Consider the following 113,398-nt stretch of genomic DNA (forward strand, 5'->3'; position numbering starts at 1 on the left):
ATCCTCGGCGCCCACCTTAACCCCCCCGCGGTGGTTTTTGTGCTCCCCCGCGTTTAACACCCCCCGCCGCCCCCCCCCCCCCGCGGGGGCGCGCCCCCCCCCCCCCCCCCCCCCGCCCCGACCCGCCCATTGTTGCCGGCAGCAGAACACTGCGTTGGGAGCGATCGCATTTTTCCCGCGCGGGGCCGGGCCTACACTGTTTTCAACCGCTGCCGCTTCGTCGAACGAAGGCCGGCCGCCCGGTCGACAACATGGAGGTCCCGATCATGAAGCGCCTGATTCGTGCAGCTGCCATTGCCCTGGCCGTATCCGCCCCGCTCGCCGCGCAAGCGCAGTCGAACCCGCCGCTCACGCGCGCGCAGGTCCACGCCGAAGTGAAGGCGCTCAAGCAAGCCGGCTTCCAGCCGAGCGACTGGTTCTATCCGGCCAGCATCGTTTCCGCCGAAGCGAAGATTGCCAGCCAGCAGCGTGCCGGGTATGGCAGCGATCGCGGCACATCGTCTGAGTCCGGCCGGTAATCGCCGTAACGATGCGCCCGGGCGCGCGCCCTCACATCATTACGCCTTCACCGGCTGAATCAATTTCGCGCATGCCGCTGCCTGCGGATCGCCCGCAGGCAGCTTCGCGCACACCCCGTCGAACTGCCTCACGACCGACCTGACCGACGCATCGTGCGCGCCGCCGCCGCGCCAGCGGTTCAGTTGCGTGACGACCTTGGTCAGCGCACGCAGGTTCGCCCCATAAAACGCATCCTTGGTCCTGCCGGCCTGCGCGAGCACGCTCGCGGCGATCGCCTCGATCCGCGCCGAATCGTCCGGCGCCAGCGCGACCGCATTCGCGAAGTAGGTCGCGCCCCAGCGCAGCTTCGTCGCCGGTCCGCTTGCCGAGTCGTACGCCTTCCGGTACCAGTCGAGCGCCGCGGCCTTGTCGCCGCGCGCCTTCGCATTCGCGGCCAGTCCGGACATGAAGTAGTACGGCGTCGCAGAACGCGGCAACTCGGCCTTCAGCAAGACATCGGATTCGTCGTACAGCCCCGCATCGGTCAGCGTATCGGCCGCTTCACTGACCAGCGCCTGCCGCTCGTATGCGTTCACGGCGCCCTGCACCGACACCGCAATCTGCTTGCGTGCGGTGTCAACCAGCGCCGGCGCAGCGAGCGGCGCGCCGGCGCGCGCGTCGCCGCGCGCGAGCAGCACGCGGCCGTGCAGCGCCATCAGGCGGTCGATCGACGACAGCGTGGTGTCAGTCGACAGGCTCGCGAGCGCCGTGTCGTACGCGCCGCGCAGCTTCGCACGCTGCGCGGCATCGACGCCGAGATAGACGACCACGCGCGCGGGTGCCGCGACGAGCACGTCCGAATCGGCCCGCGCCAGCGCCGGCTCGCGCAGCACCGCGCGCAGCGCATCGGCGAGCGCGGCCTTGTCGAGCGCACCGGCCTGCGCGGGATCGTCCGAGGCCGCGACCACCGCCGACTTCAGCGCGAACCGCGCGGCATCCGCCTTCGCGCCGGCCGCGCGCGCCCGCTGCGACAGCGTCTGCAGCGTCACCGCGACACGATCGGCCGGCACCGGCAGCGCGCCGTCGGTGTCCCATGAATAGTCGGCGAGCAGATGCCATTCGTCCGGCGTCAGCGTCGCGCCGCCGTTCAACGCGGTCGCGAGCGTCTGCCGCACCGGATGCGCGGCCGTCATCCCGAGCGACAGCGCCTGCATGTAGCGCTCGAGATCGGCTTCGCCCGGCAGCCGCGTCACTTCGGTGCCGTCCGGGCGGAACAGGATCATCGTCGGATAGCCGTGCACCTTGAAGCGCTCGCCGAGCTTCTGCGCGCTTTCGGTATCGCCGTCGAGATACACGGGCACGAAGAACGACGAGCGGGTCTTGAATGCCTGCTGGCTGAAGATCGTCGACTTCACCTGGTTGCACGACGGACACCACACCGCGCCCCAGTAGAGCAGCAGCGGCTTGCCGGTGCGCTTCGCGAGCGCGAACGCGGCATCGACATCGCCCTGCTGCCACGCGATGCCGGGCGGCAGATGCGCGCCGTCGCCCGACGGGCTCGATACGGCGGCGCCCTGCGGCGCGGTGGTGGCAAACGCCGCACCCGCGGCGGCGAACAGGCAGGCGGCGGTCAGGTTCCGGAGAACGGTTTTCATCAAGGCGGGTTCCGTTGAAAGAGACGGTTGCGGGACGCGGCGTCGCGCGACGGTCGGAGCCTGCACGTCAGCGACGGCCGTCCCATGCGCGCGAAGCGGCGAAGCGAAAACACGACGAAGCGACGAAACAATGAAAGCCATCGACGGATGGCACCACGCATGCCGGAATCGGCCGCGCACGGCGCGCGGGCATCGACGCGGAAAGCCACGACCGACAGCGCCATGCACACACCACGCAACCGTGCCAACTGCAACGACTACGACGACCGGCAAATCGCTCGACGATACGATTCGCGCGGCCGGTTGAAAACCAACGAATTCTCGAATGGATATGACATGGGGCATCGCTGACGTGCGCTCATGTGTCGTCGGCGCAACGACGCATCGTGCTGCACGCATGCTTCGTCGGCTGCCGCCCGCCGCCACACAACGCGATGCCGTTGCAGGCGCAACCACACGGCGTCACGCAGGTTTCATGCAATCGGCAATTCCTGACCGTTCATCTCAAGGTAAACCGGTAATTTCTCACCATGTCGACGTCGTCACGGCGCGTCGCATATTGGTTGCATACGCAACGTCACCGGCACGTCATGCATGTCATTTCCGCATCACGCCGACGTCATCTGCGCTCCCTAGACTGGGCGCCGCCCTGCCCGGCACGCGCCGGGCCGGCGTGTGCCGACGTCCCGCCCCGCGCATCACGAGCGCGCGGCGCACAGGATCGAGCAACGGCCGACGCACTCGAACGCACACGCATCGCGGACGGTCCCGGAGGGGGGCCGACACACGGGCGCAACCAGACGAAGTCACGAACGCTCCCATCATCACAGGATCAGAACGCCATGACGTCACGCCGCACATTCCTCCAGCAGGCCGCCACTTCCGGCCTCGCCGCCGCCGCGCTGTCCGCGTTTCCGCCGAGCATCCGCCGCGCGCTCGCGATTCCCGCGTTTCACGAAACGGGGACCATCAAGGACGTCAAGCACGTCGTGCTGCTGATGATGGAGAACCGCGCGTTCGACGGCTACTTCGGCACGTTCAAGGGCGTGCGCGGTTACGGCGACCGCTTCGCGGTGCCGTCGCCGAACGGCCGCGACGTGTTCTACCAGACCTACACGAAAGCGATGCCCGCGACGACCTTCACGCCGTACCACCTCGACGCGAGCCAGGGCAACGCGCAGCGCGCGGGCGGCACGCCGCACTCGTGGGCCGACGCGCAGGCCGCGTGGGACCATGGCCGGATGAACCGCTGGCCCGATGCAAAGACGCCGCTGTCGATGGGTTATTACGACGCCGCCGAAGTGCCGTTCCAGCGCGCGCTCGCCGACGCGTTCACGCTGTGCGACCACTATCACTGCGGGATGCACACGGGCACGATCGCGAACCGGCTGTTCTACTGGAGCGGCACCAACGGCCCGAACGGCATCAGCCCGGCCGACGGCAGCCGTGTGAAGCTCGCCGCGCTGAACAACCAGTTCAACGGCGGCAACGACATCGGCCCGTCGAGCCAGGGCTGGACGTGGACGACCTACGCGGACCGGCTGCAGCAGGCCGGCGTGCACTGGAAGGTCTACCAGAGCCTGATCGACAATTTCGGCTGCAACGAGATGATGAGCTTTCGCCACTGGCGCGCGGCCATCGAGCAGATGCCGGCCGCGCGCCGGCCCGCGTACGTCGCGTCGACGGACATCACGCAGCCGGTGACGGCGGCCGGCGCGTTCTACGATCCGGCGATCGACGATCCGTTGAGTCCGCTCGCGAAGGGCTTCGGCAACACGATGCCGTACGGCTTCCTCGAGACGTTCCGCGACGACATCCGCAACGGCACGCTGCCCGAAGTGTCGTGGATCATCCCGCCGTCGGTGTACAGCGAACACCCGGGGCCGTCGAGCCCCGCGCAGGGCGCGTGGTACGTGCAGGCGGTGCTCGACGCGTTGACCGCGAATCCGGACGTGTGGAGCAAAACCGCCCTGCTGATCAACTACGACGAGAACGACGGCTTCTTCGACCACATGCCGTCGCCGGCGGTGCCGTCGCGCAACGCGGACGGCTCGCTCGCGGGCGGCCACACACTCGCGGACACCGACGTCGCCGTCGAGTACCACGACTTCGCGCCGGCCACGTCGAGCCAGCCCGCGGCCGACGGCCGTCCGTACGGCCCGGGCCCGCGCGTGCCGATGTGGGTCGTGTCGCCGTGGAGCCGCGGCGGCTGGGTCAACTCGCAGGTGTTCGACCATACGTCGACGCTGCTCTTCCTCGAGAAGCGCTTCGGCGTCGTCGAGCCGCAGATCAGCGCGTATCGCCGCGCGGTGTGCGGCGACCTGACGAGCGCGTTCAACTTCCGCGCGCCGAACGACGAACCGTTGCCGACGCTCGCGGGCCGCACGACGAAAAGCCAGGTCGACGCATTGAGCGCCGCGCAGCAGGCCGCACCGAAGATCACGCCGCCGGCCACGCCGTCGCTGCCCGCGCAGGCCACCGGCGTGCGCCCGTCGCGCGCGCTGCCGTACGAGCTGCATGCAAGCGCGCAGGTCGATGCCGGCAAGGGCACCGTCACGCTGAAGTTCGCGAACACCGGCCGCGCGGCGGCGGTGTTCCACGTCTACGACAAGCTGCACCTCGACCGCGTGCCGCGCCGTTACGTCGTGGAGCCGGGCAAGGCGCTGCGCGGCGACTGGGCGGCGCTGGCCGACGACAGCGGCAAATATGACCTGTGGGTGCTCGGCCCGAACGGCTATCACCGCCGCTTCACCGGCGATCTCGCCCGGCTGGCCGATGCGCGCGCCCCGCACCCGGAAATCCGGGTCGGCTATGCGGGCGCGAGCGGCAACCTGCATCTGCGGTTGCGCAACGACGGCGGCAGCACCGTGCGCTTCACGGTGCAATCGAACCAGGTGTACGGCCCGCTGGCCGGCCGCGGCGCGAACGACGATCGCGGCCACGGCAACGACGCGGGCACGACGTGGACCGTCACGGTGCGCGCCGGCGGCCAGTCGGAGCTGCACTGGAAGCTCGACTCGACCGGCCACTGGTACGACTTCGTCGTCACCGCCGACAGCGACGCGCGCTTCTCGCGCCGCGTGGCCGGCCGCGTCGAAACCGGCCGCCACTCGGTCAGCGACCCGGCGATGGGGCTCGCCGACCGCTTCTGACGGCACCACGGCACCGCGCCTGCCCGGCCGGAAACACCGCCCGGGCACCGGGCGCGGCGCCGCCCGATCCGGCTGAAACGCTTGCCCGGCGCGGGACAAACTTCAGAAGGATGGCTGGTGCAGCCCTCATTTCGTGCCCACGAAAATGCTCCGTATTGCGGCCCGTTCGCGTTAAACTTCGTCAAGCTGCATTCAACAACGACATCTTCGCCAACCCGGCACACACGACACGAGGATAGGTTCGATGCGCACTACCGGCTCATCCGGGGCAATGACCCTGCTCACCGAACACGACCCGGCCGACGGCCGTGAACTGCGCTCGCTCCGGCTCGAATCGACCGGCGACGGCAAGAGCGTGCTGCTGATCGAGATCGACGAACGCAAGCCCGGCATTCACCGCGAGGTCCGCTACGAGATCACGCCGGCCGAACTGATCGCGGCGATCCGCTCGCACGGCGCCGAGCTGCCCGGCGAAAACCACGGCGCCGCATCGCTCGCCCGCACCCCTTCCTGATGTCGATCGGTGAGCCGCGCGCAACGCACCGGCTCACCGATCTGCCCGCATCCCCCTGCCGCCGTCAGGCGCTTTACGTCATTCCCCGCCGCCCGGTTGAAAATGGCCGATAATCGGCCCATCTCCGTATCCTCCTCACGCGCTTCCTTTTCGGCCAGCCGTCATGCTCCGTGACCTCGTCGCCCAATACGGGCCGCTTCTCGTGTTCGCCAATGTGCTCGCGGCGGCCGTCGGCCTGCCCGTGCCGGCAATGCCGACGCTCGTGCTGTTCGGCGCGATGGCCGCGATGCATCCGGCGATGATCGGCTCGCAGCTCGTGACGGTGCTGGCGCTGTCGGTGCTCGGTGCGCTGATCGGCGACACCATCTGGTACGTCGCCGGGCGACGCTACGGCGGCTCGACGCTGAAGACGATCTGCCGGCTGTCGCTGTCGCGCGATACCTGCGTGAAGAAGACCGAACGGTTCTTCGGCCGCTACGGCGTGCGCGTGCTCGCGGTCGCCCGCTTCATTCCCGGGCTGTCGCTCGTGTCGGTGCCGATGGCCGGCGCGCTCGGCACGCGCTATCGCACGTTCGCCGGCTACGATGCGCTCGGCGCCGCGCTGTGGACGATCGTCGGACTCATCGCGGGGCTCGTGTTCTACCGGCAGATCGACTGGCTGTTCGCCGGCGCGAGCCGGCTCGGCCGCGCGGTGCTGCTGGTGATCGTCGCGCTGCTGGCGATCTATGCGGCCGTGCGCTGGATGCGCCGCCGCGCGCTGATCCGCCAGCTCGCGAGCGCGCGGATCGGCGTCGACGAGCTCGACGTGCTGCTGCGCGATCCGACCGCGCCGGTGGTGCTCGACGTGCGTTCGCCCGAGCACCGCAAGCTCGACCCGTTCACGATTCCTGGCGCACAGTTCGCGGACGAGCGGCAGATCGACGACATCGTCGCGCGCTATCCGCTCTCGCAGAAGTTCGTCGTGTATTGCTCGTGCCCGAACGAAGTGACGGCCGCGCTGATGGCCAGGCGCCTGCTCGACGCAGGGTTCACCGACGCGCTGCCACTGCGCGGCGGCCTCGATGCGTGGCGCGACACCGGCCGCCAGCTCGCGTCGCTGGTGGAGGACATGCCCGCCGCGAACGATCCGGTGGCGGGGTTGCACAAGCCGGCCTGAGCGAACTGACTGCAGGCCGGCCGCGCGAGACGGGACATACCGAGGGGACCTTGCGTCCCCCTTCCATCAGAACGCGTGCAGCGGCACGTTCACGACCAGGCGGTACTCCTTGTTGGTCGCGTCCGAGGTGTGCGTGGAACCAGTGTGCCACATCGCGATGAACGTGACCTTCGTATCCTTCAGCTTGCCGCTCTGGAACGTGTACGACGGGATGAAGCCGAACTCGTGGTGACGGCCCTGCACCGGCGCGCCGTTGCTCCAGTAGATGCTCGACTTGCCCGGATCGTTCGCGGCACCCGCGCTGCCGTCCGCCCCCCAGCCCGTCACGCCCCAGACCATCGCCTTGAAGCCCGGCAGGCCCGCTTCCTTGCCGTAGAACGTGTAACGCAGCTGCAGCGACTTTTCGTGCGGCGCGTTGTAGTCGACGTCCATCGAGTTGGTCAGGAAGATGCCGTTGGTTTCGTTCAGGTAGTCGAAGAACTGGTCACCGAGCACCTGCTGGAAGCCGAGCAGCAGCTCGTGCGGGCCGTGTTGCGCGGCCAGCGACAGGCTGTATGCGTTGTTGTTGATCTTGCCCTGCAGCGCGTCGCCCGTATCGTGCGTCGAGTAGACGTTCGCGAAGCCCGTCCACTTGACCGACTTCGTATCGCCGATGCTGTGCTTCAGCGACGCGTAGTACTGATGCCACACGTCGTCGGCCTGGTTCGCGTACAGCGCGAGCTCGCCGTTCGGCGAATAGTCCCACGTGCCGCCGACGTAGGTCAGGCGATTGACGCGCGTGCCGCCGTACTGCGTGGTGAGGTTGGTGAGCGTCGTGTGGCCGCGCGCATCGGTCTTCGTGAAGCTGCCGGCCTCGAGCATCACGTTCTTGAACTCATTGCTGACGATCGTCGCGCCGAGGAAGGTCGGCGGCAGCGCACGGTTGTCGTGCTGCTCCATGAACGGGTTGTCGACGGCCTGCAGACCGTACTTGACCACCGTGTTCGAGATGCGCGCCTTCACGTCGTAGATGCCCGGATAGGCCCACGCGAGCTGGTTCGAACCGCCGCCGCCCTTCGCGATGTGCACCATGCTGCCGGCGCCGGCGCCGCCGTCGAGCTTCAACGCCGCATACAGCGACGCGTCGAAGCCGATGCCGATCAGGCCGGTCGTGTAGCCCGACTCGAAGTTCGCCATCGCGCCCTGGACCCACGCGTGACGATGCGGTCCGCCCTTGTTGTCGAGCGTGTCCGCATAGTTGCGGAACAGGAAGTTCAGGTGGCTGTCGGCAATGAAGCCGTTCGACTTCGACTGCGCCGAAGGCTCATCGGGCGGCGTGACGGCCTGGTTCGCCTCGGCGTTGATAATGGCGTTCGGGGTCGTTGCCTGCGCAACCGACGTGCTTGCGCCGGCGGACGGCGCGGCCTGCGCGACCGTCAGCGGTGCGGGGGCCGCGTCGTCGGCGTGCGCGATGCCGGTCAGCGATACGCCGGCAAGCGCCGGCAAGCCCCATGCGAGCAGCATCTTCGATGCCGTCCCGATCGTCTTTTGCTTTTTCATCGTCATTCTCGTCTTGTGTTGATATCGTCCATGCCGGTTGCGATCCGCTTCCGGCCCCCCGGCGAGCCCGGCTGCGGACGCGCCTTTACCCGCGGCGCGAAGATCGTTCGCGCCGCACCCTGCCCCTGTTGACCTGCCTGGTTATGTTTGCTGCGTCACTTCACGCCGCCACGCCCGCCCGGATGCACGCGACACGCGCCGCCGAGCCGTGCCGCACTTCCGGCAGCGGCATGTCCTGCGCGCACGCGTCGATCGCGACCGGGCAGCGCGTGCGGAACGCGCAGCCGGACGGCGGGTTGAGCGGCGACGGCATCTCGCCCGCCAGCAGCATCGGACGGCGAGCACGCTCGCGCGCCGGCTCAGGCGTCGGCGCCGCATCGAGCAGCGCCTTCGTGTACGGGTGCTGCGGCACGCCGTACACGTCATGCCGCGTGCCGAACTCCATCACGCGGCCGAGATACATCACGAGCACGCGCTGGCTGATGGCCTTCACCACCGCCAGGTCGTGCGCGACGAACAGATAGGACAACGACAGTTCGCGCTGCAGATCGCGCAGCAGGTTCACGATCTGCGCCTGGATCGACACGTCGAGTGCCGATACGGGTTCGTCGCAGATCACGAGCCTGGGATCGCCGATCAGCGCGCGCGCGATACCGACGCGCTGGCACTGCCCGCCGGAAAATTCGTGCGGATAGCGCAGCAGGTGATGCGCATTCAGGCCGACGCGCTCGAGCATCGTGACCACGCGGCGCCGCACCTCGGTGCGGCCGAGGCCCGCGTGGTGCGTGACGAGCGGCTCCGCGACGATCTGTTCGATCGTCATGCGCGGATCGAGCGACGCGAGCGGATCCTGGAAGATCATCTGCACTTCGCGGCGCATCGCGGTGCCGCGCAGGTGATCGGGCGCGACGGCTTCGCCGCGCCAGCGCACCGTGCCGGCGGTCATCGGCACGAGGCCGATCAGCGCGCGCGCGAGCGTCGACTTCCCGCAGCCCGACTCGCCGACGAGCCCGACCGTCTCGCCGCGCTTCACGTCGAACGACACGCCGTCGACCGCGCGCAGCGTGCCCTTCGGCGACCACGGATAGGCGCCGAGCGGCACGCGGAAATGCACTTTCAGATCCTCGACGGACAGCAGCGTGTCGCCCGTCGCGCCGGCATGGCGGTGTTCATCTACGCTCATCGCAGACCTCCCGTCAGATCGGCCAGCGGCCGGTGGCACGCGCGCACCGCGCCCGCCGCGTCATAGGTTTCGAGCGCGGGGCGCACGGCACCGCAGCGCTCCTCCGCGTACGTGCAGCGTTTCGCGAACGCGCAGCCGGCCGGCGCGGTGCCGGGCATCGGCGGATTGCCGGGAATCGCGACGAGCGGCGCGTCGTCCGCATCGGTCAGGCGCGGCAGCGCATTGAGCAGGCCGATCGTGTACGGATGCGACGGCGCCGCGAAGATCGACTCGGCCGGCGCGTATTCGACGGTGCGGCCCGCATACATGACCATCACGTCGTCCGCGAGGCCCGCGACCACGCCCATGTCGTGGGTGATCAGCACGATCGCGGTGCCGCGCTCGCGGTTCAGCTCGCGCAGCAGGTCGATGATCTGCGCTTGCACGGTCACGTCGAGCGCGGTGGTCGGCTCGTCGGCGATCAGGATTTCCGGCTCGGACAAGAGCGCCATCGCGATCATCACGCGCTGGCGCATGCCGCCGGAGAACTCGTGCGGATACATGCGGATGCGGCGCGCCGCATCGGGAATCCGCACCGATTCGAGCGCCTCGATCGCGCGCCGGGTCGCTTCCTTGCGCGACAGCTTGCGATGCAGCTGCAACGTCTCGGTCATCTGCCGCTCGATCGTCAGGAACGGATTGAGCGACGTCATCGGATCCTGGAAGATCATCGCGATCCGGTCGCCGCGCACCGCGTTCAGCGCGCGCGTGTCCATCTCGAGCAGGTTGTCGCCGCGATAGCGCGCGGCGCCCGTCGTCGTGCCGTTGCCGGCCAGCAGGCCGAGCAGCGCCATCACGGTCTGGCTCTTGCCCGAGCCCGATTCGCCGACGATGCCGAGCGTCTTGCCGGCTTCGAGCGAGAACGACACGCCGCTCACGGCGTCGATCGGCGGTGCGTCCTTGCGCGAGAAGCGCACGCCGAGGTTTTCTACTTCCAGCAGAGCTGCCATTTCAGCGATCCTTCGGGTCGAGCGCGTCACGCAGGCCGTCGCCAACGAAGTTCACGCAGTAAAGCGTCACGCACAGCATGACGGCCGGCGCCAGCAGCAGCCACGGCATCGATTCCAGTTTCTGCGCGCCGTCCTGGATCAGCACGCCCCAGCTCGTCATCGGCTCCTGCACGCCGAGGCCGAGGAACGACAGCACCGATTCGGTCAGCACGATGTTCGGCACCGAGACCGTCGCGTACACGACGACCACGCCGAGCAGGTTCGGCACGACGTGGCGCAGCACGATCGACGCCGGCGACACGCCGATCGCGCGCGCCGCGTCGACGAACTCGCGATTGCGCAGCGACAGCGTCTGGCCGCGCACGACGCGCGCCATGTCGATCCACGAGAACGCGCTGATGGTCAGCACGACCAGCATGAACGAGCGGCCGAACAGGGTCATCATCAGGATCGCGATCAGCAGGTACGGGATCGCGTACATCATGTCGACGACGCGCATCATCGCGGAGTCGACACGGCCGCCCGCGAAGCCGGCGGTCGCGCCCCACGCGACGCCGAACAGGCCGGACACCAGCGTGCCGAGCAAGCCGACCTCGATCGATACGCGGCCGCCGATCAGCGTGCGCACCAGGAGGTCGCGGCCGAGTTCGTCGGTGCCGAACCAGTGCTGGTTCGCGAGCGTCGGCGGCAGGCTGATCGAGCCCCAGTCGCTCGCGGCGGGATCGGCCGCGAGCAGCCACGGGCCGACGAAGCACGCGAGCGTGATCAGCGCGAGCAGCACGAGGCTGAACACGGCCGCGCGGTTGTGAAGGAAGCGCGCGAACGCGAGCGCGAGCGGCGAGCGCGAACGCGGCGGCGAGTCGGTCTGCACGGGCAGGCCGACGACGGGAGTAGTCGGGGTCATCGCAGTGCCTCGCTCAATAACGGATGCGCGGATCGAGCCACGCGTACGCGAGGTCGACCAGCAGGTTGAACAGCACCGCGAAGACGGTCGTCAGCACGACGAGGCCGAGCACCAGCGTGTAGTCGCGGTTGATCGCGCCGTTCACGACGAGCTGCCCGAGCCCCGGCAGCGCGAACACCGATTCGGTGACGACGGCCGCCGTGATCGACGTGATGCAGACCGTGCCGAACAGCGACACGACCGGCATCAGCGCGGGCTTGAGCGCGTGGCGCAGCACGATCGTCGAGCCCGGCAGGCCCTTCGCGCGCGCGGTGCGGATGTAGTTGCTCGACAGCGTCTCGATCATCGAGCCGCGCATCACGCGTGCGAGCAGCGACACGTTGATGAAGGTCAGCAGCACGATCGGCAGCAGCCGGTACTGCCAGCCGCCGTCGCCCCAGCCGCCGGCCGGCAGCCAGCCGTTGCCGGCCGACGTCTTCAGCAGGATCGCGAAGATCCACACCAGCACCGGGCCGAGCACGAACGGCGGCACGACGTTGCCGAAGTTGCCGATCAGCATCACGAAGCGGTCGATCAGGCTGTCGCGGCGCACCGCCGCGACGGTGCCGAGCAGCACGCCAAACACGATCGAGACCGGGATCGACACGCCGCCCACGCCGAGACTCACGGGCAGCGCCTTCTTCACGAGATCGTTCACCGACCAGTCGACGTAGCGGAACGACGGGCCGAGATCGCCGTGCAGCAGCGAGCCGAGATACAGCAGGTACTGCTTCCACAGCGGCTCGTCGAGGTGATACTTCGCGTTCAGGTTCGCGAGCGTCGCGGCGGACAGTTGCTTCTCCGTATCGAACGGACCGCCGGGCGTGAAATGCAGCAGCAGGTAGCAGACGGTGATGACGGCGAGAATCGTCGGCACCGCCCACAACGTGCGTCTCAATGCGTAGGCCAGCATGATCGCTCCGCTCAGTGCTTGATCAGGTACATGTCCTGCGAAGCACGCATGTCGATCACGTTCTTCAGCGAGTAGCCGCCCACGTAGGGCTTCACGAGACGATCGGCCGAGTACTGGAACAGCGGCACCATCGGCGTATCGTTCATCGCCGTGTCGTGCGCCTGCGTGAGCAGCGCGGCGCGCGCCTTGTCGTCGAGCTTCTGGTTGCCGTCCTCGACGAACGTGTCGACCTGCTTGTTGCAGTAGCCGACGGTGTTCTGCGAGCTGCCGCAGCGGATCAGGTCGAAGAAGGTCATCGCGTCGTTGTAGTCGGCGAACCAGCCGTCGCGCGCGATCTGCACCTTGCCGTCATGGCGCTCCTTCATCAGCACCTTGAACTCGACGTTCTCGAGCTTCGTGTTGATGCCGAGCTTGGTGCGCCATTCCGATGCCGTGAACAGCGCGACCTTCTTGTGCAGGTCGTTGGTGTTGTACGTGAGCGTGAACGACAGCGGCTTCGCGTCCGAGAAGCCGGCCTGCTTCAGCAGGTCCTTCGCGGTCGCGACGCGCCTGGCCATCGGCCACGCCGCCCATTCCGGCGTGAACGGCTGCACGCCCTTCGTACCGTTCGGCATCAGGCCGTACATCGGCTTCTCGCCGGCCTGCGTGAGCTTCGACGTCAGCACGTCGCGATCGATCACCATCGACAGCGCCTGGCGCACGCGCTTGTCCTTGAGCGCCGCGTCGCTGTTGTTCAGGTAGTAGTAGTAGGTCGCGAGTTGCAGGCCCGGGCGCAGTTCGCCGCCGAACTGCTTGCTGACCTGCTGGAAGATGCCCGACGGGATCGAGTAGCTGTAGTCGATCTGGCCGGCCTGGTACATGCGCATCGCGGTTTCGTCGCTTTCGATCGGCAGGTACGTGACCTTGTTGATCACGACCTTCGACGCGTTCCAGTACTTCGCATCCTTCGTCGCGACGATGCGGTTGTTCGGCTGCCAGTCGACGAGCTGGTACGCGCCGTTGCTGACGAGATTGCCCGGGCGCGTCCATGCGTCGCCGAACTTCGCGATGGTGTCCTTGTTCACCGGCGCGAGCGGTGCCATCGCGGTCAGCTCGGGGAAGAACGCGACGGGCACGTCGGTCGTCACTTCCAGCGTGTACGGGTCGACCGCGCGCACGCCGAGCGTCGTCGGCGCGGCCTTGCCGGCGATGATGTCCTTCGAGTTCTTCACGAACTCGACGAGAATCGTGTACTTCGAGCCCGTCTTCGGATCGACGAGACGCTGCCACGCGTAGACGAAATCGGCGGCCGTCACGGGCTGGCCGTTGCTCCACTTCGCATCGTGGCGCAGCTTGAAGATCCACGTCTGCGGCGTCTTGCGCTCCCACGACTGCGCGACGCCCGGCACGACCTGGCCGGCCGCGTCGATGCGGGCGAGCCCTTCGAACAGGTCGAGGCCGATCGTGTTGCCGGTCCACGACTCGATGTGCGCCGGGTCGAGCGACTCGACTTCGGCGGGCACCTGGCGCGTCAGGTCCTGTTGAGGAGCGAGCGCGACGTTCGACGGAACGGTCACGGCGTGAGCGGCGGGCGTCGTCAGGGCGAGCGCGGCCAGCACGGCCGACATGGCATGCAAGGATTTCATCGTGGCAGTCTTGAGAAGGTTGTTCGGTGAGCGTTGCGCGGCGGATGCCGCGGATTACGCGTGAGACGCTGACGGGTACAGCGATTGAGGAGGCCCGTGATTCTCGTATTGCATCTTAGTATTCCTTACGTTTCTTTCGACAAGTATCCCGTCGAGGAAACGAAGGAATACCTGTGCGTTAGAACAGCCGCGGCGTACCGACCCAGACCACCACCGACTCGATCTTCGCGGTGTTGACCCAGCTGTGCGGGACCGTCGACTGATAGTGCGAACTGTCTCCGGCCTGCAGGACGAACGTCTTGCCTTCCAGCGTCAGCGACACTTCCCCTTCGATCACGTACAGGAACTCCTCTCCTGCATGTGTCGTCACCTCCGACCGTTTCTGCCCCGGCGGCATCCGCACGAGGATCGCCTCGAGCTGACGCCCTTCGGTCACGTTGGTCAGCCTCGCGAACAGGTTCGCCGAATCGGCGAATCCGAAGAAGCGCAACTGCTCGCCTCTGCAGACCGAGCGTTCCTCGCTCGGCGTATCCACGAAGTACTGCACCGTCACGCCGAGCGCCTGGGCGATACCGGCCAGCGACGTCAGCGACGGCGACGCGAGCCCGCGTTCGACTTGAGACAGAAACGGCTTCGAAATCCCCGCGGCGGTAGCGGTGTCGTCGAGCGTGCGCTTCAGACGTTGGCGCAACGCGCGAATCTTGCTGCCCAGTGCGACGGCGTCTGCCGACCGCGAGTTTTCAGTGGGGGGAACCATAGCAGGCCGAAAAGTGGTCGTCAAAAAATGTTTGATGGAAAGTAACTAAGTTAAATCGAGATAGCTTAATCTTCGGGTTCGCACACGTCTTCGGCGTTGAGCCCGGTGCACTAAACAGGGCCCGAAGCGAGCGAAACGACGCGCTATCTTGCCAGACTCGCCGGCTTCACAGGCAAGCTGCAAGCGGCTCTCCGGGAATCTTCGGAGGCCGGGCGGGAAAGTTTACAAATAGATGATGAGACGAATGTTCCTGAAAGCTGCTGCCATATCGGGAGTTTCCCTGAGTGGCGCGGACCTGACGCACCGGACCGGCGAACGTTACCACTCGCGCGCCGGTCGGGGCCTCGCACCGCCTTGCCCGGCGGCGTCCGGCCCCGGCCCGGGCCAGGGTCTGTTCCCGCTAATAACGGGCTTGCGAACGTGCCTTGCCGGTTGCAATGCAAGGAGCGAGGAGCGCCGTTTGGCCGAGCCAAACAAGCGACGATCGACGCCGCAGTGCGGCCGGCAAGGTACGTTCCCCTGTTTGGAAAAAATCATTCGTGGGGCTGGCCCCCAGAAGGGCCGATCGCCGCGTCATGCTCCTCGCGAATACGTCGAGTATTCGCTTCGTCGCATTCCTTGCGCTCGGCCCTTCTGGGGGCCAGCGCAAGCCCGTTATTAGCGGGATCAGACCCTAGCCAGACTGCTCCATCGCCGACGCAAAGCCTACCCGGCCACCGTGCTCCGGCGCCAGTTCGACCCCCAAGGCGACGCGCGATCCGCGCCGTCCGTTTCAAACGAGATTGATGATGCACGCACCTGTTTCACAAACCCGATCGTTTACGACGGTCTTCCTCATCGAAATGTGGGAGCGCTTCGGCTACTACGGCATGGCCGCGCTCCTGGTCCTCTTCATGGTCGACCGGCTCGGTTTCACCGACAGCCATGCGAACCTGACCTGGGGCGCGTTTACCGCGCTCGTCTACGCGTCGCCGTCGATCGGCGGCTGGATCGGCGACAAGGTGCTCGGCGCCCGCCGCACGACGATCATCGGCGCGGCCGTGCTGTGCGCCGGCTACCTGATGCTGGCGGTTCCGAACGACGCGCTGGCGTACATGTACGCATCGCTCGGCGTGATCGTCGTCGGCAACGGCCTGTTCAAGGCCAACGCGGCGAACCTCGTGCGCCGCATCTACGAAGGCGACGATGCGCGCATCGACAGCGCGTTCACGATCTACTACATGGCGGTCAACATCGGCTCGACGGTGTCGATGCTCGCGACGCCGTGGATCAAGGATCACTGGGGCTGGCACACCGCGTTCGCGGTCTGCTGCGCCGGCATGCTGCTCGCGATCCTGAACTTCATGCTGATGCACCGCACGCTCGCGCACATCGGCTCGCAGCCCGACGACGAACCGATCCGCTGGAAGCGCCTCGGCGGCGTGGCGGCAGGCGGCGTCGCGCTCGCGCTGATCACGCTGTACGTGCTGCAGCACAAGCAGCTCGCGGTCGCGAGCGTGTGGACGGCGGCGTTCGCGATCCTCGCGATCTTCGCGTACATGATCGCGAAGTCGGAGCGTTCGGAGCGGGCGGGCCTGATCGCGGCGCTCGTGCTGATCGGCCAGGTGATCCTGTTCTTCATCTTCTACGTGCAGATGTCGACGTCGCTGACGCTGTTCGCGCTGCGCAACGTCGATCCGCGCTTCATCCTGTTCGGCACGACGCTGTTCACGTGGAGCGCCGCGCAGTTCCAGGCACTGAACCCGATCTGGATCATGATGCTGAGCCCGGTGCTCGTGTGGATCTACAACGCGGTCTCGAAGAGCGGCCGTGACCTGCCGGTCGCGGCGAAGTACGCACTCGGCTTCGGCGCGGTGGCGGCCGGCTACCTGGTGTTCACGATCAGCGGCCGCTACGCGGTGGACGGCCGCGTGTCGTCGTGGTTCATGGTGTGGGGCTACGGCCTCTACTCGCTCGGCGAACTGCTGGTGAGCGGCCTCGGCCTGGCGATGATCGCCCGCTACGTGCCGGCGCGCATGAGCGGCTTCATGATGGGCGCGTATTTCGTCGCGACGGGTGTGTCGCAGTATCTCGGCAGCGTCGTCGCCAACTTCGCGCAGATGCCGTCGCACGACCTGCCGGCCACCGAATCGCTGCCGCTCTACCTGTCGCTGTTCGAGAAGCTCGGCTGGCTCGCCGCGATCGGCATGCTGCTCGCCCTGCTGCTGCTGCCGATGATGAACCGCCTGTCACGCCAGCATCAGCGCTGCACGGAAGAGCGCCGCGAGGAAGAAGCGGTGCAGGCGCAGGCGATGGCCTCGGCCCAGTAAGTACTATCCCTCGGCGTGCGGCGTGCACGCCACATTCTCCCGCCGCCGCGGCCGGCACGTCCTACACTGGTTGCAACGGCGCATCCGCTCCGTCGCGATGCGCACCGGTGGGAGAAGATCATGAAAAGCAAAACGACTCGGCTCTTGAGGATACTGTCGGACATCCGGCACGCGCAGCGCTGCACCGCACTGCGCGCCGCCCGGGCCGCGGCCGAAGCCGACGCGGTGCTCGCGCAGCAGGACGATCCGGAGTCCGACGAACGCGACGACGCCGAATCCGACGACGCGACCATCGTCCCCCGCTCCCGCATCGGCTCACCTCACTGACGTCATCGACGCCGCGCGGCACGTTGCGCGCCGCCTGCGCGTTTTCCCGTACCGCTCACGCGGCCGCGCCGCGCCAGCGCGCGAACCACGTTCCCGAACCCGCCACGGCCATCATCAGCCCGACCGCGCATGCGTCGGCCGCGAGGCCCACGCCGAGATGCCGCAGCTCGGCGCCGTTCGCGACCGGATGCAGCAGCGAATCGATGACGAGCGAGATCGCCGCGCCCGCGACGAAGCAGATCAAGCCGCGCCGGCCGACCGCGACGACGGGCTGCACGGCCTGCGCAATGCGCGCGATCCAGCCGTAGCGCACGCAGTCGGCCATCAGCCACGCGATCGCCGCGAAGCTCACGATGCGCGGCAGCGCGAGATCGCGTTTGAGCACGCCTTCCGGCACCGGCAACCCGGAGAACAGCTTGTAGCTCGCGCAACCGAGCACGATCGCGCAGGCAACGCCGGTCGCCGCGGCGCTCCAGCGCCCGAGCGCGATGTGCCGGTACACGGGCTGGCAGCGCGCAAGCACGCCGGCGACAAACATCAGCTGCCACGCAAACGGGTTGAAGCTCCAGCGGAACGAATCGGTGTCCAGCAACTCGGGGCCGAGCCAGCCGGCCGCGAGCCACGACGCCGCGCTGAACGCGACGAGCAGCCACGGATGGCGGCGCGCGAACGGCACGATCACCGGCGACGCGAGCGCGAACAGCACATACATCGGCAGCACCGACGCGAGATACGGCTGGCGCTGGAACGTGAGCAGCTCGGCTGCGCCCGTGAGTGGCGACGCGAGCATCACGCTGACGTCGTCGAGCGCGAGGTTCGGCGCGTCGATCCCGTAATGGTCGAGCACGGCGGACACGACGAGCATCAGCGTCGACGTCGCGAGAAACGCGCGGTAGATCTGCATCGCGCGGCGCACGAACCGCTGCTGCGCGGCGCGCGCGCCGTGCCGGTCGGCGATCGCGCCGTATGCGCTCGCGGTCGCGAAGCCGCCGAGGAACACGAATACCTCGGCCGCGTCGCACAGCGCGAATGCGTGGAGCGTCACGCGCGACAGCACGCTCGCGCCGATGTGATCGACGACGATCATCAGCAGCACGATCCCGCGGAAGAAATCGACTTCGATCAGGCGGCCGCCGCGCGCCGGCGGCGTCGTGGCGACGGGCGGCGCGCTCAGCGGCATGGCCGCACCTGCGCGACGACGGCGCGGCACGCACCGGCGAAAGGTTCGGAAAGGAGAAGACGCGCGCGATCAGCGGCGATGCGCGTATGCCCGCATCGCGCCAACCCGGCCGGCCCGGCACGGAGATGACCGTTCATGGAAAAGCCGCATACGAAGAGAAGACGGTCAGGTCAGTCTAGCGGCCGGTCGGGGATACCCTAAGTAACAAAGTGCAACGGAATCTTCTGTTCGATTACAGGCGTGACATCGGCGATGCAACGCTGGCGAGGCGGCCAGCCCGATGTCAGCTCAACGCCAGTTCGACGCCGGCATCGCGGGATTCGACGCAAGGAACGCGCGATGCGCAGCACGTCCGTCGCCGCCGTCGCGCCGCCGAGCGACGACGCTCAGCCGCGCACGGGCAAGCGCCGCATCAGCATCGCGCTGTGCCACGCGGTCAGCGCGACCGCGGCCCAGATCGGCCCGTAGGTCGCGAGCTGCGCGACGCTCAGCGTCTCGCCGAGCAGCAGCAGCGACACCGCGACGAGCAGCACCGGCTCGACGTAGCCGAGAATCCCGAACAGCGCCATCGGCAGCATCCGGCTCGCCTTCAGGTAGCTCGCGAGCGCGAGCGTGCTGAGCACGCCGAGCCCCGGCAGCAGCAAGGCCCACAGCAGCGGATGGCCGCCGACCTGCGTCGCGCTCGCCGAGACCATCACGAGCGCGACCGGACACAGCAGCGCGATCTCGAGCGCGAACGCAGCCAGCGAATCGGCGTTGATCCGGCGGCGCAGCACGAAATACGGCGGATAGCCGAGCGCGACGACGAGCGTCGGCCACGCGAACGCGCGCGTCGCCCACACCTCGTGCACGACGCCGAGCGCCGCGCAGACGACCGCCGCCCATTGCAGCGGGTCGAGCCGTTCGTGATAGTAGAAGCGGCCGACGAGCACCATCGTCAGCGGCAGCAGGAAATAGCCGAGCGACACTTCGAGCATGCGTCCGTGCAACGGCGCCCACAGGAACAGCCACAGTTGCAGGCCGAGCAGCGCCGCGCTCGCCGGCAGCGCGATCAGCAGGCGCCCGTCGCGCACGCTGCGCCGCACGAGTTCGACGAGCGCCGGCCAGCGGCCACGCAGCGCGATCAGCGCGAGCGCGCCCGGTGCGGTCCACAGGACACGCCACGCGAAGATGTCGAGCCCCGTGAGCGGCGCGAGCAGTTTCGCGTAAGCGGACATCAGCGCGAACAGCGTCGACGCCATCACCGACAGCATGAGGCCGCGCCCGGCCTCCGGATACCCCGTCATGTTGTTTTCGCCTTACTGCTGCTGGAAGCGCTCGAAGCGCTTTTCGATCTTGCGCTCCTCGAACGTCACCTCGGTCACGCGCGCGGACGGCGGCCCGTGGCGCAGCCATGCGAGCATCCGGTCGATCTGCGCGCCGGGGCCCTGGATCATCGCCTCGACGCTGCCGTCCTCGCGATTCGCGACCCAGCCGCGCAGCTTCAGCGCGTGCGCCTCGCGCACCGTCGCGTGACGGAAACCGACGCCCTGCACGACGCCGCGCACCCGCACGTAGTAGGTCTCGATCCGTTCGTCCAGTTCATTGCGGCTCATCGCGTCGCCCTCCCGTTGCATTCAAGCCCGGCATTGTAGTCGCGTCGGCCGCTTCGCACACGTGCCCGGCGGGGCGGTCGCAGGCGGCCGTCCGCGACCGGTGCGGCCGCCGCGCGGCGCTTGCGTCGCGGTGCGCGCCGACCACGTACAATCTCGCCGACGCACAACCGCCGCGCCGCCCGCGCGCGGCCCTGAAGGAAACGCATGACTGATACTTCCCGCGATCTCGTTCTCGTCACCGGCGCGTCCGGTTTCGTCGGCTCGGCCGTCGCACGCATCGCGCAGCAGAAAGGCTTCGCGGTGCGCGTGCTGGTACGCCCGACCAGCCCGCGCACGAACGTCGCGGATCTCGACGCCGAGATCGTCACCGGCGACATGCGCGACGAGACGTCGATGCGCGCCGCGCTGCGCGGCGTGCGCTACCTGCTGCACGTGGCGGCCGACTACCGGCTGTGGGCGCCGGATCCGGACGAGATCGAGCGCGCGAACCTCGAAGGCGCGGTCGCGACGATGCGCGCCGCACGCGCCGAAGGCGTCGAGCGGATCGTCTACACGAGCAGCGTCGCGACGCTGAAGGTCACGAGCGCGGGCGATCCGTCCGACGAGAACCGGCCGCTGACGGCGGAGCAGGCGATCGGCGTCTACAAGCGCAGCAAGGTGCTGGCCGAGCGCGCGGTCGAGCGGATGATCGCCGACGAAGGGCTGCCGGCCGTGATCGTCAACCCGTCGACGCCGATCGGCCCGCGCGACGTGAAGCCGACGCCGACCGGCCGCATCATCGTCGAGGCCGCGCTCGGCAAGATTCCCGCGTTCGTCGACACGGGGCTGAACCTCGTGCACGTCGACGACGTCGCGCACGGCCATTTCCTCGCGCTCGAGCGCGGCCGGATCGGCGAGCGCTACATCCTCGGCGGCGAGAACCTGCCGCTGCAGCAGATGCTCGCCGACATCGCGCAGATGACGGGCCGCAAGGCGCCGACGATCGCGCTGCCGCGCTGGCCGCTCTACCCGCTCGCGCTCGGCGCGGAGGCCGTCGCGAAGTTCACGAAGAAGGAGCCGTTCGTGACGGTCGACGGGCTGCGGATGTCGAAGAACAAGATGTACTTCACGTCCGCGAAGGCCGAGCGCGAGCTCGGCTACCGCGCGCGTCCGTACCGCGAAGGGCTGCGCGACGCGCTCGACTGGTTCGGCTCGGCGGGCTACCTGAAGTAACACAACGCGGCGCGTTCCACGCCGCTTTGCGCACTTTGTTACACGTCGCTGACGGACCGGCACCGGCGCAGCGGTTAAAATCGCGGGTCTTACGCAGAGAAGACACGCATGAACCTGAACGAACAGATCGATTCGCTCAACGCGGGCGTCGATCGGCTCCTCCACGATCACCACGCCGCGCAGCAGGCGGCACGCAGCGCGGAAGCGTTCGCGCGCGCCGCCGCGGCGGAAGCCCAGGCGGCCGCTGAACGTCACGCCGCGGCGGAGACCGAAGCACAGGCCGCCGCGCAGCGCCACACGGCCGCAGCCGCCGACGCCGATGCCGCGCAGCGGCGCCACGCCGACGCCACCGCCGCGGCCGAAGCCGCCGCCCAACGCCACACCGATGCCGCCGCGCAGGCCGAAGCCGCCGTCCAGCGGCACGCCGAAGCGACCGCGCTGACCGAGGCGCTCGCGCAGCGTCACGCGGATGCCGAAGCCGCGTCGCAGCGCCATGCGGCCGCGATCGCCGAAGCCGAGGCCGCCGCGCAACGTCACCACGCCGCCGCGACCGAAGCGGACGCGGCCGCGCAGCGTCATGCCGCCGCCACCACGGAGGCCGAGGCCGCCGCGAAGCGTCATGCGGAAGCGACCGCCGCAGCCGAGGCCGCGACGCAGCGCCACGCGGCCGCGATCGCGGAGGCCGAGGCGCTCGCGCAGCGTCACACGCAGGCGATCGCCGACGCGGAAGCCGCCGCGCAGCGCCACGTCGACGCGACGGCCGAAGCGGAAGCGATCACGCAGCGTCACACCGAAGCGATCGCGCACGCCGAAGCCGCGGCGCAACGCCACGCGGACGCGACTGCGCAGGCCGAGGCCGTCGCGCATCGCCATACCGAAGCGATCGCGCAGGCCGAAGCGGCCGCCGAGCGTCACGCGAAGGCGATCGCCGACGCGGAGGCGCTGGTCGAAGCCGTCGTGAAGGACGCCGCGACGAACGCGGCGGCCGTGGCAGCCGGACCGGCCGTCGCGGTCGAAGTCGTCGAACCGGTTGTCGAGTCCGCTGTCGAGCCGGTGGCGGACGCAGCCGCGCCGGTTGCCGCCGATGCAGTCGTTGCAGCGCCGGCCGACGCGACCACCGCCGTCGTCGCGACGACGGCAGCCGACGCCGCGATCGAAGTCGCCCCCGATGCCGAAGCCACGGAGGCCCCCGCGGACAAGGCGACGCTGCACGTCGCCCGCCCGTCGCAGAACGAGCTGACGCTGACCGTCAACGGCCAGTCGATCACGCTGAACCCGGAGCAGCTGGGCCAGCTGATCGAGGAACTCGCGCACACGCGCGCGTCGATGCAGCCGGAACCGCCGCCCGGCATCCCGGCCGGCTGGCGCTTCGTGACGACGAAGAACCCGATGATGGCCGTGCAGAAGCAGTCGAACGGCGACCGCCTGCTGGTCGCGCGCCACACCGGCTACGGCTGGGTGCCGTTCACGTTCTCGCCGGACGTCGTGATCCAGATGTACATGATGCTGACGCAGCGGTAAGCAACGCGCGGCGCCGCCGCAAGCGAAACAGCCCGATCGGTTCGCACCGATCGGGCTGTCTGCTTTCCAGCATCCGTACAGCCAGCCGGCATGCGCCGGCGTGGTTCGGTTCAGCGCTCCACCGGCGCCTGCACGCGCGCCTTCCACTGGCCGCCCTTGCCGCGCCAGTAGCGCCACGCGGACGCGAACGTCGCGCCGACGTAGAACAGCGCGACGAGCGGCAGCGCGGGCGCCCACAGCGGCGAGCGCCGGTAGTAGCGCAGCATCGGCGCATACGCGGTACACATCGACGCCCACGCAAGCCACGCCGGCCAGGCACGCGCGCCGTAGACGATCGCGGCGACGGGCGGCACGAGGTAGATGATCGTCATCCCGAGCAGCGTGCCGGCCAGCAGCAGCGGCGAATAATGGAGCTGCGTGAACGCGGTGCGCGCGATCATGTTCCAGATGTCGCGCCAGCTGTCGTACGGGCGCAGCGACACGCTGCGGTCGGCGAGGTCCAGCCGGATCGGATGCCGGCCGCTGCCGCGATGCTTGATCTGCGCGGCGAGGCTGCAGTCGTCGATCAGCGCGCCGCGGATCGATTCGATACCGCCCGCCTCCTCGAGCGCGCTGCGCTTGACCAGCATGCAACCGCCCGCGGCGCCTGCCGTCCGGTTGCGCGGATCGTTGATCCACGAGAACGGATAGAGCTTCGCGAAGAAGAACACGAACGCCGGGATCAGCGCCTTTTCCCAGAACGAATCGCAGCGCAGCCGCACCATCAGCGACACGAGATCGCGCTGCTCGGCCTGCGCGCGCGTGACGAGCTGGGCGACGGCGTCGGGCGGATGGCCGATGTCGGCATCCGTCAGCAGCAGGTAGTCGGCCGGCAGCCCGAGCGTGCGCACCGCGGCGATGCCCTGCGACTGCGCCCACACCTTGCCCGACCAGCCGGCCGGCAGCGGCTTCGCGGCCAGCACCGTCAGGCGCTCGGCGCGGTTGATCGCGAGCGCGGCCGCGCGGGCCGCGTCGGCGGTGCCGTCGTCGCTATGGTCGTCGACAATGATCAGATGAAAGTCGCCCGGATAGTCCTGCTCGAGCAGCGACGTCGCCGCCTGGGCGATCACGTCGGCCTCGTTGCGCGCCGGCACGACCGCGACGACGGCCGGCCAGCCGGCCTCGGCCGCGGCGCCGCGCGCCTCCGGCGGCAGTGCCCGCGCGGGCCGCGCGCGCCAGAAGCCGCCGCGCGCGACGAGCAGCACGATCCAGATCAGCAGCGACAGGCCGGACACCAGGAAGGTCATCGCCAGCATCATCGGCAAGCCTCCTGCCGGACGCCGGCGCGAGCAGTCCGGCCGCCCGTGGCGCCGAATCGTTCGATCACAATCGGGGTCGGATTGAAAGCACCCGTCACCGCGCGGGCGGCAGGGCAATACGCGTAAGAATCGACGGTCATCGAATGGCCTTGAAATGAGCGCGACGCCGGGCAGCCGGACAGGCTGCCCGCGAAACCGCGCAGTTTACCGGGTTCCGCGCGCACGAGCGCCGACGCGGCGTTGCGGCGGATGCAACACGGCGGCTACAGCACCAGAGCAAGGACGGCCCGATAGGGTTAAAATGCGCGACTAATTCGGGGTTCCGGGGCCTGGCCTGGCCGGTTCGTTTCCTGCCTTCATAACATCAAGCCGGGGCGAGCGAGCGGTGCCAGCTCCTCGAACCCCGGCGTCTGTCGTCGGAGTTCGCTCACTTATGCGAGTCATCCTTGCCCAGCCCCGCGGCTTCTGTGCGGGGGTTGTCCGTGCGATCGAGATCGTCGATCGCGCGCTGCAACAGCACGGCGCGCCGGTCTATGTGCGTCATGAGATCGTGCATAACCGGCATGTCGTCGAAAACCTGCGTAATAAAGGGGCACGATTCGTTGAGGAACTCGACGAGGTGCCGCACGGCGCCGTGGCGATCTTCAGTGCGCACGGTGTCGCCCAGACGGTCGAGCGCGATGCGCAAACGCGCGGGCTCGACGTGCTGGATGCAACCTGCCCGCTCGTCACGAAAGTGCACGTGCAGGGCCGCCAGTATGTCGCGGCGGGCCGCCGGCTGATCCTGATCGGCCATGCGGGCCACCCGGAAGTCGAGGGCACGATCGGCCAGATTCCGGCCGAGGTGATCCTCGTGCAGAGCGAGGCCGAAGTCGATACGCTGACGCTGCCGGTCGACACGCCGGTCGCGTATGTCACGCAGACGACCCTGTCGGTCGACGACACGCGCGGCATCATCGAAGCGCTGCAGCGCCGGTTCACCGACATCGTCGGCCCGGACACGCGCGACATCTGCTATGCGACGCAGAACCGCCAGGCCGCCGTGCGCGAACTGAGCGGCCAGGTCGACGTGCTGCTGGTCGTCGGTGCAACGAACAGCTCGAACTCGAACCGCCTGCGCGAGATCGGCACCGAAAGCGGCGTGCCGAGCTATCTCGTCGCCGACGGCTCGGAAGTGAAGCCCGAATGGTTCGCGGGCGTGCAGACGGTCGGCCTGACCGCCGGCGCGTCGGCACCCGAGGAAATGGTTGAGGATGTAATCGGCGCGCTGCGCGCGCTGGGGTCCGTCGATGTCACGACGATGGCGGGCCGTGAAGAAAAAGTCGAATTCAAGTTGCCGGCGAAGCTTACGCAAGCTGTCGCCCGCGAAGTTTAAGGAGGACAACTCTTGTCTATTCCGCTGCTCCAGCAAGTCCGCGTCGGCGCATACATCATGCGCCAACACCTGTCCGGCAACAAACGCTATCCGCTCGCGCTGATGCTCGAGCCGCTGTTCCGCTGCAACCTCGCCTGTAACGGCTGCGGCAAGATCGATTATCCGGACCCGATCCTGAACCAGCGCCTGTCCATCGAGGAATGCCTGGAAGCCGTCGACGAGTGCGGCGCGCCCATCGTGTCGATCGCCGGCGGCGAGCCGCTGCTCCACAAGGAGATGCCGGAGATCGTCAAGGGCATCATGAAGCGCAAGAAGTTCGTGTACCTGTGCACGAACGCGCTCCTGATGGAAAAGAAGATGGACGACTACGAGCCGAATCCGTACTTCGTCTGGTCGGTCCACCTCGACGGCGACAAAGACATGCACGACCATTCCGTGTCGCAGGAAGGCGTGTACGACAAGGCGGTCGCAGCGATCAAGGAAGCGAAGCGCCGCGGCTTCCGCGTGAACATCAACTGCACGCTGTTCAACGATGCGATCCCCGAGCGCGTCGCGAAGTTCTTCGATACGTTGAAGCCGATCGGCGTCGACGGCATCACCGTGTCGCCGGGCTATGCGTACGAGCGCGCGCCGGATCAGCAGCACTTCCTGAACCGCGACAAGACGAAGAACCTGTTCCGAGAAATCCTGAAGCGCGGCGAAGGCGGCAAGCGCTGGTCGTTCAGCCAGTCGTCGCTGTTCCTCGACTTCCTGGCCGGCAACCAGACGTACAAGTGCACGCCGTGGGGCAACCCGGCGCGCACCGTGTTCGGCTGGCAGAAGCCGTGCTATCTGGTCGGCGAAGGTTACGTGAAGACCTTCAAGGAGCTGATGGAAGACACGAACTGGGACAACTACGGCGTCGGCAACTACGAGAAGTGCGCGGACTGCATGGTCCACTGCGGCTTCGAGGCCACCGCCGTGATGGACACGATCGCGCATCCGCTGAAGGCGCTGCGCGTGAGCAAGAAGGGCATCAAGACCGACGGCCCGTTCGCACCGGACATCTCGATCGCGAAGCAGCGTCCGGCCGAGTACGTGTTCTCGCGCCACGTCGAGATCAAGCTCGATGAAATCCAGCGCGCCGGCAAGGGCAAGCTGCAGAAGCCGGCGAAGCCGGCAACGGCGGCTTAAGCGCGTGTCGCTGCGCGGGGGCGGGCGCCGCCGCGCAGTCAGGCAGCAAGAAAGCGCCACGGAGTTCGCTCCGTGGCGCTTTTGTTTTGTCGGACGTCGTCATGGGCCGGTGCGCATACGCATGCGCATGCGAACGCCGCTCGCTCAATGCCTCGACTGGGCCGCCGCGATCAACTGCCATGCGGTCGGGCCGGGATCGAGCAGCGGGTCGGACGGCGGATCGAGATCGTGCCGATGTGCGTCCTCGGACGGCAGCGACTGCCACTTCGCGATGCCGACCTCGTCGCCGCACACGGTGCATCGATAGATGCCCGCGACCGTCACTTCGCTGCCCGGCGGCAGGTTCTCGCTGAATGCGCGGCCGCTTCCGCACGTGAAGTAACCGCCGATCCTGTATAGCGCCATCGCTCCTCCTGACCGAAACGAATGCGTTCGCGCCGACACGCACGATCATCGCAAACGCGAGGATGGATCGTTATCGCCCGAACCCGTTCGGCTCCTGTCGTGACATTAGACGGCGAGCGTCAGCCCCAGTGAATGGGACAAGTATGAAACACGGCCCGGGCGTCGGCCGCGCTGCCGCCGCTCAATGCAGAACGGCCGGTTCCCGCATGCGGTCGGGCACCGGGTTCCTCACGCATTCGAGCGCACGCTGCATCGCGAGCGGATAGTTCTGGTTGCCGGCTGTCGTCGCACGATAGCCGGCGCGCGTCATCTGCATCAGTTGCACGTCGGTCTCGGCACGCGCCGCCGACCAGTTCAACGGTGCAACGTTCGACTGCCACTCCGTGTCGACGGACTGCGCAAAGCTCGCGGCGGGCAGCACGGCAAGCGCGCCGGACAGGACAGCGAGGGAAACAACGGATCGCATCACGGCCTCCAGATGGTTGTTTCCGCATCGATCGTCGTCGTCGATGCGGTGCGATCATCGTATGTCGCGTGGCTGTGCGCTTGAATAGCCGATTCCGCAATTGATATTTTCGGCACCGGCAGCCTGGCCGCGATCCGCGTGTTTCGCCACTGCCGCCTGACCGGAATTTCTTTATTTCATTCAACTGCCTGATCGCGTTTTCGCAGACCATGCGAAGCGGCGCGTGAATCGCCTTTGCGGTTTTCGAAATGACGTATTGCCGTCGAGATTGCGGCCGGATCACCGGCCGGCCAGGCTTTCGGCGCGATGCCGCATGCGTGGACACACGCGAGAAAAATCTCATCGAACGATCCGGTTTCCCTGACGGGCGGCAAATCCTCCGCGTCGACTTACCGTTCCGCGACAAGACGTGTCCGACAAGGACGCGCGATAATTACATGTCGGCCGTATGTCACGGCTCTCATGCCTTCCCTATTCTTCTCTCGAGTTCCGCCATGGCCGCCATCGACACCACCGCCATCGACAGTTGGCACGCACACGTCTACTTCGACGCCGCCAGCCGCGACACGGCCTGGGCGTTTCGCCTCGTCGTCGAAGAGCGGTTCGGCGCGATCATCGAACTCGGCCGCTTTCACGAACGCCTCGTCGGTCCGCATCCGGCCTGGTCGTACCAGATCGCATTCGACGCCGCGCGCTTCGACACCATCGTGCCGTGGCTCGTGCTGAATCACGGCGCGCTCGACATCTTCCTGCACCCGAATACGAACGACGAACTGCGCGACCACCGGGACAGCGCCGTGTGGATCGGCAAGTCGCATGAACTGAATCTCGGCGCGCTGACGGGCTGACGGGCGGCACGCGGTCGCGTGCGGCCCACGCGACATCCATGTTTCGGGTCGCGCTGAAACGTCCGGCGGCGTTGCGTCAATACAGTGGCTCCGTTGCTCACACTTGCCGGAACCCGCCATGACACACCCCGAGACCGATGCGCAACGCGTTCATCGAGACTGGCACGCCGCGGTCGTCGCCCGCGACCTCGACGCGCTGATGTCGCTGTACGCGGACGACGCGATACTCGAAACGCCGCTGATCGTCGTCACGCTGCCCGACCACGGCTCGGGCGTGCTGCACGGCAAGGCCGCGATCGGCGAATTCTTCGCCGCGGGCCTGCGCAATCCGGGCAACAAGCTCGGACGCTGGTATCGGACCGGGCTGTTCTTCTCGAACGGCCGGCAACTCACGTGGGAATATCCGCGCGCAACGCCGGAAGGCGATCAGGTCGATCTCGTCGAGGTGATGGAACTGCGCGACGGGCTGATCGCGCATCATCGCGTCTATTGGGGGTGGGTCGGATTCGTGGCGCTGCGTGATGCAGCCCGGGCGGCCGGGCACGCATGACGCGCGCCGTGCCGCACCCGCTCACGCGACATAGATCGCGACGCTGACGAACTGGCACAGGCTGCCGGCCAGCACGAAAAGGTGCCAGATACCGTGCCCGTGACGGATGCGCTCGTCGTTGATGAAGAAGTAGATGCCCGCACTGTAGATGACGCCGCCGGCCACGAGCCAGGCGGCGCCCACCGGCGGCAGCGCATGGATCAGCGGGCGGATCGCGACGAGCGCGAGCCAGCCCATCAGCACGTACAGCACCATCGACACGATGCGCGTGCGCCGTCCGAGCGTGAGTTCCTGCGCGATCCCGAATGCGGCGAGCCCCCAGCTCACGCCGAACAGCGACCAGCCCCACGGGCCGCGCAGCGTGACGAGCGTGAACGGGGTGTAGCTGCCCGCGATCAGCAGATAAATGGCCGAATGGTCGCACTTCTGCAGGATCGCCTTGAGCCGCGGGTTGCGCACGCTGTGATACAGCGTCGAGATCGCGTAGAGCAGGATCAGCATCGCGCCGTACACGCTGAAGCTCACGATCTTGTACGGGTCGCCTTCGAGCGCGCCCATCGTCACGAGCGCGACGAGGCCTGCCACCGACAGCACCGCGCCGACGAGATGGGAAATGCTGTTGAAACGCTCACCGGCATGCACGACGGGTTCTCCTGCGCGAATTCATCGGAACAAAGCTGGGCCTTATGATACCGGCGGGCGGATCATGTCGCGCTGAACGCCGTCAAACACCGTGGCGACGGCGGGTCGCAAGCATGCCGCCGGGCCCGGAAAGAAAAAGCGCCGCGAATCCCTTCGCGGCGCTTCCCGTTCCGTCACCGGACCGTCTTGCCGTCAGGCCATACCCGCCAGCTTCAGCAACACTTCCCCGCCCCCGACCCGTACCGCGCATTCTGACGCTCGCGGAAAAATGCCTCGTACGTCATCGGCTCGCGGTCCGGATGGGTTTCGCGCATGTGCGCGACATAGGTGTCGTAGTCGGGCAGGCCGACCATCAGCCGCAACGCCTGCCCGAGGTAACGCCCCGCGCTCCGCAAGTCGCTGCCAAGATCGCTGAACATCGCGGCCTCCCGTTATCGTCCGCTGCCGAGCGCCTGCGCGGCCGGCATCGGCTCGTACGGCGTCTCGCGCACGGTCGGCCTCGACTCGCGGCGCGCGCGCAGCACGGCGAGCAGGCCGTACGCCGCGATCGACACGACGACGAACATGAACAGGCCGGCCAGCGCCGCATCGATATAGTCGTTGAAGATGATCCGCTGCATCTGCGCGACCGACTTCGCCGGCGCGAGCACCTTGCCTTCGTCCACCGCGGCCTGCAGCTTCGCGGCGTGCGCGAGGAAGCTGACCTTCGGATTCGCATCGAAGATCTTCTGCCAGCCGGCCGTCAGCGTGCAGATCAGCAGCCATGCGGTCGGCACGAGCGTCACCCATGCGTAGCGCTCGCGCTTCATCTTGAACAGCACGACGGTGCCGAGCACCAGCGCGATCGCGGCGAGCATCTGGTTCGAGATGCCGAACAGCGGCCACAGCGTGTTGATGCCGCCGAGCGGATCGACCACGCCCTGGTACAGGAAGTAGCCCCACGCGGCCACGCACAGCGCGGTGGCGACCAGGTTCGCGGGCAGCGACTCGGTGCGCTTGAGCGCCGGGTGGAACGTGCCGAGCAGGTCCTGCAGCATGAAGCGGCCCGCGCGCGTGCCGGCATCGACGGCCGTCAGGATGAACAGCGCCTCGAACAGGATCGCGAAGTGATACCAGAACGCCATCATCGCTTCGCCGCCGATCACCTGGTGCAGGATGTGCGCCATGCCGACGGCCAGCGTCGGCGCGCCGCCCGCGCGCGCGATGATCGTCGTCTCGCCGACGGCCTTCGCGGTCTGCGTCAGCATGTCGGGCGTCAGCACGAAGCCCCATTGCGTGACCGTGTTCGCGACGGCTTCCGGCGTCGAGCCGAGCACGGCCGCCGGCGCGTTCATCGCGAAATAGATGCCCGGCTCGATCACGCACGCGGCGACCAGCGCCATGATCGCGACGAACGATTCCATCAGCATCGCGCCGTAACCGATGAAGCGCGCGTTGGTTTCGTTGTCGATCAGCTTCGGCGTCGTGCCCGACGAGATCAGCGCGTGGAAGCCCGACACCGCGCCGCACGCGATCGTGATGAACAGGAACGGGAACAGGTTGCCCGACCACACCGGGCCCGTGCCGTCGACGAACTTCGTCAGCGCGGGCATCTTCAGCTCCGGCGCGACGACCAGGATGCCGATCGCGAGGCCGAGGATCGTGCCGATCTTCAGGAACGTCGACAGGTAGTCGCGCGGCGCGAGCAGCAGCCACACCGGCAGCACCGACGCGACGAAGCCGTAGCCGATCAGGATCCACGTGAGCTGCGTGCCGTTGAACGTGAACCATGCGGCGAGCGTCGGCGACGCGCTCACATTCTGGCCGAACGCGATCGCCGCCATCAGCCCGAAGAAGCCGATGATCGACACTTCGCCGATGCGGCCCGGGCGGATGTAGCGCGTGTAGACGCCCATGAACAGCGCGATCGGAATCGTCGCGGCGACGGTGAACGTGCCCCACGGCGAATTCGTCAGCGCCTTCACGACGATCAGCGCGAGCACCGCGAGGATGATCACCATGATCAGGAACGCGCCGAACAGCGCGATCACGCCGGGCACCGTGCCGAGCTCCATCTTGACGAGGTCGCCGAGCGAGCGGCCGTCGCGGCGCGTCGAGATGAACAGCACGATGAAGTCCTGCACCGCGCCGGCAAACACGACGCCGGCCAGGATCCACAGCATGCCGGGCGTGTAGCCCATCTGCGCGGCGAGCACGGGGCCGACGAGCGGCCCGGCGCCGGCGATCGCGGCGAAGTGATGGCCGAACAGCACGTACTTGTTGGTCGGCACGTAGTCGAGGCCGTCGTTGTACTTGACGGCCGGCGTCATCCGCAGCCCGTCGAGCTGCATGACCTTGCTGGCGATGAAACGGCTGTAGAAGCGATATGCGATCAGATACACGCAGACTGCGGCGATCACGATCCAGAGCGCGCTGACGCGTTCGCCGTGCGCAAGTGCGATCGTCCCGAACGCGAACGCGCCGAGCAGCGCGACCGCGATCCAGAGCAGGGTACTGGAAGCCCGATTCATGGCGTCTCCTGGTCTCCAATGTGGTTTTGAGTGGTTCCGGCGAGGGGCCGAACCCGCGTGACGTCGATGCGTCGCGCCGCGCCTCGTGGAGGCCACGGCGATGGGCCGTAGTATTCCGCGCGACGGGGGCGGCTTACAAGCGCACAATTACGTATGCGTGGCTACGTAGAATTACGTAGACGGAGGGGATGCGGGCGCGGGTGCGCCCGCGATCGACCGACGCGCGGCGCGACGTGGCCCGCATCGGCCGGGCCCGGCACGTCGCTCGCCGGGCCGCGTGCATCAGTGCTGTTCGTCGAGCTTCTTCGGCTTCGGCGCCGACGGCACCTTCGCGTACTGGAACGCCGGCGTCGCCTTCAGCGCATCCTTCGTCGCGCCCGGCAGGTAGATGTTGCCGTTGCGCACGTCGAGCGACGCGATCGGCACCGCGACGTCATGCGCGGCCACGCCGAGGAAGCCGCCGGCCGACACGATCGCCGCCGACACCGAGCCGTCCGGCGCGACGATCAGGTCGCGCACCGTGCCGACCTTCTGGTTCGCGTCGTTGTACACGGCCTTGCCGAGCACGCTCTTCTTCACGCTCCAGCCTTCGAGCAGCGCCTGCGATTGCTCGACGGTCACGCTGAGCGGCTGCGCGCCGGCGATCTGCGCGTGCGCGCTGACGCTCGACGCGAGGACGGTTGCTGCGATGAGGGTCTTGTAGAACTTCATGAGTATTGCACTCCGGTTCGGTTGTTGTTGATTCCGGGAGCGAAGCGACGCGGGCGCAACGGCTGATCGGTGAGCGCCCCGCGCTTCGTCGGTCGCGTGGCAGCCGGCCGCGCCGCCACTGCGCGCGCGCATGACGGACCGGCATGGCCGGGCCGCAGCATGCAACACGGCGTTCATGGTAGCGACATTCGCCGGATCGTGCGTCCGGGGTGCAACGTGGCAGGCGGGCCGGACAGGATGGAGATCAACGATCGTGCGGATAGGCGGTGCGCGCCGCCCCGGCGCCCCGCCACGCTGCATCACGCGTTGCGCGAATACACCCGGCGATGCCGCACCGCCTCCGCCAGCACATCGAGCACCGGCTCGGTCTGCGACCAGCTCAGGCACGCATCGGTGATCGACACGCCGTACTGCAACGGCACGCCCGGCTTCAGATCCTGGCGCCCGGCCTCGAGATGGCTCTCCACCATCACGCCGACGATCCGGTGCTCGCCCTGCGACAGCTGCCGCGCGAGATCCTGCGCGACGTCGATCTGCCGCTCATGCGACTTGTTCGAATTCGCATGCGAGCAATCGACCATCACCTGCTCGCGCAACCCGCTCTTGCGCAGCACCGCGCAGCTCGCCTCGACGTGCCCGGCGTCGTAGTTCGGCCCGCTCTTGCCGCCGCGCAGGATCACGTGCGCGTCGTCGTTGCCGCGCGTCTCGAAGATCGCGGCCATCCCCATCTTCGTCATCCCCATGAACGCATGGCTCGCGCGCGCGGCGACGATCGCGTCCGACGCGACCTGCACGCCGCCGTCGGTGCCGTTCTTGAAGCCGATCGGGCAGCTCAGCCCCGACGCGAGCTGGCGATGGCTCTGGCTCTCGGTCGTGCGCGCGCCGATCGCGCCCCACGCGATCAGGTCGGCAATGTACTGCGGGCTCAGCAGGTCGAGGAATTCGGTCGACGCCGGCAGGCCGAGCGCGTTGATGTCGAGCAGCAGTTGCCGCGCGGCGCGCAGCCCTTCGTTGATGCGGAAGCTGCCGTCCAGCCGCGGATCGTTGATGTACCCCTTCCAGCCGACCGTCGTGCGCGGCTTCTCGAAGTACACGCGCATCGTGATCAGCAGGTCGTCCTTCAGCGCATCGGCGGCGGCCTTGAGGCGGCGGGCGTACTCGAGCGCCTGGTCGTGGTCGTGGATCGAGCACGGGCCGACGACGAGCAGCAGCCGGTCGTCGCGGCCGTGCAGGATGTCGCCGATCGCGCGGCGCGTGTCCTCGACGAGCGTCTGCGTGGCGGCCGGCACCGGCAGCTCGTCCTGCAGCAGCGCCGGGGAAATCAGCGGACGCACGGCGCCGATGCGGACGTCGTCGATGCGGGTGGTGTCCTGCGTCGCGTCGGCGCTGCCTACCTCGCGATCGTGGGAAGGATTGTCGAGGTTCTGCATGGGGATTCTCCGGGGACGTCTGGAATGATGGGCAGGCTCGATTATGGCACTCGCGCGGGGCGGCAGCGACGCGCGGCGGCGGAATGCGATCGACGTCAGGACGCCGATTCGGCGCCGGCCGCGAAGTCCGCCGTCCGGCCTTCCGTATCGGGCACGATCACGTTGCAGCCGGGCAGCAGCGGCGTCGACGGCGGAATCGATTCCGCGCCGTCGCGCAACGTGCCGGGTGGAATCGATTCCAATGGCGTAGGCCGATGACACGGCGATCGTCATCGAACCTCTGGAAGACATCGGAGTTGCCCCTGGGGATAACCTGCCTTTCATCGAGGACGTTCGCTGTGTTGCGACTTGACCGGATGGCCGCTTCAACGCGGATTCCGTGCCAGCGACGGTCTCGTTCGCGTGAACTGTCCGGTCCGTTTTCGATATGCAATTGTGCAGGACTCCAGACCGGATGAATCGAAGCGCGGCGAGGACGCAAGCGATGCGGATTCCGTTGTTCGAAGGTAAGCGCCTGAACCCCGCCGCAATGATCGCTCGTCGCGATGCGATCCGGCCGTTCGGCCGAGTGGTCGCGCGTCACCGAAGTACCGTACGATCATGACTGTCCGCTGCCGATGCGGCCCGTCGTTCGACGCAGGCGGCACGACGCACCATCCGTCCGTGATTGACCGTTCGCAATATGACCCGACCCGCCAAGATGACCGTATCCGAACTGCTCAGCGCCATCCGCCAGCCCTACGCCGACCTGCTCGCGCAAGCGGCAGCGCAACCGGCGGCCGTCGTCGAACCGGCCTACCGGAAAGCCGACGGCACGCTGGCCACCGAAGGTCCGCTCGCGCTGCCGTGCCGCGCCGACGTCGTTCACACCGAAGGCGACTCGGCCGGCCAGCCGGCGATGGTCGACTCGACCGCGCAACTGGATTTCGAGCCGTTCGCGTTCGAACTCGAAACGGCGGCCGTGTCGATCCGGCCGTTCGTGTGGGACTGGGCGACGATCGAAGCCGATGGTCTCGGCGAAGCCGCGGCCACCGACGCGTTCAAGACATGGTTCTTCGCGTGGTTCGACACCGACGACGCAGGCGTGCCGGCCGAGGACGGCCTGCACGGCATCGTGCACTATCTGTCGGAGCCGGCGCGCACGGAACAGGGATGGCGCGTGAGCGCGGATCTCGGCTCGGCGCCGGGCGCGGCCGTCGAGGACCTGCTGTTCCGGCTCGTCGATGCGGGCGCGACGCGCATCAGCGTCGGCTGAAGCGCTTCTCCATTACTGACATCCCAACATGAAAAAAGCATTCGCCGCGTCGCTGCTGCTATGCCTTGCATTGCCCGTGTCGGCCGAAGTCAGCACGGAAGTGCTGTGCTTCAGGACGACCGGCGACAAACCCGTGCGCTTCGAGCTGCGCACGTATTACGACGACGTCGCCAAATGGCAAGGCGGTGTCGTCCGGTACGCGAAATCGAAGTCGGCGATTCCGCTGCTGTTCAAGCACATGGATCAGGAGGAACTCGCGGAAGGCCGCCCGTACCAGTTCACGACAATCTGGTGGGAAATGGTCGACGGCAGGATCAACGGCGAATACGAGATGATGAGCCAGGGTGCGATCGTCTACTCGATGACGTACACCAATGCGCGCACCGGCAAGAAGACCGATTTCGCGTGGGCGCAGGACGTCGATGCGTCCGCGAAGACGGGGTGCCGCTGGTAGTGCGGGTTCGGTCCGCCGAGCGGCGCAGGTTCATCATCCGGCGCACCCGCGGGCGCGCCGGTATCGAGATGGCTCAGGGGCCCCGTCAGCCCGCGTCGCCCGTCGCGTCGACGTCGATCCCGAGTTCGGTCGCCATCCGCTGAACGAGTGCGCTCAGCCGCGCCACTTCATCCGCAAGCCGCTTCTGCTCGGCCTTCAGCGCCTCGAACTCGGACGGCGGAACGGAATCCGCGCCGCCACCCGCATCCGAACCGGCGAAATCGGCCACGTTCACCTCGCCGCACATCAGATGCATCCAGCGGTTCTCGCGCGCACCGGACGCGCGTGGCAGCCGGACGACGAGCGGTTGCGCACGCGCCGCGAGTTCGTCGAGGAACGCCTCGACCGACGAGATGTCCGCGAAGCCGTGCAGGCGTGCGCTGTTCAGGCGCAGTTCGGCGGCCGTCTGCGGGCCGCGCAGCAGCAGGATCGTCAGCAGCGCGATCGCCTGGCTCGGGATCCCGAGCACGCGATTCACGTTGTGCTCGAAACGCGGCACGCGGCTGCTGCTGCCCTCCATCACGAGGCTCAGGTGCTTGAGCCCGTCGAGCGCGGTCGTGACTTCGTCATCGCTGGCGCTCATCACCGGCGAGCGTGCGGTTTTCTGGTTGCAGCCCGCGGTCAGCGCATTCAGCGACAGCGGATAGGTGTCCGGCACCGTGTGCTGCTTCTCGACGAGCACCCCGAGAATCCGGGCCTCGAGGGGCGTGAGTTCGCGCAGGGCGCGTGGCGTGGGCATGTCCGGCGTGGTGTTCATGGATGGCGTCGCAGCGTGCAGCAGGTGAAGGGAAACCGTCGCGCCCGTCCGGCGTCGCGAACGGGCGAGCCATATGATAGCTCGCGACGTCGGGCCCGGCGCCACTCGCCGCCGCGGCGCGCGGACTTGCCGCAGCCGGCATTCGTCCAACGGATGGGCCGTGCGGCGTCGCGCGACGAGGCCCACGTTCGGCGCCGCCGCGCATTCACGCGCGTCGCCCGCGCGCGGCGTCGCTGCGCGTTTGCGCGTCGCGCAGGCCGGCGCTACGATACGCGTTCATCCGGAAACACGTCGCGGCGCGCGGCCGCCTTCGCCCGCAACGCCAACACCGCGCATCGCCCGTCCCGCACGCCGTGCCGCCGCGCATGCGCGCCACCCGTCGACACGGCTCATCCGTTCACTCGTTCACCGCCATGACCGCATCCTCTTCAGCGCCGAATGTGCGCGCCATCGTCACCGGACACGCGCGCGGCCTCGGCGCGTCGATCGCCGAACAACTGCTGCAGGAAGGCATCGCCGTGCTCGGCGTGTCGCGCAGCCGCCATCCGTCGCTCGCCGCGCAGGCCGGCGGCCGCTTCGCCGAAATCGAACTCGATCTGTCGGACACGTCGGCCGTCGCGGCCTGGCTCGCCGGCGACACGCTGCGCAGCTTCGTCGACGGCGCGTCGATCGTGCTGCTCTTCAACAACGCGGGCATCGTCGATCCGATCGGACCGCTCGACGCGCAGGACCCGGCGCTCGTCGCGCGCGCGGTCGGCCTGAACGTCGCGGCGCCGCTAATGTTGTCGGCCGCGCTCGTGCAGGCGGTATCGGCCCCGACCGAATGCCGGATCCTGCATGTATCGAGCGGCGCCGCGCGCAACGCATACGCCGGCTGGAGCGTCTATTGCGCGACCAAGGCCGCGCTCGACCACCATGCACGCGCCGTCGCGCTCGACGCGAACCGCGCGCTGCGGATCTGCAGCGTCGCGCCGGGCGTCGTCGATACGGGCATGCAGGCGACGATCCGCTCGACCAGCGAAGAGCACTTCCCGATGCGCGAGAAATTCGACCAGTTGAAGGCGAGCGGCGCACTGTCGACGCCCGAGGCCGCCGCGCGGCAGTTGATCGGTCATGCGCTGAGCGACGCGTTCGGCGCCGAACCGACGGCCGACGTGCGGAACCTGCCGGCCAAGTGAGCCGCACACGCGGCCCGTCATCCTTCGAGCCGCTTCGTCCAGTCTTCGACCTGCCGCTCCGTCCGGCGCTTGTCGAACATCTTGCGCCAGCCGGGCGGCAATAACGGAACGTCGCACAGCGCGTCGAGCGCGGCCATGTCGAGCGTGCGCCGGTACAGCACGTCGAGCACCGTCGACAGCGGCCATTGCGGATACCGGCGCTCGTGCAGCGCCAGCACATCGCCCGGCGCCACCCAGCCCTCGTGCAGCACGCGGTAGTACCAGCCGGTCCGGCCGCTTTGCTGCACGAGCGCCGCCATGCGCGGATGATCGAAGCGCGCATTGAGCTTCCAGCACGGCTGCCGCGACTGCGACACCTGCAGCACGGCACCACCCAGCGTGAACACGTCGCCGAGACACACGTCGCGCTCGGTCACGCCGTGCGTCGACAGGTTCTCGCCGAATGCGCCCGGCCGCGCGAGCACGTCGCGCCCCCCGATCTGCGCGGACCACCACGCATAGTGATCGCGCGCATAGTGATGAACCGCCTTGTCGGGCCCGCCGTGATACCGCGCATCGGCCTGCTCGTCGCCCGCAAAGCCGAGCGCGCCGAGCCACAGACGCGCGTCGACCGGCTGCTTGTCGATCGCGCTCGCGTGCGGCGTGCCGGCCAGCGGCCGGCTCGCGCCGACCCGCACCGCGGCGATGGCGGCCGCGATCGCCGGCCGTGCGTCGGCGCTCATGCCGGGACACCGTCCGGCAGTGCCGCAAGCAGGCGTTCGAGCTCGCGAATGCGCACGTCGCCGAGCGGCAGCAGCGGCCTTCTCGGCTCGCCCGCATCGAAGCCGCGCAGGCGCAACCCGGCCTTCACGGTCACCGGCAGGCCGCCGTTGACGATGAACTGCAGCAGCGGCAGCTGCGCGTGAAACACCGCCCGGGCGCGCACCAGGTCGCCCGCGCGCATCGCGTCGACCAGCGCAATCGGCAACGCGGCATTCAGGTTCGGCGCGGCCGTGCACCATCCGGCCGCGCCCGCGGCCAGCGCGGCAAGCGCCATCGGGTTGCTGCCGTTGTAGAACGGGATCGCCCCGTCGCTCAACTGCGCGAGCCGGTGCATCCGCCCGATGTCGCCGGTGCTCTCCTTGACCATCGTCACGTTGTCGACGGTCCTGCAGATCGTCGCGATCAGGTCCGGCGACATGTCGACGCCGCTCGTCGCGGGGTTGTTGTACAGCATGATCGGGATGCCGATGGCGTCGCCGATCGCGCGGTAGTGCGCGACGATCTCGTCGTTGCCGAGCTTCCAGTACGACACGGGCAGCACCATCACCGCATCGGCGCCGGCCCGTTCGGCGAAGCGCGCGCGGCGCACCGCACCGGCCGTCGTGAGATCGGAGATGCCGACGACGGTCGGCACGCGCCGGCGCACTGCGCGCATCGATGCAGTGGCGACCGACTCCCATTCGGCGTCGGACAGGTACGCGCTCTCGCCGGTACTGCCCAGCGGAGCGATCGCGTGGACGCCGTCGGCGATCAGGCGCTCGATCAGCGCATCGAGCGCCGGCAGATCGACGCCGCCATCGGCGGAGAACGGCGTAACCGGGTAGGCGATAATGCCTTGCAAAAGAATGGACACGATGTGGATTCCTCAATGATGGATTGACACGACGGAAGCGGCGCGCCCGCTCATGCGACGCAGTCTCGATGCGTGCGCAATGCGCGGCGCGCGTAGTAGTCGAACGTCACGGTGTCGCGCTTCGGCTTCGAAATCCAGTCGTGCGCTTCCCGCGCCAGCGCCGGCGGAACCGGCCTGATCTCGCCTGCCGACATCGCAAGCAGCTGCAGCTTCGCGGCCCGCTCGATCAGCAGCGCGAGCATGCAGGCTTCCTCGATCGTCTTGCCGACCACGAGCTGGCCGTGATGCGACAGCAGGATCGCACGCTTGCCGCCGAGCGCCTTCGAAATGATCTCGCCTTCCTCGTTGCCGACCGGCACGCCGGGCCAGTCCTTCAGGAACGCGCAATCGTCGTACAGCGGGCAGGTGTCCATGTGCGACACCACGAGCGGCTGCTCGAGCATCGACAGCGCGGCGACGTGCGCCGGATGCGTATGGATGATGCAGTTCACGTCCGGGCGCTCGCGATAGATCCACGTATGGAACCGGTTGGCCGGGTTCGGAATGCCTTCGCCATCGACGACATCGAGATCCTCGTTCACGCGCAGCAGGTTCGCGGCCGAGATCTCGTCGAAGCCGAGCCCGAGCCGCTGCGTGTAGTACGTGCCGGCGTCGCCCGCGCGGCAGGTGATCTGCCCGGCCAGCCCCGAATCGTGACCGGCGTCGAACAGGATCCGGCACGTGAGCGCGAGCTTTTGCCGCGCGGACCAGCCGCTGTCGCCCACCTCGTTCTCGAGACGCCGCTCCGCCAGCGCGACCAGCGCCTCCTTCGTCAAATTCAGCGTTTCCGCCATGTTCACCTCCTGAATGGATCGGGTGTGCCGCGCCGTCCGCGGCCGTGTCCCTGGCATTACAAGACACACGATACATCATAGGACACTTTGTGTCATGCGTTACAATCGGTTTTTCGAAGGACACCTGGCGCCCCATGACGATTCGCCTGAAGCTGCTCAGAAAACAGAAAGGCTGGACGCTCGATGTGCTGGCCGACGAGACCGGCCTGACCAAGAGCTACCTGTCGAAAGTCGAGCGCGGCCTGAGCGTACCGTCTATCGCGGTCGCGTTGAAGCTGTCGAAGGCGCTGAACGTCGACGTCGAGCAGCTGTTCTCGGAAAGCCGCAACCGCGAGCTGATCACGGTCACGCGCGCCGGCGAGCGCACGGCGATGGGTGCGGCGGCCGACAGCCACGCGCACCGCTTCGAGAGCATCGCGGCCGGCGTCGCGCCGAAGAAGATGCTGCCGTTCGTCGTGCGCCCGCCGCACGAATTCGTCGCGTCGACGTTCCGCGAGCATGAAGGCGAGGAATTCCTGTTCGTGCACAAGGGGCGCATCGAAATCGAATTTCCGAACGAGACCGTGCAACTCAAGACCGGCGATTCAGTCTATTTCAACGCACTCATCCCGCACCGCACGCGCAGCCTCGGCACCGCGCAGGCGGAGATCCTGGTCATCGTCAGTCACGACGACTAGCCTCGTCACCTCTTCGCGCAAGGATCCTTCGATGGTCACAAAGGCCACCGCACCGTTCCAGCAGATCAAGGCGCTCGTGCGCCAGCATGTCGATGCGGGCGACTGGCGCCCCGGGGACCGCATTCCGTCCGAACTCGATCTCGCCGCGCAATTCGGCGTCGCGCGCATGACGGTCAACCGCGCGCTGCGCGAGCTGACCGAGGAAGGCGTGCTGAAGCGCATCGCGGGCGTCGGCACCTTCGTCGCCGAAGTGAAGCCGCAGTCGAACCTGCTGATGATCGCGCATATCCGCGACGAGATCCGCGCGCGCGGGCACGAATATCGCTGCCGCGTGCTCAGCCAGTCGCGCGAGCCCGCGTCGTTCGACGTCGCGGCCGCGTTCGGGCTGGCGGTCAACACGCCGGTCTTTCACGTGGTGTGCGTGCACGAGGAAAACGGCCGCCCGATCCAGCTCGAGGATCGCTACGTGAACCCGGCCGCCGCACCCGATTTCATCGATCAGGACTTCCAGGCCGAGCCGCCGTCCGAGTACCTGTTCAACAACGTGTCGCACGACGAACTGGAGATCGAGCACGTCGTCGATGCGTCGCTGCCGACCGGCGAACAGGCGCGGCTGCTCGACATGCGCGCCGACGAGCCGTGCCTCACGCTCACGCGCCGCACCTGGACGAACGGGCTGCCCGTCACGTTCGTGCACTTCCTGCATCCGGGCAACCGCTACCGGCTCGGCTCGCGCTTCAAGCCCGGCGCCGGGCGTCACCCGACCTGAACCCGCTTCGACACCTGAACACGACCACGCGCGGCGGCCGCTTCATCGCGAAACGGCCGCCGCGCGCGTGGTCCTGCGTGATGTCGTCGTTCTACGCCGCTCAGATCGCCGCGACCTGCCCCGCGTCGCGCGACCACACGACCGGAAACAGCGCATGCTCGAGCGGCGCGCCGTCCGGCAGTTCGTCGGCCAGCCCCGGGAAATCGGGCGACGTCTTCCAGCGGCGCGGCGCGTGCCGGATGTCGTCGCCGACGAAGCGGATCGAGAACGCGCGCCGGCGGTTCCGCGTGCCGCCCGACGCGTGCAGCGTCAGCATCCGGAAGCACACCATGTCGCCCGGCTCGAGCGCCCAGTGGCGGATCGGGAACGCGGAACGGTCGGCCTCGATGTCGGGCAGGTCGGCGAGGCTGCCTTCCGGAAACCACTTCGCCTCCTTGTCCATGAACGTGCGCGGCATCAGCCACGGCCCGAGGTGCGACCCCGCGACGAATTCCAGCGTCGATTCGAGCGGCACCGGATCGACCGGAATCCACATGCTGACGTTGTCGTCGCCTTCGATGTTGTAGTACGGCTGGTCCTGGTGCCACGGCGTGCGCTGCCGCGTGCCGGGCTCCTTCACGAGCAGGTGGTCGTGATGCAGCCGCACCGTGCGCGTGCCCATCAGCGCGGCGGCCACCGATGGCGCGGGCGTTCGCACGATGAAGTCGCGGTATGCGCCGTTGTGCCGCCAGTTGCAGAAGTCCTCGAAGAACCAGCCCGGATCGTCGGGCCGGCTCGCGACCTTCGCGCGCTCGCTCGGCTGCGCGAGGTTCGCGTCGATGCCGGCACGCAGCGCGGCCACTTCGTCGGGCGAGAAGATGCCCTTGATGCACACCGCGCCTTCGTCGCGGAAGGCGGCGATCAGTTCGGGCGTCACGGCTTTCGCGACGCGGTCCTGGATACTCGTCATGGCTTGCCTGTCGATTGAATGCGTCACGGGATCATCGGGTCACGGTGCGGACGTCAGCTGCTTGGCGCCGTAGATGTCGAAGTCGAAGTATTTCGCGGCGATCTTCCGGTACGTGCCGTTCGCGCGGATCGCGGCGATCGCGTCGTTCAGCCGCCTCTTCATGTCGGCATCGCCCTTGCGCACGCCCATCGCGACGCCGTAGCCGGTGATGCGCACGTCGGTCACATCGGGGCCCGCGAATGCGTAGCCCTTGCCGCGCGGCGTCTTCAGGAACGCGTAGCCGGCCTGCGTCTTGTCCTGGAAGGTCGCGTCGAGACGGCCGTTCACCAGGTCCTGATACACCTGGTCCTGGTTCTGGTACGACACGATCGTCACGCCCTTGGTCGCCCATTCGGCCTTCGCGTACGCCTCTTGCGTGGTGCCCTGGTCGATCCCGACCCGCTTGCCGGCGAGTGACGCGGCCGTCGGCAGCAGCATCGAGCCGGCCGGCGCGACGAGCGCGCCCGGCGACGCATACAGCTTGTTCGAGAAGTCGATCTGCTTGAGCCGCTCGTCGGTGGCCGTCATTGCGGACATGATCACGTCGAACTTGCGCGCGCGCAGTGCCGGAATCATTCCGTCGAAGCCCTGCTCGACCCATGCGCACTTCGCGCGCAGCTGCTCGCAGATCGCATTGCGCAGGTCGATGTCGAAGCCGGCGAGCGAGCCGTCGGGCTGCTTCGCCTCGAACGGCGGATAGGTGGGATCGATGCCCCAGCGGATCGTCGCCGTGTCCTGCGCGAACGAGACGAGCGGCGCGAACGCCAGCGCGGATGCGACGAGCTTTGCAGTGCGGTTCATGGTGTGTCCTGGTGGTCTCGACGTGGCGGGCAAGCGCCGGGCGTCCGTTGGGGAGCGTCGTGCCGGCAGGCCCGGCACGGTACGCGAAAGACTGGACTGCGCTGAAACTGCGATGCAGTCTAGACCACTCAATTCTCGAGCGCAAGCGGGGGAAATGGCGGCGAAACGAAGTAGCGGGAGCGGGAGGGTGAAATCTGGGAAAAAAGCTGGATCGACGGCCCGACAATCGCCGTCAGCGCAGAATTCTCCTGAAATTTCGAGCGTTTACCCGGCGTGATGCTTGGCTGCCACAGAATGCGTTTTTGCGGATATCCGCCGGAAGAGGATATCGATACAACGCGGCCGACCATAGCCTCTCCCGATACCTTTCCGCCTGCACAGCTCATGCAGCCTATACCGCATCGACGACCATGGCTGGCGACGAGCATCGCGGGGATGTAAGATATACTTTACATTCATGCGCGATGATCCTGCCCCGGGAGGTCAACATGCAACTCTATGAAATCGGACAGGCCGTTGCAAAACGGAGGGCCGAACTCGACCTCACACAGGCCCAGCTTGCAAAACTCGCCGGTTTGTCTCGCCTCACGGTAAACCAGCTTGAAACCGGCAAGATCAGGGATCTTGGAATCAACAAGCTGATCCCTTTGCTCAGCGTGCTCGGCATCGAACTCCTGGCGCAACCGCGACAGGCCCAAAGTGGTCTATACAAAGCCGTTGTGAGCTCAAACGTCAGCTACAAGGGCGAATTGACCGAGCGACTGCTGGCCGACGCGTTGACCACGGGACAGATTCCGGCAGGATACGAATCGCAGATCTCCGTCATCCTCGACGAGGTACCGTTGCCGGTGGTGGTGAAGGCCGCCGAAGAAGCTGCCGAACGCTCCGGCACGCCGCTTCGCGCTATCTGGAAAAACCTTGCCGCATGGTCGAAGAATCTTCATCTATACCGGGAGGTATGGGCATGATTGCACCAGCCGATTTGCCCGACGGCCCGTGGCAGGGCCTTTTCCGTCAAGCGCTGACGCTCGTCGACGCGATACGGAAGCACGGCACATCCCGTCCGTTCTGGACATTCGGCGGCGGCACCGTCCTCATGCTGCGTCACGGACATCGTGTCAGTAAGGACATCGACATCTTCGTACCCGATCCGCAGTATCTCGGGTACGTGAACCCGCGCATCAGCGACGCCGCATCCGACCTCACGACCGAGTACGAGGAGCACGCCGGTTTCGTGAAACTGGTGTTGCCCGACGGCGAAATCGACTTCGTGGTCTCCCGAAACCTGATGTCCCCCGGTTACGACGAGTGGACGCTGATGGACCCACGTCGTCAAGGTCGAGACTTCAGCGGAAATCGTGGCCAGGAAAATGTGGCATCGCGGAGATCGGCCCGCTGCGCGTGACCTGTTCGATCTCTGTCTGGTCATCGAGCGGGAACCGGAGAGCTTGATGGAGGCAAGTGCATTTCTCGTTCGCCATCGCGATACCTTCCTGAGTCTGCTCAACGAGCGGCGTGCGTTCGTGCAGTCGCGCTTCGACGATATCCGGACGCTCGGCTATACGCCGTCGTTCGACTACTGCGTGAATCTGGCCGGCGAGTTCCTCCGGCAGCTTCCCGCTGCCAGCCCCGCGCACACCTCGCGCCGCCGCTAACCCTACCGCCCTCCCGCCGCCACCAGAATCCGCTCGATCGGCGCATACCCGCGGCTGCGCGCATGCTGCAGGGGCGTCTCGCCGTTCGAATCGGCCGGTTCACGTTCGCCGTCGCATCGACCAGCAACTGCACGATCCGCACATAGCGCCCGCTGCTGTCGCCGAGCATGATCGCCTCCAGCAGCGCGCTCCAGCCGAGCTGGTTCACGTGATCGACGTCCACACCCGCATGGATCGGCGTGCGCACCGTGTCGACGTGGCCGCGCTCGGCCGCCGGAATCAGCGCGGTGCCGCGATACCGGTTCGTGCTGCGCAGCCGCCCTTCGAGCGCGCCGCCGTCGGCGGCCGCGACGGCCTGGCAAGCGTCGTCAACGCAAACGAGCCGACGATCGCCATCCATTTGAACCTCATCCGGTGCCGTCCTTGCATGTGCGCCCGCGCAGCCGCGCCGGGTCCGGCGAAACCGCGATTGCCCGCGGCCTCCGGCCATGTTAAAAGTCGTCGCACGCATTTGGAAATGAAATGCTCGAATTCATAAAAGTGCAGAAATGAATAGACCTTTGTTCGACCTCGACCTGTTGCGCGCGCTCGTGATGGTCGCCGACTGCGGCAGCTTCACGACCGCGTCCGCGCGCCTGCATTCGACGCAGTCGACGGTCAGCCAGAAGGTGCGGCGGCTGGAGGAGATCGCCGGGCATCGCCTGCTCGACCGCGGCACGCGCGACGTGCGGCCGACCGACGCCGGCGTGACGGTGCTCAGCTACGCGCGGCGCATGATCGCGCTGAACGACGAGATGCTGGAAGCGCTGTCGGGCGCAACCGTCGCGCTGACGATCCGGCTCGGCGTGCCCGACGATTTCGCGGCGGGCCGCACGACCCATGCGCTCGCCGCGTTCAAGCGCGATCACCCGCAGGTGAAGCTCGAAGTGATGTGCGGGCTGAGCCGCGACATCTGCGCGGCCTACGATCGCGGCGAGCTCGATCTCGTGCTGATCAAGCAGCGGCGCGACAGCCGCGAAGCGGTGGTGCGCTGGCCGGAGAAGCTGCGCTGGATCGACAGCGCGCAGCATCCGACGATCGAGCTCGATCCGGTGCCGATCGTCGTGTTTCCGCCGCGCGGGCTCTATCGCGACGACATGATCAAGGCGATCGAGGAGCGCGGCCGCCGCTGGCGGATCAGCTTCACGACGTCGAGCCTGAGCGGTATCCAGGCGGCCGTCGCGGACGGGCTCGGCATCAGCGTGCTGCCCGCGCGCGTGGTGACCGACGACCACGTGGTGCTGACCGAGGAGCACGGCGGCTTCGCGCCGATCGAGAACATGGACATCGCGATCCTGCATCGGCCGACGGCCGATCCGATGGTCAGCGAGCTGACGAAAGCGCTCGCGGCGCTGCTCGAGCACGAGCGGGAATGAGCGCAGCCGGCGCGATGCGGCGCTCAGATCAGACCAGCGCGCCGTTGCGCGCGACGATCTTCCCCGACGACACGACAAGCCGCCGCGTCGGCCGCGCGACGACGGCCTCGGCGAACGTCAGTGCATCGACGAGCACGACGTCCGCACGCTTGCCCGCCTCCAGACCGTAGTCGGCGAAGCCGCAACCGCGCGCCGCGCCGTGCGTCACGCAGTCGAGCGCGACTTCGAGCGCGTCGTCGCGGCGGAAATCGTTGCGCATGCCGATCAGCATCGCGCGCTCCAGCATGTCGGGCGAACCGTACGGCGTCCACGTATCGCGCACGCCGTCGTTGCCGCCGATGACGGTCACGCCGGCCGCGCGGCAGGCGGCGACCGACGGCACCGGCACCGCGGCCGGCGCGGTCGTGACGATCGCGACGCCGAGTTCGGCCATCCGCGCGAGCAGCGCGTCGCGCTCACGGTCGGCGATGTCGCCGAGGCAGAAGCCGTGGCTGATCGTGACCTTGCCCTGCATGCCGAGCGCGGCCGTGCGCTGCAGGATCAGGTCGAGCGAGTACGCGCCCATCGACCCGCGCTCGTGCAGGTGCAGGTCGAGCCCGCGGCCGTGGCGCTCGGCGACGCCGAACAGCACGTCCACCGCCTCAACCGGATCGCCTTCGATCGCGCACGGGTCAAGGCCGCCGAGCAGGTCGGCGCCCGCGCCGAGCGCGTCGGACAGCAGCGCGGCGGTGCCGGGCCGCTTGAGCACGCCCGACTGCGGAAACGCGACGATCTGGATGTCCACCTGGCCGCGCAGCGTCTCGCGCGTCGCGAGCACGCCGTGCAGATGCCGCAGCCCGGCCTCGGTGTCGACGTCGACGTGCGTGCGGATGCGCGTCGTGCCGGCCGCGAGGAACGCGCGCGACAGCGCGAGCGACGCGGCACCCGCATCGTGGCCGCTCGTCGCGCGGTAGTGGCGCTCGTTCTCGATGCGGTCGACGAGGCGCGGCCCCACCGCGTTGCGATACCACGGCATCCCCCAGTGGGTCTTGTCGAGGTGCGTGTGACCTTCGACGAGGCCGGGCAGTGCCAGCGCGCACGCGCCGTCCTCGATCGCGCAGCCGGGGGGCGCGTCGAGCGACGGGCCGACGCGCGCGATGCGCTCGTCTTCGATCAGGATGTCGAGCGCTTCGTCGGCGTGCGTGCGGACGTTGCGGATCAGCAGGTTCGTCATGTCGGTTCCGGTTTGGTCGGTCAGTGCAGGTCCGTCGCGATGCACGCACCGTGACGGCAATCAGGTCGTTATCGCGTGAAGCGCAGCGCCGGCGCGAACGGCGCGCCGGTATCGCTTTCGCCGCGGCGGAACACCCAGCGTTCGGCCGGCACGCCCGCGACGGCGGCCGCCGCATTCGGCGCGCGTACCGCGACGAAGGTCGCGTCGCAACCCACCGCGATTCCATAGTTGTCCTTGCCGATCACGTGCGCGCCGGCGTGCGTCGCCATGTCGAGCGCGATGCCGAGCGCTGCGTCGGTATGAAAGCCCGAGCGGTAGCCGACCATCATCGCGCGCTGCAGCATGTCGCCGTTGCCGTACGGCCACCACGCATCGCGAATGTTGTCGTTGCCGGCGAACACGTGCACGCCCGCGTCGCGCAGTTGCTGCACCGGCGGGAACGCGCAGTCGCCCGGTGCATTCGTCAGGATCGACACGCCGGCGTCGGCGAGCGCTGCGGCCGCGCGCTCGACGTCGCCATGGCCGACCTGGCCGAGCGCATACGCATGGCTCACGTTCACGCGGCCGCCGAGGCCCGCCGCGCGCGTGCGCGCCGCGATCCGCAGCAGTTGCGCGATGCCGGTCTCGCCCGGTTCGTGCAGGTGGATGTCGATCTTCGCACCGCGCGTCTCGGCGATGCCGAACACGATGTCGAGCTGGCCGTCCGCGTCGCCGTCGAGCGTCGTCGGGTCGATCCCGCCGACCACGTCCGCGCCTTCGCGCACGGCGGCATCGAGGATCGCGGCGGTGCCCGGGCACGTCACCACGCCGGCCTGCGGGAACGCGACCAGTTCGATGTCGACGATCCCGCGCCACTGTTCGCGCGCGGCCATCACGGCCTGCAGGTTCGACAGGCCCGTCGTCGCGTCGACGTCGACGTGGCTGCGCATCGCGATCGTGCCGAACGCGGCGGCCTGCGCGATCAGCGCATTCGCGCGCTCGACGATCGGCGGCGCGGCCGCGAGCTGGCGCTTCTCGACCGCGAGCCGCTCGCGCAGCGAGCCGACCGGTTCGTGCGGCACCCAGCGGTCGCCGACGAAGCTCTTGTCGAGATGGATATGGCCGTCGACGAAGCCGGGCAGCACGACGCGGCCGTCGAGATCGATCGTTTCCGCGCCGGGCTCGGCGGTGCGATCGGCGCCGATCGCGATGAAACGGCCGTCTCTGACGACGAGGTTGATGGGCTGGCCGCCGGCATCGACGGCGTTGATGAAGAGACGATCGGTCATGACTCGGAATGTGGGGCGGTCGCTGCGCGACCCCGGCGCGGACAGGGGAACGAACCTTGGCCGGCGCGGCGCGGCCGTTGGCAGGGCAGGCTGGGAATCCGGCCACGATATCGGACGCCACCGCCCGAGGCCAATTAAATGTCGCGATGCCGCGCATTCGATTTCGCGATGTGTGGTGCGCAGGGCCGCCCGGCCTGGCGCGGCGATGGGGCTGGATCACGGCGGAACCGCGAAAATGCCACTGGCCGCGCAGCGGCCGCTTCAGCGGATTGCGGGCGCCCCGAGGCCGCGTCGCGCCGTCGCCGGCGCCGGCTTCGACGCCCCGCCCGGGCGGCGAGTTACGCGGCAACAGACTTTACACGTTGTTACCCGGCCGCACCGGACGCGCATCCGGCCATTCCTTATACTCACGCCGAGTTCGCCACCCGTCCCGGAATCCGTAGGCGGACACGTTGCCGATGCAGGGAAACATCATGATGCGCATGCCTTCCACGAAGACCGTCCTGTTCGCCACGCTCGTCGCCGTGGCGGCGCTTCCGCTGACCGCCTGTGTCGCGCCCGGCTACTACGGCGCGCAACCGGGCTATCCGCAGCAGCAATACGCGACGCCCGGCTATGCACAGCCCGCGTATTCGCAACCGGGCTACGTGCAGCAGCAACCGGCGTATCCGAACCAGGCGCCGCAGTACGACCAATACGGCAACCCGCAGCCTTACGGCGGCCAGTACGGCAACGGCTACGGCACGCAATACGGCACCGTCGCGAACATCCGGCCGGTCAGTGGCTCGGTCGGCGCGTCGGGCGTCGCCGGCACCGTCGTCGGTGCGCTGGTCGGCGGCCTGGTGGGCAACCAGTTCGGCCGCGGCCACGGCCGCGATGCGGCCACCGTGATCGGCGCGCTGGGCGGTGCCGTCGCCGGCAACCAGATCGGCCAGCAGATGGGCGCGGCCCAACCGCCGAGCAGCTACCGGATCGACGTGCAGGTCAGCGACGGCTCGACGCGCTCGTTCGACGTGCAGTCGCCGGGCGACCTGCGCCCGGGCGATCGCGTGCAGATCAACGGCAATCAACTGTCGCGTTATTGATCCGGATCGCGTGCGCGTGACCTGATCGGGCGCATCGCGCCCGGTCGACGCTGCAGGCCGCTTCCGCGCCACGGCGCACGCGCGCCGCTTCATCTCCATCTTGCAGTCAGCGCGGCACGCTTGTCGCGCATCGCGCGTCACCGCCCTCCTCCGCACGCCGTCCACGCCCGCGTTCGCATCGAACGCGACGGCCGGCACCTCCGCGCCCGGTTCGTCTCCGACTGCACACGTCAGACGCCGATCGCGCGATCACCGACGCACCGCGCACGCGTGTCGATTGCACGCACGCCATCGCCTGCACCATTCGCACATCGGTGCCGTGCTTCACGGATGCCGATGCAGCGTGGCGATCGAGCCAGCAAATGCGTGCGTTTCCGCTTAGCATTGTCGATGCCCTGCCGCGCAGCGCGCCGCGGATTCCGATATCCCGGCGCACCAACGACAATCGCACCCCGATGATCACGATCCGCCTGCTCGACGCCGCCGATGCGGCGCAGTTCCAGTCCGTGCGCCTGCGCGCGGTCGACACGTCGCCGACCTCGTTCCTGCCGACCCGCGACGAAGAGGCCGGCGTCCCGGTCGACGAATTCGCGACGCGCATCACGCCGACCGGCGTGCAGGCCGTGTTCGGCGCGTTCGACGGCGACACGCTCGTCGGCATCACCGGCGTGCGCCGCGATGCGCGGGCGAAGGTCGCGCACAAGGCGACGATCTGGGGCGTGTTCGTCGACCCTGCGTATCGCGGGCGCGGCATCGCGCAGTCGCTGCTCGACCGTGCGACCGCGCATGCGGCGCAAGCGTGGCGGTGCAGGCAACTGGTGCTGTGCGTGAACGAAATCAACGGCACCGCGGAACGGCTGTACGCATCGCAGGGGTTCGTCCGGTTCGGCACCGAACCGCGTTCACTGTTCGTCGACGGCCGCTTCTACGACGAACACCACATGGTCAAGACGCTGACGTAGCGCGTTCGCAGCCGGTTCGCGTTCGCGTGCGTCGACCGACCGCACGCGAACGCCCTGCCGTCACGCCAGCCGCATCACCGCTGGTCGGTGACCGTCGTATTGACCGCCTGCCCGGCGATCGTCACGTTCGTCAGCGTCATCGCGTTCACGTTGAACGCATAGATCGGCCCCGGCGACGTGACGGTCGGCGTGCCCGACGCGACCGGCGTGCCGAAGTCGCAGTTGCTGATCGTCACGCCGGAAATCGGCTGCACGGCGGGCGTCGGCGGCGTGCCGTTGTAGTCGAACGCGACCGGCCCCTGCGCGACGATCGCCTGGAAGCACGACGCGGTCACGCCGTTCAGCGTCACGTTGCTCGCCTTCACGTCCGAGATCGTCACGTTCCGCACGACCGGCGGCCGCGTGCGCACCGCGTCGTTCGCGGGCTGGTAATCGCAGTCGAACGTGACGATGCCGCCCTGCGCGGCCGACGGGTTGCCGGCCGCGGGCGTGACAACGCCAAGCGGCACGCTCGCGTTGATCGGGCTGCCCGCGAGCAGCGCGCTGCCGTAGCCGCCGCCCTTCAGGTTCACGCCGTTCGGCAGCGTGACACCCTTCACGTGGAAGTCCTTCACGTAGCCGCCGCGGTTCATGTTGGTCTTCACGCGAATCGCGATGTTCAGCGGGTTGGTCTGCCAGTTCGCGTTCAGCATCGACAGGTTGGTCGCGTAGATCTGCTCGACGCCGCCGCCCATCTCGCTGCCGAGCGTGATGCCGCCGTGCCCGCTGTTCATCGTGCAGTTGCGGATCAGGTGCCGCTTTGCCGGGCCGTATTCGGTGTCGCGGTCCTTGCCCGACTTGATCGCGATGCAGTCGTCGCCGGTGTTGAACGTGCAGCCTTCGCACAGCACGTCGGTGCACGCATCCGGGTCGAAGCCGTCGTTGTTCGGGCCGATGCTGTTCGTCGTCACGCCGCGGATCACGACGTTGCGGCTGGCGGTCGGATGGTGCTGCCAGAACGGCGTGTTCTGCGTCTGGTAGTGCTCCATCAGCACGTTGGTGCAGCCGATGAATTCGACCATGCACGGCCGCAGGTAGTGGCCGAGGCCGAAGATGCGCTTCTCGACCGGCACGCCGGCCTCGGACAACGCGGGCAGGTAGTTCTGGTCCTGCTGCCACGGCGTGACGGGCGACGTGAGCAGCGCATAAAGCGCGTCGGGGATCGCGGGCGCGACGATCCGCAGGTCGACGTTGTTCGGATTCGCGTAGTTCTGGGCCGGCACCGTCGCGCCGGCACCGTATGCACCCGATGACCCCTTGTAGGTCCACCAGCACACGCTGCTGCTCCCGGAGCCGGAGAACGGCGTCATCGCCTGGCCGTTCAGCACCGACGTCGGCCCTTCGCCGGTCAGCGCGATGTTCGTCGCGTTGCGCGCGTAGACGGGCGCGCCGTAGTTCAGGCAGTCGTTCGCCTGCCAGCGGCTGTAGTACAGGCGGCCGTTCGCGCCGCAGTCGACCGGGCCGTCCTTCGCATAGTCGGCCGGGTTCGGGCTGAAATAGATCGTGCAGTTCGCGCTCAGGTGGAAATTCACGTTGCTCTGCAGCACGACCGGCCCCGCGCAATACCAGTTGCCGGGCGGCACGACCACGCGGCCGCCGCCTTCGCGCACGCACGCGTCGATCGCCGCGAGAAACGCCGGGCGCGAGTCGAACGCGCCGGGTGCGGTCGTCAGTTCCGAACCGGGGCTGACCGGCGATTTCGCCGCCGGGTACGGCGATGTCTGCGCGACGGTCGCGCATGCGCGGGCGCCGTAGTGCGTGACGTCGAAGTCGCGCCTGCGGAACGCGAGGCGCGACACATGCGCGAGCGATGCCGCGATGCGCGCCGCCGCGCCATGCTCGCCCCAGATCAGGTCGACCGCCGCATGGGGCGGCGTGCCGGCCGCGAACGCGCGGGTGGCCGCGAGCGGCCCGCCGAGCATGGCGCCGCCCGCGAGCGCGCCGGTCCAGCCGATGAAGTCGCGACGCGATACCCGCTGCGGCGCGGGCGATCGGACAGACGAAGACGAACGGCGACGGTTTGCGGCCATGGGCACTCCTTCAGTGGTTGGGGGATCGATGCGCCGGACGGCGGATCGCTATTCATACGTCGTCGTACTACATTGCGCAGTCTAGATGCGATCGAAGCCGGGGATGTATCTGTCGTTTACCCTGTTTTTTCTGACTCCATGCCGCTTATGTGAGCACACACTCACTCCACGATTTCCAAATTAAGACATATGTTGTCGTATCTTTATGCGCAAAAACTCCAGGTCTGACGGACACGTGGTCGAGCCCGAATCGACCGTGCGCATGGAATATGACAAGCTGGCGGAGGCATCTGCCGCCCATTCAAACCCGTCCCAGGAGCCTCAATTGCAGACCCGCCACGGAGTCGACCTCATCCGCGCCCGCGCGCTGTTCGATCGCGAGTGCCGTGCCTTCACCGACGCCATGCCGGCCTCCCGCGCGTTGTCCACGGAAGCCGCCGAGCATTTGCTGTTCGGTGTGCCGCTGCACTGGATGCAGGACTGGTCGACCCCGTTCTCGCTGGTCGTGAAGGAAGCGCGCGGCGCGACCTTCACCGACGTCGACGGTCACCGCTACGCGGACTTCTGCCTCGGCGACACGGGCGCGATGTTCGGCCATGCGCCCGAACCGGTCGCGCGCGCGCTCGCCGAACAGGCGACGCGCGGCTACACGACGATGCTGCCGAGCGAGGACGCCGCGTGGGTGTCGCGCGAACTCGCGCGGCGCTTCAGGCTGCCGGTCTGGCAATTCGCACTGAGCGCGAGCGACGCGAACCGCTTCGTGCTGCGCTGGGCACGCGCGGCCACCGGCCGCAACACGATCGTCGTGTTCAACGGCTGCTATCACGGCACGGTCGACGACGTGTTCGTCGATCTCGTCGACGGCCGCCCGGTGCAGCGCGACAGCCTGCTCGGGCAAGCCTGCAACCTGCTCGCGAACACGCGCGTCGTCGAGTTCAACGATCTCGATGCGCTCGAAGCGGCGCTGAAGGAAGGCGACGTCGCGTGCGTGCTCGCCGAACCCGCGATGACGAATATCGGAATGGTGCTGCCCGAGCCGGGCTTCTGGGAGGCGGCGCGCGCACTGACGCGCCGCTACGGCACGCTGCTCGTGATCGACGAAACGCACACGATCAGCAGCGGCCCGGGCGGCTACGCGGCCGCGCACGGTCTCGAACCGGATGCGCTGGTGGTCGGCAAGCCGATCGCCGGCGGCGTGCCGTGCGCGGTGTACGGGTTCAGCGCCGAATTCGCGGAACGGGCGAAGCTGGCCAAGCTGAACGCGCCGCCCGGCCATTCCGGGATCGGCACGACGCTCACCGCGAACATGCTCGCGATGCATGCGATGCGTGCGACGCTCGCGGAAGTCGCGACCGACGCCGCGTATGCGCACATGTTCGGGCTGGCCGCGCGGCTCGCCACCGGGCTCGAACGGACGATCGCGAAACACGGTCTGCCGTGGTGCGTGACACGCATCGGCGCGCGCACCGAGTTCCAGTTCACGCCGACCCCGCCGCGCAACGGCACGATCGCGGGCGAGCAGCTCGACAGCGAGCTCGAGCACATCGTGCATCTGTACCTGCTGAATCGCGGCGTGCTGATCACGCCGTTCCACAACATGATGCTCGTCTGTCCGCAGACCACGGCCGACGACGTCGACACGCTCGTCGCGCAGTTCGACGCGTGCCTGGGCGAACTGGCGTGACGTGTCGACGCGCGGTGCGGCACGGCGCAGGCGAGCGCCGCACCGCCCGCTACGCGGCCTTCAGCGCGCGCCGCGCCACTTCCGCGAAATAGCGCGCGCCGACCGGCAGGATCTCGTCGTTGAAATCGTAGCCCGCGTTGTGCAGCGGCACCCCGCCGCGCCCGGCCGCTTCGCCGTTGCCGATGAACACGAAGTTGCCCGGCACCGCCTGCAGGAACGCGCCGAAGTCTTCCGAGATCATCATCGGCTGCACGCCGGCGTTCACCGCGTCGGCGCCCGCGACCTGCGCGGCGGCCTGCACGGCCGTGTCGACCCATTCCGGGGAATTCACCGTCGGCGCGAACTCGTGCGTGTACTCGAACGTGCAGGTCGCGCCGTGCGTGCGGCAGATCCCTTCGCTGATCTCGCGCATCCGCGTTTCCAGCAGCGCCTGCACGTCGCGCGCATAGCTGCGCGTGTCGCCCTTGATCGTCACCGTCGACGGAATCACGTTGCGCAGCCCGTCGGTGATGAACTCCGTGCACGAGATCACGGCCTGCTGGCCCGGGTCGAGATTGCGCGACACGATCGTCTGCAGCGCGAGCACGATCTGCGAACCGATCACGATCGGATCGATGCCCATGTGCGGGCGCGCCGCATGCGTGCCGCGCCCGTCGATCCGGATCACGAAGTTGTCCTCGCTCGCCATGATGCCGCCCGCGCGCGTCGAGAACGTGCCGGCGCGCATGCCCGGCATGTTGTGCGCGCCGAAGATCGCGTCGACCGGAAAGCGCTCGAACAGGCCGTCGGCCATCATCGCCTTCGCGCCGCGGCCATGCTCCTCGGCCGGCTGGAAGATGAAGCGCACCGTGCCGTCGAAGTCCTTGCGCTCGGCGAGCAGTTGCGCGGCGCCGAGCACCATCGACATGTGACCGTCGTGCCCGCACGCGTGCATCTTGCCCGGCGTGCGCGACGCATGCTCGCGGCCCGGCGCGTGCTCGACGATGTTCAGCGCGTCCATGTCCGCGCGGATGCCGATCGCGCGCTTGCCGGTGCCGGCCGTCAGGTTCGCGACGAGGCCGGTGCCGCCGATCCCGCGATGCACGTCGAGCCCGAGCGTCGTCAGGATGCGCGCGACGTAGTCCGACGTGTTCACTTCCTCGAAACCCGTCTCCGGGTGCTGGTGCAGATGCCGGCGCCAGGTCTTCAGCCGCCCCTGCAGCGTGCTTTCTTCCGTCGCGTCGATTGTGTCCATCGTGCCTGCCTCGTCGGTCGTCATGTCGTTCGGTCCGCTCAGGCCATCGCGGCCGCGCGGTTCAGCCAGTCGCGCTGGCGCGCCAGCACCGCATCGGCCGTGTCGCCGACGCAGCGCCGGTAGACGGACGGCGCGGTCGCGCCTTCCGTGTTGATCGCCAGCACCCGCGAATGCGCATCGAGCCCGGCCTCACGCGCCAGCGCCGGGTCGCGCATCAGCGCGGTCAGCCCCGCGATGCCCGCCGCGCCCGATTCGCCAGACACGAACGGCACGTCGCGTTCGCTGCCGGCAGCGAGCGCGCGCATCGCCTGCACCGCGTCGTCGTCGTCGATCAGCATGAAGTGGTCGATGCACGGCTCGAGGAAATCCCATGCGAGCGGCGACGCCTCGCCGCACGCGAGCCCGGCCATCACCGAGTCGACGCTGCCGGTCGCCTTCGCCGCTCGCCCGGCGAGCGCGCTCTGGTACAGGCAGTCGGCCTGGCGCGGCTCGACGACGATGAAATGCGGCCGCTGCGCGCCAGCATGCTCCCAAAGATAGCTCGCGATGCCGGCCGCGAGACCGCCGACGCCGCCCTGCAGGAACACGTGCGTGAACGGCCGGCCGTCGGCACCCGCCGGCTGCTGCGCGAGCACTTCGGCCGCGATCACGCCGTAGCCCTGCATCACGTCGCGCGGAATCGCTTCATAGCCGTCGTACGATGTATCCGACACCACGTGCCAGCCGTTCGCGTCCGCAAGCTGCGCGGCATGGACGACCGATTCGTCGTAGTTGCCGGCGATCCGCACGATCCGTGCGCCGTGCGCGGCGATCGCGTGCTCGCGCTCCGCGTCGACATGCGCGTGCAGCACGATCACGCAGCGGCAGCCGATCGCGCGCGCGGCCGCGGCCAGTGCGCGGCCGTGATTGCCGTCGGTCGCGCTGATCACCGTGAGATCGGCCAGCGACGCCGCGTAACGGCCCGTGACGAGCCCCTGCGGATCGAGCGCCTCGTTGCGCCGCAGCCGCTTCACGAGCCGCATCAGCGCGATCGGCGCGCCGAGCGCCTTGAAGCTGCCGAGCGGCGAGCGGCACGCCTCGTCCTTCACGCTGACGCTCGCGACGCCGAGCCGCGCGGCCAGGCCGGGCAGCGCGCGCAGCGGCGTGTGCGCGGCGCCGACGAGCGGCCAGTGCGACAGCCACGCGCCGCTCTCGTCGGCCGCGGCGATGTTCATGACGCGGTGCAGGGCGTCGGGATAGTCGGTGCGCGACGCGCGGGGATTGGCGATCAGCATGGCGGGAAGACTCCGGATAAGGGCCGCGCGGGCGGCCCGTCGATGGATGCGGTGCGTGCGCATACGGGTTGCGCTCGCCGTCGGTCCGAAAAATAATATTGCACATGCCGGGCAACAAAATCGCCAAATCGGCGGCCCGGACGCAAAAATTTCTCATTCTTTCGAGGTTGCCACGCCATCATGCCCACCCCACTCGATGCGTTCGATCGCAAGCTGCTGATGGAAGTCCAGCGCGACGCGAACACGCCGCAGAACGAACTCGGCGCCCGCGTGAACCTGTCGACCGCCGCCGTGAACCGCCGCCTGCGGCGGCTCGCGGAAGACGGCGTGATCGAGCGCTATACGGCCGTCGTCGCGCCGGAGAAGGTCGATCATCCGCTGACGATCGTCGTGAACGTCGAGGTCGAGAGCGAGCAGATCGACCAGCTCGACGCGATGAAGCGGACTTTCGAGCGCTGCCCGCAGATCCAGCAGTGCTACTACGTGACCGGGGAATGGGATTTCGTGCTGATCCTCGCCGTGCGCAACATGGATCAGTACAACGCGCTCACGCGCGAGCTGTTCTTCGCGAACAACAACGTGAAGCGGTTCAAGACGCTGGTGAGCATGAGCCGCGTGAAGGTCGGGCTCGAGGTGCCGGTGGATCCCGACGCGTGACGTCAGCGCCCGTCGGCGGCCAATGACCCGAAAAACGTCGCGACCTTCGCCTTGCTCGTCTTCTGCAGGCGCGACATGAGCCCGTGATCGACGTGCCGCAGCCCGTAGGTCTCGCCGATGTCGCGCTGCAACCGGCACCACAGATGGCTCGCGATCTCCGCGTCGACCATCGCCCGGTGAGCGCGGCCCGCCTGCGGCAGGCGCAGCATGTCCGCGAGGCTCGACAGGCGGTGACTTCGCGCGTGCGGGTAGATGCGCCGCGCGACGAGCAGCGTGCAGGCAAACGCATGCTCGGCCGCCATGCCGAGCATCCCGAGCTCCGCCTGCCAGAACCGCTTGTCGAAACCGGCGTTGTGCGCGACGACGGGATGGCTGCCGACAAACGCGGCGGCTTCCTTCATGACCTTCGACACCGGCGGCGCCGATGCAATCATCTCGTTGGTGATCCCGGTGAGCGCGACGACGTCGGACGGAATGCGGCGCCCCGCGTTCATGAGGCTCTGGTAACGGTCGACGATCTCGCCGTCGCGCAGAAGGATCACGGCGATCTCGGTCGCCCTGTCCCCCATGTTCGGAGAAAGCCCGGTTGTTTCGAAGTCGAGTACCGCTACGGTTTGCATGGTCGAATCAGAGGAAGGATACCTGGCGAGGCGAGGCGCGTCGGTCAGGACGCGTCACACCGACGAGAAAGCGCCATAGTATCCCCGGATGCGGCGTCCGGCGGCAAACGCCATCGTCATGCACGGCTCATCGACGTTTCCGTGCGGACAGGCCAGCACGCTCGCCACATCCGCCGCGAGCAACGGCGAATGTACCGATGCGTCTGCACATCGGTACATTCACACGCCCTCCCGGTCAGCGGCAACTGAAGCTCGCCGCCGAGTTCACGTCGCCCGATCCGTTGTAGCGCGCGACCTGCGGATACGGGCACAGCGGACGCGTGCGTGCCGCCCCCCACGACGCCGGCACGTCGGCATTCGGCACCGCGTTCGTCGTGTCGCGCGCGGCAGCGACGATCGCCGTGGGCGCCTGCCCCTGCTCGACCCACGCGACGAGCGGCGTCAGCATGTCGAACTGGTCGGCCGCCGGCCCGCCCGAGCAATGGTTCATGCCCGGCACCGGATAGAAGCGCGCGAAGCCCGACGCGTCGCCGCCGTTCGCCTGCGCGAGCCGGCCGTACCAGTCGCTCGTGTCGTTGAACGAGAACACCGGGTCGCCGGTGCCGTGATAGACGAGCAGCTTCGCGCCGCGCGACTTCAGCGCGGACAGGTTGGTCTCGTCGGGCGGCGTCATGAACGACCACGCGGATTGCGTGTACACGCCGCTCGTCGCGAAGATCGCCGGCGCGTCGTTGTCCATGTCGAAGCCGAACGCGAAGCCGGCGAGGTTCGCGAGCGTCGCGGCGGTCTTGGGCGGCGTCATGAACACGAACGCCAGCGCGGCCGGGTCGAGCGTGACCGAGTTCGACTGCTTCCACGCGGCCCAGCCGCCGGCGGCCATGCCGGGATCGTACGGGAAGCTCGCATAGAGCGCCGTGCCCGCGCTGTTGCGCGCGCCCGCGAACACGTTCTCGAGCGCGCTCTTCTGCGCGGTGGTCAGGCAGGCGCCGGTGCGCGTGTCGTTCGCGCAGGTCGGGACGTCCGCTTCGACACTGAAGTGCGCCTGGCACGCGGCGACGTCCTGCACCATCCCGTCGGTCGTGCCGTCGAGCGCATCGCACTTGTCGAGAATCCTCGCGCCGACGTACCGGCGCTCCGCGTCGGTGAAGCCGCTGCGGATGTCCGGCAGCCCGTTCGTCCCGGTCGCCGACGCGATCTTCGCGAACTGCTGCGCGCCGTATATCTCGCCGATCGCCGCCTTCGGCAGGTGGAAGCCCGGATCGCCCGCGATGATCCCGTCATAGTCGCCCGCGTTGCGCACGGCCGTGACCATTGCGTGACGGCCGCCGTTCGAGCAGCCGCCGAAATAGCTGCGATCCGGCGCCTTCCCGTACGCGAGCCGGATCACCTGCTTCGCCATCGGCGTGAGCGCGTCGACGGCACCGTAGCCGTAGTCGAGCCGCGCCTGCGGATCGAGGCCGAACAGCGGATTCTGCGCGGCGCTGTGCCCGGAATCCGAGCTGATCACCGCGAAGCCCATGTTCAGCGCGTCGGTCAACGGCCCGCCGCCGCCGATTTCGCCGGTCGCGGTCAACACGTTGCCGTCGAACCCGCCGTTCGCCTGGTAGAAGAAGCGGCCGTTCCACGCCTTCGGCAAGCGCATCTCGAAGCCGATCGCGTAGGTCTTGCCGTCCACCGCGCTCACGCGCTCGTTCATCTTCCCTTCGATCACGCAGTGTTCGGCGATCGGCTTGCCGGCCACCGTCAGCGCGCCGGCGGCCGCGGTCGTCACCGACGTGAACGACGTGTTCGCATACGCGAGCTTCGCGGCGAGCGCGTCGCAGGCCTGCGTCATCGCGGCCGGCGTCGCGGCGCTCATATGCGTCGGCGCGGCGCTGACCGAATCGTCGCCGCCGCAGCCGGCGAGCATGGCCGCCGCGGACAGCGGCGCGATACAGAGGAATGCAGATTTCCTGTTCAAGATATCTCCCGTTCGTCAGGCTGCCGGATCAGAACATGTGCCGCACGCCGACCATCGCGCCGAGCTGCCCCATCCCTGCGCCGGGCGTCGTGCCGGCACCGCCGCCGCTGACCGCGTAGCGCGCATGCGCGCTGTTCCACAGATACGACGATTGCGCGTAGACGGCCGTGCGCTTGGTCAGCAGATAGGTCGCGCGCAGCGTGGCCATCGTCGCGCGCGTGTCGTGCGCGCTGTTGACGATCCGGTAGCCTTCGCCGTCGACGACGAAATCGGGCTTCACCGCATACGACGCGCCGACGAAGAACAGGTCCGAATGCGCACCGGCCGCGGCCGGCGAACCGGTCGACACGCGCCGCCCGATCCAGCCCGCGCCGATCCGCGCGCCGGCCGCCTGCGCATAGGCGCTCACGTGCGCGCGCGCGTCCTTGCCGCCGCTGCTCGTGAACGGGACCGGCGCGACGCCGTCGAAGAAGTTCGCGGCCGCGCCGGTGCCGCCGCGCTGCTCCTCGTACGACGCCGCCGCGCCAAAATACGCGCTGTCGTACTTGAGCATCACCGACCAGTTGCGGCACTGCACCGCATCGCCCGGCACCTGCCCCGCACACGTGCCCTGCCCCGGCGAGTTGCCGGTGCCCGCGCCGTCGCGGCCGAACGAATACGCGGCGCCGAGCGTCACGCCGCGATACGAACCGACGTAGGTCACCGCGTTGTCGGCTCGGCCGTTCGGCACGTACGCGTCGAACGAGCCGAGCCCGTAGATGTCGGGGCCGATGATGTCCGCGCCCTGCAGCGCGAGATAGGTCATCGTGTACTGCCGGCCGAACGCGAGCGTGCCGAACCCGCTCTTCAGTCCGACGAACGCCTGCCGCCCGAACAGCCGGCCGCCCTGCCCGAGATCGCCGCCGCGCACGTTGAAACCGCTTTCGAGCGTGAATACCGCCTGGTAGCCGCCACCGAGATCCTCGGTGCCGCGCAGGCCCCAGCGCGACGGCAGTTCGCCCGTCACGCCCGGCATGCGCACCACGTGATCGCCGGCCGCGTTCGCGTGCGACACGAACTCGACGCCCGTGTCGATGATCCCGTACAGCGTCACGCTCGACTGCGCGTGCGCGCCCGGCGCGGCGAGCGCGCAGCATGCGCCGGCGGCCAGCAGGCCGTTCCTTGTCTTCGTTTTCATGTCGTCTCCAGACCTGGGTGAATCGCGCGCTCTGACGGCGCGCATTAAAGAAACGAAGCGTCAGTCGCCGGCTTGCGGGCGGCGAATCAGCACCAGCGCGGCGACGGCCGCGACGAGCGTGACGGGGATGCTCGCGCCGATCACGACCGGCGCGCTGCGACCGGCGGCCAGCAGCGTCGCGGCCGCGAGCGGCCCGACGACGGAACCGAGCCGGCCGACGGCCACTGCCGTGCCAACGCCGGTGCCGCGCATCGCGGTCGGGTAGTAGATCGCCGCGAGCGCATACAGCACCGACTGCCCGCCGACCACGAACATCCCGGCCGCGAACGCGGCCGCCGCGAGCGACGCGAACCCGGGCGCGGCCGCGAGCGCGGCGAGCGACAGCACGATCCCGACATACATGCCGCCGACCACGCGCGACGCGCGCATCCGGTCGAGCGCCGCGCCGATGCCGAGCGCGCCGAGCCCCGCGCCGACGTTGAACGCGATCTGCACGAGGCCGACGTGCCCGCGGTCGAGCCCGCGCGCGGCCATCAGCGACGGCAGCCAGTTCAGCAGGAAGTAGAGGACGATCAGCGTGCAGAAGTAGCTGACCCACAGCGCGATCGTCGACGTCGTGCGGCCGTCGCCGAACAGCGTGTGCGTGACGCTCGTGCGCGCGGCCGGCGTGCCGGCGACGTCGAGATACGCGCGCGATTCCGGCAGGAACCACACGAGCAGCGGGACGAGCAGCAGCGGCCCGGCGCCGCCGACGTAGAAGATGTGCCGCCATTCGGTATCGCCGGCGAGCAGCACGCCGATCAACGACGCGATCACGCCACCGAACGGAATGCCGCAATACATCGTGGCCACCGCGCTGCTGCGCGAGCGCGGCTCGACCGCTTCGGACGACAGCGCGATCAGGTTCGGCATCGCACCGCCGAGGCCGATGCCGGTCAGCACGCGCACGACGACCAGCATCGCGAAGCTCGATACCTGCGCGGTGGCGATCGACAGCAGTCCGAACAGCACGACCGATGCGATCAGCACGCGCTTGCGCCCGATCCGGTCGGCGAGCCGACCGCCGAGCATCGCGCCCGGCAGCAGCCCGAAGGTGCCCGCGCTGAACGCGATGCCCATCTGCGACACGCTCAGCCCGAATTCGCGCGCCATGCGCGGCGCGGCGACGCCGACCGACTGCAGGTCGAGCCCTTCGAGAAGGGCGATCGCGAAACACAGCGCGAGCGTGGTCGCGACCGTGGGTTTTTCGGCAACGTAAGTGTTCATCTTGTCTCCAGTCCCATGTCTTGTCGTCGGTCGACCATGCAACGGCCGCCGCGCGCCGACGCCGGCCAGTGGCGGATCGGCGCGCGAGGTGTCGCATGAACGGCCGCCCTTATCAGGCAGCCTGATTCACTGGCCGCAAGAACGCCTGCCGGTGTCGTGGCCGGCCGGTCGTTGTGCCTGCTTGTTCCTGCTTGTTCCTGCTTGTTCCTGCTTGTTCCTGCCGGTGCTGCCTACGCGTAAATCACATCGGGATCGCGCCGCGCCGGGTCGTACAGCGCGTCGATCGTCGCCGCGCGATGCTGCTGCACGGCCGCCTGGTTCAGCGACCCCTTGTCGGTCACTTCGCCGAGATCGAGCGACGGCGGCGTGTCGATCAGCCGGATCCGCGCGACGAACGTCGAACCGCCGCTCGCGTTCCGGTTCAGCGCGGCAAGCCACACCGCGAACGCCGCGCGCACGGCCGGCGCGCGCAGCACGTCGGTCACGGATGCATCGGCGGCGAGCCCCGCCAGCGCACGGCACGCGTCGACGCGCGGAAACACCAGCAAGCCGATGTCGTCGCGATTGATCCCGGTGACGACCACGTCCTGCACGTACGGCGCGCCGCTCGACACCGCGTTCGCGCGCAACGGCCCGACGCTGACGAAGGTGCCGCTGCTCAGCTTGAAATCCTCGGTCAGCCGTCCGTCGAACAGCAGCCCGAGTTCCGGCCGCTCCGGATCGGCGAAGATACCCGCATCGCCGCTGCGGTAATACCCTTCGTCGTCGAACACGTCGCGCGGATCGGCGTCCGCGTGCCAGTAGCCGCGCATCACGTTCGGCCCCTTGAAACGCAGTTCGAGTTTGCCGCCGCACGGCACGAGCTTCGCGTCGCAGCCGGGCGCGGGCAGCCCGATATAGCCTGCGCGCATCAGCGGCCCCGTCGTGAACAGGCACGACGGCGACGCCTCCGTCATCCCAAGGCCCGCCATGATCCGGATCCGCTCGCCGCAATGCGCGTGGGTCACGCGGTCGAGCCGGTCCCACGCGGCCTGCGACAGGCCCGCGCCGCCGAAGAAATACAGCTTCACGCGAGAGAAGAACGTTTCGCGCAGCACGGCATCGCGTTCGAGCGCGGCTGTCAGTTCTTCCCAGCCCTTCGGCACGTTGAAGTAGATCGTCGGCGCGATCTCGCGCAGGTTGCGCACGGTTTCGTCGAAGCGACCCGGCACCGGACGGCCGTCGTCGATGTAAAGCGTGCCGCCGTTGTACAGCGCGATGCCGAGGTTGTGACTGCCGCCGAACGTGTGATTCCACGGCAGCCAGTCGACCAGCACCGGCGGTTCGCGCGTCAGTTCGGGCATCGTCTGGCACAGCATCTGCTGGTTGCTGCACAGCATCCGGTGCGTGGTCGGCACGGCCTTCGGCTGTTTCGTCGAGCCGGACGTGAACAGGATCTTCGCGAGATGATCGGGGCCGACCGCCGCATGGATCGCGTCGATCGTGCGCGGCACGGTGGCGAGCAAGCGCGACAGCGGCACCGCGGGGCCCTTTCCGTCCGCATCGGCATCGTCGTCGCGTGCGACGATCAGCGCCGCATCGGCCGGCAACGTGGCGTCGAGCGCACGCGCGAACGGCGCGCGTTCGGCGACGAACACCGCGCCCGGCTTCAGCACGCCGAGCGTGTGGCGCAGCTTGCCGTAATCGGTCGACACCAGCGAATACGCGGGCGAGATCGGTGCGTACGGCACGCCGGCCAGCATCGCCGCGAACATCAGCTGCAGATGCTCGAGATCGTTGCCGGACAGCACCGCGAGCGGACGCTCGACCGACAGCCCGAGATCGACGAGGCCCTGGCCGAGCGCGCGGGCGCGTTCGAGCATCCGCGCGTAGGTGATCTCGATCCAGCGGCCGTCGGCGCCGCGCCGCGCGGCCAGCACGCGGTCGGGGTGCGCTTGCGCGCCGCGTACGAGGCAGTCGGTCAGGCGCGTCGGGTAGTCGCCGAGCGGTTCGCGCGAACGCAGGTACCACGCGCCGTTCTCCGCGCGGCGGATCTCGGCCGCGCCCACCGCGACGGCCGCCGCGCGATAACGCACGCCGCCCGTGTCGTTCGTCGGCCCGCTGGCGGGCTTCGATGCATTCATCGTTGCCTCGCTCATATCGGGTAGTGACGCGGCGTGGTCTGCACGGTGATCCAGCGCAGCTCGGTGAATTCGGTGATCGATGCGCGGCTGCCGAAGCGGCCGTAGCCGCTCGCCTTCGTGCCGCCGAACGGCATCTGCGCCTCATCGTGCACGGTCGGCCCGTTGATGTGGCAGATTCCCGATTCGATCCGGCGCGCGACCGTCATCGCCCGCGCGATATCGCGGCCGAACACGCTCGCCGACAGCCCGAACTCGCTGTCGTTCGCGAGCGAGACCGCTTCGTCGTCGCTGTCCGCGCGCAGGATCGCGACGACCGGCGCGAACGATTCCTCGCGGTAGAGCCGCATGTCGCGCGTGACGCCGTCGACGATCGCGGGCTGCATCGTCGCGCCCTCGACCCGGCAGCCGAGCGGCAGCCGCGCGCCGTGCGCGCGCGCGTCCTCGACGAGCGACGCGGCACGCGCGGCGGCGGCCGCATCGACCATCGTGCCGAGCGGATGGCCGGCCAGCGGATCGCCGGCGACCAGCGTGCGCGTCTTCGCGGTCAGCCGTTCGACCAGCGCGTCGGCGATCGGCCGCGCGGCGATCACGCGCTCGGTCGACATGCAGATCTGCCCCTGGTTGAAGAACGCGCCGAATGCGATCGCGTCGACGGCCGCGTCGAGATCCGCATCGTCGAGCACGAGCACCGGCGCCTTGCCGCCGAGTTCGAGCAGCACGGGTTTCAGGTGGGCGGCCGCGTGGCGCGCGATGATGCGCCCGACGTGCGTCGACCCGGTGAAGTTGATCCGCTTCACGTGCGGATGCGCGATCATCCGCTCGACGAGTTCGGGGGCATCGGCCGCCGCGTGCGTGATCACGTTGACGACGCCCGCGCCGAGCCCGGCTTCGTCGAGCACCGCGCCGATCAGCGCGTGCACGCCCGGGCATGCTTCGGACGCCTTCAGCACGACCGTGTTGCCGCATGCGAGCGGCATCGCCAGCGCGCGCGTGCCGAGGATCACCGGCGCATTCCACGGCGCGATGCCGAGCACGACGCCGCACGGCACGCGCAGCGCGAGCGCGAGATTGCCGGGCACGTCGGACGGGATCACGTCGCCGTCGATCTGCGTCGTCATCGACGCGGCCTCGCGCAGCATGTTCGCCGCGAGCGTCACGTTGAAGCCGAGCCAGCCGGGCGTCGCGCCGGTTTCGGCGACGCCCGTCGCGATGATCTCGTCGATACGCGCGTCCATCAGGTCGGCCGCCTTCAGCAGCCGGCGGCGCCGCTCGGTCGGCGCGAGCGCCGACCACGCGGGGAACGCGCGATGCGCGGCGTCGATCGCCGCGTCAGCGTCGGCCGGGCCGGCCGCCGGCGCGCGCGACGCAAGCGCGCCCGTTGCGGGGTTGAATCGGTCGAAGGTGCGTCCGTCGCGGGCGGTGCACCATTCGCCGGCGATCAGCATCCGTCTGTCGGTCATGTCGTCTCCTGCCTTGCCTGTCTGTCGGGGTTGCGTCGGCGCTTGTATCAGCGCTTGTATGCCTGCAGGCCCGGCTTGATCGCCTTGTCGTCGAGGAACTGCTTCAGCCCCTGCTCGCGGCCGCGCTCCGGATCGCGCAGCTGCGCCTGGTCGAGCTTCGCATACAGGTAATCCTCGCACTGCTCCCACGTGAGTTCGCGCGAACGCTTGAAGCCGTGTTTCGCGGCGCGCAGCACGACCGGGTTCTTGTCCATCAGCCGCGCGGCGAGCGCGATCGTCGCGTCGCGCAGGCCGGCCAGCGGCACGCTGCTGTTCACGAGGCCCATTTCCGCCGCTTCGACGCCGGTGAACGTGTCGCCGGTCATGATGTAGTGCAGTGCGCGGCGATGCCCGACCGTGTCCGCCATCGCCTTGCTGACGAGGTTGCCCGGCGGGATGCCCCAGTTGATCTCCGACAGCCCGAACACCGCTTCGTCCGCCGCGATCGCGAGGTCGCACGCGACGAGCGGCGAGAACCCGCCACCGAAGCACCAGCCGTTCACCATCGCGATCGTCGGCTTGTTGTACATCCGCAGGCGGCGCCACTGCCATTCCGATGCGTCGCGGCGCACCTTTTCCTGCAGCGCGTCGGAGCCGCCGTCGATCTCGCGGAAATATTCCTTCAGATCCATGCCGGCCGTCCACGCGGCGCCCGCGCCGGTCAGCACCAGCACCTTCGCCTCGTCGTCGAACTCGACCGCGTCGAGGACCTGCAGCATCTCCCGGTTCAACGTCGGGCTCATTGCGTTGCGCTTCTCGGGACGGTTCAGCGTCACCCACGCGATGCCGGCCTCCACGTTCACTTCAACGGTCTGCCAGCGATTGTCGTACTTGCTCATGTCTGTTCCTGTCGTTCGTTCCTGTGCGATTCGGTGCGCAGCATTCCTGCTGCGGACGGCTTCATTTAATATCAGGCTACCTGATATTGCAAGCGGCACGAGCGCCGGTGTAAACCCGGAGCACGAAGTGGAGGAAACGAACGAAGCAGGGAACGGTCCGGCGACCGGCAACGCGAACGCGGGCCGCACGGGCCCGCGCAGGGAAGGTTCGGGAAGGGATCAGCCGCGCAGGTTGCGCGAGAACAGTTCGAGCGCGTGCTGCACGTGCGCGGCGTCGTCGGCGGAGATGTCGCCGAGCATTCGAGTCTCGAGCGGGCGCAGCACGGCTTCACATTCGCGCAGCATCGCCGCGCCTTCGTCGGTCAGCGTCAGCAGGATGATGCGGCCGTGCGAAGGGTCCGCTTCGCGCGTGACGAAACCGCGGGCGGCCATCACGCTCATCACCTCGTTCGCCGATTGCGGCGTGATCCACGAGCGCTCGGCCAGTTGCGCATTCGACGACGCGCCGCGCGCCTCGAGCACCGACAGCGCCGTGTATTGCGCGAGCGTGATGCCGAGCGGTGCGAGCGCGTCGGTCATGTGCCGGCGCAGCAGCCTGTCGAGACCGCCGATCACGTAGGTCAGGCGCTGCTGCACGCGCGCCTTCGGCTTGTCGCCCGTCGCGCGGGCGGCGTTCTTCGCGGCGGTTTTCGGATTCGCGGGCTTGGTCGGGGTGGAGCTCATGGTGCGGGCGGGATGGCGTTGCGGGCCATCTTACCAGCAGGTCGGGGGGCAAATGGGGCGTTCCAGGCAATCGGACAGCCGCTGCGCGTGCACGCACGGGCGGCCATCTGCGGGCCTGACCGCGAAGGCCGCCGCGTCGGCGGCATCCCATGGACGGGATCCAGTACGCGGTCAGCCGCGCGGCGTACCCGCGAACCGCGCGGTCGGCAGCCCCGCATGGCGCGTCCGCGCGACGAACACGCCGCCGGCATGCGCGTCGCCCGCCAGCGCGTCGTCGCCGAGCCCGACGCGTGCGCTCGTCACATACAGCCGGCCTTCGCCGTCGAGCGCCACGCAGCTCGGCTGCGCGGTCGGCACCGCCACGCGGTCCGTCTCGACCCCGTCCGGCCCGTAGCGCACCACCCGCCGGCCGCCCCACTGCGCGTTCCATAGCCCGCCGTCGCGATCCATCGTCGAGCCGTCCGGGTCGCCGTCCGCGTCGGTGAGCCGCGCGAACGCCCGGACGTTGGCGACGTCGCCGCCCGCGCGGTAATCGCAGACGAGAATCTCGCGCACCATCGAATCGCAGAAAGTCATCTTCGTGCCGTCCGGCGAGAACGCGATGCTGTTCGCGATCGCCGCCGCCGGCAGCGCAAGCCGTTCGAGCGTGAGATCGGGATTGAGCCGATAGAACCCGCCGACCGCGCGCGGCGGGTCGCCGCCTTCGTCCTTCATCCCGAACACGAACGCGCCGAACGGATCGCAGCGGCCGTCGTTCAGCCGCGTCGGCAGGTCGGGCTCGACGTCGACGATGCGCGTGAACGCGCCGCTGCGCAGGTCGAAGAACGCGAGATGCGTCGCGAGCCCGACGAGCAGCACGTCCGGCTCGTGCGTCAGCGCGAAGCATGCGAGCCGTTCGGGCATCGGCCACTGCGCGAGGTCGGAGCCGTCCGCGCGGCAGCGCCACAGCCGCGCGCCTTCGATGTCCGTCCAGTACAGCGCGTGCGTCGCGTCGCACCACGTCGCGCCTTCGCCGAGCGTGTTGCGGCTGTCTGCCAGCAGCGCCGCCACCGCGCCCGGATGAGTCTGTTGCATGCCGTCTCCCGATATCTGTCGCATTCGCAGGCGGCTACGCGTTCGTCAGGGTCAGATCTTCATCGCGCGCCGCTGGTTGCGACGATACTGGTCGAACAGCACCGCGAGCAACAGAATTCCGCCGCGTATCAGATATTGGTAAAAGGTCGGCACGTTCAAGAGGCTCATCGCGTCCTGCACGGAGCCCATGATCAGCACGCCGACCAGCACGCCGGAGATCGTCGCGACGCCGCCCGTCAGCGACACGCCGCCGAGCACGCACGCGGAGATCACACCGAGCTCGAGGCCGACGGACGTCTTCGGGTCGCCGAGGCTCATCCGCGACGCGAGCATCACGCCGGCGAAGCCGGTCACGAGCCCCTGCAGCACGAACACCGCGATCTTGATGCGCATCACCGGCAGCCCCGCGAGCAGCGCGGCCTCGCCGTTGCCGCCGACCGCCAGCACGTTCTTGCCGAACACCGTCTTGCGCAGCAGGAAGCCGAACACGACGAAGCCGACGATGTTGCTCCAGATCGGATACGAGATGCCGAGGAATGCGCCGGAGCCGAGCTCGAAGAAGCGTTCCTCGGAGATCATCACCGCGTCGCCATTCGACGTGATGAACGCGAGCCCGCGCACGACTTCCATCATCGCGAGCGTGACGATCAGCGAATTGATCCGCCAGCGCGCGATCAGCACGCCGTTCACGAGCCCGACCGCGCCGCCCGCGAGAATGCCGGCCACCGTGCCGAACAGCACGCTGTGCGTCGCGGTGATCAGCGTCGACGCGACGACGCCCGAGAACGCGACGATCGACGCGACCGACAGGTCGACCTCGCCGAGCGCGAGCACGAACATCATCGTCACCGCGATCGAGCCGATCAGCGTGACCGACAGCAGCAGGCCCTGGATGTTGCGCGGCGTGAGGAAGTCCGGCACGGTCAGCGACAGCGTCGCGAACAGCACGAGAAACACCATCACGATGCCGGAGCGGTTGATCAGTTGCCACATGCCGCCGCGCGCTCGCGCGGGCACGGCTGCCGTGGCATCGGGGGACGGGGAACTACGTTGGGGTTGCATTGCCTGGCTCATAACGTTTGCATTCCGGTTGACTGCAGGCCGCTCAGCGCGGCAGCGCGAGCTTGATCAGCGCGTCGGGCGTCGCCTGCGCCTTCGCGATCTCGCCCGCGATCCGTCCTTCCTTCATCACGATGATGCGGTCCGACACGCCGATCACCTCGGCCAGATCGCTCGACACGATGATCACCGTGCGGCCCGCTTCCGCGAGTTCGTAGAACAGGTTGTAGATTTCCGCGCGCGCGCCGACGTCGATGCCGCGCGTCGGCTCGTCCATCAGGAACACGTCGATGCGCTCGGCCAGCCAGCGCGCGAGCACGACCTTCTGCTGGTTGCCGCCCGACAGCGCGCCGATCGGCGTGTCGCCGTCGCGGGTCTTGATCGCGAGCCGCTCGATGTATTTCTGCGCGAGTTCGCGTTCGCGCCGCGCGTCGAGCAGCATGCGCGCCGGGCTGAAGTGGCGGCGCGCGCTGATGTTCAGGTTGTCGGCCACCGACGCGATCGCGACGATGCCTTCCTGCTTGCGGTCCTCGGGGCACAGGGCGATGCCGGCGCGCACCGCATGGCGCGGGCTCGCGAACGCGACGCGCTTGCCGCCCAGCTCGACGTGCCCGCCGCTCGGGCGTGCCGCGCCGTACAGCAGCTTCATCAGCTCCGAGCGGCCCGCGCCGACGAGCCCGAAGAAGCCGACGATCTCGCCGCGCCGCGCGGCGAACGACACCGGCTCGGACAGGCCGGGCCCGGTCAGCCCCTTCGCCTCGATCATGACGTCGCCGGCCGTGCGCGGCCGGTAGCCGTACACGTCCTCGATCGAGCGGCCGACCATGCAGCCGATCAGCCGGTCGCGATCGAGGTCGGCGACCGATTCGAACGTCTCGATCCGGCGGCCGTCGCGGAACACCGTCACGCGATCGCACAGCGCGTCGACTTCCTCCATCCGGTGCGTGACGTAGATGATCGCGCGGCCCTCCGCGCGCAGCGACCGGATGATCCGGAACAGCTGCGTCGTCTCGCGCGCGGACAGCGAACTGGTCGGTTCGTCGAACGCGATCACGCGTGCGTCGCGCATCAGCGCCTTGCCGATCTCGATCATCTGGCGCTGGCCGATCGACAGATACTTCACCGGGATGTCCGGATCGATGTGCTCGCCGAGCCGCTCCAGCGCATCGAGCGCACGCACCGCGAGCGCGCGCTCGTCGACCACGCCGAGCCGGCTCGGCAGCTGGCCGAGCATCAGGTTCTCCGCGACCGTCAGCTCGGGCACCAGATGCAGCTCCTGGTAGATGATCGCGATGCCGGCCTCGAGCGCGGCGCGCGTCGACGCGAAGCGCTGCACCGTGCCGTTCAGCATCAGCGTGCCGGCCTGCGGCTGGTTCACGCCGGACAGCACCTTCAGCAGCGTCGACTTGCCCGCGCCGTTCTCGCCCATCAGCCCGTGCACTTCGCCCGCGCGCACCGACAGCGACACGCCATCGAGCGCGCGCACGCCCGGGAACGTCACCGTGATCCCGTCGAGCGCGAGCAGCGCGCCGCCGGGCGGCGGCGCAGCGGCACCGGCCGTCGCCGCGTCGCCGTTGCCGGGCACGGCCGTCATCGTCTGCATCGTCATTGCGTCTGCGCCCCGCACGCTCAGATGCCGAGCTCGGCGCGCACGGCCTGCCAGTTCGCGCGCGTCATCAGCTTGCCGCTCGTCTGCGTGTCGGCCGGCGGCGCCTTGCCGTTGCGGATCCATTCGACGAGGTTCTGCGTGCTGTCCTTGCCGTGGTTCGTCGAGCTGACCGCGATCGTCCCGTAGAAGCCGGTCGGCTCCTTCTTCTGGAATTCGGCGAACGCCTCGCCCGCGCCGTTGATGCCGACGCCGATCACGTCCGCGGCCGGGATGTGCAGCTGTTCGGTCGCGCGCACCGCGCCAAGCACGCTTTCCTCGTTCAGCGCATAGACCACCCATTTCTTGATGTTCGGATGGCGCGCGAGCACCGGCGCCGCCGCGCTGAAACCGCCTTCGTCGTCGGTCGTCTTCTGCGGCGCGTCGAAGATGTTCTCCTTGCGGAAGCCGTTCGCGAGCAGCGCCTGCGTCGCGCCGTCGGTGCGCAGCTTCGCGGTCGGCAGCTCGTAGTTGGTGATGCGCAGCGCGCCGACTTCTTCCGGCTTCCAGCCGCGCCGCTTCATCTCGTCGGCGATCGCCTGGCCCACCTGGTTGCCGATCTTGGTCGCCGACATCCCGAGGTGCGGCACGTTCGACAGCGGCTTGCCAGTCGAGTCGACCAGCTGGTCGTCAACCGTCACGAACTTCATGTTGTAGCGCTTCGCGCGCGACGCGATCGCCGGGCCGAGGCGCACGTCGGGCGCGCAGATCACGAAGCCCTGCGCGCCTTGCGAGCCGAGGTTGTCGATCGCGGCCAGCACCTTCTCGCCGTCCGGCGTGCCGATCTTCACGACCGAGAAGTTCTCCTTCTGGCCGAGCGCGGCGGCTGCGTTCTGCTCGTTGATGAACCATGCCTGCTCGGGCATCTTCACCAGGAAGCCGATCTTCAGCGGCGCGTCGGCGTGCGCGGCGCCCTGCATCCCGAGCGGCGCGAGGCAAAGCGCGGCCAACAGCGCGCGCAGGGTGTGTCGGCGAATCGTGCGGTTCATGCGTGTCTCCTTGTATTGGCTTGGGTCTTCAACATCCGTCGTGCGCGGTCGCGATCGCGATGGAGCGCGCCGGCACGTTTTCAGCGGCCGAACGCGTCGGTCCCGACGCGCCGCCCGAACAGGAACGCGTCGGCGACGAGCCGCAACGGCCGTACGTCGACGTCGCTTTCGCCGCGCGCGATCAGCGCGCGGAATTGCGCATACAGCGCAGGATACTCGCGCTCCGGCCCGATCTCGACCGGCGCGCCGTCGATCGACAACTGCGCGCCGCCGCGGCTGATCGCGAGCACGCCGTCCGACGTGTCGACCGCGATCTCCCATTGCTCGACGGGGCCGTGGCGCCAGTCGAATTCGGCATGCACGGGCACGCCCTCCGTATCGGCGCAATCGAGTTCGGCCGCAATCGGCATCTGCGCGTCGCTCGGCACATAGAGCGTCGCCTCGCGCAGCACGAGCTCGCGCGGCAGGATCCGCGTGACGATCGACAGCGCGTTGATGCCGGGATCGAACACGCCGAGCCCGCCGGGTTCCCAGATCCACTGCTGCCCCGGATGCCAGCGCCGCACGTCCTCCTTCCAGCGCACCTGCACCGCGCGGATCGTGCGCGTCGCGAGCCACGCGCGCGCCGGTTCCACCGCGCTCGCGCAGCGCGAATGCCAGGTCGCGAACAGCGTGAGGCCGCGTTCGCGCGCGAGCGCGTCCAGCGCGGCCACTTCGCCGAGCGTCGCGCCCGGCGGCTTCTCCAGCATCACGTGATTGCCGGCTTCGAGCGCGGCGCGTGCCTGTGCATAACGCACCTGCGGCGGCGCGCACAGCGACACCGCGTCGAGCTCGGGCTCGGCGGCCAGCAGCGCGCGCAGGTCCGGATAATTGCGCACGCCGCCGACTTCCGCGTGCCGGCTCGCGCAAGCGGTCAGCACGAAACCCGGTTCGGCGGCGATCGCCGGCAAATGCTGGTCGCGCGCGATCTTGCCGATCCCGATCACCGCCAGCGAAATCTCCTTGCTCATCTGCGTTCCTCCTTCGCTCAGTGCGCCCAGCGCAGCACGAGCGGATCGAGCCGGCGCGCGATCGCGAGCAGCTCCGCGCGCGTGTCCGGATGCAGTTCCGGCATCGGATGCCGCGGCCGCTCGCACGCGATCACGCCGCCTTCGCGCATCAGCGCCTTCGCGGTGAGGATCCCGGACTGGCGGTTCTCGTGATTGATCAGCGGCAGCCACGCCTGATAGCGCGCGAACGCATCGTCGTGCCGCCCGTCGCGGAACGCCTCGAGGATCGGCCGGATCCCGTCCGGAAACCCGCCGCCCGTCATCGCACCGGTCGCGCCCGCATGCAGGTCGGCGAGCAGCGTGATCGCCTCCTCGCCGTCCCACGGCCCTTCGATCGCATCGCCGCCGAGCCGGATCAGCTCGCGCAGCTTGTTCGCCGCACCCGGCGTCTCGATCTTGAAGTATGAGACCTGCTCGATCTCCCGCGCCATCCGCGCAAGGAACGGCGCGGACAGCGCGGTGCCGCTCGCGGGCGCGTCCTGGATCATGATCGGGATGGCGATCGCGTCCGACACGCGTGCAAAGAAATCGTAGATCCGCGCTTCGGGCACGCGAAAGGTCGCGCCATGATACGGCGGCATTGCCATCACCATCGCGGCGCCGAGCTGCTGCGCGCGCAGGCTGCGCGCCGCGCACACCTGCGTGCTGTAGTGCGACGTCGTGACGATCACCGGCACGCGGCCGGCGACGTGTTCGAGGATCGTGCGCGTGAGCACGTCGCGTTCGTCGTCGGTGATCGCGAATTGCTCGGAGAAGTTCGCGAGGATGCACAGCCCGTCGGAGCCCGCGTCGATCATGAAATCGACCGCACGCTTCTGGCTCGCGAGGTCGAGCTCGCCGGTTTCGGAAAACGTCGTCGGGACGACGGGGAAGATGCCGCGATGGCGCGGCGTGCTGCTCGATGTCATGGTTCGGTCCTGCGTCGGCCTCGAGGCGAGGCCATCAAGCGTTCACGGTTTCACATCACCACTTCGCGTGGCGCGGACCGTCGCCCGCGCCGCGCCTGCTGTTCAATGCGAATGGCTCGGCACGTCCGCGCCGCGCATGCCGACCAGGAAGTCGAGGTCGCACCCCTCGTCGGCCTGCAGCACGTGATCGATATACAGCCGCGCGTAGCCGCCCTTGCCGAGCTGCCCGGCCACGCCCGGCGCCGCGGTCGGATCGACGTCCGACAAACGGCGCTGCAGTTCGTCGTCCGGAATATCCAGATGCAACGTGCCGGCCTCGCAGTCGAGTTCGATCCAGTCGCCGTTGCGCACGGCGGCGAGCGGCCCGCCCGCGGCCGCTTCCGGCGCGACGTGCAGCACGACCGTGCCATACGCGGTGCCGCTCATCCGCGCGTCCGAGATCCGCACCATGTCCTTCACGCCCTGGCGCAGCAGCTTCGGCGGCAGCCCCATGTTGCCAACCTCGGCCATCCCCGGATAACCGCGCGGCCCGCAGTTCTTCAGCACCAGCACCGAGCTGGCGTCGACGTCGAGCGCTTCGTCGTTGATCGTCGCCTTGTAGTGGTCGAGGTTCTCGAACACCACCGCGCGGCCGCGATGCTTCAGCAGCTCGGGGCTCGCCGCCGACGGCTTCAGCACCGCGCCGCGCGGCGCGAGATTGCCGCGCAGGATGCAGATCCCGCCGTCCGCGATCAGCGGCCGGTCGAGCGGGCGGATCACCTCGTCGTCGTAGTTCGGCGCTTCGCGCACGTTGTCCCACAGCGACTTGCCGTTGACCGTCAGCGCGTCCGGGTTCGGCAGCAGCCCGCCTTCGCCGAGCCGGCGCAGCACGGCCGGCAGGCCGCCCGCGTAATAGAACTCCTCCATCAGGAAGCGCCCCGACGGCATCAGGTCGACGATCGTCGGCGTGTCGCGGCCGATGCGCATCCAGTCCTCGAGTTCGAGCGGCACGCCGATGCGGCCCGCGATCGCCTTCAGGTGGATCACCGCGTTGGTCGAGCCGCCGATCGCCGCGTTCGCGCGGATCGCGTTCTCGAACGCGGCGCGCGTCAGCACCTTCGACAGCACGAGCCCTTCGAGCGCCATCTCGACGATGCGGATGCCCGACATGTGCGCGAGCACGTAGCGGCGCGAGTCGACGGCCGGAATCGCCGCGTTGTGCGGCAGCGCGACGCCGAGCGCCTCGGCCATGCACGCCATCGTCGACGCGGTGCCCATCGTGTTGCAGGTGCCGGCCGAGCGCGACATGCCGGCTTCGGCCGACAGGAAGTGATGCAGGTCGATCTCGCCCGCCTTCAGCGATTCGTGCAGCTGCCACACGGCCGTGCCGGAACCGATGTTCCGGCCCTCGAGCTTGCCGTTCAGCATCGGCCCGCCCGACACGACGATCGCCGGCACGTCGCAGCTCGCCGCGCCCATCAGCAGCGCGGGGGTCGTCTTGTCGCAACCGGCGAGCAGCACGACCGCGTCGATCGGGTTGCCGCGGATCGCTTCCTCGACGTCCATCGACGCCAGGTTGCGCGTGAGCATCGCCGACGGGCGCAGGTTCGATTCGCCGTTCGAGAACACCGGGAACTCGACCGGGAAGCCGCCGGCTTCGGAGATCCCGCGCTTCACGTGCTCGGCGAGCTTGCGGAAGTGCGCATTGCACGGCGTCAGTTCGGACCACGTGTTGCAGATGCCGATGATCGGCCGACCGTCGAACTCGTGATCGGGAATGCCCTGGTTCTTCATCCAGCTCCGGTACATGAAGCCGTTCTTGTCGTTGGTGCCGAACCATTGGGTGGAGCGCAGCCTGGGTTTTGTTGCCGACATCGTCAGTCCTGTGGTGACGGGATACCGGCGCAGTCTAGGCAGAATTTTGATAACTGGCTAATGACGTTTTAGGCGATTACGATATCGATTCTGATATCGATATAAACCCGTACGATGCACGAAGCCAGTCCGTGGGGAAACCGCAGCCGCCTGAAGACCCGCCAGCTCCTGCTGGTCGTCGCGCTCGCCGACGAAGGCAGCATTCACCGCGCGGCGGCCGCGCTGAACATGACGCAGCCGGCCGCGTCGAAGCTGCTGCGCGAGCTCGAGGAGTCGATCGGCGCGGTGCTGTTCGAGCGCCTGCCGCGCGGGATGCGGCCGACGCTGTACGGCGACGCGCTGATCCGCCACGCGCGCGCGGCGCTCGGCAGCCTCGACCAGGCGCGCGAGGAGCTGGCGGCGCTGAAGGCCGGCCATCTCGGGCACGTGGCGGTGGGCGCGATCACGTCGCCGGGGCTGCGGCTCGTGCCGCCGGCCGTCGCCGCGGTGAAGGGCACGCATGCGAACGTGCGGGTGTCCGTCGAGATCGACACAAGCAACGCGCTGCTCGAACACCTCGCGCAGGACAAGCTCGACATCGTGCTCGGCCGGCTGTCCGCCGAACACGACAAGCTGCACCTGCGCTACGAGCCGCTGACCGGCGAGCCGGTCGCCGCGGTCGTGCGGCCCGGCCATCCGCTGCTCGCGCAGGCGCCGCTGTCGCTCGCCGACGTGCAGCGCGCCGCATGGGTCATGCCGCCGGCCGGCAGCGTGCTGCGCCACCGCTTCGAGCTCGTGTTCCAGCGCGCGAGCCTGGCGCCGCCGGCGAATGTGGTCGAGACGGCCGCGCTGCTGTTCATCACGCAGCTGATCGAGCAGAGCGACATGATCGCGGTGCTCGCGGAAGATGTCGCGCTGTACTACGCGCGACATGGGATCGTCTCGGTGCTGCCGCTGCAGATGGATTGCCGGATGGACGATTTCGGGATCATCACGCGCACCGACCGGCTGCATTCGCCGGCCGTCGCGGTGATGGCCGACGCGATTCGTGCGGCGGCGCGGGAGGTTTACGGGATCGGGTTGTAGCGCGGCGATCAGATTCCGCGCGCCCGCTCACCGCGTCGCGCGCGGCGGTCTTTGACGCCCGCCGCGTGCGTCACGCGGCGGCGAACTCGATCACCGGTTCGCACCGGATCGGGAAATTGACGGAGTTCGCCACGTAGCACTTCGCATGCGCGTCATGATGCAGCCGCCCGGCCAGCTCGCGATCGTCGCCGGCGCGAATGGTCACGCGCGGATGCAGCACGATTTCGGTGAAACGCCCCGGCTCGGCGGTATCGAGCATCGTCCCTTCGGCGTCGTCGAGATACGCGAGCACGCGGATGCCCGCATCGGAACACAGATGCAGATACCAGAGCTTGTGGCACGCCGATGCCGACGCCAGCAGCAGGTCCTCCGGGTTCCAGCGCGCCGCGTCGCCGCGAAACGCCGCGTCCGACGAGCCCGGAATGTCCGGCTTCGAACCCGCGCGGATCACGTGATCGCGGCCATATTCGCGGTACCCCGACGTGCCGGTTCCGCGGTTGCCGGTCCACTCCACCGCCACGCGGTACTTGTGTTCGCCATGCGCCATCTCGCTCTCCTGGGTGATCGGTACGTGAGGCCGCCATTGTGGCACCGGAATCACGTGATGCGGCTCGTCCGCCCCGGTACCTCGCCCGTCGTCCCCCGCACCACCAGCCGCGGCACCGACGCCGTCCGCACGCGCGACGCATCGTCGATCTGCCCGCCCGCCTCGCGCAACGCATTGAGCAGTTCGACCGCGAGCCCCGCGGCCTCGGCGGTCGGGATCGCGACCGTCGTCAACGTGGGACGCGTATCGCTGGCCAGATGAATATCGGTGATGCCGACGATCGACAGGTCGTCGGGCACGCGCCGGCCGCGATCGGCCGCCGCGTGCAGCGCGCCGATCGCGGGCAGGTCGTTGGCCGCGACCAGCGCGGTCAACCCGGGATGCGCGTCGAGCAGCCGGCCCGCCGCGCGCACGCCGCCTTCGATCGAATCGTGCTCGGCCGCGACGATCGACGCGTCGAGCCCCGCTTCGCGCATCACGTCGACGAAGCCGTCGTAGCGCGCCGCCTGCACGCCGCTCGCCGACCCGCCGACGATCACGCCGATCGTCCGGTGCCCGAGTTCGAGCAGATGCCGCGTCGCGATCCGCCCCGCCTCGCGGAAATCCACCGCCACGCACGGCAATCCTTCGGGCGGCGCATCGGGCCGCTCCCACAGACACAGCACGACCGGCACGCCGCGCCGCGCGACGTCGACCAGATCCGGCAGGTGCAGGTTCGCGTTGGTCACGAGGATGCCCTCGGAAATCGTGCCGGCGATCTGGTCGAGATACGCACGCCCCTGCAACGGATCTTCATTCGTATTGCAGACGATCAGGAACTGCCCGTTGCGGCGCACCGCGCGCTCGACCGCGAGCGCGAACTCCGGATAGAACGGGTTCGCGATGCTCGACACCATCAGCGCGACCGTCGGCGCGCGCCCTTCCGCGAGTGCCCGCGCGGCCAGATGCGGCCGGTACCCGAGCGCCTGCACGGCGTCGAGCACCCGCGCGCGGGTGGCTGCGCCGACCCGGCCGCGGTTGCGCAGCACGTTCGAGACCGTCGCTGCCGTCACGCCGGCGCGGCGGGCCACTTCATCGAGTGTCGCCATCACTTGTTCACTATATGAGACGTCGATCCAGTATTTGCTTCGCTCACCGAAGCGGCGCACTATCGCCGCACACCCTGCCGCCCGACCGACGGGCGCGACTCGGCCGCGATCGCCATCGGCTCTTTTTTCGATCGCGATGATTAAGCGCTTAAGCATCGACGAAGGCGCATTAGAACATGGAGCGGAGACAATGGCGAGCATCTCGATGCGGCGCGTGCAGAAAGCCTATGGCGAGCACGCGCCGGTCATTCGCGACGTCGATCTGGAGATCGGCGCGCACGAGTTCTGCGTGTTCCTCGGCCCGTCCGGCTGCGGCAAGTCGACCCTGCTGCGGATGATCGCCGGGCTCGAGGACCTGAGCGACGGCGAGCTGTCGATCGACGGCCGCCGCGTCGACGACGTGCCGGCCGCCGAACGCGGCGTCGCGATGGTGTTCCAGAGCTACGCGCTGTTTCCGCACATGACGGTCTACGAGAACATGGCGTTCGGGCTGAAGCTCGCGCGCGTGCCGAAGGCCGAGATCGACCGGAAGGTGCGCGACGCCGCGCGGATCCTGCAGCTCGACACGCTGCTCGAGCGCAAGCCGAAGGCGCTGTCCGGCGGCCAGCGGCAGCGCGTCGCGATCGGCCGCGCGATCGTGCGCGAGCCCGGCGTGTTCCTGTTCGACGAACCGCTGTCGAACCTCGACGCGGCGCTGCGCGGCCAGACCCGCATCGAGATCGCGAAGCTGCACCGGCAGTTCGAACGCGCGAGCGTCGTCTACGTGACACACGACCAGACCGAGGCGATGACGCTCGCCGACAAGATCGTGCTGCTGCACGCCGGTGCCGACACCGCGCGGCACGGCAGCATCGCGCAGGTCGGCGCGCCGCTCGACCTCTATCACCATCCGGCCAGCCGCTTCGTCGCCGGCTTCATCGGCTCGCCGCGAATGAACTTCCTGCCGGCCGTCGTCGCCGCCTGCAACGCGCAACGCACGACCGTCACCGTCGTGCCGTCCGGCGAAACCTTCACGGTGCCGCGCGACGGTTCCGCGCTCGCGCCGGGCGCTGCCGTCACGCTCGGCATCCGCCCCGAACACCTGACGCTCGGCGCCGCGCGCGACGCGACGACGCTCGCGCGCGACGTCGCGCTCGTCGAACGCCTCGGCGAGCAGACCTACGTGCACCTCGACCAGCCCGGCGGCACGCCGCTGATCGCGAAGGTGCCCGGCGACGCGGCCGTGCGTGGCGGCGAGCGCGTGCACGCGCATGCGCCGGCCGCGGCCTGTCACCTCTTCACCGAAGACGGCCGCGCGGTGCCCGCGTGCGCCGACGTTCACGTCCACCACTACGCATAAGGATCGGGCATGCGCCTCGGAGTCTGCTACTACCCGGAACACTGGCCGGAATCGATGTGGGCGGACGACGCCCGCCGGATGAAGGCGCTCGGCATCACGCAGGTGCGGATCGCCGAATTCGCATGGAGCCGCATCGAGCCGTCGCCGGGCGAATACGACTGGGGCTGGCTCGACCGCGCGGTCGACGTGCTTGGTGCGGCCGGCCTCGACATCGTGATGTGCACGCCGACCGCGACGCCGCCGAAATGGCTCATCGACCGTCACCCCGACATCCTCGCGATCGGTGCGGACGGCCGGCCGCGCAGGTTCGGTTCGCGCCGCCACTACGACTTCTCGTCGCCGACCTATCTGGAAGCGTCGCGCCGCATCTGCACGGCGGTCGCCGAACGCTACGGGCGCCACCCGGCCGTGCGCTACTGGCAGACCGACAACGAGCTCGGCTGCCACCAGACGGTCGTCAGCTACTCGCCGGCCGCGCTCGTGCGCTTTCGCGAATGGCTGAAGGCGCGCCACGGCACGATCGACGCGCTGAACCGCGCCTGGGGCACCGTGTTCTGGAGCATGGAGTACCGGCATTTCGACGAAGTCGACGCGCCGGTCGGCACCGTGACCGAGGCGCATCCGTCGCATCGCCTCGACTACCGGCGCTTCGCGTCCGACGAAGTCGCGCGCTATCACCGGATGCAGGTCGACGTGATCCGCGCGCATTCGCCGGGCCGCCCCGTCGCGCACAACTTCATGCAGCTCTTCACCGAGTTCGACCACTACGAAGTCGCGCGCGACCTCGATGTCGCGACGTGGGACAGCTATCCGCTCGGCGCGCTCGAGGAGCAGTGGTTCGCGCCCGACGTGAAGGCGCGCTGGCTGCGCACCGGCCATCCGGATTTCGCGTCGTTCAATCACGATCTCTATCGCGGGATGTCGAAGCTGCCGTTCTGGGTGATGGAGCAGCAGCCGGGGCCCGTGAACTGGGCGCAGTGGAACCCCGCGCCGCTGCCGGGCATGGTGCGCCTGTGGAGCTGGGAAGCGTTCGCGCACGGCGCCGGCTGCGTGTCCTACTTCCGCTGGCGGCAGGCGCCGTTCGCGCAGGAGCAGATGCATGCGGGCCTGCACACGCCGGACGACAAGCTCGACGAAGGCGGCCGCGAAGCGCAGCGCGTCGCGCGCGAGGTTGCGGCCGTGCTCGATGCCGGCACCGATGCCGACGCGAACGGCGCGGTGCGCGCACCCGTCGCGCTGGTGTTCGACTACGAAGCGAAGTGGCTGCTCGACGTGCAGCCGCAAGGCGCCGATTTCCACTACCCGCGCTTCGCGTTCGAGTACTACTCGGCACTGCGTTCGCTCGGCCTCGACGTCGACATCATTTCCGCGCACGCGCCGCTCGACGGCTACCGGCTCGTCGCCGTGCCGCCGCTGCCGGTCGTGCCGGACGACTTCGCGGCGCGGCTCGCCGCGTCGGGCGCGCATGCGGTGTTCGGCCCGCGCACCGGTTCGAAGACCGCCGACCTGCAGATTCCGCCCGCGCTGCCGCCCGGCCCGCTCGCGTCGATCCTGCCGGTGCGCGTGTGGCGCGTCGAATCGCTGCGGCCGAACGTGACCGAGCGGATCGACGGCACGTTGCGCGACGGCGCGCCGCTCACCGGCGACGCACGGCACTGGCGCGACCTCGTCGAGCTGCACGACGACGCACGCAGCGTCGTGCGTGCGCGCTTCGCCGACGGTCATCCGGCCTGCGTGTCGCACGGCACGCTGCACTACTGGGCCGCGCTGTTCGACGACGCGACCACCGCGCGCCTGTTCGCCGACGTCGCGGCCGAAGCCGGCCTGACACCGTCGCCGCTCGGCGACGGCGTGCGCGTGAGCCGGCGCGGCGGCCTGACCTACGTATTCAACTATGGCGGCACGCCGCACACGATCGACGGGGTGCCGCCGTCCGCGTTCGTGGTCGGCGCCGCGCAGGTCGAGCCGCAAGGCGTCGCCGTGTATCGAAGCCGTTCGTAGCAACCGCCCCCGGCGCCGCGATGCGCCGGTCACGCACAACGACACACAGGACTGGAGACACCCATGACACATCGCCCCCTTCGCGTCGCCGCCCGGCTTGCGACCGCCGCCGCCATCGCGTTCGCTTCGTTCGGCGCCGCGGCGCCGGCCGGCGCGGGCACGCTGACGATCAACATCGCGTTCAAGGGCGCCAGCCAGCGCGCGGTCTGGCAGTCGACGCTTGAGGCGTTCCACAAGGCCCATCCCGACATCGACGTGAAGCCCACCTTCGTCGACGAGGAAGCGTACAAGGTGCAGCTCCCCGCGTGGCTCACGACCGTCGCGCCCGACGTGGTGAACTGGCACGCGGGCGAGCGGATGGCGTACTACGCGAAGCGCGGGCTGTTCGAGGACCTGAGCGGCGACTGGACGAAGAACGGCTGGGGCGCGATGTACGCGTCGACGCGCGACGCGTCGTCGTATAACGGCAAGCAGTACGCGGCGCCGACCGTCTATTACTCGTGGGGGCTGTTCTACCGCAAGGACCTGTTCGGCAAGGTCGGCATCGCCGACGAGCCGAAGACCTGGGATCAATTCCTCGACGCGTGCAGGAAGCTGAAGGCGGCCGGCATCACGCCGATCGCGGTCGGCGGCCGCGACGCATGGACGCTCGCCGGCTGGTTCGACTATCTCGACCTGCGCCTGAACGGCAACGCGTTCCACCAGCAGCTGATGGCCGGCGACGTGCCGTACACCGACCCGCGCGTGAAGAAGGTCTACACGACGTGGAAATCGCTGATCGACTCGGGCTACTTCATCGACAACGCACTGTCCTACGATCTCGACGGCGCGCAGCCGTTCCTGTTCCAGGGCAAGGCCGCGATGATGCTGATGGGCACCTTCATCGCGGCGGGCTTCCCGCCGAACGTGAAGCAGGAAATGGGCTACTACCGCTTCCCGATCATCGACCCGAAGGTGCCGACCGCCGAGGACGGCCCGGTCGAATCGCTGCACATTCCGGCCAAGGCGAAGAACAAGGCCGACGCGCACACGTTCCTCGCGTTCGTCGAAACGCCCGAGATGGGCGCGAAGCTCGCGGAAGGGCTCGGCTCGCTGTCGGCCAACAGCAAGTCGCCGGAGCCGGCCGATCCGATCTCGCGGATCGGCTTCCGGATCCTCGCCGACACGAAGGGCGGCGTCGCGCAGTTCTACGACCGCGACATGACGAAGGAAATGGCCGACGAAGGGATGAAGGGCATGCAGCAGTTCGTCGCGAATCCCGCGCAGCTCGATACCGTGCTCGCGCAACTCGAACAGACCCGCAAGCGGATCTACAAGAAGTAATCGCGCGACCCATGCGGCGGCCCTGCGCCGCCGCGTCCGCCCAGGAGGCTTGCCGTGTCCAGTCCGATCACGTCCCCCCCGCCCGCCGGCGCTGGCGCCGCGCCGCCGCCGCGCGGCGCATCCACCGCCACCGTGCTACCCGCACGTCGCCCGTCGCCCGCCGTGCGGCGGCAACGGCGCGCCGCGTGGCTCTTTCTCGCGCCTGCGTGCGCGATGGTTGCCGTCTATGTGATCTGGCCGATCCTGTCGACGCTGTGGCTGAGCCTCTGCAACTGGGACGGGATGACCGAGCGCACGTTCGTCGGTCTCGCGAACTACGCGGAGCTGCTGCACGCGCCGGCCTTCTACACCGCGCTGCGCAACAACGTGATCTGGCTCGCGCTGTTCATGCTCGCGCCGCCGCTCGGCCTCGCGCTCGCGCTGTACCTGAACCAGGCGGTGGCCGGCATCCGGCTCGTGAAGTCGCTGTTCTTCGCGCCGTTCGTGCTGTCCGGCGTGGTGGTCGGCCTGATCTTCTCGTGGTTCTACGATCCGACCTTCGGCCTGCTCGCGCTGATCGCCGGACACGGGATCCCGGTGCTCGGCGATGCACGCTATGCGACGTTCGGCATCGTGTTCGCCGCGCTGTGGCCGCAAACCGCGTACTGCATGATCCTGTACCTGACCGGCCTCACGTCGGTGAACCCGGAGCAGATCGAAGCGGCGCGGATGGAGGGCGCGCGCGGCTTCGCGCTGCTGTGGCACGTCGTGCTGCCGCAGTTGCGGCCGACCACGTTCATGGCGATCGTCGTCACGGTGATCGGTGCGCTGCGCAGCTTCGACCTGATCTCGGTGATGACGGGCGGCGGCCCGTTCGAGAGCTCGACCGTGCTCGCGTATTACATGTACGACCAGGCGATCAAGTACTACCGGCTCGGCTATTCCGCATCGATCGCGGTCGTGCTGTTCGCGATCATGCTCGTCTACATCGTGTTCCAGTTGCGCCGCCTGCTGCGCAACGAGCAATAACCTGACCGGTGGCCATCATGTTTCCGACGCCCGTTACCCAATGGAAGCCCGTCTCGCGCCGGCTGTACAAGCTGTCGCTGCCCGTCGCGCTCGTGATCTGGCTGCTGCCGATGATCGCGGTGTTCGTCACGTCGGTGCGCTCGACCGAGGAGCTGGTCGAAGGCCACTACTGGGGCTGGCCGCGGCACTTCTCGATGATCGAGAACTATCGCGACGCGCTGACCACGTCGCCGATGCTGCATTACTTCTGGAACAGCGTGCAGATCACGGTGCCGTCCGTGCTCGGCTCGATCGCGCTTGCGGCGATGGCCGGGTTCGCGCTCGCGACTTACCGGTTTCGTGGCAATGCCGCGCTGTTCGGGACGTTCGTCGCGGGGAACTTCGTGCCGGTGCAGGTGTTGATGATTCCGGTGCGGGATTTGTCGCTCAGGCTCGGGGTGTTCAACACGGTCGAGGCGTTGATTCTCTTTCACGTCGCGTTTCAGACGGGGTTCTGCACGCTGTTTCTGCGGAACTTCATCAAGCAGTTGCCGTTCGAGTTGATCGAGGCTGCGCGGATCGAAGGCGCGGGCGAGTGGACGGTGTTCTGGCGGATCGTCTTGCCGTTGATCCGGCCTGCGCTGGCCGCGCTCGCGATCCTCGTGTTCACATTCGTGTGGAACGATTACTTCTGGGCACTGTGCCTCACGCAAGGCGATGAAGCCGCGCCGATCACCGCGGGGGTGGCGGCGCTGAAGGGGCAATGGACCACGTCGTGGAATCTGGTGTCGGCCGGGTCGATTCTTGCCGCGCTGCCGTCGGTCGCGATGTTCTTCGCGATGCAGAAGCATTTCGTCGCGGGGCTGACGTTCGGGGCGACGAAAGGTTGAGCAAGCGCTGGTCGCGGATTCGCATCTCCTCCTCTTCATCGAGAGGTTGCCCGCTTCGGCGGGCTTTTTTCCTGGTTCTTCGTCGAACGCGACGCGATCCTTTGGGGAAGCCGTATTTCCCGTCGCGCCCCTGTCATCGCGGCGCTTGATGACCTTGACGGTGCGGTGAATAGACCGGATATTCTCCGCAAAAATTGCGGTGAATATTGAATCGTGCGGCGAATCGGTGGGATAATCTCCGCATCATGAGCGGAGATTACACCTTCATCTGGGAGTCGGCCGACTGGCCTGCATGGCGCTTCGACCTCCCGGCACTCGCCACGCCACTCGCCGACGTCAGCCGTGCGCAAGGCATGCTGGTCGGGCGACTGGCGGATATCGGCCTGGCGCTGCGCGACGAGGCCAGCCTGGCCGCGCTGACGGAGGATGTCGTCAAGACCAGCGCCATCGAGGGCGAAAGCCTGAACGTCGCATCGGTTCGATCGTCGATTGCGCGTCGGCTTGGCGTCGATATCGGCGCCCTGGCGCCAGTCGATCGCCACATCGAGGGCGTGGTCGACATGGTGCTGGATGCGACGACCCATTCGGCGGCGCCGGTCACCGAAGGCCGTTTGTTCGGGTGGCATGCCGCTCTTTTCCCGACCGGCTATTCGGGGATGTCGCGCATCACGGTCGGTGCATGGCGTACGGATGCGAGCGGGCCGATGCAGGTGGTGTCCGGGCCGATCGGTCGACAGCGCGTGCATTTCGAAGCGCCGCCCGCCGCGCGCCTGACCGGCGAGATCGGACGCTTTCTCGCGTGGCTCAATGCGCCGCCAACCGAGCCTTTGCTGATCCGGGCCGGCCTGGCCCACCTGTGGTTCGTCACGCTTCACCCGTTCGACGACGGCAACGGCCGGATCGCGCGCGCGCTCGGGGATCTGGTCCTGGCGCGCGCCGATCGGAGTCCACAACGTTTCTATAGCCTGTCGGCGCAAATCCAGCGCGAACGTCACGCGTATTACGACGTGCTGGAACGTACGCAGCGCGATTCGCTCGACGTCACCGAATGGCTCGCGTGGTTTCTGAACACCCTGGGGCGGGCCGTCGATCACGCGCACACGACGCTCGATGCGGTCCTGGTCAAGGCGCGCTTCTGGCAGCAACATGCGGGCCTCGCGATGAACGAACGCCAGGCCAAGGTCATGAATCGCTTGCTCGACGGCTTCGAAGGGAAACTGACGACCACCAAGTGGGCGGCCCTCGCGAAGTGCTCGCAAGACACGGCGCTGCGCGATATCAGCGAACTCGTCGCGCACGGTGTGCTGCGCCGCTCGCTGTCCGCCGGCCGAAGCACGAGCTACGAGCTGGCGCCGTTCGGCGGCTGACGCCATCGCCTGCAGGCGTAGCCGGCGACGGCTGTCGTCGCAGTTTCCCGCCTTTCGATCCTCCCGCCGGGTCGGACGCTGGATGTCTCGCAGGCCCCGCCTGCTACGCGTCGCCCGACCGCCCCTCCCGCAACCTCACATCCACCGCCCCGATATTCTTCTCATGCGCGACCAGCATCAGCGACAGCGCGTGATGAATATCCGGATTCGCGAGCGTCGGCAGCAGTGCCTGCAGCTTGCGTACGACCCACCTCTGGCCGCGGTTCAAGAACGCCATCCGCTCGGCCAGATCGTCGATCGCCATCGCCTTTTCATGGAACGAGCCGGTCGCACGCGTCGGCGTCGCACCGAGCGTGCGAATCGCATCGACCAGCACGCTGCACCAATGCGCCTCGTCCTGGCGAATATGCGCGATCAACCGATGGAGTTCGGGATCGTCGTTGACCTCGGCCGCCGTCTCCGAAGCGACGCGAGCACCCGCGCGCTCCGCTTCCAGCAATTCATCGAGCGCCGCGAGCAACGCCGTACGATTCTCACCCGCATCGCCCGCCGATGACGCGGCCGCCGCTTTCTCGACGATCGCCGCCGCATCGAGCACGATCCGGCGCAGCATGTCGCCGGCCGATTCGATCGCGCCGATCCGCCCGGCGCCCATACCCGCATACAACGCCATCGCTTCGAAATCGCCTGTCATCGTGCGCAGCGGCGAGTCGGTACTGAACAGATGGATCGGCCGACCTTCCTCGTCGCCGATCACGACGCGCTCGTCACTGAACGGATCACCACGCTCGCCCCGCGTGACACTCGACGGCAGCACACGCACCCGCGCGCCGCGCGGCCAGTTGATGTGAAAGATATCGGTCAGCAGCGTGTCGCCTTCACGCGCATCGACGATCCGCTGCTGGTGATACGCGTGCGCGAACGACTCGTGCGTCGCGATGAAGGCCGTGCCCATCACCGCGCCCTGCGCGCCGAGCGCCATCGCGGCGGCCACGTCCGCACCGTCGACGATCCCGCCCGCCGCGAGCACCGGCAACCGCGTCGCGCGAACCACGTCTGGCAGCAACTCGGCCAGCGGCCGATCGCCACGCACGTGGCCACCCGCCTCATGCCCCTGGACGATCAGCGCCTGCGCACCCGCCGCCTCGGCCGCGCGCGCGTCGTCGAGCGAGCCGACCTGATGAACCACGCGCACGCCCGCATCGCGCAGACGCCGCACGACGCCCGGCACGACATCCCAGAACAGCGCAACGACCGGCACATGCAATTCGATACACGCGTCGAGCTGCGCATCGAGCAACCCGGGCGGCGTCGACGCGGGAATCAGGTTGACGCCGAACGGCCGCTCGGTGGCCGCGCGCACCTGCTCGACCTCGCGCCGGATCAGCGCGACCGGCTCGCGCACCATCCCGAGAAAACCGAACCCGCCGGCCGCGCTCACGGCGCTCGCGAGCTCGGCCCGCGCGACGCCGCCCATGCCCGCGAGCACGATCGGCCAGGCACAGCCGAGCAGGTCGCAGACCGGGCGATGCAGGATCTGGACGGCGCGGGCCTCGGGCCCGTCGCCACGCGTCGGAATCGACATGCAGCGTCCTCCTTTCAGGATCGGCGGCGCGTCACGGTCGACAGCCAAAGCGCGCGTCGCGCAAAGGCGAAACGAGTCGGGCCGGGTCGTGTCGGGCCGCGCATCGAATGGATCACATTGTGACATATCTGACCGCCAGGCCGCAGCGCTGGCCCGACATGCTTGATACACGTCATGGCGGCAATGGCCGCTCCGGTCGTTCGGTGTCAGGTCCAGCCTTCGAGGCGCAGCGTCGAGCGCACGAGCCGCTGCTCCTCCTCCTCGATCTCGCGCAGATAGTCGACGCACTGCCGGATATGCTCGCTCGCGGCCTTGCGCGCCTGGTCGGGCAGCCGCCCGGTCACCGCGTTGTAGAGCCGCGCGTGCTGGCGGTCGATCTGCTTCTTCAGCGGCTCGCGGTGATAGAGGTTGTTCACCGACGCGAACACGGAACTGAGCAGCAGGTCGGTCAGCGACTGCAGCGTGTTGACGAGCACCGGATTGTGCGACGCCTCGCAGATCGCGAGATGGAACGCATGGTCGAGCTTCGCACGCGCGGCCGGATCGAGATCCTGCGCATCGGCCGCCGTCATTTCCTCGTAGCGGCGCCGGATCAGGATGAAGTCGGCGGGCGTCCCGCGCAGCGCGGCGAGCCGCGCGGCCTCCGCCTCGAGCATGCCGCGCACCTCGAACAGGTCGTACAGCGTGCGCGGCTGCGAGCCGAGCAGATGCATCATCGGCGAGACTTCGCGCTGCGGGGTCAGGCTCGCGACGAACGAACCCTTGCCGTGCGTCGTGTCGATGATCCCGCGTGCGCGCAGCAGCTTCATCCCTTCGCGCACGGCCGTGCGCGACACGCCGAGCTTCTCGGTGAGCCGCCGCTCGGACGGCAGCGCCTGTCCGGCCTTCAGCACGCCGTCGACGATCAACTGCTCGATCCGCTCGGCGACGACGTCGGCCACATTGCGCGCCGGCGCTTGTCGATTCTGCATTTCCATACTGGTATGACCACTTCGGGAGAACATCGCCGATTTTCTCACAAACCCTTGTTGTGATTGGGTTTTCCGTCACAACCACCGCCACCGCCCAGGCACGCTTCCAAAAACTGGTATGACCACGCCTGCGACGTCTGGACACGCGCCGGCCGCCCGCCAAGAATGCCGTCCATCCGGCGCGCCGCGCATCCCGCGGCCGCCTGCATGGTGGAGACGGAGACACACGATGAGTTTCACCTACGACGAACGGATCGACGGCCCGCTGGCGACCGTCGACCGCGACACGCTCGTCGCCGCGCTCGGTGCGGCGGCGCCCGGCCTCGACGTGCTGCACGAGCGCGAGGCGCTGAAGCCGTTCGAATGCGACGGCCTCGCCGCCTACCGCACGGTGCCGCTCGCGGCCGTGCTGCCCGACACCGTCGAACAGGTGCGCGCGGTGCTGCGCGTCGCGGCGGCACACGGCGTGCCGGTCGTCGCGCGCGGCGCGGGCACCGGGCTGTCGGGCGGCGCGATGCCGCTCGAAAAAGGCCTCCTGCTCGTGATGGCGAAGTTCAACAAGATTCTCGAGATCGACCCCGACGCCGGCATCGCGCGCGTGCAGCCCGGCGTGCGCAACCTCGCGATCTCGCAGGCCGCAGCGCCCTACGGCCTCTATTACGCGCCCGATCCGTCGTCGCAGATCGCATGCTCGATCGGCGGCAACGTCGCCGAAAACGCGGGCGGCGTGCACTGCCTGAAATACGGGCTGACGGTGCACAACATCCTGAAGGTCGAGATCCTGACGATCGACGGCGACACGCTGACGCTCGGCGCCGACGCGCTCGACGCGCCCGGCTTCGACCTGCTCGCGCTGTTCACCGGCTCCGAGGGGATGCTCGGCATCGTCACCGAAGTGACGGTGAAGCTGCGCCCGTTGCCGCCGAGCGTGAAGGTGCTGATGGCGAGCTTCGACGACGTCGCCGAAGCCGGCGCGGCGGTCGCGCGGATCATCGGCGCGGGCGTGATCCCGGGCGGGCTCGAGATGATGGACAACCTCGCGATCCGCGCGGCCGAGGACTTCATCCACGCCGGCTATCCGGTCGACGCGCAGGCGATCCTGCTGTGCGAACTCGACGGCGCGGCGACCGATGTCGAAGAGGACGCCGAACGCGTCGCCGCGCTGCTGCGCGACACCGGCGCGTCGGAGATCCGCGTCGCGCGCGACGAGGCCGAGCGGCAGCGCTTCTGGGCCGGCCGCAAGAACGCGTTTCCGGCGGTCGGGCGCATGTCGCCCGATTACTACTGCATGGACGGCACGATCCCGCGCCGCGAGCTGCCGCGCGTGCTCGAAGGGATCGCCGCGTTGTCCGCCGAATACGCGCTGCCGGTCGCGAACGTGTTCCATGCCGGCGACGGCAACATGCATCCGCTGATCCTGTTCGACGCGAACCGCGCCGGCGAGCTCGACCGCGCGGAAGCGCTCGGCGGCAAGATCCTCGAGCTGTGCGTCGCGGTGGGCGGCAGCATCACCGGCGAACACGGCGTCGGGCGCGAGAAGATCAACCAGATGTGCGTGCAGTTCAACGCCGACGAAATCACGTTCTTCCACGCCGTGAAGGCCGCATTCGATCCGCAGCGCCTGCTCAATCCCGGCAAGAACATCCCGACGCTGCACCGCTGCGCCGAATTCGGCGCGATGCACGTCCATCACGGCAAGCTGCCGTTTCCCGAACTGGAGCGCTTCTGATGCGACGCGAACGCGAACCCGAATCGATCGACGACAGCGCGACGCTCGTCGCGCAGGTCGACGCCGCGATCCACGATCGCCAGCCGCTGCACATCCGCGGCGCGGGCACGAAGGCGTTCGTCGGCCGCGCGGTCGAAGGCCGCCCGCTCGACGTGCGCACGCACCGCGGCATCGTCGCGTACGACCCGACCGAACTCGTCATCACCGCGCGCGCGGGCACGCCGCTCGCCGAACTCGAGGCGATGCTCGACGCGGCCGGCCAGATGCTGCCGTGCGAGCCGCCGGCGTTCGGCGGCGCGGCCACGGTCGGCGGCATGTTCGCGGCCGCGCTGTCGGGGCCGCGCCGCCCGTGGGCCGGCGCGGTGCGCGATTTCGTGCTCGGCTGCCGCGTGATCACTGGCCACGCGAAACACCTGCGCTTCGGCGGCGAGGTGATGAAGAACGTCGCGGGCTACGACGTGTCGCGGCTGCTCGCGGGCAGTTTCGGCTGCCTCGGCGTCGTGACGGAGGTATCGCTGAAGGTGCTGCCGAAGCCGCGCGCGACCGGCGATCTCGCGTTGCCGCTCACGGCAGGCGAAGCCGTGCAGCGCGTCGCCGGATGGCGTCGCGCGGGGCTGCCGCTCGCGGGCGCCTGCCACGCGGACGGCGTGCTGCGCGTGCGGCTCGAAGGCGGCGAGGGCTCGGTGAAGGCCGCGCGCGACACGATCGGCGGCGAGCGCATGGACGATCGCGACGACGGCTTCTGGGCGCGGCTGCGCGACCTGTCGCTGCCGTTCTTCGATGATCCGCGCCCGCTGTGGCGCGTGTCGGTGCCGGCCGCCGCGCCGCTCGATGCGCTGCCCGGCGCGCAGCTCGTCGACTGGGGCGGCGCGCAGCGCTGGCTGAAGAGCGACGCCGCGCCGGCCGACGTGCGGCGGTTCGCCGCGCAGTGGGGCGGCCATGCGACCTGCTTCACGCCCGGCACGACGCCCGAGCCGTTCCAGCCGCTGCCGCCCGCGCTGCTGCGCGTGCACCGGCAACTGAAGGCGCAACTCGATCCGCATGCGATCTTCAATCCTGGCCGCCTGTACGCGGACGTCTGACGCCAACCCGACTTCGAACCGCCGATGCAAACCAATCTCAGCGAAGCAAGCAAGGCCCTCGACCGGGCCGACGAAGCGGAAGCGATCCTGCGCGCGTGCGTGCACTGCGGCTTCTGCAACGCGACCTGCCCGACCTACCAGGTGCTCGGCAACGAGCTCGACGGGCCGCGCGGGCGCATCTACCTGATCAAGCAAATGCTCGAAGGCGAGCCGTGCGGCGAGCGCACGCAGCAGCATCTCGACCGCTGCCTGACCTGCCGCAACTGCGAGACGACCTGTCCGTCCGGCGTGCGCTACCACACGCTGCTCGACATCGGCCGCGCGGAAGCCGAGAAGCGCGCGCGGCGTCCCGCGCGCGAGCGCCTGCTGCGCGCCGGCCTGCGTCACGTCGTGCCGCGGCCGGCAACGTTCGCCGCGCTGCTGAAGGCCGGCCGCGCGCTACGCCCGCTGCTGCCCGGCGCGCTGCAGGACAAGATCCCGGCCGCCGTGCCCGTGGCCACGCCGCGCCCGCCGGTGCGCCATGCACGGCGCGTGCTGATGCTCGAAGGCTGCGTGCAGCCGTCACTGTCGCCGAACACCAACGCAGCCGCGGCGCGCGTGCTCGACCGGCTCGGCATCAGCGTGACGCCCGCGCGCGAAGCCGGCTGCTGCGGCGCGACCGAATACCACCTGAACGCGCAGGACGCCGGGCTCGCGCGCGCCCGCCGCAACATCGATGCGTGGTGGCCCGCGATCGAGGCCGGCGCGGAAGCGATCGTGCTGACGGCGAGCGGCTGCGGCGCGTTCGTGAAGGAATACGGCGACCTGCTGCGTTCGGACCCCGTTTATGCGGACAAGGCGCGGCGCGTCAGCGCGCTCGCGCGCGACCTCGCGGAAGTGATCGCGGCCGAACCGCTCGACGCGCTGGCCGATGCGACGCAGCGCCGCGTCGCGGTGCACTGCCCGTGCACGCTGCAGCACGCGCAGCGGCTCGGCGGCGCGGTGGAAAGCATCCTGACGCGGCTCGGCTTCGATCTGACGCCTGTCGCCGACGGCCACCTGTGCTGCGGCTCGGCCGGCACCTATGCGCTGACGCAACCCGAACTCGCGACGAAACTGCGCGACAACAAGCTCGACGCGCTCGAAGCCGCACGGCCGGACCTGATTGTCACGGCCAACATCGGCTGCCAGACTCATCTGAACGGTGCGGGCCGCACGCCCGTGCGCCACTGGATCGAGCTCGTCGACAACCGACTCGTCAATTGACTGCTGATTCCGGAGGAACACCATGAAAACGAAACCCGAACTCGAACTCGCCGATGTCGAACGCATGCTCGCCGCCGCCCGCGCGGAAGCCGAGCGGCACGGCTGGGCCGTATCGATCGCCGTCGTCGACGACGGCGGCCACCTGCTCGCGTTCGCGCGCCTCGACGGCGCGTCGGCCGCCAGCGCCTGTATCGCGCAGGACAAGGCGCGCGCGGCGGCGCTCGGCCGTCGCGAGACGAAGGCGTATGAGGATATGATCAACGGTGGCCGCACCGCGTTTCTGAGCGTGCCGCTGACGGGATTGCTCGAAGGCGGCGTGCCGGTCACGGTGGACGGCTGCATTGCAGGCGCGATCGGTGTGTCTGGCGTAAAGTCCGAACAGGACGCGCAGATTGCCCGCGCCGGCATACAAAGCGTCGCGGTATAACAGCCAAGCCGCGCGCGCATTTTTCCCCGGGAGGAATCACGATGATCGACCAAGCAGGACTGCAAGTCGCGCCAGCGCTGAGCCAGTTCATTGAAAACGAAGCACTGCCGGGCACCGGTATCGACAAGGCCGCGTTCTGGAGCGGTTTCTCGGCCCTGGTGCACGACCTCGCGCCGCGCAACCGCGAACTGCTCGCGGAACGCGACCGCCTCCAGCAGGAACTCGACACGTGGCATCGCGCGCACCCCGGCCCGGTGCGCGACCACGCCGCGTATCGCGCATTCCTGGAAGAAATCGGTTACCTCGTGCCGGTCCCGTCGAGCGCCGCGGCAGCCACCGCGAACGTCGACAGCGAGATCGCGACGCAGGCCGGCCCGCAGCTCGTCGTGCCGCTGTCGAATGCGCGCTATGCGCTGAACGCCGCGAACGCACGCTGGGGCAGCCTGTACGACGCGCTGTACGGCACCGATGCGCTGCCCGAGGACGGCGGCGCGGAGCGCACCACGGCCTACAACCCGACGCGCGGCCAGCACGTGATCGACTACGCGCGCGGCGTGCTCGACAACGCGGCGCCGCTCGCGAGCGGCTCGCACCACGACGCGCTGCGCTACCGCGTGCAGGACGGCCAGCTCGCCGTCGAAACCGGCAAGGGGGTCGTGCACCTCGCGCAGCCGGCGCAATTCGTCGGCTACCAGGGCGCGGCCGACGCACCGTCCGCGATCCTGCTGCAGCACAACGGCCTGCACCTCGAGATCCAGATCGACGCATCGACCCCCATCGGTCGCGCCGATCTCGCGAACGTGAAGGACGTCGTGCTCGAAGCCGCGGTCAGCACGATCATCGACTGCGAGGATTCGGTCGCGGCGGTCGACGCCGACGACAAGGTCCAGCTCTACCGCAACTGGCTCGGCCTGATGCAGGGCACGCTGGTCGAGGAAGTCGCGAAGGGCGGCAAGACCTTCACGCGCCGCCTGAACGCCGATCGCGAATACACGACGCCGGCCGGCGGCACGCTGTCGCTGCACGGCCGCTCGCTGCTGTTCGTGCGCAACGTCGGCCACCTGATGACCAACGGCGCGGTGCTCGACCGCGACGGCAACGAGATTCCGGAGGGGGTTCTCGACGGCGTCGTCACGACGCTGTGCGCGCTGCACGACCTGCAGGCGAAGCGCAATTCGCGCACGGGCTCGATCTACATCGTGAAGCCGAAGATGCACGGCCCGGTCGAAGTCGCGTTCGCCGACACGCTGTTCGCGCGCATCGAGGATCTGTACGGCCTGCCGCGCAACACGCTGAAGATGGGCATCATGGACGAGGAGCGCCGCACCAGCGTGAACCTCGCCGCCTGTATCGCGGCAGCCGCCGCGCGCGTCGCGTTCATCAACACCGGCTTCCTCGATCGCACCGGCGACGAGATGCACACCGCGATGGAAGCGGGCCCGATGATCCGCAAGGGCGACATGAAGTCGTCGGCGTGGATCCAGTCGTACGAGCGCAACAACGTGCTCGCGGGCCTGTCGGCCGGCCTGCGCGGCCGCGCGCAGATCGGCAAGGGCATGTGGGCGATGCCGGACCTGATGCACGCGATGCTCGAGCAGAAGATCGCGCATCCGCGCGCCGGCGCGAACACCGCGTGGGTGCCGTCGCCGACCGCCGCGACGCTGCACGCGCTGCACTACCACCTCGTCGACGTGCAGGCCGTCCAGCAGGAACTCGAGAAGACGCCGTACGCGAGCGAGCGCGACGCGCTGCTCGAAGGGCTGCTGACCGTGCCGGTCGTCGAGCGCGCCGCCTGGAGCGAGAGCGAGATCCTGAGCGAGGTCGAGAACAACGCGCAGGGCATTCTCGGCTACGTGGTGCGCTGGGTCGAACAGGGCGTCGGCTGCTCGAAGGTGCCCGACATCCACGACGTCGGCCTGATGGAAGACCGCGCGACGCTGCGCATCTCGAGCCAGCACATCGCGAACTGGCTGCGCCACGGCGTGATCACCGAGGCGTTCGTGCTCGACGTGTTCAAGCGGATGGCGCGCGTCGTCGACCAGCAGAACGCGGGCGACCCGAACTATCGCCCGATGGCGCCCGGCTACGACCAGTCGACCGCGTTCAAGGCCGCGTGCGCGCTGGCGCTGCAGGGCACGTCGCAACCGAGCGGTTATACCGAGCCGCTGCTGCATCGGTTCCGGCTCGCGTTCAAGGCGCAACAGCGCGGCGCCTGAACCACCGCATGCGGGCTTTCCCGCATGCGATTTCTCGAAACGGGCGGCCGATACGGCCGCCCGTTTTCATAGGCGAATTGACGCGAACGCTGAAATGGATAATCGGTCCGCATCGCCCGGCCGTTAAAGCATGAAAATCGGCGGCGCGTGGAATGCGCGGCGCGCCCGACCTTGGCACAAAGCCTTGCGCTGCAACGCTCCGCGCACGATTGGCAAGTATCGGTCGCCGCGATAATTTGATCCGGGTCAACGATCCACAACATTTTCCGCGCATACGAATGCGCGCGTTATACTCGGACCAATCCGCGCCGCCCGATTCGTCGGATCGTCGAATCGCGGCAGATCTATCGGGGAATGGGTGACCTGGCGGTTTATCCGGCCGCAAATACCGATAATCGGCACCTGTTTTTCCGGTCGGTCGGGCGGAATGCGCATCGGGGGGCCGCGTACCGGATCGCCGCCGGCCAATCAATCATACGAACATTCGCATCGGCCCGCCGCATGGCGACGATGGCTATCGATCCACGGACCATGGCAGAAACCGACTACGCAATGCCCAGCGAATCCGGTCTGACGGGCCGTGTCGCCGCTCATTTGCGCCGGCGCCTGCTACCGCACCTGATCTTCTATTCGGGGCTGCTGATCGGCCTGCTCCTGCTGCTCCTTTGCGCAATCGTGCTGTACGAAGGCCGCATCGACGCACGCGACCGCGCCCGCACCACGCAGCAGAACATCGCGCTGATGGCGTCGTGGGACATCGAGCGCAACATCGAGTTCTATTCGCTGTCGTTGCAGGCGGTGGTCGAAGGCGAGAACGATCCGACGGTCACCGCGCTGCCGATGCGGCTGCGCCGCCAGGTGCTGTTCGACCGCGCGACGACGGCCAAATATCTTGGCGGCATCTATGTGCTCGATGCGAACGGCGACATCGCGGTCGACGGCAAGAGCGACGTGCCGCGCAAGGCCAACTTCGCCAACGAGGCGTACTTCACCGTGCACCGCGATCACCCGGACGTCGGCCTGTACGTCAGCGATCCATACCATTCGCGACTGCGCGCCGGCTCGCCGAGCGTCGCGCTCAGCCGGCGAATCACGCGGCCCGACGGGTCGTTCGGCGGCGTCGCCGTGATGTCGATCCGGCTCGAATATTTTCAGGACCTGTTCGCGCGCCTCTCGCTCGGCGATCGCGGGTCGATGGCGCTGATCAATACCAAGGGCCTGATGCTCGCGCGCCAGCCGTATGATCCGGCGATCGTCGGCCGCAACATCAGCAAGGCGAGCACGTTCCGGCATTTCATGACCGCCAGCGAAGGCAGCTTCGCCGATACCGCGTCGATCGATGGCGTGCGCCGCCTGTACGTGTTCCGGCACCTCGAACATCTGCCGCTGATCATCATGGTCGCGCGCTCGGAAGCCGACACCTACGCCGCGTGGTACGACCGCGCGATCCCGATCGGCTCGGCGATGGCCATGCTCGCGCTCGGCTTCGTCGCCCTGTCGCTGCTGCTCGACGTGCAGTTGCGCAAGCGTCATCGCGCGGAAACCGAACTGCAGGCGCTTGCGCGCACCGACGGCCTCACCGGCCTCGACAACCGCCGGATGCTCGACGTCACGCTCGCGCGCGAATGGCGTCGTGCCGCGCGCTCGCAGCTCGCGCTGTCGCTACTGTTCGTCGACGTCGATCACTTCAAGCGCTACAACGACACGCAGGGCCACCAGGCCGGCGACGACGCGCTCGCCGCGGTCGGCCGCTGCATCGCCGGCTCGCTGCGCCGTCCGGCCGACTACGCAGCGCGCTACGGCGGCGAGGAGTTCGTCGTCGTGCTGCCCGACGTCGACACGTACGGCGCCGTGACGATCGCCGAATCGATCCGCACCGGCATCCTCGATCTCGGCATCCGGCACGACACCGGCACGGCCGGGCGCCTGACCGCGAGCATCGGCGTGACGACCTGCTATCCGGAGTACGACGACAGCATTCAGGCGGCGCTGAAGCGCGCCGACGACGCGCTGTATCGCGCGAAGGAACTCGGGCGCAATCAGGTCGTCGTGCAGGCGGCCCCGTCCGTCGATCGCATGTCGCGGCGCGCCTGACCCGAGCGTCGGCCGGCCGTCCGGCCGCCACCCCGTCGCCTGCAGGCAAAATCGCCGACAATGTCGGCTCGCCGCGCCGCCGCGCGACGCACGCGCCCGCCGCCGGCCCGCGCCCGCTTCGCACCACCATGAGACTCAAGGCAAAGATTTTCCTTCTGGCCATCGTGCCGTTCCTGCTCGCGATCGCCGGCATCGGCTTCGGCGTGCGCCAGCAGGCGACGTCGCTCGCGCGCACGCAGCACGCGACGATCCAGGCCGCCTACCTGTCGAGCAAGGAAGTCGAGCTGAAGCATTACGTCGAGCTCGCGACCAGCGCGATCATGCCGCTCTACGACGCGAGCGGCCGCAATGCGCGCGACGACGGACTGCTGCGCACGCAGGCGCTCGCGATGCTGCAGAAGATGGACTTCGGCCCCGACGGCTATTTCTTTGTATACGACCTGCACGGCAATGCGCTGATGCATCCGCGCGAGCCCGAGCGCGTCGGCCACAACTTCTGGTCGATGCGCGACCCGCAGGGCGCGCTGACGATCCAGCAGCTGATCGGCGCCGCGTCGCACGGCGGCGGCTATGTGCGCTACACGTGGCAGCGGCCGTCGACGGGCAAGGCCGCGCCGAAGCTCGGCTACGTCGTCGCGCTCGAACGCTGGGGCTGGATGGTCGGCACCGGCATCTATCTCGACGACGTCGATACCGCGCTGCAACGCATCGACGCGCGCGCGTCCGCGAACATCGAGCGCACGATGAGCTGGCTCACCGCGATCGCGCTGACCGGCGCGGCGGCGATCGCCGTCTGCGCGCTGGTGCTGAACGTCAGCGAGTCGCGCAGCGCCGACGCGAAGCTCAAGCAGCTCGCGCAGCGCGTCGTCGAATCGCAGGAGCAGGAGCGCGAGCGGCTGTCGCGCGAGCTGCATGACGGGATCAGCCAGATGATGGTGTCCGCGAAGCTGATGCTCGAATCCGCGCTCGCCCGCTTCGAGCGCGGCGCGACGCGCATGCCCGAAGCCGAGCAGGCGCTCGCGTCGGGTGTCGGGCGGCTCGGCGACACGCTGCGCGAGGTGCGGCGCATCTCGCATGCGCTGCGCCCGGCGATGCTCGACGATCTCGGCCTCGCGGCCGCGCTCGAGCAGCTCGTGCGCGAACTCGGCGCGGAAAGCGGCATCGACATCGGCTATGCGCAGGTCGCGCACAGCGGCGCGCGGCCGTTGCCCGCGCCGGTCAATACGGCGCTGTTCCGGATCGCGCAGGAAGCGCTCAGCAACATCGTGCATCATGCGCGGGCGTCGCGCGCGGCCGTCACGCTCGACGTCGGCGCGCATGCCGTCACGCTGACCATCGCCGACAACGGCTGCGGCTTCGATGCCGAGCGTACGCAGACCGACGCGCGCCGCGGCATCGGGCTGCGCAACATGCGCGAGCGCCTCGACGCGCTCGGCGGCACGCTGACGATCACGTCGCAGGTCGGCCACACCGTCGTGGCCGCGCGCGTGCCGCTGCGCGCCGCCGCCTGACGACGCGCCACCATCACCGGAGACCTTTGCCCATGAGCGCCCCCGACACCGCCCGGCCCGCCGCCCGACTGCTGCTCGTCGACGATCACCCGCTGGTGCGCGACGGCCTGCGGATGCGGCTCGAGGCGGCCGACCTGGCCGTGGTCGGCGAAGCCGGCAACGCGGACGAGGCGCTCGCGCTCGCTGCATCGCTCGAGCCCGATCTCGCGCTGATGGACGTCGGCATGAACGGGATGAGCGGCATCACGCTCGCCGGCGTATTCCACGAGCGCTTTCCGGGAATTCGCGTGCTGATGCTGTCGATGCACGACAACGTCGAATACGTGACGCAGGCCGTGCGCGCCGGCGCGAGCGGCTACCTGCTGAAGGATTCGCCGGCGAGCGAGATCGTGCGTGCGATCGGCGCGGTGCTGGCCGGGCAGACCTTCTTCAGCGAAGGGCTCGCCGCGCGGATGATCCAGGCGAGCGCGACCGCGTCGCCGCTCGACCGCTTGACGCCGCGCGAACGCGACATCCTCGACGCACTGGCCGAGGGGCTGTCGAGCAAGCAGATCGCGCAGCAGACAGGGCTGTCGGTGCGCACGGTGGAAACCCATCGGCTCAACCTGAAACGCAAGCTCGAGATCGAAGGGCAGGCGGAGCTGATCAAGTTCGCGGTCGAGCATCGGCGGCGGTAGGGACGTCCCGATGCCGGCGCAGCGCCATTCCGGACGCGAAACCGCCGGCGAACAGCCAGCAAAAAGGGCGCCCTCGGGCGCCCTGCATGCATGCTGAATAAAATGGACCGCGTCGCGCCGATCAGTTCGTCCGCGAGTTGTGCTTCTGCAGATACGCGATCAGGCCGTCAATGCCGCCGGATGCGAGCTGGCTCTTGAACTGCCCCTGGTAGACCTGGATCAGCCACGCGCCCGACATGTCGATGTCGTAGATCTTCCAGTCGCTGCCGACCTTGCCGAGCCGGTAGCCGACCGACTGGCTGTCGCCCGGCGTCGTGACCGTCGACTGCACCAGCGCATCGGCGCCCGACGCGCCGCCGGCCTTGAACGAGAACTTCGCGTCCTGGCTGCCGAGCTGCGCGAGCGACGCGGCATAGGTGCGCGTCATCAGCAGCTTGAACTGCTTGTACAGCTCCTGCTGCTGTTGCGGCGTCGCCTGCTTCCACGCATCGCCGACCGCGATGCGGGTGGTGCGCTCGAAGTTCGTCGCGGGCAGGAAGCGCTGCTCGACGACGTGCGTGACTTTCGTCATGTCGCCGCCGCGCGCACCCGGATCGGCCTTCATCGCGTTGACGGTGCCTTCGACCGCCGTGCGGACGACGTCGACCGGCGCGCTCTGCGCGAAAGCGGAAACCGACACGGCGGCCGCCGCGACGAAAGCAAACAGATGACGTTTCATACGGATATCGCACTCGATGAGAAAAAACGGCCCGGCGGATTGCATCGACTGCATCGGCCGGTGGGTCGAAGTATAGCGGCCCGGACGCCCGCCTGCCGTGCAGTGACCGACTGTTACCTTTGAACCCTTTTTGTCACAGGGCCCGCTGCGGCGCGGTTCCGGCCAATTATATAAATATCCCCATACAAATCGCCGGGCCCTCCGCGCCGATTCGTGCGGCCCGGCGCAAATATCCTTCCCGCCCCTTTACGCTCCAACGTCGCGACTGACGCCACGTTGCGCCGGTATACTCGTTCCTTTGCCCTTGCCAGCCCCTCCCCACCGCCACATGGTGACATCTCTCATCGTCCGACTCGTTGCATGGTCGGTACGCCGCCCCGTCTGGGTCGTCGTGCTGTCGTTCGTCATTGCCGCCTTCAGCGGCGTCTATGTCGCCCAGCACTTCAAGATCAATACCGACATCAGCAAGCTCGTCGACGCGGAGCCTCAATGGGCCGCGCTCGGCAAGGCCGTCGACAAGGCCTTCCCGCAACGCAACGGCACGATCCTCGCGGTGGTCGAGGCGCCCGCCCCCGAATTCGCGACTGCCGCCGCACACGTGCTCACCGGAGCACTGCAGAAGCAGGCCGACGCCGGCCGCATCGGCCAGGTCGCCGAACCCGGCGGCGGCCCGTTCTTCGAGCACAACGGCCTGCTGTTCCTGTCGCCGCAGGAAGTGTCGGATACCACGTCGCAGCTCGCGAGCGCGCGGCCGCTCGTCAACGAACTCGCGAAGAACCCGAGCCTGACCGGGCTCGCGACCACGCTGTCCACCACGCTCGGCCAGCCGCTCCTGACCGGCCAGGTGAAGCTGCCCGCGATGGCCAAGCTGCTCGCACGCAGCGCCGCGACGGTCGACGACGTGCTGGCCGGCAAGCCGGCCGCGTTCTCGTGGCGCGGGCTGGTCGACAGCGACGCCGCGCGCCAGCCCGCACGCGCGTTCGTCACCGTGCAGCCGGTCGTGGACTACGGCGCGCTGAAGGCCGGTGCCGAAACGACCCAGGTGATCCGCGACACCGCGACAGCGCTCGGCCTCGAGCAACGCTACGGCGCGGTCGTGCGCCTGACCGGCGAACAGCCGCTCGCCGACGATGAATTCGCGTCGGTGGAGGACGGCGCCGCACTCAACGGCGCGCTCACGCTGCTCGCCGTGCTCGTCATCCTGTGGCTCGCGCTGCGCTCGAAGCGGATGATCGGCTCGGTGCTCGTCACGCTGTTCGTCGGCCTCGTCGTGACGGCCGCGCTCGGCCTCGCGATGGTCGGTTCGCTGAACATGATCTCGGTCGCGTTCATGGTGCTGTTCGTCGGCCTCGGCGTCGACTTCTCGATCCAGTACGGCGTGAAGTACCGCGAGGAACGCTTCCGCGATCCGCGCATCGATCACGCGCTGATCGGTGCCGCGCACTCGATGGGCATGCCGCTCGCGCTCGCCACCGCGGCCGTCGCGGCGAGCTTCTTCTCGTTCATCCCCACCGCCTATCGCGGCGTGTCCGAGCTCGGCCTGATCGCGGGCGTCGGGATGTTCGTCGCGCTGCTGACCACGCTCACGCTGCTGCCCGCGCTGCTGCGCCTGTTCGCACCGCCGGGCGAATCGAAGACGCCGGGCTTCCCGTGGCTCGCGCCGGTCGACGACTTCCTCGACCGCCATCGCAAGCCGATCCTGATCGGCACGCTCGCGGTCGTGATCGGCGCGCTGCCGCTGCTCGCGTTCCTGCACTTCGACTTCAACCCGCTGCACCTGAAGGATCCGCACAGCGAATCGATGGCGACGCTGCTCGCGCTGAAGGATTCGCCCGAAGCGGCCGTCAACGACGTCACGCTGCTCGCGCCGTCGCTCGCCGATGCCGACGCGGCCGCGAAGCGCCTCGACGCGCTGCCGGAAGTCGGCCGCACGACGACGCTCACGACCTTCGTCCCGGCCGACCAGCCGGCCAAGCGCGCGGCGATCGCCGCGGCCGCGAGCGACCTGCTGCCCGCGCTGACGCAGCCGGCCGCGCCGAGCGCGACCGACGCGCAGCGCGTCACCGCGCTCAAGCGCGTGTCGGACCTGCTGAGCTATGCGGCGGAAGATCACCCGGGCCCCGGCGCGGCCGCCGCACAGCATCTGTCGGCGTCGCTCGCGAAGCTCGCCGCGGCCGACAGCGCGACGCGCGACCGCGCCGAGCGCGCGTTCTCCGACACGCTGCGCATCGCGCTCAACCAGCTCGCGACGCTGCTGCAGCCGCAGGACGTCACGCGCGAATCGCTGCCGCCGCAGCTCGTGCGCGACTGGATCGCGCCGGACGGCCATGCGCTCGTGCAGATTTCGCCCAAGGTGCCGAAGGGCGTCGATCCGAACGACGACACGATGCTGCGCCGCTTCGCGAAGGCGGTGAAGGCCGCGGAGCCGGGCGCGATCGGCGGCCCGATCTCGATCCTGCATTCGGCCGACACGATCATCAACGCGTTCCTGCACGCGGCGCTGTGGTCGATCCTCTCGATCACGATCCTGCTGTGGATCACGCTGCGCCGCTTCGGCGACGTGCTGCGCACGCTGGTGCCGCTGCTCGTGTCGGGCCTCGTGACGCTCGAGATGTGCGTTGTGCTCGGCATGTCGCTGAACTTCGCGAACATCATCGCGCTGCCGCTGATGCTCGGCGTCGGCGTCGCGTTCAAGGTGTACTTCGTGATGGCGTGGCGCGCGGGCCAGACGGGCCTGCTGCATTCGAGCCTCACGCACGCGGTGCTGTTCAGCGCCGCGACGACCGCAACCGCCTTCGGCAGCCTGTGGCTGTCGCATCATCCGGGCACGTCGAGCATGGGCAAACTGCTCGCGCTGGCGTTGACCTGCACGCTGATCGGCGCCGTGGTGTTTCAGCCCGTCCTGATGGGCAAACCGCGCGTCAAACGCGCCAAGAACCAAATGCAAGGAAACAATGAATAAGGTGCGAATCATTGCGGCGACCGTCGCTGCCGGCGCGGTGCTGAGCGGCTGCGCGACGGGCCCGAACCGCAACCCCAACGACCCGCTCGAGCCGATGAACCGGGCGATGTACAAGTTCAACGACACGGTCGACACGAACATCGCCGTGCCGATCGCGAAGGGTTACCAGAAGATCACGCCGACGCCCGTGCGCACCGCGATCAGCAACTTCTTCTCGAACCTCGGCGATCTCGGCAACATGGCGAACAACCTGTTGCAGCTGCGCATCACCGATGCGACGCAGGACCTGATGCGCGTGGCGATGAACTCGGTGTTCGGCGTCGGCGGCCTGATCGACATCGCGACGCCGGCCGGGCTGCCGAAGCATCACCAGGATTTCGGGCTGACGATGGCGCGCTGGGGCATGCCGTCCGGCCCGTACCTCGTGCTGCCCGTGTTCGGGCCGAGCACGATCCGCGACGGCGTCGGCCGCGCGGTCGATGTCCGCTTCAACCTGCTCAACTACATCGAGCCGGCCGTGCGCAACCCGATGTACATCGCGCAGTTCGTCAGCGCGCGTTCGGACCTGCTCGGCGCGACCGATCTGCTGAAGCAGGCGGCACTCGATCCGTACTCGTTCGTCCGCGATGCGTATCTGCAGCAGCGCAAGTCGCTGACGTATCACGGCCAGTCGGCGTCGGCCGCGCCGCCGAACTACACCGAGCCGGGTGAAGCAGGCGCGGTGCCGGCGGCCACGCCAGCCGTGCCGGGCTTGCCGAACTACGAGGATCCGGGCGAGTCGGGCGGCGCATCGGGCACCGCGCCGAACAACGCGCCGGCCGCGCCGGGGTTGCCGCAGTACGACGATCCGGGTGCGGACGGCGCGGCACCCGCGAGCGCGCCCGCCGCGACACCGGCGGCCGCGTCGGCCGGAGCGGCGACCACGCCGGCCGCCAACGGCGCGCCGATCGCGCCGGCAATGCCCACGGTACCCGCGAGCAGTCCGGCCGCGCAGTAACGCGCCACGAAATCCGCCGGAACGCCGAAGAGCGCTGCATCATGCAGCGCTCTTTTTTTTGCGCATCGGCGGACGAAAAAAGGAAGGGGAGAGGCGGACAGCGGCGAACGCCGCTCAGACGATCCGCATCGCGCCCGCACGCTCGAACGCGTGCCGCGCCTGGATCAGCGTCGTGCGCGCCGCGCGCGCGTCGCCCGCGACCTGCAGCAGCGGGCCGAGCTGCGACGGCTGCTTCAGCAGTTCGCGCAGGATCGGCAGGATCGCGGTGCTGCCGTCGTCGCGCAGGCCGGCCGTCGCCGCGCGCGGCAGCGTGCGCCACGCCGGGTCGACGATCGCGCGGCACACCGCGAACGGCACGCCGCGCGACGCCGCGAAGGCCGCGGCGATGTGCGATTCCATGTCGACGGCGAGCGCGCCCTTCGTGCGATGCAGCGACGTCTTTTCCTGCTCGCTGATCACCGGCGCGCCGACCGCCGCGATCGTGCCGCGCGTGACGCGCGCCCACACCGGCGTGTCGTGCAGCGCGGCGACGAGCCGCGCGCTCCAGCCCGGATCGGTCTGCACGCGACCGAACGGCCCGTCGATCGCGTCCGCGATCACGAGCGCGCCGGGCGCCAGGTCGGGCGCCAGGCCGCCCGCCGTGCCGAAGCTGACGATGCCCGCGCAACCGCGCGCGGTCGCCTCGGTCAGGGCACGCTCGAGCCGGTCGGCCCGTGCGGCGAACACGGCCTCGACGCCGTGACCGCGCGCGATGCGTGCCTCGAACGCCATCCCCGTGACGGCGATGACGGGCAACGTGCCGTCGTGCTGCGTCGGCGCCACGCGTTACAGCCCGACCGTCACGCGCGTGGTGTCGTCGCGCTTCAGGTTGCGATAGCGCGCGAGCGCCCACAGCGGGAAGAACTTGCGATAGCCGTGGTAGCGCAGGTAGAACACGCGCGGGAAACCCGTCGCCGTGAAGCGCGTCTCGTCCCACAGGCCCTCTTCGTTCTGGTTCGCGACCAGGTACTCGACGCCGCGCGCGACGGCCGGGTGGTTCACCTCGCCGGCCGCCATCAGGCCGAGCAGCGCCCAGGCCGTCTGCGACGCGGTGCTCGGCGCCTGCTCGAAGCCGCGGTAGTTCAGCTTGTAGCTGTCGCCGTCCTCGCCCCAGCCGCCGTCCTTGTTCTGGATCGACAACAGCCACTGCGCGCCACGCTTCACGCGCGGATCGTCCGGCGTCAGGCCTGCCGCGTTCAGCGCGCACAGGGCCGTCCACGTGCCGTACACGTAGTTCATCCCCCAGCGGCCGTACCAGCTGCCGTCCGGCTCCTGCTCCTTCAGCATGTAGTCGAGCGCACGGCGCGCCGGCTCGCTGTTCAGCGGCGTCTCGCCGAGCTGCGACAGCATCGACAGGCAGCGGCCCGACACGTCGGCCGTCGGCGGATCGAGCAGCGCGCCGTGATCCGAGAACGGGATGTTGTTCAGGTAGTACTGCGTGTTTTCCGGTTCGAACGCGCCCCAGCCGCCGTCGCTGCTCTGCATCCCGACGACCCACTCGCGCGCACGCGCGATCGAATCGCGAAACGCGTCGTTCTGCCTGAGTTTCTGCACGCGATCCATCGCCACCGCGACCACCGCCGTATCGTCGACGTCCGGGTAGTGCGCGTTCGCGTACTGGAACGCCCAGCCGCCGGGCCGCACGTGCGGGCGGCGCGAGATCCAGTCGCCGCGCACATCGAGGATCTGCAGCGGGCGCAGCCATTCGAGGCCGCGGATCACGGCCTCCTCGGCGCGCGCATCGCCGGTCTCGAGCAGTGCATGCGCGGCGAGCGACGTGTCCCACACCGGCGACAGGCACGGCTGGCAATACGCTTCGTCCTCTTGCACGACGAGCAGCTTCTCGACCGACTTGCGCGCGATCGCGCGACTCGGATGATCTTCCGCGTAGCCGAGCACGTCGTACATCATCACCGCGTTGGCCATCGCCGGATAGATCGCGCCGAGGCCGTCCTCGCCGTTCAGGCGCTCGTCGACGAACGACACGGCCTGGCGGATCGCCCGTTCGCGCGTGTAGCTCGGGAACAGGCCGTCCGCCGCGCGCAGCGCATGGTCGACCACGCGGAAGAACGCGAACCAGCCGGCGCTCTGGTGGCCCTGGCGCGGCAGCAGCCCGGCATTGACGGGCGGGTCGACGAACAGCTCGTCGATGCGCACGCCGCGCGGGTTCTTCGCGAGCGGACGCTTCGCGTTCAGCACCAGCAGCGGCACGATCACGGTCCGCGCCCAGTACGACACCTTCGACAGGTGGAACGGGAACCACTGCGGCAGCAGCATGATCTCGACCGGCATCATCGGCACCGCCCGCCACGGAATCGCACCGTACAGCGCGAGCTGGATCCGCGTGAACACGTTCGACATCTCGGCGCCGCCCATCGCGTGGATCGCACGGCGCGCACGCTGCATGTGCTCGGCGTTCTCGTCGTCGCCGATCACCTTCAGCGCGAAATACGCCTTCACGCTCGCGCTGATGTTCGGCGCGCCGTCGGTAAACAGCGGCCAGCCGCCGTCGGCCTGCTGGATGCGGCGCAGATAGCGGCCGATCTTCCGTTCGAGCTCGAGGTTCGGCGTCTCGCCGAGATAGTGGACAAGCAGCACGTATTCGGCGGGAATCGTCGAGTCGGCCTCGAGTTCGTAGACCCAGTGTCCGTCCGCGTTCTGCGCGGCCAGCAGCGCGTCGGTCGCGCTGGCAACGGCCGCGTCGAGCCCGGCCGGTGCGGTGCCGGCGGACAGGGTAGCCATTTCGGTGAGATCGTTCATCGGTCCCTCTGTTACTTACTGTGTCTGGAGCACGTCCGCGGCCAGTTGGCCGGAACGGATCGCGCCCTCGATCGTGGCGGGCAAGCCGGTGGCAATCCAGTCGCCCGCCAGCACGAGATTGGTCCAGCGCGTGCGCGCGGCCGGACGTTTCATTTCCTGCGACGGCACCGCCGCAAAACCCGCGCGCGGCTCGACGACGAGCTGCCACGCGGGGATCGTTTCCGGGTTCGCGCCGGTCACGCGCGCGACGTCTTCCCAGATGCGCCGCGCGAGCACGTCACGCGGCATGTCGAGCCAGCGGCCCGCGTCGCGGATCGTGGCCGCGAGCGGGCCGTCGCCGGCGCGCACCGCGTCGACGATGCCGTTGACGACAGTCGTCTGCAGCGGGCTGCCGGCCGGTGTGTCGACCGCGAAATACGCGGTCACGACCGCACTGAACGTGTCGGGCGCGGCGAGATCCGGGACGAGCGGCTGCGCGACCTCGGGCGGCACGGCCAGCACGACCGCATCGCCCGGCGCGAGATCCACGCGCTCGCCGCCGACCGTGACCGCGTCGAGCGCATTGCCGTGCGCGCCGAATTCGAACGCGTCGAGCCGCGAGTTCAGCCTGATCTGCGCGCCGCCGTGCTGCAGCATCCGCAGCGCCGGTTCGACGAAGGCGCTGCCGAGCCCATGGCGCGCGACGAGCGGGCGGCAGCCGGGGCCGCCCGCGGCAAACGTGCCGCACAGCGCCGCGCGCGCGAGCTCGGCACTCGCGTGGCGCGGCTCGACGTTCAGCACGCCGAGGAAAAACGGCCGCAGCCAACGATCCCACAGCACGCCGTCGCATCGCATCGTCTGTGCGAGCGAGCGGCCGGTGCGCGCGAACGCGAGCGAGGGCAGCACGAGGTAGTCGAGCGGCGTGGTGCCCGGCGCACGCGACGCGGCGTCGAACAGCCACGACGGCCAGCGTCCGTTGCCGAAGCGCAGCGTCCAGCGCTGCTGCGACGCGACGTCGACCACGGGACATTCAGCCAGCGCGGGCCCCGTGAGTTGATCGGCCGCGCCGATCGCGCGCAGGTAGCGCTGCGTCGCGGGCTGCCCCGCGAAAACCTGGTGCAGCCCGCTGTCGAGCGTCGTGTTCAGCGTCCCGTCGAACCACGAGCGGCAGCGGCCGCCCGCGTGCGCATGTGCGTCGTGCAGCACGATGCGCCGCCCGCGGCGTTGCAGCTCGACGGCAGCCGACAGGCCCGCGATTCCTGCACCGATCACGTGGACGGTTCTGGGCATCGGCTCAGAACAGCGCGTAGCGCGCGGCGATCATCAGCATGCGCGCCTTCGGCTTGCGCAGCGGCGCGCGCGGGGCGGCGAAGCCGCGCGCGATCGCGGCCTCGAGAATGCAGCGATACGCGCCCGACATGATGCGCGGCGCCTTCACCTGCGCACGCGTGCAGGTATCCATCACGGCGTCCGCCGCGCGGAAATGCGCGAGCGCGCGTTCGACGAGCGTCGCGCAGACGCGCGGCAGCGCCGGGTCGCGCACGATCGTCGCCGGATCGGTGATCACGATGCCTTCGCGCGCGAGCAGCTCGCGCGGCAGGTAGCAGCGGTTGATCGCCGCATCGTCGTCGATGTCGCGCAGGATGTTGGTCAGTTGCAGTGCGCGGCCCAGGTGGTGCGACAGCTCGATGCCTTCCGCTTCCGGGATCCCGAAAATCCTCACCGACAGACGGCCGGCCGCGCTCGCCACGCGATCGCAGAACAGGTCGAGCGTCGGTTCGTCCGGCGCGCAGATGTCTTCGGCCGCGTCCATCGCCATCCCGTCGATCATCGCGTGGAAGTCCTCGCGCTTCAGGTCGAACGCGCGGATCTCGCGCTCGAGCGCGACCAGGTGGCGCGGCGGCTGGCCGGCGAAGCATGCGTCGATGTCCGCGCGCCAGCGATCGAGGCCCGCGTTGCGCTCAGCGCGCGGCAGGTCGCTGTCGGCGATGTCGTCGACCGCGCGGCAGAACGCGTAGACCTGGAACATCGCGTCGCGCTGCACCGCCGGCAGGATGCGCATCGCCAGATAGAAAGAACTGCCCGATGTGACGGCAGCGGCGTCGGTTTCTTGTTCGTCCACGACGAGATTGGAAACGGCCAAGACGAGCTCCACGGAGACACCCACGCGGGGCGATTGAAGAAGCCATGCCCGGCTGGGTTGGTCAGGGCGTCAAATGCGTGCGAGATATGCGAACGATCGACGCAGACAGGCACAAATTACCGGCCGGAAGCCGGAATTGGGCGAAAGTATAGCAATCTTTGAAGTTCGATGGCGGACATGCGCGGCGCCCGGCGGGCCGCCGGAACGCTGGCGGGCCGGCGTGGCCGGCCCCGGCGTGGAACGGCGTCGCGCCGCCCGTCAGCCGTAGACGATGTCGCGCTGCAGATCGAGCGCGATGAGCCCCATTTCGCGGGTCAGCTGCAGCATCGAACGGCGCTCGAGCCGCGAGCCCATGAAGCTCGTCACGCGCCCATCGGGCTCCGCCGTGAACTGGAATGACGGGCCGCCGGTGCCGAACCACGCGCCCGGGACGTCGGGCGACTCCTGCCAGTCGATCTGCTCGAACACGCGTGCGATCCCCGCGCGCACCACGTCGCTCGGGCCGATCGGCGGTGCGGTCTCGCCCAGGTCGTCGAGGGAATAGGGGCCAGGCTTGTCCGGCCGCCGGTAGAAGAGGTAGTCGACGTTCATGGGGCGCAATCGGGAGCAAAGTGTCAAATTAGCGCGCTTCGGCGCAAATTCAAATCAGATCAGGACGAAATGTGGCCTGTACGAGACAAAAGGGCCTCATTGCGACAAGCGGTCCAGGCACGCGCACGGTCGGGCCGCGCGTTCTGCCCGGACGCACGCGGCTGCGCCTGCGCGGCTTCGTCTAAGATGAACCTCTTTCTCAAAAAAAGACGGACACCATGGAGACGATCGTAACCGCCACCCCGCAATCCGGCCATCCCGTTTTCGTGCTGGTGCACGGCGCGTGGCACGGTGCGTGGTGCTATGCGCACGTCGCGGCCGCACTGGCCGCGCGCGGCTACCTGTCGATCGCGCGCGACCTGCCCGCGCACGGCATCAACGCCCGCTTTCCCGCGTCCTATCTCGCACGGCCGCTCGACAAGGACGCTTTCGGCGCCGAACCGTCGCCGGTCGCGAATACCACGCTCGACGATTACGCGACGCAGGTGATGCAGGCCGTCGACGACGCGTACGCGCTCGGCCGCGGCAAGGTCGTGCTCGTCGGGCACAGCATGGGCGGCCTCGCGATCACGGCCGCGGCGGAACGCGCGCCGGAGAAGATCGCGAAGATCGTCTATCTCGCGGCGTTCATGCCCGCGTCGGGCGTGCCGGGCCTCGACTACGTGCGCACGCCCGAGAACAAGGGTGAAATGCTGGGCCCGCTGATGCTGGCGAGCCCGCGCGTCGCCGGCGCGCTGCGGATCGATCCGCGCAGCGGCGAACCCGCGTATCGCGAGCTGACGAAGCGCGCGCTGTACGACGACGTGCCGCAGGCCGACTTCGAGGCGGTGGCGAACCTGATGACCTGCGACGTGCCGGCCGCACCGTTCGCGACCGCGATCCCGACGACCGCCGCACGCTGGGGCGCGATCGACCGTCACTACATCAAGTGCCTGGCGGATCGCGTGATCCTGCCCGCGCTGCAGCAGCGCTTCATCGACGAAGCCGACACGTTCGTGCCCGGCAACCCGACACACGTGCACCAGCTCGACAGCAGCCATTCGCCGTTCGTGTCGCAGCCGGCCGTGCTGGCGGGCGTGCTCGCCGATATCGCGAAAAGCTGAACGGCGCGCGGCGCAGCGGCGCGGCAGTTACGTGTACGCGATCGACCGGTCGCGCCCGAGCCGCTTCGCGCGATAGAGCGCGGTGTCGGCCTCGTTGACGAGCACGTCGGACGTCGGCGCGCCCGCCGTCGCGCTCGCGCCGCCGACGCTCGCCGTCACCGGCACGCTGACGCCTTCCGCGTCGACCGGCGTGCCGCCGATCGCGTCGCGCACCTTGTCGGCCACCCGCATCGCCTCGTCGAGATTCGTGCAGGGCAGCAGCAGCGCGAATTCCTCGCCGCCGAAACGGCCGAAGGTATCCTGCGCGCGCACGATCGACGCAACGCGGCGCGCCGTCTCGCGCAATACCGCGTCGCCGGCCGCATGCCCGAACCGGTCGTTGATCGTCTTGAAGTGGTCGAGGTCGAACAGCAGCACCGACAGGTCGCCGCCGTAGCGCTGCCAGCGCGCGAACTCGTCACCGAGCCGCGTTTCGAAGAAACGACGATTCGCGATGCCGGTGAGGCCGTCGCGATTCGCATGTTCGCGCAGCTTCGCGACCGCCTCCTCGCGCTCGCGCTGCATCACGCTCACGTGCGTGACGTCCGAGATCGTCACGCAGACGGCCTCGACTTCGCGCCCGCGCGTGAGCGGCATGAACGTGCAGTCCTGCTGCATGTAGTCGACGCCGCCGGTGATCGGCCGGTCGTGCTCGAAGCGAAACAGGTAGGGCCGCTGCTCCCACGAGCTGAACGCGAAGCTGCCGAGCTGGAACACGCTCTCGAGCTTGCGCTCGAGCCACGCGCGCGGCAGCGCCGGAAAGCAGTCGAACAGGTTGCG

Annotated in this window: 101 protein-coding genes and 2 pseudogenes (1 of these 103 cut by a window edge); 44 read left to right on the forward strand and 59 right to left on the reverse strand. The window is 68.6% G+C overall.

Going from position 1 to position 113,398, the window contains the following annotated elements:
• The first annotated feature begins 266 nt into the window (after positions 1 to 266).
• On the forward strand, positions 267 to 518 hold the full coding sequence (locus tag DIE22_RS19570; protein WP_124498675.1) for a DUF4148 domain-containing protein: 252 nt from the start codon (positions 267 to 269) through the stop codon (positions 516 to 518).
• A 39-nt stretch (positions 519 to 557) separates the two neighbouring features.
• Here the strand turns inward: DIE22_RS19570 and DIE22_RS19575 are convergent, their stop codons facing one another.
• Positions 558 to 2,153: a thioredoxin family protein gene (locus DIE22_RS19575; protein WP_124498676.1), complete on the reverse strand. Its 1,596-nt coding sequence runs from the start codon at positions 2,151 to 2,153 to the stop codon at positions 558 to 560.
• A gap of 842 nt (positions 2,154 to 2,995) precedes the next feature.
• Here DIE22_RS19575 and DIE22_RS19580 point away from each other — a divergent pair.
• The 3 genes from DIE22_RS19580 to DIE22_RS19595 all read left to right on the forward strand — a co-directional run bounded on the left by DIE22_RS19580 (position 2,996) and on the right by DIE22_RS19595 (position 6,975).
• A complete protein-coding gene (locus DIE22_RS19580) occupies positions 2,996 to 5,305 on the forward strand; it encodes a phosphocholine-specific phospholipase C (RefSeq protein ID WP_124605925.1) in 2,310 nt (769 codons plus the stop codon).
• Between the two features lie 244 nt (positions 5,306 to 5,549).
• On the forward strand, positions 5,550 to 5,819 hold the full coding sequence (locus tag DIE22_RS19585) for a hypothetical protein (RefSeq protein WP_040138862.1): 270 nt from the start codon (positions 5,550 to 5,552) through the stop codon (positions 5,817 to 5,819).
• Positions 5,820 to 5,982: 163 nt separating this feature from the next.
• Complete coding sequence (locus tag DIE22_RS19595; protein WP_124498680.1) at positions 5,983 to 6,975, forward strand: DedA family protein/thiosulfate sulfurtransferase GlpE; 993 nt, start codon at positions 5,983 to 5,985, stop codon at positions 6,973 to 6,975.
• A 66-nt stretch (positions 6,976 to 7,041) separates the two neighbouring features.
• Here DIE22_RS19595 and DIE22_RS19600 read toward each other — a convergent pair whose 3' ends face one another.
• The 7 genes from DIE22_RS19600 to DIE22_RS19630 form a co-directional block, all read right to left on the reverse strand.
• Positions 7,042 to 8,514, reverse strand: coding sequence for an OprD family porin (locus DIE22_RS19600; RefSeq protein WP_124605926.1), 1,473 nt, complete (start codon positions 8,512 to 8,514; stop codon positions 7,042 to 7,044).
• Positions 8,515 to 8,674: 160 nt separating this feature from the next.
• A complete protein-coding gene (locus DIE22_RS19605) occupies positions 8,675 to 9,697 on the reverse strand; it encodes an ABC transporter ATP-binding protein (protein WP_124498682.1) in 1,023 nt (340 codons plus the stop codon).
• On the reverse strand, positions 9,694 to 10,686 hold the full coding sequence (locus DIE22_RS19610) for an ABC transporter ATP-binding protein (RefSeq protein WP_124498683.1): 993 nt from the start codon (positions 10,684 to 10,686) through the stop codon (positions 9,694 to 9,696). Before DIE22_RS19610 ends, DIE22_RS19605 begins: the two co-directional genes overlap by 4 nt.
• A gap of 1 nt (position 10,687) precedes the next feature.
• Entirely contained in the window at positions 10,688 to 11,590 is a 903-nt protein-coding gene (locus tag DIE22_RS19615) for an ABC transporter permease (protein WP_124498684.1), read from the reverse strand.
• A gap of 13 nt (positions 11,591 to 11,603) precedes the next feature.
• Positions 11,604 to 12,542 (reverse strand): ABC transporter permease subunit, encoded by a 939-nt coding sequence (locus tag DIE22_RS19620; protein ID WP_124498685.1) that lies wholly within the window; start codon positions 12,540 to 12,542, stop codon positions 11,604 to 11,606.
• An 11-nt stretch (positions 12,543 to 12,553) separates the two neighbouring features.
• Positions 12,554 to 14,167, reverse strand: coding sequence for a peptide ABC transporter substrate-binding protein (locus DIE22_RS19625; protein WP_124498686.1), 1,614 nt, complete (start codon positions 14,165 to 14,167; stop codon positions 12,554 to 12,556).
• A 178-nt stretch (positions 14,168 to 14,345) separates the two neighbouring features.
• Positions 14,346 to 14,924: a cupin domain-containing protein gene (locus tag DIE22_RS19630; protein ID WP_124498687.1), complete on the reverse strand. Its 579-nt coding sequence runs from the start codon at positions 14,922 to 14,924 to the stop codon at positions 14,346 to 14,348.
• A 785-nt stretch (positions 14,925 to 15,709) separates the two neighbouring features.
• On the opposite strand from DIE22_RS19630, the gene DIE22_RS19640 reads away from it, so the two are divergent.
• Together DIE22_RS19640 and DIE22_RS19645 are read left to right on the forward strand one after the other, a co-directional pair.
• On the forward strand, positions 15,710 to 17,233 hold the full coding sequence (locus DIE22_RS19640) for a peptide MFS transporter (RefSeq protein WP_124605927.1): 1,524 nt from the start codon (positions 15,710 to 15,712) through the stop codon (positions 17,231 to 17,233).
• Positions 17,234 to 17,353: 120 nt separating this feature from the next.
• Positions 17,354 to 17,560 (forward strand): hypothetical protein, encoded by a 207-nt coding sequence (locus DIE22_RS19645; RefSeq protein ID WP_124498689.1) that lies wholly within the window; start codon positions 17,354 to 17,356, stop codon positions 17,558 to 17,560.
• A gap of 55 nt (positions 17,561 to 17,615) precedes the next feature.
• On the opposite strand, the gene DIE22_RS19650 is transcribed toward DIE22_RS19645, so the two are convergent.
• The 3 genes from DIE22_RS19650 to DIE22_RS19660 all read right to left on the reverse strand — a co-directional run bounded on the left by DIE22_RS19650 (position 17,616) and on the right by DIE22_RS19660 (position 20,335).
• Positions 17,616 to 18,740, reverse strand: coding sequence for an OpgC domain-containing protein (locus DIE22_RS19650; protein WP_124498690.1), 1,125 nt, complete (start codon positions 18,738 to 18,740; stop codon positions 17,616 to 17,618).
• A gap of 386 nt (positions 18,741 to 19,126) precedes the next feature.
• Positions 19,127 to 20,026 carry an EamA family transporter RarD gene (gene rarD / locus DIE22_RS19655; RefSeq protein ID WP_124498691.1) on the reverse strand — a complete coding sequence of 300 codons (900 nt, stop codon included), beginning with the start codon at positions 20,024 to 20,026 and terminating at the stop codon, positions 19,127 to 19,129.
• Between the two features lie 12 nt (positions 20,027 to 20,038).
• Complete coding sequence (locus DIE22_RS19660; protein ID WP_124498692.1) at positions 20,039 to 20,335, reverse strand: acylphosphatase; 297 nt, start codon at positions 20,333 to 20,335, stop codon at positions 20,039 to 20,041.
• Positions 20,336 to 20,539: 204 nt separating this feature from the next.
• Here DIE22_RS19660 and hpnA point away from each other — a divergent pair, with 204 nt between their 5' ends.
• Complete coding sequence (gene hpnA, locus DIE22_RS19670; protein WP_124498693.1) at positions 20,540 to 21,547, forward strand: hopanoid-associated sugar epimerase; 1,008 nt, start codon at positions 20,540 to 20,542, stop codon at positions 21,545 to 21,547.
• Between the two features lie 108 nt (positions 21,548 to 21,655).
• Complete coding sequence (locus DIE22_RS19675) at positions 21,656 to 23,068, forward strand: phage tail protein (RefSeq protein ID WP_124605928.1); 1,413 nt, start codon at positions 21,656 to 21,658, stop codon at positions 23,066 to 23,068.
• A gap of 110 nt (positions 23,069 to 23,178) precedes the next feature.
• On the opposite strand, the gene DIE22_RS19680 is transcribed toward DIE22_RS19675, so the two are convergent.
• Entirely contained in the window at positions 23,179 to 24,366 is a 1,188-nt protein-coding gene (locus DIE22_RS19680) for a glycosyltransferase (protein ID WP_124498695.1), read from the reverse strand.
• A gap of 433 nt (positions 24,367 to 24,799) precedes the next feature.
• Between DIE22_RS19680 and ispH the strand changes: the two genes are divergently transcribed.
• Positions 24,800 to 25,741, forward strand: coding sequence for a 4-hydroxy-3-methylbut-2-enyl diphosphate reductase (ispH, locus tag DIE22_RS19690; RefSeq protein ID WP_124498696.1), 942 nt, complete (start codon positions 24,800 to 24,802; stop codon positions 25,739 to 25,741).
• A 12-nt stretch (positions 25,742 to 25,753) separates the two neighbouring features.
• Entirely contained in the window at positions 25,754 to 26,914 is a 1,161-nt protein-coding gene (hpnH, locus tag DIE22_RS19695; RefSeq protein ID WP_124498697.1) for an adenosyl-hopene transferase HpnH, read from the forward strand.
• 144 nt (positions 26,915 to 27,058) lie between these two features.
• Here hpnH and DIE22_RS19700 read toward each other — a convergent pair whose 3' ends face one another.
• Both DIE22_RS19700 and DIE22_RS19705 read right to left on the reverse strand, forming a co-directional pair.
• A complete protein-coding gene (locus tag DIE22_RS19700; protein ID WP_124605929.1) occupies positions 27,059 to 27,319 on the reverse strand; it encodes a hypothetical protein in 261 nt (86 codons plus the stop codon).
• 199 nt (positions 27,320 to 27,518) lie between these two features.
• Positions 27,519 to 27,785 (reverse strand): annotated as a pseudogene (locus DIE22_RS19705) (hypothetical protein); the annotation flags it as partial.
• A 494-nt stretch (positions 27,786 to 28,279) separates the two neighbouring features.
• Between DIE22_RS19705 and DIE22_RS19710 the strand changes: the two are divergent.
• Positions 28,280 to 28,633, forward strand: a complete 354-nt coding sequence (locus DIE22_RS19710; RefSeq protein ID WP_124605930.1) for a DOPA 4,5-dioxygenase family protein — start codon at positions 28,280 to 28,282, stop codon at positions 28,631 to 28,633.
• A gap of 118 nt (positions 28,634 to 28,751) precedes the next feature.
• Positions 28,752 to 29,183 (forward strand): nuclear transport factor 2 family protein, encoded by a 432-nt coding sequence (locus tag DIE22_RS19715; RefSeq protein WP_124498700.1) that lies wholly within the window; start codon positions 28,752 to 28,754, stop codon positions 29,181 to 29,183.
• A 21-nt stretch (positions 29,184 to 29,204) separates the two neighbouring features.
• Here the strand turns inward: DIE22_RS19715 and trhA are convergent, their stop codons facing one another.
• From trhA to DIE22_RS38280, 6 genes are all read right to left on the reverse strand, one after another.
• Positions 29,205 to 29,825: a PAQR family membrane homeostasis protein TrhA gene (trhA, locus tag DIE22_RS19720; protein ID WP_124498701.1), complete on the reverse strand. Its 621-nt coding sequence runs from the start codon at positions 29,823 to 29,825 to the stop codon at positions 29,205 to 29,207.
• A gap of 212 nt (positions 29,826 to 30,037) precedes the next feature.
• Positions 30,038 to 30,244 carry a YbdD/YjiX family protein gene (locus DIE22_RS19725; protein WP_014900797.1) on the reverse strand — a complete coding sequence of 69 codons (207 nt, stop codon included), beginning with the start codon at positions 30,242 to 30,244 and terminating at the stop codon, positions 30,038 to 30,040.
• A 12-nt stretch (positions 30,245 to 30,256) separates the two neighbouring features.
• Positions 30,257 to 32,335 carry a carbon starvation CstA family protein gene (locus DIE22_RS19730; RefSeq protein WP_124498702.1) on the reverse strand — a complete coding sequence of 693 codons (2,079 nt, stop codon included), beginning with the start codon at positions 32,333 to 32,335 and terminating at the stop codon, positions 30,257 to 30,259.
• Positions 32,336 to 32,617: 282 nt separating this feature from the next.
• The gene (locus tag DIE22_RS19735) at positions 32,618 to 33,046 is read right to left on the reverse strand and encodes a PRC-barrel domain-containing protein (RefSeq protein WP_124498703.1); all 429 of its coding nucleotides are present in this window, start codon (positions 33,044 to 33,046) and stop codon (positions 32,618 to 32,620) included.
• 299 nt (positions 33,047 to 33,345) lie between these two features.
• Entirely contained in the window at positions 33,346 to 34,476 is a 1,131-nt protein-coding gene (locus DIE22_RS19740; RefSeq protein ID WP_124498704.1) for a 3-deoxy-7-phosphoheptulonate synthase, read from the reverse strand.
• 95 nt (positions 34,477 to 34,571) lie between these two features.
• Positions 34,572 to 34,718, reverse strand: coding sequence for a hypothetical protein (locus DIE22_RS38280; RefSeq protein ID WP_185640655.1), 147 nt, complete (start codon positions 34,716 to 34,718; stop codon positions 34,572 to 34,574).
• Between the two features lie 458 nt (positions 34,719 to 35,176).
• Between DIE22_RS38280 and DIE22_RS19745 the strand changes: the two genes are divergently transcribed.
• Both DIE22_RS19745 and DIE22_RS19750 read left to right on the forward strand, forming a co-directional pair.
• The gene (locus DIE22_RS19745) at positions 35,177 to 35,731 is read left to right on the forward strand and encodes a hypothetical protein (RefSeq protein WP_124498705.1); all 555 of its coding nucleotides are present in this window, start codon (positions 35,177 to 35,179) and stop codon (positions 35,729 to 35,731) included.
• A gap of 28 nt (positions 35,732 to 35,759) precedes the next feature.
• Positions 35,760 to 36,185: a hypothetical protein gene (locus DIE22_RS19750; RefSeq protein WP_124498706.1), complete on the forward strand. Its 426-nt coding sequence runs from the start codon at positions 35,760 to 35,762 to the stop codon at positions 36,183 to 36,185.
• 85 nt (positions 36,186 to 36,270) lie between these two features.
• On the opposite strand, the gene DIE22_RS19755 is transcribed toward DIE22_RS19750, so the two are convergent.
• Complete coding sequence (locus DIE22_RS19755; protein ID WP_124498707.1) at positions 36,271 to 36,981, reverse strand: YceH family protein; 711 nt, start codon at positions 36,979 to 36,981, stop codon at positions 36,271 to 36,273.
• Positions 36,982 to 37,394: 413 nt separating this feature from the next.
• Between DIE22_RS19755 and DIE22_RS19760 the strand changes: the two genes are divergently transcribed.
• Entirely contained in the window at positions 37,395 to 38,159 is a 765-nt protein-coding gene (locus DIE22_RS19760; RefSeq protein WP_124498708.1) for an SDR family oxidoreductase, read from the forward strand.
• Between the two features lie 17 nt (positions 38,160 to 38,176).
• On the opposite strand, the gene DIE22_RS19765 is transcribed toward DIE22_RS19760, so the two are convergent.
• From DIE22_RS19765 to DIE22_RS19775, 3 genes are read right to left on the reverse strand one after another with little or no spacing between them, the layout of a single operon-like run.
• Positions 38,177 to 38,881 (reverse strand): MOSC domain-containing protein, encoded by a 705-nt coding sequence (locus DIE22_RS19765; RefSeq protein WP_124498709.1) that lies wholly within the window; start codon positions 38,879 to 38,881, stop codon positions 38,177 to 38,179.
• A complete protein-coding gene (locus tag DIE22_RS19770) occupies positions 38,878 to 39,774 on the reverse strand; it encodes a dihydrodipicolinate synthase family protein (protein WP_124498710.1) in 897 nt (298 codons plus the stop codon). Before DIE22_RS19770 ends, DIE22_RS19765 begins: the two co-directional genes overlap by 4 nt.
• A gap of 50 nt (positions 39,775 to 39,824) precedes the next feature.
• Positions 39,825 to 40,607 (reverse strand): aldolase, encoded by a 783-nt coding sequence (locus DIE22_RS19775; protein WP_124498711.1) that lies wholly within the window; start codon positions 40,605 to 40,607, stop codon positions 39,825 to 39,827.
• A gap of 134 nt (positions 40,608 to 40,741) precedes the next feature.
• On the opposite strand from DIE22_RS19775, the gene DIE22_RS19780 reads away from it, so the two are divergent.
• Together DIE22_RS19780 and hutC are read left to right on the forward strand one after the other, a co-directional pair.
• Positions 40,742 to 41,284, forward strand: a complete 543-nt coding sequence (locus DIE22_RS19780) for a helix-turn-helix domain-containing protein (protein WP_124605931.1) — start codon at positions 40,742 to 40,744, stop codon at positions 41,282 to 41,284.
• A 31-nt stretch (positions 41,285 to 41,315) separates the two neighbouring features.
• The gene (gene hutC / locus DIE22_RS19785) at positions 41,316 to 42,053 is read left to right on the forward strand and encodes a histidine utilization repressor (RefSeq protein WP_124605932.1); all 738 of its coding nucleotides are present in this window, start codon (positions 41,316 to 41,318) and stop codon (positions 42,051 to 42,053) included.
• 100 nt (positions 42,054 to 42,153) lie between these two features.
• Here hutC and DIE22_RS19790 read toward each other — a convergent pair whose 3' ends face one another.
• The 3 genes from DIE22_RS19790 to DIE22_RS19800 form a co-directional block, all read right to left on the reverse strand.
• Positions 42,154 to 43,002, reverse strand: coding sequence for a phytanoyl-CoA dioxygenase family protein (locus DIE22_RS19790; protein WP_124498714.1), 849 nt, complete (start codon positions 43,000 to 43,002; stop codon positions 42,154 to 42,156).
• A 39-nt stretch (positions 43,003 to 43,041) separates the two neighbouring features.
• Complete coding sequence (locus tag DIE22_RS19795; RefSeq protein ID WP_124605933.1) at positions 43,042 to 43,842, reverse strand: ABC transporter substrate-binding protein; 801 nt, start codon at positions 43,840 to 43,842, stop codon at positions 43,042 to 43,044.
• Between the two features lie 128 nt (positions 43,843 to 43,970).
• On the reverse strand, positions 43,971 to 44,192 hold the full coding sequence (locus DIE22_RS19800; protein WP_124605934.1) for a hypothetical protein: 222 nt from the start codon (positions 44,190 to 44,192) through the stop codon (positions 43,971 to 43,973).
• Between the two features lie 138 nt (positions 44,193 to 44,330).
• Between DIE22_RS19800 and DIE22_RS19805 the strand changes: the two genes are divergently transcribed.
• From DIE22_RS19805 to DIE22_RS38900, 3 genes are read left to right on the forward strand one after another with little or no spacing between them, the layout of a single operon-like run.
• Positions 44,331 to 44,810, forward strand: coding sequence for a helix-turn-helix domain-containing protein (locus DIE22_RS19805; protein ID WP_124498717.1), 480 nt, complete (start codon positions 44,331 to 44,333; stop codon positions 44,808 to 44,810).
• A complete protein-coding gene (locus DIE22_RS38895; protein ID WP_260426731.1) occupies positions 44,807 to 45,247 on the forward strand; it encodes a nucleotidyl transferase AbiEii/AbiGii toxin family protein in 441 nt (146 codons plus the stop codon). Before DIE22_RS19805 ends, DIE22_RS38895 begins: the two co-directional genes overlap by 4 nt.
• Positions 45,213 to 45,497, forward strand: a complete 285-nt coding sequence (locus DIE22_RS38900) for a nucleotidyl transferase AbiEii/AbiGii toxin family protein (RefSeq protein WP_260426732.1) — start codon at positions 45,213 to 45,215, stop codon at positions 45,495 to 45,497. The genes DIE22_RS38895 and DIE22_RS38900 overlap by 35 nt, the downstream gene beginning before the upstream one ends.
• Before the next feature lie 2 nt (positions 45,498 to 45,499).
• Here DIE22_RS38900 and DIE22_RS38905 read toward each other — a convergent pair.
• A pseudogene (locus DIE22_RS38905) lies at positions 45,500 to 45,813 on the reverse strand (ankyrin repeat domain-containing protein); the annotation flags it as partial.
• On the opposite strand from DIE22_RS38905, the gene DIE22_RS38285 reads away from it, so the two are divergent.
• Both DIE22_RS38285 and DIE22_RS19820 read left to right on the forward strand, forming a co-directional pair.
• The gene (locus DIE22_RS38285; RefSeq protein ID WP_185640652.1) at positions 45,706 to 46,035 is read left to right on the forward strand and encodes a hypothetical protein; all 330 of its coding nucleotides are present in this window, start codon (positions 45,706 to 45,708) and stop codon (positions 46,033 to 46,035) included. The pseudogene DIE22_RS38905 and the gene DIE22_RS38285 sit on opposite strands and share 108 nt — an antisense overlap.
• 10 nt (positions 46,036 to 46,045) lie before the next feature.
• Positions 46,046 to 46,912, forward strand: a complete 867-nt coding sequence (locus DIE22_RS19820) for a LysR family transcriptional regulator (RefSeq protein WP_124498719.1) — start codon at positions 46,046 to 46,048, stop codon at positions 46,910 to 46,912.
• 28 nt (positions 46,913 to 46,940) lie between these two features.
• Here the strand turns inward: DIE22_RS19820 and DIE22_RS19825 are convergent, their stop codons facing one another.
• Positions 46,941 to 48,125, reverse strand: coding sequence for an amidohydrolase family protein (locus DIE22_RS19825; protein WP_124605935.1), 1,185 nt, complete (start codon positions 48,123 to 48,125; stop codon positions 46,941 to 46,943).
• A gap of 68 nt (positions 48,126 to 48,193) precedes the next feature.
• Positions 48,194 to 49,393 (reverse strand): amidohydrolase family protein, encoded by a 1,200-nt coding sequence (locus DIE22_RS19830; RefSeq protein ID WP_124605936.1) that lies wholly within the window; start codon positions 49,391 to 49,393, stop codon positions 48,194 to 48,196.
• A 473-nt stretch (positions 49,394 to 49,866) separates the two neighbouring features.
• Here DIE22_RS19830 and DIE22_RS19840 point away from each other — a divergent pair, with 473 nt between their 5' ends.
• A complete protein-coding gene (locus tag DIE22_RS19840; protein ID WP_124498723.1) occupies positions 49,867 to 50,478 on the forward strand; it encodes a glycine zipper 2TM domain-containing protein in 612 nt (203 codons plus the stop codon).
• A 455-nt stretch (positions 50,479 to 50,933) separates the two neighbouring features.
• Positions 50,934 to 51,440: a GNAT family N-acetyltransferase gene (locus tag DIE22_RS19845; RefSeq protein WP_124605938.1), complete on the forward strand. Its 507-nt coding sequence runs from the start codon at positions 50,934 to 50,936 to the stop codon at positions 51,438 to 51,440.
• 74 nt (positions 51,441 to 51,514) lie between these two features.
• Here the strand turns inward: DIE22_RS19845 and DIE22_RS19850 are convergent, their stop codons facing one another.
• Entirely contained in the window at positions 51,515 to 53,509 is a 1,995-nt protein-coding gene (locus DIE22_RS19850; RefSeq protein ID WP_124605939.1) for a glycosyl hydrolase family 28 protein, read from the reverse strand.
• A 325-nt stretch (positions 53,510 to 53,834) separates the two neighbouring features.
• Between DIE22_RS19850 and DIE22_RS19855 the strand changes: the two genes are divergently transcribed.
• On the forward strand, positions 53,835 to 55,193 hold the full coding sequence (locus tag DIE22_RS19855) for an aspartate aminotransferase family protein (protein WP_124605940.1): 1,359 nt from the start codon (positions 53,835 to 53,837) through the stop codon (positions 55,191 to 55,193).
• 49 nt (positions 55,194 to 55,242) lie between these two features.
• Here DIE22_RS19855 and DIE22_RS19860 read toward each other — a convergent pair whose 3' ends face one another.
• Positions 55,243 to 56,427, reverse strand: a complete 1,185-nt coding sequence (locus tag DIE22_RS19860) for a M20 aminoacylase family protein (RefSeq protein WP_124498791.1) — start codon at positions 56,425 to 56,427, stop codon at positions 55,243 to 55,245.
• Positions 56,428 to 56,465: 38 nt separating this feature from the next.
• Complete coding sequence (locus DIE22_RS19865) at positions 56,466 to 57,701, reverse strand: diaminopropionate ammonia-lyase (protein WP_124605941.1); 1,236 nt, start codon at positions 57,699 to 57,701, stop codon at positions 56,466 to 56,468.
• A gap of 180 nt (positions 57,702 to 57,881) precedes the next feature.
• Between DIE22_RS19865 and DIE22_RS19870 the strand changes: the two genes are divergently transcribed.
• On the forward strand, positions 57,882 to 58,358 hold the full coding sequence (locus DIE22_RS19870; RefSeq protein ID WP_124498728.1) for an Lrp/AsnC family transcriptional regulator: 477 nt from the start codon (positions 57,882 to 57,884) through the stop codon (positions 58,356 to 58,358).
• 2 nt (positions 58,359 to 58,360) lie between these two features.
• Here DIE22_RS19870 and DIE22_RS19875 read toward each other — a convergent pair whose 3' ends face one another.
• From DIE22_RS19875 to DIE22_RS19945, 15 genes are all read right to left on the reverse strand, one after another.
• Positions 58,361 to 58,978, reverse strand: coding sequence for a PolC-type DNA polymerase III (locus DIE22_RS19875; protein ID WP_124498729.1), 618 nt, complete (start codon positions 58,976 to 58,978; stop codon positions 58,361 to 58,363).
• A gap of 235 nt (positions 58,979 to 59,213) precedes the next feature.
• Positions 59,214 to 60,938: a tannase/feruloyl esterase family alpha/beta hydrolase gene (locus DIE22_RS19880; protein ID WP_124605942.1), complete on the reverse strand. Its 1,725-nt coding sequence runs from the start codon at positions 60,936 to 60,938 to the stop codon at positions 59,214 to 59,216.
• 28 nt (positions 60,939 to 60,966) lie between these two features.
• Positions 60,967 to 62,115 (reverse strand): porin, encoded by a 1,149-nt coding sequence (locus DIE22_RS19885; RefSeq protein ID WP_124605943.1) that lies wholly within the window; start codon positions 62,113 to 62,115, stop codon positions 60,967 to 60,969.
• A gap of 60 nt (positions 62,116 to 62,175) precedes the next feature.
• Positions 62,176 to 63,381: a 3-(3-hydroxy-phenyl)propionate transporter MhpT gene (mhpT, locus tag DIE22_RS19890; protein ID WP_124498732.1), complete on the reverse strand. Its 1,206-nt coding sequence runs from the start codon at positions 63,379 to 63,381 to the stop codon at positions 62,176 to 62,178.
• Between the two features lie 230 nt (positions 63,382 to 63,611).
• Positions 63,612 to 65,519 carry a feruloyl-CoA synthase gene (locus DIE22_RS19895; protein WP_124605944.1) on the reverse strand — a complete coding sequence of 636 codons (1,908 nt, stop codon included), beginning with the start codon at positions 65,517 to 65,519 and terminating at the stop codon, positions 63,612 to 63,614.
• Positions 65,516 to 66,964: an aldehyde dehydrogenase gene (locus DIE22_RS19900; protein ID WP_124605945.1), complete on the reverse strand. Its 1,449-nt coding sequence runs from the start codon at positions 66,962 to 66,964 to the stop codon at positions 65,516 to 65,518. Before DIE22_RS19900 ends, DIE22_RS19895 begins: the two co-directional genes overlap by 4 nt.
• 47 nt (positions 66,965 to 67,011) lie before the next feature.
• The gene (locus DIE22_RS19905; RefSeq protein WP_124498735.1) at positions 67,012 to 67,842 is read right to left on the reverse strand and encodes a p-hydroxycinnamoyl CoA hydratase/lyase; all 831 of its coding nucleotides are present in this window, start codon (positions 67,840 to 67,842) and stop codon (positions 67,012 to 67,014) included.
• A 219-nt stretch (positions 67,843 to 68,061) separates the two neighbouring features.
• Complete coding sequence (locus DIE22_RS19910) at positions 68,062 to 68,565, reverse strand: MarR family winged helix-turn-helix transcriptional regulator (protein ID WP_124498736.1); 504 nt, start codon at positions 68,563 to 68,565, stop codon at positions 68,062 to 68,064.
• A gap of 171 nt (positions 68,566 to 68,736) precedes the next feature.
• Positions 68,737 to 69,639, reverse strand: a complete 903-nt coding sequence (locus tag DIE22_RS19915) for an SMP-30/gluconolactonase/LRE family protein (protein WP_124605946.1) — start codon at positions 69,637 to 69,639, stop codon at positions 68,737 to 68,739.
• A 51-nt stretch (positions 69,640 to 69,690) separates the two neighbouring features.
• Positions 69,691 to 70,713, reverse strand: a complete 1,023-nt coding sequence (gene araH, locus DIE22_RS19920; RefSeq protein WP_124498738.1) for an L-arabinose ABC transporter permease AraH — start codon at positions 70,711 to 70,713, stop codon at positions 69,691 to 69,693.
• A 31-nt stretch (positions 70,714 to 70,744) separates the two neighbouring features.
• The gene (araG, locus tag DIE22_RS19925; RefSeq protein WP_124605947.1) at positions 70,745 to 72,307 is read right to left on the reverse strand and encodes an L-arabinose ABC transporter ATP-binding protein AraG; all 1,563 of its coding nucleotides are present in this window, start codon (positions 72,305 to 72,307) and stop codon (positions 70,745 to 70,747) included.
• Between the two features lie 20 nt (positions 72,308 to 72,327).
• The gene (locus DIE22_RS19930) at positions 72,328 to 73,332 is read right to left on the reverse strand and encodes an arabinose ABC transporter substrate-binding protein (protein WP_124498740.1); all 1,005 of its coding nucleotides are present in this window, start codon (positions 73,330 to 73,332) and stop codon (positions 72,328 to 72,330) included.
• 80 nt (positions 73,333 to 73,412) lie between these two features.
• Complete coding sequence (locus tag DIE22_RS19935) at positions 73,413 to 74,342, reverse strand: Gfo/Idh/MocA family protein (RefSeq protein WP_124498741.1); 930 nt, start codon at positions 74,340 to 74,342, stop codon at positions 73,413 to 73,415.
• Positions 74,343 to 74,359: 17 nt separating this feature from the next.
• Positions 74,360 to 75,289 (reverse strand): dihydrodipicolinate synthase family protein, encoded by a 930-nt coding sequence (locus DIE22_RS19940; RefSeq protein WP_124605948.1) that lies wholly within the window; start codon positions 75,287 to 75,289, stop codon positions 74,360 to 74,362.
• 102 nt (positions 75,290 to 75,391) lie between these two features.
• Positions 75,392 to 77,143, reverse strand: coding sequence for an IlvD/Edd family dehydratase (locus tag DIE22_RS19945; protein ID WP_124605949.1), 1,752 nt, complete (start codon positions 77,141 to 77,143; stop codon positions 75,392 to 75,394).
• Between the two features lie 114 nt (positions 77,144 to 77,257).
• Between DIE22_RS19945 and DIE22_RS19950 the strand changes: the two genes are divergently transcribed.
• Positions 77,258 to 78,208 carry a LysR family transcriptional regulator gene (locus DIE22_RS19950; protein ID WP_124498744.1) on the forward strand — a complete coding sequence of 317 codons (951 nt, stop codon included), beginning with the start codon at positions 77,258 to 77,260 and terminating at the stop codon, positions 78,206 to 78,208.
• Positions 78,209 to 78,278: 70 nt separating this feature from the next.
• On the opposite strand, the gene DIE22_RS19955 is transcribed toward DIE22_RS19950, so the two are convergent.
• Together DIE22_RS19955 and DIE22_RS19960 are read right to left on the reverse strand one after the other, a co-directional pair.
• Positions 78,279 to 78,755 carry an OsmC family protein gene (locus tag DIE22_RS19955; RefSeq protein ID WP_124498745.1) on the reverse strand — a complete coding sequence of 159 codons (477 nt, stop codon included), beginning with the start codon at positions 78,753 to 78,755 and terminating at the stop codon, positions 78,279 to 78,281.
• Between the two features lie 50 nt (positions 78,756 to 78,805).
• Entirely contained in the window at positions 78,806 to 79,843 is a 1,038-nt protein-coding gene (locus DIE22_RS19960; RefSeq protein WP_124498746.1) for a LacI family DNA-binding transcriptional regulator, read from the reverse strand.
• Positions 79,844 to 80,033: 190 nt separating this feature from the next.
• Between DIE22_RS19960 and DIE22_RS19965 the strand changes: the two genes are divergently transcribed.
• From DIE22_RS19965 to DIE22_RS19990, 6 genes are all read left to right on the forward strand, one after another.
• Positions 80,034 to 81,182 carry an ABC transporter ATP-binding protein gene (locus tag DIE22_RS19965; RefSeq protein WP_124605950.1) on the forward strand — a complete coding sequence of 383 codons (1,149 nt, stop codon included), beginning with the start codon at positions 80,034 to 80,036 and terminating at the stop codon, positions 81,180 to 81,182.
• Between the two features lie 9 nt (positions 81,183 to 81,191).
• On the forward strand, positions 81,192 to 83,183 hold the full coding sequence (locus tag DIE22_RS19970; protein WP_124605951.1) for a beta-galactosidase: 1,992 nt from the start codon (positions 81,192 to 81,194) through the stop codon (positions 83,181 to 83,183).
• A gap of 63 nt (positions 83,184 to 83,246) precedes the next feature.
• The gene (locus tag DIE22_RS19975) at positions 83,247 to 84,506 is read left to right on the forward strand and encodes an ABC transporter substrate-binding protein (protein WP_124605952.1); all 1,260 of its coding nucleotides are present in this window, start codon (positions 83,247 to 83,249) and stop codon (positions 84,504 to 84,506) included.
• 54 nt (positions 84,507 to 84,560) lie between these two features.
• Positions 84,561 to 85,514: a carbohydrate ABC transporter permease gene (locus DIE22_RS19980; protein WP_124605953.1), complete on the forward strand. Its 954-nt coding sequence runs from the start codon at positions 84,561 to 84,563 to the stop codon at positions 85,512 to 85,514.
• A 17-nt stretch (positions 85,515 to 85,531) separates the two neighbouring features.
• Complete coding sequence (locus tag DIE22_RS19985) at positions 85,532 to 86,383, forward strand: carbohydrate ABC transporter permease (protein ID WP_124498751.1); 852 nt, start codon at positions 85,532 to 85,534, stop codon at positions 86,381 to 86,383.
• 245 nt (positions 86,384 to 86,628) lie between these two features.
• A complete protein-coding gene (locus tag DIE22_RS19990) occupies positions 86,629 to 87,750 on the forward strand; it encodes a Fic family protein (RefSeq protein WP_221622390.1) in 1,122 nt (373 codons plus the stop codon).
• Between the two features lie 103 nt (positions 87,751 to 87,853).
• Here the strand turns inward: DIE22_RS19990 and DIE22_RS19995 are convergent, their stop codons facing one another.
• Together DIE22_RS19995 and glcC are read right to left on the reverse strand one after the other, a co-directional pair.
• Positions 87,854 to 89,335 (reverse strand): nitronate monooxygenase, encoded by a 1,482-nt coding sequence (locus DIE22_RS19995; RefSeq protein WP_124605954.1) that lies wholly within the window; start codon positions 89,333 to 89,335, stop codon positions 87,854 to 87,856.
• A gap of 206 nt (positions 89,336 to 89,541) precedes the next feature.
• The gene (gene glcC, locus DIE22_RS20000; protein ID WP_124498793.1) at positions 89,542 to 90,312 is read right to left on the reverse strand and encodes a transcriptional regulator GlcC; all 771 of its coding nucleotides are present in this window, start codon (positions 90,310 to 90,312) and stop codon (positions 89,542 to 89,544) included.
• A gap of 223 nt (positions 90,313 to 90,535) precedes the next feature.
• Here glcC and glcD point away from each other — a divergent pair, with 223 nt between their 5' ends.
• The 8 genes from glcD to DIE22_RS20040 all read left to right on the forward strand — a co-directional run bounded on the left by glcD (position 90,536) and on the right by DIE22_RS20040 (position 101,287).
• The gene (gene glcD, locus DIE22_RS20005; protein ID WP_124498753.1) at positions 90,536 to 92,035 is read left to right on the forward strand and encodes a glycolate oxidase subunit GlcD; all 1,500 of its coding nucleotides are present in this window, start codon (positions 90,536 to 90,538) and stop codon (positions 92,033 to 92,035) included.
• On the forward strand, positions 92,035 to 93,117 hold the full coding sequence (glcE, locus tag DIE22_RS20010) for a glycolate oxidase subunit GlcE (RefSeq protein WP_124605955.1): 1,083 nt from the start codon (positions 92,035 to 92,037) through the stop codon (positions 93,115 to 93,117). Before glcD ends, glcE begins: the two co-directional genes overlap by 1 nt.
• Before the next feature lie 24 nt (positions 93,118 to 93,141).
• The gene (gene glcF / locus DIE22_RS20015; protein WP_124498755.1) at positions 93,142 to 94,362 is read left to right on the forward strand and encodes a glycolate oxidase subunit GlcF; all 1,221 of its coding nucleotides are present in this window, start codon (positions 93,142 to 93,144) and stop codon (positions 94,360 to 94,362) included.
• 22 nt (positions 94,363 to 94,384) lie between these two features.
• Positions 94,385 to 94,789 carry a heme-binding protein gene (locus tag DIE22_RS20020; RefSeq protein WP_124498756.1) on the forward strand — a complete coding sequence of 135 codons (405 nt, stop codon included), beginning with the start codon at positions 94,385 to 94,387 and terminating at the stop codon, positions 94,787 to 94,789.
• Between the two features lie 41 nt (positions 94,790 to 94,830).
• Positions 94,831 to 97,005 (forward strand): malate synthase G, encoded by a 2,175-nt coding sequence (locus DIE22_RS20025; protein WP_124498757.1) that lies wholly within the window; start codon positions 94,831 to 94,833, stop codon positions 97,003 to 97,005.
• Between the two features lie 531 nt (positions 97,006 to 97,536).
• Positions 97,537 to 99,099, forward strand: coding sequence for a sensor domain-containing diguanylate cyclase (locus DIE22_RS20030; RefSeq protein WP_124498758.1), 1,563 nt, complete (start codon positions 97,537 to 97,539; stop codon positions 99,097 to 99,099).
• Between the two features lie 128 nt (positions 99,100 to 99,227).
• On the forward strand, positions 99,228 to 100,610 hold the full coding sequence (locus DIE22_RS20035; RefSeq protein WP_124498759.1) for a cache domain-containing protein: 1,383 nt from the start codon (positions 99,228 to 99,230) through the stop codon (positions 100,608 to 100,610).
• A gap of 32 nt (positions 100,611 to 100,642) precedes the next feature.
• Positions 100,643 to 101,287: a response regulator transcription factor gene (locus DIE22_RS20040; RefSeq protein WP_124498760.1), complete on the forward strand. Its 645-nt coding sequence runs from the start codon at positions 100,643 to 100,645 to the stop codon at positions 101,285 to 101,287.
• A 121-nt stretch (positions 101,288 to 101,408) separates the two neighbouring features.
• Here the strand turns inward: DIE22_RS20040 and DIE22_RS20045 are convergent, their stop codons facing one another.
• Positions 101,409 to 102,005 (reverse strand): phospholipid-binding protein MlaC, encoded by a 597-nt coding sequence (locus tag DIE22_RS20045; RefSeq protein ID WP_124498761.1) that lies wholly within the window; start codon positions 102,003 to 102,005, stop codon positions 101,409 to 101,411.
• Between the two features lie 328 nt (positions 102,006 to 102,333).
• On the opposite strand from DIE22_RS20045, the gene DIE22_RS20050 reads away from it, so the two are divergent.
• Positions 102,334 to 104,967: an MMPL family transporter gene (locus DIE22_RS20050; RefSeq protein ID WP_124498762.1), complete on the forward strand. Its 2,634-nt coding sequence runs from the start codon at positions 102,334 to 102,336 to the stop codon at positions 104,965 to 104,967.
• The gene (locus tag DIE22_RS20055) at positions 104,960 to 105,964 is read left to right on the forward strand and encodes a VacJ family lipoprotein (RefSeq protein ID WP_124605956.1); all 1,005 of its coding nucleotides are present in this window, start codon (positions 104,960 to 104,962) and stop codon (positions 105,962 to 105,964) included. The genes DIE22_RS20050 and DIE22_RS20055 overlap by 8 nt, the downstream gene beginning before the upstream one ends.
• Before the next feature lie 114 nt (positions 105,965 to 106,078).
• Here DIE22_RS20055 and DIE22_RS20060 read toward each other — a convergent pair whose 3' ends face one another.
• The 5 genes from DIE22_RS20060 to DIE22_RS20080 all read right to left on the reverse strand — a co-directional run bounded on the left by DIE22_RS20060 (position 106,079) and on the right by DIE22_RS20080 (position 111,476).
• Positions 106,079 to 106,786 carry a phosphorylase gene (locus DIE22_RS20060; RefSeq protein ID WP_124605957.1) on the reverse strand — a complete coding sequence of 236 codons (708 nt, stop codon included), beginning with the start codon at positions 106,784 to 106,786 and terminating at the stop codon, positions 106,079 to 106,081.
• 3 nt (positions 106,787 to 106,789) lie between these two features.
• Positions 106,790 to 108,763: a squalene--hopene cyclase gene (shc, locus tag DIE22_RS20065; protein ID WP_124498765.1), complete on the reverse strand. Its 1,974-nt coding sequence runs from the start codon at positions 108,761 to 108,763 to the stop codon at positions 106,790 to 106,792.
• 15 nt (positions 108,764 to 108,778) lie between these two features.
• Positions 108,779 to 110,032, reverse strand: a complete 1,254-nt coding sequence (hpnE, locus tag DIE22_RS20070; protein WP_124498766.1) for a hydroxysqualene dehydroxylase HpnE — start codon at positions 110,030 to 110,032, stop codon at positions 108,779 to 108,781.
• Positions 110,033 to 110,036: 4 nt separating this feature from the next.
• Positions 110,037 to 110,885, reverse strand: a complete 849-nt coding sequence (gene hpnD, locus DIE22_RS20075; protein ID WP_124498767.1) for a presqualene diphosphate synthase HpnD — start codon at positions 110,883 to 110,885, stop codon at positions 110,037 to 110,039.
• 258 nt (positions 110,886 to 111,143) lie between these two features.
• Positions 111,144 to 111,476, reverse strand: coding sequence for a hypothetical protein (locus DIE22_RS20080; RefSeq protein ID WP_124498768.1), 333 nt, complete (start codon positions 111,474 to 111,476; stop codon positions 111,144 to 111,146).
• Positions 111,477 to 111,694: 218 nt separating this feature from the next.
• Here DIE22_RS20080 and DIE22_RS20085 point away from each other — a divergent pair, with 218 nt between their 5' ends.
• A complete protein-coding gene (locus DIE22_RS20085) occupies positions 111,695 to 112,579 on the forward strand; it encodes an alpha/beta fold hydrolase (protein WP_124605958.1) in 885 nt (294 codons plus the stop codon).
• Between the two features lie 27 nt (positions 112,580 to 112,606).
• On the opposite strand, the gene DIE22_RS20090 is transcribed toward DIE22_RS20085, so the two are convergent.
• On the reverse strand, positions 112,607 to 113,398 hold the 3' portion of the coding sequence (locus tag DIE22_RS20090; RefSeq protein ID WP_124498770.1) for a GGDEF domain-containing protein. It continues 159 nt past the right edge of the window; only the last 792 of its 951 coding nucleotides appear in the window; the start codon falls outside the window, past its right edge — the gene reads right to left on this strand; the stop codon is at positions 112,607 to 112,609.

Origin of the sequence: Burkholderia sp. Bp9142 (genome assembly GCF_003853415.1) — a bacterium.
In the GTDB taxonomy this organism is placed as follows: domain Bacteria; phylum Pseudomonadota; class Gammaproteobacteria; order Burkholderiales; family Burkholderiaceae; genus Burkholderia.

Bases quoted from the DNA above. Each gene is read 5' to 3' on its own strand.
- DIE22_RS19905 (WP_124498735.1), bottom strand. From the start codon at position 67,842: ATGAGCAAGTACGACAATCGCTGGCAGACCGTTGAAGTGAACGTGGAG.
- shc (WP_124498765.1), bottom strand. From the start codon at position 108,763: ATGAACGATCTCACCGAAATGGCTACCCTGTCCGCCGGCACCGCACCG.
- DIE22_RS19970 (WP_124605951.1), top strand. From the start codon at position 81,192: ATGCGCCTCGGAGTCTGCTACTACCCGGAACACTGGCCGGAATCGATG.
- DIE22_RS19625 (WP_124498686.1), bottom strand. From the start codon at position 14,167: ATGAAATCCTTGCATGCCATGTCGGCCGTGCTGGCCGCGCTCGCCCTG.
- DIE22_RS20035 (WP_124498759.1), top strand. From the start codon at position 99,228: ATGAGACTCAAGGCAAAGATTTTCCTTCTGGCCATCGTGCCGTTCCTG.
- glcE (WP_124605955.1), top strand. From the start codon at position 92,035: ATGCGACGCGAACGCGAACCCGAATCGATCGACGACAGCGCGACGCTC.
- DIE22_RS19755 (WP_124498707.1), bottom strand. From the start codon at position 36,981: ATGAACACCACGCCGGACATGCCCACGCCACGCGCCCTGCGCGAACTC.
- DIE22_RS20025 (WP_124498757.1), top strand. From the start codon at position 94,831: ATGATCGACCAAGCAGGACTGCAAGTCGCGCCAGCGCTGAGCCAGTTC.
- DIE22_RS19860 (WP_124498791.1), bottom strand. From the start codon at position 56,427: ATGGACACAATCGACGCGACGGAAGAAAGCACGCTGCAGGGGCGGCTG.
- DIE22_RS19895 (WP_124605944.1), bottom strand. From the start codon at position 65,519: ATGAGCGAGGCAACGATGAATGCATCGAAGCCCGCCAGCGGGCCGACG.
- DIE22_RS19645 (WP_124498689.1), top strand. From the start codon at position 17,354: ATGAAAAGCAAAACGACTCGGCTCTTGAGGATACTGTCGGACATCCGG.
- DIE22_RS19995 (WP_124605954.1), bottom strand. From the start codon at position 89,335: ATGTCGATTCCGACGCGTGGCGACGGGCCCGAGGCCCGCGCCGTCCAG.
- DIE22_RS19930 (WP_124498740.1), bottom strand. From the start codon at position 73,332: ATGAACCGCACGATTCGCCGACACACCCTGCGCGCGCTGTTGGCCGCG.
- DIE22_RS19955 (WP_124498745.1), bottom strand. From the start codon at position 78,755: ATGGCGCATGGCGAACACAAGTACCGCGTGGCGGTGGAGTGGACCGGC.
- DIE22_RS19630 (WP_124498687.1), bottom strand. From the start codon at position 14,924: ATGGTTCCCCCCACTGAAAACTCGCGGTCGGCAGACGCCGTCGCACTG.
- DIE22_RS19605 (WP_124498682.1), bottom strand. From the start codon at position 9,697: ATGAGCGTAGATGAACACCGCCATGCCGGCGCGACGGGCGACACGCTG.
- DIE22_RS19585 (WP_040138862.1), top strand. From the start codon at position 5,550: ATGCGCACTACCGGCTCATCCGGGGCAATGACCCTGCTCACCGAACAC.
- DIE22_RS19915 (WP_124605946.1), bottom strand. From the start codon at position 69,639: ATGCAACAGACTCATCCGGGCGCGGTGGCGGCGCTGCTGGCAGACAGC.
- DIE22_RS19820 (WP_124498719.1), top strand. From the start codon at position 46,046: ATGAATAGACCTTTGTTCGACCTCGACCTGTTGCGCGCGCTCGTGATG.
- DIE22_RS19845 (WP_124605938.1), top strand. From the start codon at position 50,934: ATGATCACGATCCGCCTGCTCGACGCCGCCGATGCGGCGCAGTTCCAG.
- DIE22_RS19615 (WP_124498684.1), bottom strand. From the start codon at position 11,590: ATGACCCCGACTACTCCCGTCGTCGGCCTGCCCGTGCAGACCGACTCG.
- DIE22_RS19660 (WP_124498692.1), bottom strand. From the start codon at position 20,335: ATGAGCCGCAATGAACTGGACGAACGGATCGAGACCTACTACGTGCGG.
- DIE22_RS19710 (WP_124605930.1), top strand. From the start codon at position 28,280: ATGGCCGCCATCGACACCACCGCCATCGACAGTTGGCACGCACACGTC.
- DIE22_RS19985 (WP_124498751.1), top strand. From the start codon at position 85,532: ATGTTTCCGACGCCCGTTACCCAATGGAAGCCCGTCTCGCGCCGGCTG.
- araG (WP_124605947.1), bottom strand. From the start codon at position 72,307: ATGACGATGCAGACGATGACGGCCGTGCCCGGCAACGGCGACGCGGCG.
- DIE22_RS19745 (WP_124498705.1), top strand. From the start codon at position 35,177: ATGACCGTATCCGAACTGCTCAGCGCCATCCGCCAGCCCTACGCCGAC.
- DIE22_RS19675 (WP_124605928.1), top strand. From the start codon at position 21,656: ATGAACCTGAACGAACAGATCGATTCGCTCAACGCGGGCGTCGATCGG.
- DIE22_RS19875 (WP_124498729.1), bottom strand. From the start codon at position 58,978: ATGCAAACCGTAGCGGTACTCGACTTCGAAACAACCGGGCTTTCTCCG.
- DIE22_RS19805 (WP_124498717.1), top strand. From the start codon at position 44,331: ATGCAACTCTATGAAATCGGACAGGCCGTTGCAAAACGGAGGGCCGAA.
- DIE22_RS20020 (WP_124498756.1), top strand. From the start codon at position 94,385: ATGAAAACGAAACCCGAACTCGAACTCGCCGATGTCGAACGCATGCTC.
- DIE22_RS19765 (WP_124498709.1), bottom strand. From the start codon at position 38,881: ATGAGCGCCGACGCACGGCCGGCGATCGCGGCCGCCATCGCCGCGGTG.
- DIE22_RS19830 (WP_124605936.1), bottom strand. From the start codon at position 49,393: ATGACCGATCGTCTCTTCATCAACGCCGTCGATGCCGGCGGCCAGCCC.
- hpnE (WP_124498766.1), bottom strand. From the start codon at position 110,032: ATGCCCAGAACCGTCCACGTGATCGGTGCAGGAATCGCGGGCCTGTCG.
- DIE22_RS20030 (WP_124498758.1), top strand. From the start codon at position 97,537: ATGGCAGAAACCGACTACGCAATGCCCAGCGAATCCGGTCTGACGGGC.
- DIE22_RS19760 (WP_124498708.1), top strand. From the start codon at position 37,395: ATGACCGCATCCTCTTCAGCGCCGAATGTGCGCGCCATCGTCACCGGA.
- DIE22_RS19975 (WP_124605952.1), top strand. From the start codon at position 83,247: ATGACACATCGCCCCCTTCGCGTCGCCGCCCGGCTTGCGACCGCCGCC.
- DIE22_RS19940 (WP_124605948.1), bottom strand. From the start codon at position 75,289: ATGACATCGAGCAGCACGCCGCGCCATCGCGGCATCTTCCCCGTCGTC.
- glcD (WP_124498753.1), top strand. From the start codon at position 90,536: ATGAGTTTCACCTACGACGAACGGATCGACGGCCCGCTGGCGACCGTC.
- DIE22_RS19700 (WP_124605929.1), bottom strand. From the start codon at position 27,319: ATGGCGCTATACAGGATCGGCGGTTACTTCACGTGCGGAAGCGGCCGC.
- DIE22_RS19620 (WP_124498685.1), bottom strand. From the start codon at position 12,542: ATGCTGGCCTACGCATTGAGACGCACGTTGTGGGCGGTGCCGACGATT.
- DIE22_RS19570 (WP_124498675.1), top strand. From the start codon at position 267: ATGAAGCGCCTGATTCGTGCAGCTGCCATTGCCCTGGCCGTATCCGCC.
- rarD (WP_124498691.1), bottom strand. From the start codon at position 20,026: ATGACGGGGTATCCGGAGGCCGGGCGCGGCCTCATGCTGTCGGTGATG.
- DIE22_RS19575 (WP_124498676.1), bottom strand. From the start codon at position 2,153: ATGAAAACCGTTCTCCGGAACCTGACCGCCGCCTGCCTGTTCGCCGCC.
- DIE22_RS19750 (WP_124498706.1), top strand. From the start codon at position 35,760: ATGAAAAAAGCATTCGCCGCGTCGCTGCTGCTATGCCTTGCATTGCCC.
- DIE22_RS19910 (WP_124498736.1), bottom strand. From the start codon at position 68,565: ATGAGCTCCACCCCGACCAAGCCCGCGAATCCGAAAACCGCCGCGAAG.
- DIE22_RS19595 (WP_124498680.1), top strand. From the start codon at position 5,983: ATGCTCCGTGACCTCGTCGCCCAATACGGGCCGCTTCTCGTGTTCGCC.
- DIE22_RS19580 (WP_124605925.1), top strand. From the start codon at position 2,996: ATGACGTCACGCCGCACATTCCTCCAGCAGGCCGCCACTTCCGGCCTC.
- DIE22_RS20085 (WP_124605958.1), top strand. From the start codon at position 111,695: ATGGAGACGATCGTAACCGCCACCCCGCAATCCGGCCATCCCGTTTTC.
- DIE22_RS19870 (WP_124498728.1), top strand. From the start codon at position 57,882: ATGCCCACCCCACTCGATGCGTTCGATCGCAAGCTGCTGATGGAAGTC.
- DIE22_RS19900 (WP_124605945.1), bottom strand. From the start codon at position 66,964: ATGACCGACAGACGGATGCTGATCGCCGGCGAATGGTGCACCGCCCGC.
- ispH (WP_124498696.1), top strand. From the start codon at position 24,800: ATGCGAGTCATCCTTGCCCAGCCCCGCGGCTTCTGTGCGGGGGTTGTC.
- DIE22_RS20055 (WP_124605956.1), top strand. From the start codon at position 104,960: ATGAATAAGGTGCGAATCATTGCGGCGACCGTCGCTGCCGGCGCGGTG.
- mhpT (WP_124498732.1), bottom strand. From the start codon at position 63,381: ATGAACACTTACGTTGCCGAAAAACCCACGGTCGCGACCACGCTCGCG.
- DIE22_RS19775 (WP_124498711.1), bottom strand. From the start codon at position 40,607: ATGGCGGAAACGCTGAATTTGACGAAGGAGGCGCTGGTCGCGCTGGCG.
- DIE22_RS19780 (WP_124605931.1), top strand. From the start codon at position 40,742: ATGACGATTCGCCTGAAGCTGCTCAGAAAACAGAAAGGCTGGACGCTC.
- DIE22_RS19795 (WP_124605933.1), bottom strand. From the start codon at position 43,842: ATGAACCGCACTGCAAAGCTCGTCGCATCCGCGCTGGCGTTCGCGCCG.
- DIE22_RS19850 (WP_124605939.1), bottom strand. From the start codon at position 53,509: ATGGCCGCAAACCGTCGCCGTTCGTCTTCGTCTGTCCGATCGCCCGCG.
- DIE22_RS19600 (WP_124605926.1), bottom strand. From the start codon at position 8,514: ATGAAAAAGCAAAAGACGATCGGGACGGCATCGAAGATGCTGCTCGCA.
- DIE22_RS19790 (WP_124498714.1), bottom strand. From the start codon at position 43,002: ATGACGAGTATCCAGGACCGCGTCGCGAAAGCCGTGACGCCCGAACTG.
- DIE22_RS19825 (WP_124605935.1), bottom strand. From the start codon at position 48,125: ATGACGAACCTGCTGATCCGCAACGTCCGCACGCACGCCGACGAAGCG.
- DIE22_RS19960 (WP_124498746.1), bottom strand. From the start codon at position 79,843: ATGGCGACACTCGATGAAGTGGCCCGCCGCGCCGGCGTGACGGCAGCG.
- hpnA (WP_124498693.1), top strand. From the start codon at position 20,540: ATGACTGATACTTCCCGCGATCTCGTTCTCGTCACCGGCGCGTCCGGT.
- DIE22_RS38900 (WP_260426732.1), top strand. From the start codon at position 45,213: ATGTGGCATCGCGGAGATCGGCCCGCTGCGCGTGACCTGTTCGATCTC.
- DIE22_RS20080 (WP_124498768.1), bottom strand. From the start codon at position 111,476: ATGAACGTCGACTACCTCTTCTACCGGCGGCCGGACAAGCCTGGCCCC.
- DIE22_RS19640 (WP_124605927.1), top strand. From the start codon at position 15,710: ATGATGCACGCACCTGTTTCACAAACCCGATCGTTTACGACGGTCTTC.
- DIE22_RS19945 (WP_124605949.1), bottom strand. From the start codon at position 77,143: ATGTCGGCAACAAAACCCAGGCTGCGCTCCACCCAATGGTTCGGCACC.
- araH (WP_124498738.1), bottom strand. From the start codon at position 70,713: ATGAGCCAGGCAATGCAACCCCAACGTAGTTCCCCGTCCCCCGATGCC.
- DIE22_RS19800 (WP_124605934.1), bottom strand. From the start codon at position 44,192: ATGGTCGGCCGCGTTGTATCGATATCCTCTTCCGGCGGATATCCGCAA.
- DIE22_RS19965 (WP_124605950.1), top strand. From the start codon at position 80,034: ATGGCGAGCATCTCGATGCGGCGCGTGCAGAAAGCCTATGGCGAGCAC.
- DIE22_RS19725 (WP_014900797.1), bottom strand. From the start codon at position 30,244: ATGTTCAGCGATCTTGGCAGCGACTTGCGGAGCGCGGGGCGTTACCTC.
- DIE22_RS19950 (WP_124498744.1), top strand. From the start codon at position 77,258: ATGCACGAAGCCAGTCCGTGGGGAAACCGCAGCCGCCTGAAGACCCGC.
- hutC (WP_124605932.1), top strand. From the start codon at position 41,316: ATGGTCACAAAGGCCACCGCACCGTTCCAGCAGATCAAGGCGCTCGTG.
- glcC (WP_124498793.1), bottom strand. From the start codon at position 90,312: ATGGAAATGCAGAATCGACAAGCGCCGGCGCGCAATGTGGCCGACGTC.
- DIE22_RS19885 (WP_124605943.1), bottom strand. From the start codon at position 62,115: ATGAAAACGAAGACAAGGAACGGCCTGCTGGCCGCCGGCGCATGCTGC.
- DIE22_RS19865 (WP_124605941.1), bottom strand. From the start codon at position 57,701: ATGCTGATCGCCAATCCCCGCGCGTCGCGCACCGACTATCCCGACGCC.
- DIE22_RS19715 (WP_124498700.1), top strand. From the start codon at position 28,752: ATGACACACCCCGAGACCGATGCGCAACGCGTTCATCGAGACTGGCAC.
- DIE22_RS19840 (WP_124498723.1), top strand. From the start codon at position 49,867: ATGATGCGCATGCCTTCCACGAAGACCGTCCTGTTCGCCACGCTCGTC.
- DIE22_RS19935 (WP_124498741.1), bottom strand. From the start codon at position 74,342: ATGAGCAAGGAGATTTCGCTGGCGGTGATCGGGATCGGCAAGATCGCG.
- DIE22_RS19610 (WP_124498683.1), bottom strand. From the start codon at position 10,686: ATGGCAGCTCTGCTGGAAGTAGAAAACCTCGGCGTGCGCTTCTCGCGC.
- DIE22_RS19990 (WP_221622390.1), top strand. From the start codon at position 86,629: ATGAGCGGAGATTACACCTTCATCTGGGAGTCGGCCGACTGGCCTGCA.
- DIE22_RS20045 (WP_124498761.1), bottom strand. From the start codon at position 102,005: ATGAAACGTCATCTGTTTGCTTTCGTCGCGGCGGCCGCCGTGTCGGTT.
- DIE22_RS38895 (WP_260426731.1), top strand. From the start codon at position 44,807: ATGATTGCACCAGCCGATTTGCCCGACGGCCCGTGGCAGGGCCTTTTC.
- DIE22_RS19735 (WP_124498703.1), bottom strand. From the start codon at position 33,046: ATGAAGTTCTACAAGACCCTCATCGCAGCAACCGTCCTCGCGTCGAGC.
- DIE22_RS20040 (WP_124498760.1), top strand. From the start codon at position 100,643: ATGAGCGCCCCCGACACCGCCCGGCCCGCCGCCCGACTGCTGCTCGTC.
- DIE22_RS19730 (WP_124498702.1), bottom strand. From the start codon at position 32,335: ATGAATCGGGCTTCCAGTACCCTGCTCTGGATCGCGGTCGCGCTGCTC.
- DIE22_RS20050 (WP_124498762.1), top strand. From the start codon at position 102,334: ATGGTGACATCTCTCATCGTCCGACTCGTTGCATGGTCGGTACGCCGC.
- glcF (WP_124498755.1), top strand. From the start codon at position 93,142: ATGCAAACCAATCTCAGCGAAGCAAGCAAGGCCCTCGACCGGGCCGAC.
- DIE22_RS19650 (WP_124498690.1), bottom strand. From the start codon at position 18,740: ATGCCGCTGAGCGCGCCGCCCGTCGCCACGACGCCGCCGGCGCGCGGC.
- DIE22_RS19680 (WP_124498695.1), bottom strand. From the start codon at position 24,366: ATGATGCTGGCGATGACCTTCCTGGTGTCCGGCCTGTCGCTGCTGATC.
- DIE22_RS19740 (WP_124498704.1), bottom strand. From the start codon at position 34,476: ATGCAGAACCTCGACAATCCTTCCCACGATCGCGAGGTAGGCAGCGCC.